108 protein-coding genes, 2 tRNA genes and 5 pseudogenes (2 of these 115 only partly in view) are annotated in these 109,897 nt (G+C 70.1%); 82 read left to right on the top strand and 33 right to left on the bottom strand.

The window, feature by feature from the left end; genetic code table 11:
- From tam to M2165_RS03610, 4 genes and pseudogenes are all read left to right on the top strand, one after another.
- Positions 1-372, top strand: partial view of a trans-aconitate 2-methyltransferase gene (tam, locus tag M2165_RS03625; protein WP_280813319.1) — the end only. The gene continues 405 nt to the left of window position 1, outside the view; the window shows 372 of its 777 coding nt (coding positions 406-777); the start codon falls outside the window, past its left edge; it ends in the stop codon at positions 370-372.
- Positions 369-1,367, top strand: a complete 999-nt coding sequence (locus M2165_RS03620) for an aldolase/citrate lyase family protein (protein ID WP_280813318.1) — start codon at positions 369-371, stop codon at positions 1,365-1,367. The genes tam and M2165_RS03620 overlap by 4 nt, the downstream gene beginning before the upstream one ends.
- A gap of 31 nt (positions 1,368-1,398) precedes the next feature.
- On the top strand, positions 1,399-1,953 hold the full coding sequence (locus tag M2165_RS03615; protein WP_280813317.1) for a hypothetical protein: 555 nt from the start codon (positions 1,399-1,401) through the stop codon (positions 1,951-1,953).
- A gap of 79 nt (positions 1,954-2,032) precedes the next feature.
- Positions 2,033-4,634, top strand: a pseudogene (locus M2165_RS03610) (bifunctional aconitate hydratase 2/2-methylisocitrate dehydratase).
- A gap of 67 nt (positions 4,635-4,701) precedes the next feature.
- Here the strand turns inward: M2165_RS03610 and M2165_RS03605 are convergent.
- The gene (locus M2165_RS03605; protein ID WP_280813316.1) at positions 4,702-5,568 is read right to left on the bottom strand and encodes a hypothetical protein; all 867 of its coding nucleotides are present in this window, start codon (positions 5,566-5,568) and stop codon (positions 4,702-4,704) included.
- Between the two features lie 163 nt (positions 5,569-5,731).
- On the opposite strand from M2165_RS03605, the gene M2165_RS03600 reads away from it, so the two are divergent.
- Positions 5,732-7,990, top strand: a complete 2,259-nt coding sequence (locus M2165_RS03600; protein ID WP_280813315.1) for an acyl-CoA dehydrogenase — start codon at positions 5,732-5,734, stop codon at positions 7,988-7,990.
- On the opposite strand, the gene M2165_RS03595 is transcribed toward M2165_RS03600, so the two are convergent.
- Complete coding sequence (locus M2165_RS03595; protein WP_280813314.1) at positions 7,896-8,744, bottom strand: helix-turn-helix transcriptional regulator; 849 nt, start codon at positions 8,742-8,744, stop codon at positions 7,896-7,898. The genes M2165_RS03600 and M2165_RS03595 overlap by 95 nt on opposite strands.
- A gap of 130 nt (positions 8,745-8,874) precedes the next feature.
- On the opposite strand from M2165_RS03595, the gene M2165_RS03590 reads away from it, so the two are divergent.
- The 7 genes from M2165_RS03590 to M2165_RS03560 all read left to right on the top strand — a co-directional run bounded on the left by M2165_RS03590 (position 8,875) and on the right by M2165_RS03560 (position 16,440).
- Positions 8,875-9,288: a hypothetical protein gene (locus M2165_RS03590; protein ID WP_280813313.1), complete on the top strand. Its 414-nt coding sequence runs from the start codon at positions 8,875-8,877 to the stop codon at positions 9,286-9,288.
- Between the two features lie 92 nt (positions 9,289-9,380).
- Entirely contained in the window at positions 9,381-12,131 is a 2,751-nt protein-coding gene (gene acnA / locus M2165_RS03585) for an aconitate hydratase AcnA (protein WP_280813312.1), read from the top strand.
- 12 nt (positions 12,132-12,143) lie between these two features.
- The gene (locus tag M2165_RS03580; RefSeq protein ID WP_280813311.1) at positions 12,144-12,590 is read left to right on the top strand and encodes a metallophosphoesterase family protein; all 447 of its coding nucleotides are present in this window, start codon (positions 12,144-12,146) and stop codon (positions 12,588-12,590) included.
- A 134-nt stretch (positions 12,591-12,724) separates the two neighbouring features.
- Positions 12,725-13,033 carry a FeoA family protein gene (locus M2165_RS03575; protein ID WP_280813310.1) on the top strand — a complete coding sequence of 103 codons (309 nt, stop codon included), beginning with the start codon at positions 12,725-12,727 and terminating at the stop codon, positions 13,031-13,033.
- On the top strand, positions 13,026-14,921 hold the full coding sequence (locus tag M2165_RS03570; protein WP_280813309.1) for a ferrous iron transporter B: 1,896 nt from the start codon (positions 13,026-13,028) through the stop codon (positions 14,919-14,921). Before M2165_RS03575 ends, M2165_RS03570 begins: the two co-directional genes overlap by 8 nt.
- Positions 14,922-14,950: 29 nt before the next feature.
- Positions 14,951-15,250, top strand: coding sequence for a DUF6587 family protein (locus M2165_RS03565; RefSeq protein WP_280813308.1), 300 nt, complete (start codon positions 14,951-14,953; stop codon positions 15,248-15,250).
- Positions 15,251-15,255: 5 nt separating this feature from the next.
- Positions 15,256-16,440 carry an FAD-dependent monooxygenase gene (locus tag M2165_RS03560; protein ID WP_280813307.1) on the top strand — a complete coding sequence of 395 codons (1,185 nt, stop codon included), beginning with the start codon at positions 15,256-15,258 and terminating at the stop codon, positions 16,438-16,440.
- Positions 16,441-16,474: 34 nt separating this feature from the next.
- On the opposite strand, the gene M2165_RS03555 is transcribed toward M2165_RS03560, so the two are convergent.
- The 8 genes from M2165_RS03555 to M2165_RS03520 all read right to left on the bottom strand — a co-directional run bounded on the left by M2165_RS03555 (position 16,475) and on the right by M2165_RS03520 (position 23,647).
- A complete protein-coding gene (locus M2165_RS03555; protein WP_280813306.1) occupies positions 16,475-17,734 on the bottom strand; it encodes an SMI1/KNR4 family protein in 1,260 nt (419 codons plus the stop codon).
- Positions 17,735-17,878: 144 nt separating this feature from the next.
- On the bottom strand, positions 17,879-18,715 hold the full coding sequence (gene kynA / locus M2165_RS03550) for a tryptophan 2,3-dioxygenase (RefSeq protein WP_280813305.1): 837 nt from the start codon (positions 18,713-18,715) through the stop codon (positions 17,879-17,881).
- Between the two features lie 16 nt (positions 18,716-18,731).
- Entirely contained in the window at positions 18,732-19,238 is a 507-nt protein-coding gene (locus M2165_RS03545) for a hypothetical protein (protein ID WP_280813304.1), read from the bottom strand.
- Positions 19,239-19,251: 13 nt separating this feature from the next.
- Entirely contained in the window at positions 19,252-20,529 is a 1,278-nt protein-coding gene (kynU, locus tag M2165_RS03540; protein ID WP_280813303.1) for a kynureninase, read from the bottom strand.
- 11 nt (positions 20,530-20,540) lie between these two features.
- Positions 20,541-21,194 (bottom strand): arylformamidase, encoded by a 654-nt coding sequence (gene kynB, locus M2165_RS03535; RefSeq protein ID WP_280813302.1) that lies wholly within the window; start codon positions 21,192-21,194, stop codon positions 20,541-20,543.
- Positions 21,195-21,270: 76 nt separating this feature from the next.
- Positions 21,271-21,582, bottom strand: coding sequence for a YkgJ family cysteine cluster protein (locus tag M2165_RS03530; protein WP_280817460.1), 312 nt, complete (start codon positions 21,580-21,582; stop codon positions 21,271-21,273).
- 5 nt (positions 21,583-21,587) lie between these two features.
- Positions 21,588-22,994 (bottom strand): ATP-binding protein, encoded by a 1,407-nt coding sequence (locus tag M2165_RS03525; protein ID WP_280813301.1) that lies wholly within the window; start codon positions 22,992-22,994, stop codon positions 21,588-21,590.
- Entirely contained in the window at positions 22,991-23,647 is a 657-nt protein-coding gene (locus M2165_RS03520; protein WP_280813300.1) for a response regulator transcription factor, read from the bottom strand. The genes M2165_RS03525 and M2165_RS03520 overlap by 4 nt, the downstream gene beginning before the upstream one ends.
- A gap of 82 nt (positions 23,648-23,729) precedes the next feature.
- On the opposite strand from M2165_RS03520, the gene M2165_RS03515 reads away from it, so the two are divergent.
- A complete protein-coding gene (locus tag M2165_RS03515) occupies positions 23,730-25,682 on the top strand; it encodes a S9 family peptidase (RefSeq protein WP_280813299.1) in 1,953 nt (650 codons plus the stop codon).
- Here M2165_RS03515 and M2165_RS03510 read toward each other — a convergent pair whose 3' ends face one another.
- Genes M2165_RS03510 through M2165_RS03500 form a run of 3 tightly spaced genes read right to left on the bottom strand, consistent with a single transcriptional unit; the run spans position 25,683 to position 28,409 of the window.
- On the bottom strand, positions 25,683-26,246 hold the full coding sequence (locus M2165_RS03510; protein WP_280813298.1) for a hypothetical protein: 564 nt from the start codon (positions 26,244-26,246) through the stop codon (positions 25,683-25,685). It lies immediately after the preceding gene.
- Positions 26,247-26,274: 28 nt separating this feature from the next.
- Positions 26,275-27,204, bottom strand: a complete 930-nt coding sequence (gene argF, locus M2165_RS03505) for an ornithine carbamoyltransferase (RefSeq protein WP_280813297.1) — start codon at positions 27,202-27,204, stop codon at positions 26,275-26,277.
- Positions 27,201-28,409: an aspartate aminotransferase family protein gene (locus tag M2165_RS03500; RefSeq protein ID WP_280813296.1), complete on the bottom strand. Its 1,209-nt coding sequence runs from the start codon at positions 28,407-28,409 to the stop codon at positions 27,201-27,203. The genes argF and M2165_RS03500 overlap by 4 nt, the downstream gene beginning before the upstream one ends.
- 159 nt (positions 28,410-28,568) lie before the next feature.
- Between M2165_RS03500 and M2165_RS03495 the strand changes: the two genes are divergently transcribed.
- Positions 28,569-28,901 (top strand): DUF3579 domain-containing protein, encoded by a 333-nt coding sequence (locus M2165_RS03495; protein ID WP_280813295.1) that lies wholly within the window; start codon positions 28,569-28,571, stop codon positions 28,899-28,901.
- Positions 28,902-29,027: 126 nt separating this feature from the next.
- Here the strand turns inward: M2165_RS03495 and rpsT are convergent, their stop codons facing one another.
- The gene (gene rpsT / locus M2165_RS03490; protein WP_280813294.1) at positions 29,028-29,342 is read right to left on the bottom strand and encodes a 30S ribosomal protein S20; all 315 of its coding nucleotides are present in this window, start codon (positions 29,340-29,342) and stop codon (positions 29,028-29,030) included.
- 106 nt (positions 29,343-29,448) lie between these two features.
- On the opposite strand from rpsT, the gene murJ reads away from it, so the two are divergent.
- The 5 genes and pseudogenes from murJ (at position 29,449) to M2165_RS03465 (ending at position 33,403) form a co-directional block, all read left to right on the top strand.
- Positions 29,449-31,002 (top strand): murein biosynthesis integral membrane protein MurJ, encoded by a 1,554-nt coding sequence (gene murJ, locus M2165_RS03485; RefSeq protein WP_280813293.1) that lies wholly within the window; start codon positions 29,449-29,451, stop codon positions 31,000-31,002.
- A gap of 110 nt (positions 31,003-31,112) precedes the next feature.
- Positions 31,113-31,968: pseudogene (locus tag M2165_RS03480) on the top strand (tetratricopeptide repeat protein).
- Positions 31,965-32,393, top strand: coding sequence for a VOC family protein (locus M2165_RS03475; protein WP_280813292.1), 429 nt, complete (start codon positions 31,965-31,967; stop codon positions 32,391-32,393). Before M2165_RS03480 ends, M2165_RS03475 begins: the two are co-directional and overlap by 4 nt.
- A 136-nt stretch (positions 32,394-32,529) precedes the next feature.
- On the top strand, positions 32,530-32,961 hold the full coding sequence (locus M2165_RS03470) for a YciI family protein (RefSeq protein WP_280813291.1): 432 nt from the start codon (positions 32,530-32,532) through the stop codon (positions 32,959-32,961).
- A gap of 25 nt (positions 32,962-32,986) precedes the next feature.
- A complete protein-coding gene (locus M2165_RS03465) occupies positions 32,987-33,403 on the top strand; it encodes a YciI family protein (RefSeq protein ID WP_280813290.1) in 417 nt (138 codons plus the stop codon).
- 15 nt (positions 33,404-33,418) lie between these two features.
- On the opposite strand, the gene M2165_RS03460 is transcribed toward M2165_RS03465, so the two are convergent.
- Positions 33,419-34,414: a formylglycine-generating enzyme family protein gene (locus M2165_RS03460; RefSeq protein WP_280813289.1), complete on the bottom strand. Its 996-nt coding sequence runs from the start codon at positions 34,412-34,414 to the stop codon at positions 33,419-33,421.
- A 65-nt stretch (positions 34,415-34,479) separates the two neighbouring features.
- Here M2165_RS03460 and M2165_RS03455 point away from each other — a divergent pair, with 65 nt between their 5' ends.
- Positions 34,480-35,769, top strand: a complete 1,290-nt coding sequence (locus M2165_RS03455; RefSeq protein ID WP_280813288.1) for an RNA polymerase sigma factor — start codon at positions 34,480-34,482, stop codon at positions 35,767-35,769.
- Here M2165_RS03455 and M2165_RS03450 read toward each other — a convergent pair.
- From M2165_RS03450 to purM, 5 genes are all read right to left on the bottom strand, one after another.
- A complete protein-coding gene (locus M2165_RS03450) occupies positions 35,763-36,752 on the bottom strand; it encodes a helix-turn-helix domain-containing protein (protein ID WP_280813287.1) in 990 nt (329 codons plus the stop codon). The genes M2165_RS03455 and M2165_RS03450 overlap by 7 nt on opposite strands.
- A complete protein-coding gene (locus M2165_RS03445) occupies positions 36,719-37,345 on the bottom strand; it encodes a DJ-1/PfpI family protein (protein WP_280813286.1) in 627 nt (208 codons plus the stop codon). The genes M2165_RS03450 and M2165_RS03445 overlap by 34 nt, the downstream gene beginning before the upstream one ends.
- Positions 37,342-37,914: an isochorismatase family protein gene (locus tag M2165_RS03440; protein ID WP_280813285.1), complete on the bottom strand. Its 573-nt coding sequence runs from the start codon at positions 37,912-37,914 to the stop codon at positions 37,342-37,344. Before M2165_RS03440 ends, M2165_RS03445 begins: the two co-directional genes overlap by 4 nt.
- A 126-nt stretch (positions 37,915-38,040) precedes the next feature.
- Complete coding sequence (locus M2165_RS03435) at positions 38,041-39,111, bottom strand: AI-2E family transporter (protein WP_280813284.1); 1,071 nt, start codon at positions 39,109-39,111, stop codon at positions 38,041-38,043.
- A 33-nt stretch (positions 39,112-39,144) separates the two neighbouring features.
- Entirely contained in the window at positions 39,145-40,185 is a 1,041-nt protein-coding gene (purM, locus tag M2165_RS03430) for a phosphoribosylformylglycinamidine cyclo-ligase (RefSeq protein ID WP_280813283.1), read from the bottom strand.
- Between the two features lie 129 nt (positions 40,186-40,314).
- Here purM and hda point away from each other — a divergent pair, with 129 nt between their 5' ends.
- The 5 genes from hda to M2165_RS03405 all read left to right on the top strand — a co-directional run bounded on the left by hda (position 40,315) and on the right by M2165_RS03405 (position 45,076).
- A complete protein-coding gene (gene hda / locus M2165_RS03425) occupies positions 40,315-41,001 on the top strand; it encodes a DnaA regulatory inactivator Hda (protein WP_280817459.1) in 687 nt (228 codons plus the stop codon).
- A gap of 21 nt (positions 41,002-41,022) precedes the next feature.
- A complete protein-coding gene (pcnB, locus tag M2165_RS03420) occupies positions 41,023-42,657 on the top strand; it encodes a polynucleotide adenylyltransferase PcnB (protein ID WP_280813282.1) in 1,635 nt (544 codons plus the stop codon).
- Entirely contained in the window at positions 42,654-43,289 is a 636-nt protein-coding gene (folK, locus tag M2165_RS03415; RefSeq protein ID WP_348541041.1) for a 2-amino-4-hydroxy-6-hydroxymethyldihydropteridine diphosphokinase, read from the top strand. The genes pcnB and folK overlap by 4 nt, the downstream gene beginning before the upstream one ends.
- 118 nt (positions 43,290-43,407) lie before the next feature.
- Complete coding sequence (locus M2165_RS03410; protein ID WP_280813281.1) at positions 43,408-44,052, top strand: DUF47 domain-containing protein; 645 nt, start codon at positions 43,408-43,410, stop codon at positions 44,050-44,052.
- Between the two features lie 13 nt (positions 44,053-44,065).
- Positions 44,066-45,076 (top strand): inorganic phosphate transporter, encoded by a 1,011-nt coding sequence (locus M2165_RS03405; RefSeq protein ID WP_280813280.1) that lies wholly within the window; start codon positions 44,066-44,068, stop codon positions 45,074-45,076.
- A gap of 34 nt (positions 45,077-45,110) precedes the next feature.
- Here the strand turns inward: M2165_RS03405 and M2165_RS03400 are convergent, their stop codons facing one another.
- On the bottom strand, positions 45,111-45,557 hold the full coding sequence (locus M2165_RS03400) for an NINE protein (RefSeq protein ID WP_280813279.1): 447 nt from the start codon (positions 45,555-45,557) through the stop codon (positions 45,111-45,113).
- Positions 45,554-46,078, bottom strand: coding sequence for an N-acetyltransferase family protein (locus tag M2165_RS03395; protein ID WP_280813278.1), 525 nt, complete (start codon positions 46,076-46,078; stop codon positions 45,554-45,556). Before M2165_RS03395 ends, M2165_RS03400 begins: the two co-directional genes overlap by 4 nt.
- A gap of 180 nt (positions 46,079-46,258) precedes the next feature.
- Between M2165_RS03395 and rpsP the strand changes: the two genes are divergently transcribed.
- The 8 genes and pseudogenes from rpsP (at position 46,259) to M2165_RS03355 (ending at position 52,435) form a co-directional block, all read left to right on the top strand.
- On the top strand, positions 46,259-46,522 hold the full coding sequence (gene rpsP / locus M2165_RS03390) for a 30S ribosomal protein S16 (RefSeq protein ID WP_028259818.1): 264 nt from the start codon (positions 46,259-46,261) through the stop codon (positions 46,520-46,522).
- Between the two features lie 22 nt (positions 46,523-46,544).
- Positions 46,545-47,099: a ribosome maturation factor RimM gene (gene rimM, locus M2165_RS03385; RefSeq protein WP_280813277.1), complete on the top strand. Its 555-nt coding sequence runs from the start codon at positions 46,545-46,547 to the stop codon at positions 47,097-47,099.
- 17 nt (positions 47,100-47,116) lie between these two features.
- A pseudogene (gene trmD, locus M2165_RS03380) lies at positions 47,117-47,864 on the top strand (tRNA (guanosine(37)-N1)-methyltransferase TrmD).
- 111 nt (positions 47,865-47,975) lie between these two features.
- Entirely contained in the window at positions 47,976-48,362 is a 387-nt protein-coding gene (gene rplS / locus M2165_RS03375) for a 50S ribosomal protein L19 (protein ID WP_280813276.1), read from the top strand.
- Between the two features lie 156 nt (positions 48,363-48,518).
- A complete protein-coding gene (locus tag M2165_RS03370; RefSeq protein ID WP_280817457.1) occupies positions 48,519-49,238 on the top strand; it encodes a CoA pyrophosphatase in 720 nt (239 codons plus the stop codon).
- A 50-nt stretch (positions 49,239-49,288) separates the two neighbouring features.
- Positions 49,289-50,290 carry a CobD/CbiB family protein gene (locus M2165_RS03365; protein WP_280813275.1) on the top strand — a complete coding sequence of 334 codons (1,002 nt, stop codon included), beginning with the start codon at positions 49,289-49,291 and terminating at the stop codon, positions 50,288-50,290.
- A 17-nt stretch (positions 50,291-50,307) separates the two neighbouring features.
- Positions 50,308-51,396: a histidinol-phosphate transaminase gene (hisC, locus tag M2165_RS03360; protein ID WP_280813274.1), complete on the top strand. Its 1,089-nt coding sequence runs from the start codon at positions 50,308-50,310 to the stop codon at positions 51,394-51,396.
- A 13-nt stretch (positions 51,397-51,409) separates the two neighbouring features.
- Positions 51,410-52,435, top strand: a complete 1,026-nt coding sequence (locus M2165_RS03355; protein ID WP_280813273.1) for a hypothetical protein — start codon at positions 51,410-51,412, stop codon at positions 52,433-52,435.
- 13 nt (positions 52,436-52,448) lie between these two features.
- On the opposite strand, the gene rsgA is transcribed toward M2165_RS03355, so the two are convergent.
- From rsgA to M2165_RS03340, 3 genes are read right to left on the bottom strand one after another with little or no spacing between them, the layout of a single operon-like run.
- Positions 52,449-53,405 (bottom strand): ribosome small subunit-dependent GTPase A, encoded by a 957-nt coding sequence (gene rsgA / locus M2165_RS03350; RefSeq protein WP_280813272.1) that lies wholly within the window; start codon positions 53,403-53,405, stop codon positions 52,449-52,451.
- Positions 53,406-53,420: 15 nt separating this feature from the next.
- Complete coding sequence (locus M2165_RS03345) at positions 53,421-53,768, bottom strand: 4a-hydroxytetrahydrobiopterin dehydratase (protein WP_280813271.1); 348 nt, start codon at positions 53,766-53,768, stop codon at positions 53,421-53,423.
- A gap of 11 nt (positions 53,769-53,779) precedes the next feature.
- Positions 53,780-55,045 carry a M48 family metallopeptidase gene (locus M2165_RS03340; protein WP_280813270.1) on the bottom strand — a complete coding sequence of 422 codons (1,266 nt, stop codon included), beginning with the start codon at positions 55,043-55,045 and terminating at the stop codon, positions 53,780-53,782.
- Between the two features lie 70 nt (positions 55,046-55,115).
- Between M2165_RS03340 and orn the strand changes: the two genes are divergently transcribed.
- From orn to M2165_RS03310, 6 genes are all read left to right on the top strand, one after another.
- On the top strand, positions 55,116-55,712 hold the full coding sequence (gene orn / locus M2165_RS03335; protein WP_280813269.1) for an oligoribonuclease: 597 nt from the start codon (positions 55,116-55,118) through the stop codon (positions 55,710-55,712).
- A 251-nt stretch (positions 55,713-55,963) separates the two neighbouring features.
- Positions 55,964-57,820, top strand: a complete 1,857-nt coding sequence (locus M2165_RS03330; RefSeq protein WP_280813268.1) for a DEAD/DEAH box helicase — start codon at positions 55,964-55,966, stop codon at positions 57,818-57,820.
- A gap of 214 nt (positions 57,821-58,034) precedes the next feature.
- Positions 58,035-59,108, top strand: a complete 1,074-nt coding sequence (locus M2165_RS03325; protein WP_280813267.1) for an NAD/NADP octopine/nopaline dehydrogenase family protein — start codon at positions 58,035-58,037, stop codon at positions 59,106-59,108.
- Positions 59,098-60,102, top strand: a complete 1,005-nt coding sequence (locus M2165_RS03320; protein WP_280813266.1) for a 3-hydroxybutyryl-CoA dehydrogenase — start codon at positions 59,098-59,100, stop codon at positions 60,100-60,102. Before M2165_RS03325 ends, M2165_RS03320 begins: the two co-directional genes overlap by 11 nt.
- On the top strand, positions 60,099-60,902 hold the full coding sequence (locus M2165_RS03315; RefSeq protein WP_280813265.1) for an alpha/beta hydrolase: 804 nt from the start codon (positions 60,099-60,101) through the stop codon (positions 60,900-60,902). Before M2165_RS03320 ends, M2165_RS03315 begins: the two co-directional genes overlap by 4 nt.
- Positions 60,899-61,783 carry a zinc-binding alcohol dehydrogenase family protein gene (locus M2165_RS03310; RefSeq protein ID WP_280813264.1) on the top strand — a complete coding sequence of 295 codons (885 nt, stop codon included), beginning with the start codon at positions 60,899-60,901 and terminating at the stop codon, positions 61,781-61,783. Before M2165_RS03315 ends, M2165_RS03310 begins: the two co-directional genes overlap by 4 nt.
- A 45-nt stretch (positions 61,784-61,828) precedes the next feature.
- On the opposite strand, the gene M2165_RS03305 is transcribed toward M2165_RS03310, so the two are convergent.
- Positions 61,829-62,305: a MarR family transcriptional regulator gene (locus tag M2165_RS03305; RefSeq protein WP_280813263.1), complete on the bottom strand. Its 477-nt coding sequence runs from the start codon at positions 62,303-62,305 to the stop codon at positions 61,829-61,831.
- Positions 62,306-62,449: 144 nt separating this feature from the next.
- Between M2165_RS03305 and M2165_RS03300 the strand changes: the two genes are divergently transcribed.
- From M2165_RS03300 to M2165_RS03190, 23 genes and pseudogenes are all read left to right on the top strand, one after another.
- A complete protein-coding gene (locus M2165_RS03300) occupies positions 62,450-64,642 on the top strand; it encodes an indolepyruvate ferredoxin oxidoreductase subunit alpha (protein WP_280813262.1) in 2,193 nt (730 codons plus the stop codon).
- Between the two features lie 4 nt (positions 64,643-64,646).
- A complete protein-coding gene (locus M2165_RS03295) occupies positions 64,647-66,155 on the top strand; it encodes an indolepyruvate oxidoreductase subunit beta family protein (RefSeq protein ID WP_280817456.1) in 1,509 nt (502 codons plus the stop codon).
- Between the two features lie 16 nt (positions 66,156-66,171).
- Positions 66,172-67,164 (top strand): PDR/VanB family oxidoreductase, encoded by a 993-nt coding sequence (locus M2165_RS03290; protein ID WP_280813261.1) that lies wholly within the window; start codon positions 66,172-66,174, stop codon positions 67,162-67,164.
- A 22-nt stretch (positions 67,165-67,186) separates the two neighbouring features.
- Positions 67,187-68,500 (top strand): aromatic ring-hydroxylating dioxygenase subunit alpha, encoded by a 1,314-nt coding sequence (locus M2165_RS03285; protein ID WP_280813260.1) that lies wholly within the window; start codon positions 67,187-67,189, stop codon positions 68,498-68,500.
- Positions 68,500-68,991, top strand: coding sequence for an aromatic-ring-hydroxylating dioxygenase subunit beta (locus M2165_RS03280; protein ID WP_280813259.1), 492 nt, complete (start codon positions 68,500-68,502; stop codon positions 68,989-68,991). Before M2165_RS03285 ends, M2165_RS03280 begins: the two co-directional genes overlap by 1 nt.
- Before the next feature lie 7 nt (positions 68,992-68,998).
- Positions 68,999-70,628, top strand: a pseudogene (locus M2165_RS03275) (AMP-binding protein).
- Complete coding sequence (locus M2165_RS03270; protein WP_280813258.1) at positions 70,625-71,800, top strand: thiolase family protein; 1,176 nt, start codon at positions 70,625-70,627, stop codon at positions 71,798-71,800. Before M2165_RS03275 ends, M2165_RS03270 begins: the two are co-directional and overlap by 4 nt.
- 157 nt (positions 71,801-71,957) lie before the next feature.
- Positions 71,958-73,211, top strand: a complete 1,254-nt coding sequence (locus tag M2165_RS03265; RefSeq protein ID WP_280813257.1) for an SDR family NAD(P)-dependent oxidoreductase — start codon at positions 71,958-71,960, stop codon at positions 73,209-73,211.
- Between the two features lie 223 nt (positions 73,212-73,434).
- Positions 73,435-74,247 carry a cyclase family protein gene (locus tag M2165_RS03260; protein WP_280813256.1) on the top strand — a complete coding sequence of 271 codons (813 nt, stop codon included), beginning with the start codon at positions 73,435-73,437 and terminating at the stop codon, positions 74,245-74,247.
- Between the two features lie 124 nt (positions 74,248-74,371).
- Entirely contained in the window at positions 74,372-75,103 is a 732-nt protein-coding gene (locus M2165_RS03255; protein WP_280813255.1) for an SDR family oxidoreductase, read from the top strand.
- A 38-nt stretch (positions 75,104-75,141) separates the two neighbouring features.
- Positions 75,142-76,308: an ABC transporter substrate-binding protein gene (locus M2165_RS03250; RefSeq protein WP_280813254.1), complete on the top strand. Its 1,167-nt coding sequence runs from the start codon at positions 75,142-75,144 to the stop codon at positions 76,306-76,308.
- Between the two features lie 8 nt (positions 76,309-76,316).
- Positions 76,317-77,462, top strand: a complete 1,146-nt coding sequence (locus M2165_RS03245) for an ABC transporter substrate-binding protein (RefSeq protein ID WP_280813253.1) — start codon at positions 76,317-76,319, stop codon at positions 77,460-77,462.
- A gap of 18 nt (positions 77,463-77,480) precedes the next feature.
- Positions 77,481-78,806 (top strand): aromatic ring-hydroxylating dioxygenase subunit alpha, encoded by a 1,326-nt coding sequence (locus tag M2165_RS03240; RefSeq protein WP_280813252.1) that lies wholly within the window; start codon positions 77,481-77,483, stop codon positions 78,804-78,806.
- A complete protein-coding gene (locus M2165_RS03235) occupies positions 78,803-79,330 on the top strand; it encodes an aromatic-ring-hydroxylating dioxygenase subunit beta (protein WP_280813251.1) in 528 nt (175 codons plus the stop codon). The genes M2165_RS03240 and M2165_RS03235 overlap by 4 nt, the downstream gene beginning before the upstream one ends.
- Positions 79,327-80,490 (top strand): ABC transporter substrate-binding protein, encoded by a 1,164-nt coding sequence (locus tag M2165_RS03230; protein ID WP_280813250.1) that lies wholly within the window; start codon positions 79,327-79,329, stop codon positions 80,488-80,490. Before M2165_RS03235 ends, M2165_RS03230 begins: the two co-directional genes overlap by 4 nt.
- A gap of 49 nt (positions 80,491-80,539) precedes the next feature.
- Positions 80,540-81,595: a branched-chain amino acid ABC transporter permease gene (locus M2165_RS03225; protein ID WP_280813249.1), complete on the top strand. Its 1,056-nt coding sequence runs from the start codon at positions 80,540-80,542 to the stop codon at positions 81,593-81,595.
- On the top strand, positions 81,592-83,451 hold the full coding sequence (locus tag M2165_RS03220; protein WP_280813248.1) for a branched-chain amino acid ABC transporter ATP-binding protein/permease: 1,860 nt from the start codon (positions 81,592-81,594) through the stop codon (positions 83,449-83,451). Before M2165_RS03225 ends, M2165_RS03220 begins: the two co-directional genes overlap by 4 nt.
- Entirely contained in the window at positions 83,448-84,179 is a 732-nt protein-coding gene (locus M2165_RS03215; protein WP_280813247.1) for an ABC transporter ATP-binding protein, read from the top strand. Before M2165_RS03220 ends, M2165_RS03215 begins: the two co-directional genes overlap by 4 nt.
- On the top strand, positions 84,169-85,794 hold the full coding sequence (locus M2165_RS03210; protein WP_280813246.1) for an ATP-dependent acyl-CoA ligase: 1,626 nt from the start codon (positions 84,169-84,171) through the stop codon (positions 85,792-85,794). The genes M2165_RS03215 and M2165_RS03210 overlap by 11 nt, the downstream gene beginning before the upstream one ends.
- Positions 85,791-86,540, top strand: a complete 750-nt coding sequence (locus M2165_RS03205; protein ID WP_280813245.1) for an SDR family NAD(P)-dependent oxidoreductase — start codon at positions 85,791-85,793, stop codon at positions 86,538-86,540. Before M2165_RS03210 ends, M2165_RS03205 begins: the two co-directional genes overlap by 4 nt.
- A gap of 53 nt (positions 86,541-86,593) precedes the next feature.
- Positions 86,594-87,370: an SDR family NAD(P)-dependent oxidoreductase gene (locus tag M2165_RS03200; protein WP_280813244.1), complete on the top strand. Its 777-nt coding sequence runs from the start codon at positions 86,594-86,596 to the stop codon at positions 87,368-87,370.
- Positions 87,370-87,906, top strand: coding sequence for a MarR family transcriptional regulator (locus M2165_RS03195; protein WP_280813243.1), 537 nt, complete (start codon positions 87,370-87,372; stop codon positions 87,904-87,906). Before M2165_RS03200 ends, M2165_RS03195 begins: the two co-directional genes overlap by 1 nt.
- Complete coding sequence (locus tag M2165_RS03190) at positions 87,903-88,334, top strand: thioesterase family protein (protein ID WP_280813242.1); 432 nt, start codon at positions 87,903-87,905, stop codon at positions 88,332-88,334. The genes M2165_RS03195 and M2165_RS03190 overlap by 4 nt, the downstream gene beginning before the upstream one ends.
- Positions 88,335-88,340: 6 nt before the next feature.
- On the opposite strand, the gene M2165_RS03185 is transcribed toward M2165_RS03190, so the two are convergent.
- Entirely contained in the window at positions 88,341-88,730 is a 390-nt protein-coding gene (locus M2165_RS03185; RefSeq protein ID WP_280813241.1) for a hypothetical protein, read from the bottom strand.
- 524 nt (positions 88,731-89,254) lie between these two features.
- Here M2165_RS03185 and M2165_RS03180 point away from each other — a divergent pair.
- On the top strand, positions 89,255-89,470 hold the full coding sequence (locus M2165_RS03180) for a short-chain dehydrogenase (protein ID WP_280813240.1): 216 nt from the start codon (positions 89,255-89,257) through the stop codon (positions 89,468-89,470).
- A gap of 361 nt (positions 89,471-89,831) precedes the next feature.
- Here M2165_RS03180 and M2165_RS03175 read toward each other — a convergent pair.
- Positions 89,832-89,907, bottom strand: a tRNA-Lys gene (locus M2165_RS03175).
- Positions 89,908-90,043: 136 nt separating this feature from the next.
- Here M2165_RS03175 and M2165_RS03170 point away from each other — a divergent pair.
- The 15 genes from M2165_RS03170 (at position 90,044) to M2165_RS03100 (ending at position 101,810) form a co-directional block, all read left to right on the top strand.
- A complete protein-coding gene (locus tag M2165_RS03170) occupies positions 90,044-90,748 on the top strand; it encodes an SDR family oxidoreductase (protein ID WP_280813239.1) in 705 nt (234 codons plus the stop codon).
- Positions 90,749-90,974: 226 nt separating this feature from the next.
- A complete protein-coding gene (locus tag M2165_RS03165) occupies positions 90,975-91,121 on the top strand; it encodes a hypothetical protein (protein WP_280813238.1) in 147 nt (48 codons plus the stop codon).
- Positions 91,122-91,161: 40 nt separating this feature from the next.
- Entirely contained in the window at positions 91,162-91,746 is a 585-nt protein-coding gene (locus tag M2165_RS03160; protein WP_280813237.1) for a prepilin peptidase, read from the top strand.
- Positions 91,747-91,788: 42 nt separating this feature from the next.
- The gene (gene cpaB / locus M2165_RS03155) at positions 91,789-92,625 is read left to right on the top strand and encodes a Flp pilus assembly protein CpaB (RefSeq protein ID WP_280813236.1); all 837 of its coding nucleotides are present in this window, start codon (positions 91,789-91,791) and stop codon (positions 92,623-92,625) included.
- Between the two features lie 24 nt (positions 92,626-92,649).
- A complete protein-coding gene (locus M2165_RS03150; protein ID WP_280813235.1) occupies positions 92,650-94,182 on the top strand; it encodes a type II and III secretion system protein family protein in 1,533 nt (510 codons plus the stop codon).
- A gap of 11 nt (positions 94,183-94,193) precedes the next feature.
- Positions 94,194-94,469, top strand: coding sequence for a hypothetical protein (locus tag M2165_RS03145; RefSeq protein ID WP_280813234.1), 276 nt, complete (start codon positions 94,194-94,196; stop codon positions 94,467-94,469).
- A gap of 151 nt (positions 94,470-94,620) precedes the next feature.
- Entirely contained in the window at positions 94,621-94,830 is a 210-nt protein-coding gene (locus tag M2165_RS03140) for a Flp family type IVb pilin (RefSeq protein ID WP_280813233.1), read from the top strand.
- Positions 94,831-94,915: 85 nt separating this feature from the next.
- The gene (locus M2165_RS03135; protein WP_280813232.1) at positions 94,916-95,092 is read left to right on the top strand and encodes a Flp family type IVb pilin; all 177 of its coding nucleotides are present in this window, start codon (positions 94,916-94,918) and stop codon (positions 95,090-95,092) included.
- A gap of 29 nt (positions 95,093-95,121) precedes the next feature.
- Positions 95,122-96,393 carry a pilus assembly protein TadG-related protein gene (locus M2165_RS03130; protein ID WP_280813231.1) on the top strand — a complete coding sequence of 424 codons (1,272 nt, stop codon included), beginning with the start codon at positions 95,122-95,124 and terminating at the stop codon, positions 96,391-96,393.
- A 4-nt stretch (positions 96,394-96,397) separates the two neighbouring features.
- Positions 96,398-96,859: a TadE/TadG family type IV pilus assembly protein gene (locus M2165_RS03125; protein ID WP_280813230.1), complete on the top strand. Its 462-nt coding sequence runs from the start codon at positions 96,398-96,400 to the stop codon at positions 96,857-96,859.
- The gene (locus M2165_RS03120) at positions 96,856-97,287 is read left to right on the top strand and encodes a pilus assembly protein (protein ID WP_280813229.1); all 432 of its coding nucleotides are present in this window, start codon (positions 96,856-96,858) and stop codon (positions 97,285-97,287) included. Before M2165_RS03125 ends, M2165_RS03120 begins: the two co-directional genes overlap by 4 nt.
- 23 nt (positions 97,288-97,310) lie before the next feature.
- Positions 97,311-98,462 carry an AAA family ATPase gene (locus M2165_RS03115; RefSeq protein WP_280813228.1) on the top strand — a complete coding sequence of 384 codons (1,152 nt, stop codon included), beginning with the start codon at positions 97,311-97,313 and terminating at the stop codon, positions 98,460-98,462.
- 54 nt (positions 98,463-98,516) lie between these two features.
- Entirely contained in the window at positions 98,517-99,890 is a 1,374-nt protein-coding gene (locus tag M2165_RS03110; protein WP_280813227.1) for a CpaF family protein, read from the top strand.
- A gap of 9 nt (positions 99,891-99,899) precedes the next feature.
- Positions 99,900-100,892 (top strand): type II secretion system F family protein, encoded by a 993-nt coding sequence (locus M2165_RS03105; protein WP_280813226.1) that lies wholly within the window; start codon positions 99,900-99,902, stop codon positions 100,890-100,892.
- Between the two features lie 12 nt (positions 100,893-100,904).
- Positions 100,905-101,810, top strand: coding sequence for a type II secretion system F family protein (locus M2165_RS03100; protein ID WP_280813225.1), 906 nt, complete (start codon positions 100,905-100,907; stop codon positions 101,808-101,810).
- Positions 101,811-101,894: 84 nt separating this feature from the next.
- On the opposite strand, the gene M2165_RS03095 is transcribed toward M2165_RS03100, so the two are convergent.
- The 3 genes from M2165_RS03095 to M2165_RS03085 all read right to left on the bottom strand — a co-directional run bounded on the left by M2165_RS03095 (position 101,895) and on the right by M2165_RS03085 (position 104,719).
- A complete protein-coding gene (locus M2165_RS03095) occupies positions 101,895-102,590 on the bottom strand; it encodes a response regulator transcription factor (protein WP_280813224.1) in 696 nt (231 codons plus the stop codon).
- A gap of 18 nt (positions 102,591-102,608) precedes the next feature.
- The gene (locus M2165_RS03090) at positions 102,609-104,294 is read right to left on the bottom strand and encodes a histidine kinase (protein WP_280813223.1); all 1,686 of its coding nucleotides are present in this window, start codon (positions 104,292-104,294) and stop codon (positions 102,609-102,611) included.
- A 349-nt stretch (positions 104,295-104,643) separates the two neighbouring features.
- Positions 104,644-104,719 (bottom strand) — tRNA-Ala (locus M2165_RS03085).
- A 115-nt stretch (positions 104,720-104,834) separates the two neighbouring features.
- On the opposite strand from M2165_RS03085, the gene M2165_RS03080 reads away from it, so the two are divergent.
- Positions 104,835-105,707: an alpha/beta hydrolase gene (locus M2165_RS03080; protein ID WP_280813221.1), complete on the top strand. Its 873-nt coding sequence runs from the start codon at positions 104,835-104,837 to the stop codon at positions 105,705-105,707.
- Between the two features lie 6 nt (positions 105,708-105,713).
- Here the strand turns inward: M2165_RS03080 and M2165_RS03075 are convergent, their stop codons facing one another.
- Positions 105,714-106,691, bottom strand: a complete 978-nt coding sequence (locus tag M2165_RS03075) for a GMP reductase (RefSeq protein WP_280813220.1) — start codon at positions 106,689-106,691, stop codon at positions 105,714-105,716.
- Here M2165_RS03075 and M2165_RS03070 point away from each other — a divergent pair.
- The 3 genes and pseudogenes from M2165_RS03070 to M2165_RS03060 all read left to right on the top strand — a co-directional run bounded on the left by M2165_RS03070 (position 106,690) and on the right by M2165_RS03060 (position 109,732).
- Positions 106,690-106,908: a hypothetical protein gene (locus tag M2165_RS03070; RefSeq protein ID WP_280813219.1), complete on the top strand. Its 219-nt coding sequence runs from the start codon at positions 106,690-106,692 to the stop codon at positions 106,906-106,908. The two genes, M2165_RS03075 and M2165_RS03070, sit on opposite strands and share 2 nt — an antisense overlap.
- A pseudogene (locus M2165_RS03065) lies at positions 106,898-109,295 on the top strand (UvrD-helicase domain-containing protein). The gene M2165_RS03070 and the pseudogene M2165_RS03065 overlap by 11 nt, the downstream one beginning before the upstream one ends.
- A gap of 146 nt (positions 109,296-109,441) precedes the next feature.
- A complete protein-coding gene (locus tag M2165_RS03060; RefSeq protein ID WP_280813218.1) occupies positions 109,442-109,732 on the top strand; it encodes a hypothetical protein in 291 nt (96 codons plus the stop codon).
- Between the two features lie 28 nt (positions 109,733-109,760).
- On the opposite strand, the gene M2165_RS03055 is transcribed toward M2165_RS03060, so the two are convergent.
- On the bottom strand, positions 109,761-109,897 hold the 3' portion of the coding sequence (locus tag M2165_RS03055) for a BPSS1780 family membrane protein (protein WP_280813217.1). 688 nt of this gene lie beyond the right edge of the window; only the last 137 of its 825 coding nucleotides appear in the window; its start codon lies beyond the right edge, outside the window; the stop codon is at positions 109,761-109,763.

The following is a 109,897-nucleotide window of genomic DNA, read 5'->3' as shown; positions in this document are numbered from 1 at the left end:
GAGCCGACGCACCGGCTGATGCGCGCCGTGGCGGCCGAAGCCCCCTGGGCCGAACCGATCGGCGATGCCGACCGGCTGCGCACGCTGCTGCTGCCCCTCGCGGGCTACTACGACCTGCTCGCGGCCGATGCCGCCCGGGTCGACGTCTGGCACACCATCTACCAGCACCCGATGGCCGACGCCGCGGCGATCGTCGAGTGGGTGCGTTCCACGGGCCTCAAGCCCTTCGTCGATCCGCTCTCGGCCGAACTGCGCGCGAGCTATCTCGCCGAGTACGAGCGTCGCGTCGACCAGGCCTACCCGGTGCGCGCCGACGGCAAGCGGCTGCTGGCTTTCCCGCGCATGTTCATCGTGGCGCAGAGGAAGGCATGACGAAGAGCGCGCATCCCGCGGAAGTCCTGCTCGGCGCGCAGGCCGGCGCCGTCACGCTGCCCGTGTGCGACCACTACAGCGGCGTCGAGGCGCGCATGCGCAAGAGCCTCGCGCTGCAGGCCGAGATGGCCGAGGAATTCGGCGCCTGCGTGTTCGACGTCACGCTCGACTGCGAGGACGGCGCCCCCGTGGGCGGCGAGGCCGAGCATGCGGCGCTCGTGACCGAACTCGCGCTCGCGGCCGCGCCGGGCATGCGCGTCGGCGTGCGCGTGCATCCCGTGGACCATCCCGCCTTCGCCGGCGACGTGATCACCATCGCCGGCCGCGCGGGTGCGCGCCTGAGCCACCTGATGGTGCCCAAGGTCGAATCCGTGGCCGACGTGGCGCAGGCGGTGGCCGCGCTCGACGCGGCCGATGCCGCCGCGCTGCCGCTGCATGTGCTGATCGAATCCCCGCTGGCCGTGCACAACGCCTTCGAGATCGCCGCACATCCGCGCGTGCAGTCGCTGAGCTTCGGCCTGATGGACTTCGTTTCCGCCCACGCGGGCGCGATCCCGGCGGACGGCATGGGCGCGGCCGGCCAGTTCACGCATCCGCTGGTGGTGCGCGCCAAGCTGGCCATCGCCTCGGCCGCGCACGCCCATGGCAAGGTGCCTTCGCACTGCGTGGTCACCGAGTTCAACGACGCCGGCGCGATGCGCACCGCGGCGCGCAGGGCGGCCACCGAATTCGGCTACACGCGCATGTGGAGCATCCATCCGAACCAGATCCGCCCCATCCTCGAGGCCTTCGCGCCCGACGAGGCGCAGATTCAAATTGCCACAAAAATCATTACAAATGCGGCGCTCGCCGATTGGGCACCGACACAATTTGATGGCACATTGCACGACCGCGCGAGCTATCGCCATTTCTGGCAGGTGCTGACGCGTGCCCACGCAACAGGGCGCGCGCTGCCGCCGGAAGCCCAAGCCTGGTTTGCACTCGCGGCCTCCTGAAACTCCGAATCAGCCTCAAGGAAACAAACCCATGAAGAAAATCGCTCTGATCGCTGCCCTGGCCCTGGCACTGCCGTTCGCGGCCACGGCGCAGACCGCGCCAGCCAAGGCCGACGCCAAGCCGGCCGCCGCCAAGAAGGCGCCGCCCAAGAAGAAGGTCGCCCGCAGCGCCGCCAAGGCGGTCGAGGAGGTCACGCCCATCGCCGACGACACCAACGTCGTGCTGACCGAATCCGACCTCGCAGTCGCCAAGCGCGTGTCGACCGGCAAGGCCCAGTGCGAACTCGGCGCCGACGTGACCGTGACGGCCGACGAGGCCAAGCCCGGCTTCTTCACGGTCACGACCAAGGGCCTGAAGTACCGCATGCACCCGGTCGAGAGCCGCACCGGCGCGATCCGCCTCGAAGACCCGCGCGCCGGCGCCATGTGGCTGCAGCTCGGCAACAAGTCGATGCTGATGAACCAGAAGGCCGGCCTGCGCATCGCCGACGAATGCCAGACCGCGGAGCAGGTGGCCTTCGCCGAAGAAATGAAGAAGAACCCGCCGAAGAGCCTGTTCGAAGGCGCCGACGCGGCCAAGAAGTAGTCAGAGAGCCCCCTCGGGCGGCGGCGCGGCTTTTGCATGGCCGCACCGCATGCCCGCCCCAGTTTCCGGAGAAAAGAAGATGTTGCAAGCCTACGTTGACCATGTTGCCGAACGCGCCGCGCTCGGCATTCCGCCGCTTCCGCTGAGCGCGAAGCAGACCGCCGAAGCCATCGAGCTCCTCAAGGGCGCGAATGACAAGGACGGTGCCTTCCTGCTCGACCTGCTGACCTACCGCGTGCCCGCCGGCGTCGACGACGCCGCCAAGGTCAAGGCCAGCTACCTCGCGGCGGTGGCGCATGGCACCGAGGCGAGCCGCTTCATCACGCGCGCCCGCGCCACCGAACTGCTCGGCACCATGCTGGGCGGCTACAACATCGGGCCGCTGATCGACCTGCTCAAGGACGCCGAGGTCGGCACCGTGGCCGCCGAAGGCCTCAAGAAGACGCTGCTGATGTTCGACCAGTTCCACGACGTGAAGGAACTCGCCGATGCCGGCAATGCCAACGCCAAGGCCGTGCTCCAGAGCTGGGCCGACGCCGAGTGGTTCACGAGCCGCCCCGAAGTGCCGCAGAGCATCACCTTCACGGTGTTCAAGGTGCCCGGCGAGACCAACACCGACGACCTCTCGCCCGCGCCCGACGCGACCACGCGCCCGGACATCCCGATGCACGCGCTCGCGATGCTCAAGAACAAGCGCGAAGGCGCGCCCTTCGAGCCCGAGGAAGACGGCAAGCGCGGCCCGGTCAAGTTCATCCAGGACCTGGTGGCGCGCGGCCTGCCCGTGGCCTACGTCGGCGACGTGGTCGGCACCGGCTCCTCGCGCAAGTCGGCCACCAACAGCGTGCTCTGGTGGACCGGCGAGGACATCCCCTTCATCCCGAACAAGAAGTTCGGCGGCATCTGCCTCGGCAGCAAGATCGCGCCGATCTTCTACAACACCATGGAAGACGCGGGCTCGCTGCCGATCGAGCTCGACGTCAACCAGATGAACATGGGCGACACCATCGAGCTGCGCCCCTACGAAGGCAAGGCCCTGAAGGACGGCAAGGTCATCGCCGAATTCAAGGTCAAGAGCGACGTGCTGTTCGACGAAGTGCGCGCCGGCGGCCGCATTCCGCTGATCATCGGCCGCGGCCTCACGGCCAAGGCGCGCGAGGCGCTGGGCCTGCCGGCCTCGACGCTGTTCCGCCCTGCCCCAGGCGCCCGTGGACACCGGCAAGGGCTTCTCGCTCGCGCAGAAGATGGTCGGCCGCGCCTGCGGCCTGCCCGAAGGCCAGGGCATCCGCCCGGGCACCTACTGCGAACCCAAGATGACCTCGGTCGGCTCGCAGGACACCACCGGCCCGATGACGCGCGACGAGCTGAAAGACCTGGCCTGCCTCGGCTTCTCGGCCGACCTCGTGATGCAGTCGTTCTGCCACACCGCGGCGTACCCGAAGAAGGTCGACGTGAAGATGCACCACGAGCTGCCCGACTTCATCAGCACCCGCGGCGGCGTCTCGCTGCGCCCGGGCGACGGCGTGATCCACTCCTGGCTCAACCGCCTGCTCACGCCCGACACCGTGGGCACGGGCGGCGACAGCCACACCCGCTTCCCGATCGGCATTAGCTTCCCCGCCGGTTCGGGTCTCGTCGCCTTCGCCGCTGCGACCGGCGTGATGCCGCTCGACATGCCCGAGTCGGTGCTCGTGCGCTTCAAGGGCAAGATGCAGCCCGGCGTCACGCTGCGCGACCTGGTCAACGCGATTCCGCTGTACGCCATCAAGAGCGGTCTGCTCACGGTCGAGAAGAAGGGCAAGAAGAACATCTTCTCGGGCCGCATCCTCGAGATCGAGGGCCTGCCCGACCTGAAGGTGGAACAGGCCTTCGAACTCAGCGACGCCTCGGCCGAGCGCTCGGCCGCGGGCTGCACGGTGCACCTGAACAAGGAACCGATCATCGAGTACATCAACAGCAACATCACGCTGATGAAGTGGATGATCGCGGAGGGCTATGCCGACGCGCGCACGCTCGCGCGCCGCATCGCCGCGCAGGAAGCCTGGCTCAAGGATCCGCAGCTGCTCAAGGCCGACGCCGACGCCGAGTACGCTGCCGTGATCGAGATCGACCTGGCCGAGATCCACGAGCCCATCGTGGCCTGCCCGAACGATCCCGACGACGTGAAGACGCTCAGCGACGTGGCCGGTGCGCAGATCGACGAGGTGTTCATCGGTTCGTGCATGACCAACATCGGCCACTTCCGCGCCGCATCGAAGCTGCTCGAAGGCAAGCGCGACATCCCGGTCAAGCTCTGGATCGCGCCGCCGACCAAGATGGACGCGCAGCAGCTCACCGAGGAAGGCCACTACGGCGTGTTCGGCAATGCCGGTGCGCGCACCGAGATGCCGGGCTGCTCGCTGTGCATGGGCAACCAGGCGCAGGTGCGCGAAGGCGCGACGGTGATGTCGACCAGCACCCGCAACTTCCCGAACCGCCTGGGCAAGAACACCAACGTGTACCTGGGTTCGGCCGAACTGGCCGCCATCTGCTCGCGCCTCGGCCGCATCCCGACCAAGGACGAGTACATGGCCAGTGCCGGCGTGCTCGATGCGGCCAGCACGCAGATCTACCAGTACCTGAACTTCGACAAGATCGACGACTACAAGGTCGAGGACGCCAAGGTGGCCGCGGCGGTAGCCTGATCCTCGTCCGGCCCCGCACGACAGAGCCCCGCATCCGCGGGGCTTTTTTTCGCCTGCGCGTGTTCCGTCAGAAGAGCGGCGGCGGGTTCGGCTTCAGGTGCTCCCGCCCGACGAGGGACATGGCCGCGCCGGTCGGGCCGCCCACCGCATGCGGCAGCGAAGTCAGCAGCGAGGTCGCGAAGTCGCCGCCATAGGTCTTGGCGCCCTGGTGCGTGAGGTTGGAGTTGGCGTCGATGTAGATCGATTCGCCCAGGCCCGACCAGAGGCGGCAGAAGCCGTAGTCCTCCGACAGATAGCGACGCGTCTTCGGATCGACCATCACGTCGAAGAAGCGGTAGTGCAGGCCGCGATCGGGCTCATCGATGGCGTCGCTCACGTAGTTGAGCTCGGGATGGTGCGCCGCGAGCCGTTCGAACACGCCGCGCCTGATGCACATGAAGCCGGTCGGCGCCTCGGACATCTTCATGAATCCGTCGGGCTGCACCTGCAGCTCGACCTGCGAGCCGTCCGGCGCGGACGATTCGGCATTGACGGTGTAGCGCGTGAAGACCGCATCGAACTGCTGCCGGGTCATGCCCGCGGGCAGGCCCTCGCGCGGCCAATTCTCGCGCTTCAGCGGATAGACGCCGGCCGCGATGTCGTAGCCCGAGCGCAGCAGCCGGAACGCGGCCTCCGACGAGAAGCCGATGTCCGCGTCGATCCAGAACAGGTGCGTCCACTGCGGATTGGCGAGGAACTTGGCCACGCAGTCGTTGCGCGCGCGGGTCACGAGGCTTTCGCCCGAATGCATCAGCACCTGCATGCGCATGCCGGCGCGTTCGGCCTCGATGACGAAGTTCATGACCGAGATCACGTAGTTCTGGAAGAACTTGCCGTCGTGGCTCGGCGTGACGATCAGCGGAAAGAAATTGCGCAGCTCAGAAGGTTCGAGCATGTGGCGGGGCTCCCTGGCCGCGAGTGGCCGGGGGCCATTCTAGAGAGCCGGCAGGCGCCGCCGCGCCGGTCTCCGACACGCGCGGGCGCCCTCCGCCGGCCGGCGCGCCGCGGCGGGCGCCCAACAATCGAAGCGTCGCGGACCCGAAAAAAAGGAGATGAGCATGCCTCTGGCCTCCCTGGTCGGCCGTTGGGCCATGAAGCCCTTCGCCAAGGCCCTGCCGCCGCTCGGCGACACCGAGCGCGCCGCGCTCGAAGCCGGCACCGTGGGTTTCGAGGGCCAGCTCTTCGCGGGGCGGCCCGATTTCGATCAGCTCGCCGCGACGGGCCCGAACCGCCTCACCGCACGCGAGCAGGCCTTTCTCGACACCGAGGTGCGCGAGCTCTGCCGCATGCTCGACGACCATGCCATCGACCAGGCCAAGGACCTGCCGCCCGAGGTGTGGCGCTACCTGCGCCAGAAGCGGTTCTTCGGGATGATCATTCCCGAGGAATTCGGCGGCCTCGGCTTCGGCCACTTCGCGCATGCGACCGTGGTGGCGCGCATCGCCACCGTCAACGTCGCCACGGCCGTCACGGTGATGGTGCCCAACTCACTCGGCCCGGCCGAGCTGCTGCTGCGCTACGGCACGGACGCGCAGAAGGCGCACTACCTCCCGCGCCTCGCCGACGGCCGCGAGCTGCCGTGCTTCGGCCTGACCTCGCCCTATGCGGGCTCCGACGCGGCCGCGATCCCCGACCGCGGGGTGCTGGTCACGCGCGACTTCGGCGGCAAGCCCACGCGCGGCTTCCTGGTCGATTTCGACAAGCGCTACATCACGCTCGCGCCGGTGGCCACGGTCGTGGGCCTGGCCTTCCATGCGGTCGACGAAAGCCGGCCCGAGGGCGAGCGCGAACTCGGCGTCACCTGCGCGCTGATCCCGGTGCCGCACGAGGGCATGGAGATCGGCCGGCGCCACCATCCCATGGACAGCGCCTTCATGAACGGCCCGATCCACGGCCGGCAGGTGTTCGTGCCGATGGACTGGATCATCGGCGGCGAGCCGCAGGTGGGGCAGGGCTGGCGCATGCTGATGGAATGCCTGGCCGCGGGCCGCGCGATCTCGCTGCCCGCGCTCGGCTCGGCGATGCAGCAGACCGCGCTCTACGTGAGCAACGCCTACGGCCAGATCCGCGAGCAGTTCGGCTTGCCGGTCGGCAAGTTCCATGCGGTCGCGGGGCTGGTCGCACAGATGGCGGCCGAGCTCTATGCGAGCGATGCGGCGCGCCGCTTCACGGCGGCCGCGCTCGACAACGGCGAGCGGCCCAGCGTGGCGAGCGCGATCCTCAAGGTGCAGCTCACCGAGGCGGGCCGCCGCGCCGTCAACCACGGCATGGACATCCTCGGCGGCAAGGGCATCATCGCGGGCCCGTCGAACCTGCTCGGCGTGGCGTACCGGCAGGCGCCGATCGCGATCACGGTGGAGGGCGCCAACATCCTCACGCGCGCGCTGATCGTATTCGGCCAGGGGGCGGTGCGCTGCCACCCGCACGTGCTCGAAGAAATGGCCGCCGTCCAGGCGCGCGACGAAACCGCATTGGGCCGCGCGCTCATCGCGCATGGCAGGCATGTGGCGGCGAACCTCTGGCACAGCCTGTTCGGTGCGCCGGTGCGCGGCGAGCCGCCCGAGGCGCTCGCGCACGAGGCACGGCTGATCGCGCGCATGAGCGCCAAGTACGCGCTCACCGCCGACCTTGCGATGGGCCTGCTCGGCGGCAGGCTCAAGCGCATGGAGCTGCTCTCGGCGAGGCTCGGCGACGTGCTCGCGCATCTCTACCTCGCGAGCGCCTGCCTCTGGCGCTACCGCGTGGACGATGCGCCCGCGCTGCTGCCGTTCGCGCAGGCCGCGATCCGGCTGCAGATCGACCAGGCGGGCCGCATCCTGCGCGACCTGTATGCCAACCTGCCGACGGCTGGGCGCCGCCTGATCGGCGCGCTGGTGCTGCGCCGCACCGCGCACCTGGCGCCGCTGCGCGACGTGCAGCTGATGGCGCTGGCCGAACGGCTGCGCAGCGATCCGCGCATCGTCGAACGGCTGGCCCCCGACCTGAGCCTGCCGGGCCCCGGCGGCCTGCGCGACCTGATGCATGCGATGGAGCTCGCGGCCCAGCTCGGCGAAGCCACGGCCGTGCTCAACAGGAACCTGCGCCGCACGCGCTCCTTCGAGCAGGCGGCCTCCAGCGCGCCCGACCCGGCGCTCGCGCTCGCCTACCTCCGGGCCGCCGACAAGGTGATCCAGGTCGACGACTTCGAGGGGCCGGCGGACCTGCGCCGCGAACGGCCGGACTTCAGCCCGCCGCTGGCGCCGCCAGTGCAGACAGCGCCGCCGCCGTCTGCGCATCGGCCGGAAAGAACGACTCCACCGCCAGTTCCTGCAAAGTGACGTCGACCGGCGTGCCGAAGATGGTGGTGGTGCTGATGAAGCTCAGCACGCCGTTCGGCGTGACCAGCTGAAAGGGCACCACCACGCCCGACAGCTCCGTGTCCGCCGCGGGCGCGTCGTGGCTCACGCGGGGCATCGGGTAGGCCTCGAGCTCGTCGTGCAGCGCCTGCAGCACCGCATCGCCGGTCGCGGCGATCTGCTGCTGCAGCCGTTCGAGCAGATGGGTCCGCCACTGCGCGAGGTTGGCGATGCGCGAGGCGAGGCCGTCGGGATGCAGGCTGAGCCGCAGCACGTTGATCGGCGCCTGCACGAGCGCCGGCGCCGCGCCGGCCATGAGCATCGGCACCAGCGCGTTGTGCGCCACGAGGTTCCAGTGCCGGTCGACCGCGAGCGCCGGAAAGGGCTCGTGGCCCTTGAGCACCAGTTCCACCGCGCGGCGCGCCGAGGCGAGCGCGGGATCGTCGAGCGAACGCTGCCGGTACATCGGCGCGAAGCCCGCCGCCACCAGCAGCGCATTGCGCTCGCGCAGCGGCACCTCCAGCCGCTCGGCCAGGCGCAGCACCATCTCGCGGCTCGGCGCCGCGCGGCCGGTCTCGACGTAGCTCAGGTGCCGGGTCGAGACCTCGGCCTCCTGCGCGAGATCGAGCTGGCTGAGCCGGCGGCGGGTGCGCCAGTGCCGCAGATGCGCGCCGAAGGGGTCGCGCGCGCCCGGCTGGGCGCCGTGGGGGGAGGGATGGGAGCGGGGCGTGTTCATGGCGCGCATTCTGGCGCGGCGGCACCGGCGCGCCATGACCTGCGAGGTTATCGACCCCGCGCAGGCGGCGCGGAATGATCGGCTCCAACGCGGCGGGAAGGGCCTGCCGCATCCACCGAAGGAGAGTCACATGTCCGTCTTTGCATCCCCCCGTTTCCTGCCCCGCGTGATGTGGGCCGATGCCGCTTCCTGCGCCGCGACCGGCGCGCTGCAGGTGGGGCTGACCGATGCGCTCGCGCGGCTCACCGGCCTGCCCGCGCCGCTGCTCATGGGCACCGGCGCATTCCTGCTCGCCTATGCCGCCGCCGCGGCCTGGATGGCCACGCGCAGCAGCCCGCCGCGCACGCTGATCGGGCTCGTGGTGGTCGGCAACTTCGGCTGGGCCATGGCCTGCGTCGCGCTGCTCGCGAGCGGCATGTTCGCGGTCAGCGCGATCGGCGTCGCCTGGGTGCTGGCGCAGGCGCTGTGCGTGGTGGTGCTCGCGGAGCTGCAGTGGACCGGACTGCGCCGCACGCGCGGCCATGCGGGCATGGCGGTTGCCTGAGGGAAAAAGACCCTCGGCAGGGACCATGGTCATCGTTCCCTGCTATCTTTGAGGTGCTTCCACGAACACCTCGAATGAACAGGAGTCCCTCCATGGCCAACGCACCGGCGCATGCCTTCGCTTCCACCCTCAAGACCTTCAAGACCGCATCGGGCAAGTCCGGCAGGTACTGGTCGCTGAAGGAGCTGGCGAAGCAGTATCCCAGCGTCGAGCGTCTGCCGGTCTCGATCCGCATCGTGCTCGAGTCGGTGCTGCGCAACTGCGACGGCCAGAAGGTCCTGCCGAAGCATGTCGAGGAACTGGCGCGCTGGGCGCCCAACGCCGAGCGCATCGACGAGATCCCCTTCGTCGTCACGCGCGTGGTGCTGCAGGACTTCACCGGCGTGCCGCTGCTCGCCGACCTCGCCGCGATGCGCAGCGTCGCCGCCAAGCTCGGCAAGTCGCCCAAGACCATCGAGCCGCTGGTGCCGGTCGACCTGGTGGTCGACCACTCGGTGATGGTCGACCACTACGGCACGCCGAAGGCGCTCGACCTCAACATGAAGCTGGAGTTCCAGCGCAACAACGAGCGCTACCAGTTCATGAAGTGGGGCATGCAGGCCTTCGACACCTTCGGCGTGGTGCCGCCGGGCTTCGGCATCGTGCACCAGGTCAACCTCGAATACTTCGCGCGCGGCGTCTACAAGAGCGCGAGCGACGATGCCGAGGTGCCGGTGTACTACCCCGACTCGCTGGTCGGCACCGACAGCCACACGACGATGATCAACGGCGTCGGCGTGGTCGGCTGGGGCGTGGGCGGCATCGAGGCCGAGGCCGCGATGCTGGGCCAGCCGGTCTACATGCTGACGCCCGACGTGGTGGGCTTCGAACTCACCGGCAAGCTGCGCGAAGGCGTGACGGCGACCGACCTCGTGCTCTACGTCACCGCGATCCTGCGCGCCGAGAAGGTGGTGGGCAAGTTCGTCGAGTTCTTCGGCCCCGGCGCGGCCTCGATCGCCGTGCCCGACCGCGCCACCATCGGCAACATGGCGCCCGAGTACGGTGCCACCATGGGCTTCTTCCCGGTCGACGAAATGACCGTGGCCTATTTCGAAGGCACCGGCCGCACGCAGGAAGAGGTCGAGCGCTTCGAGGCCTACTACAAGGCGCAGGGCCTGTTCGGCATGCCGGCGCCCGGGCAGATCGACTACACCAAGATCGTCAAGCTCGACCTCGGCACCGTCTCGCCGAGCCTCGCGGGTCCGAAGCGGCCGCAGGACCGCATCGATCTGGGCCAGCTCTCGACCAAGTTCTCGGAGCTCTTCAGCAAGCCCAACGATGCCAACGGCTTCAACCAGCCGGCCGAGCGGCTCAAGATGCGCTATCCGCTCGCCACCGCCGAGGGCACGCCGGGCGGCGTGACGATCGGCAACGGCGACGTGCTGATCGCCGCGATCACCTCCTGCACCAACACCTCCAACCCGAGCGTGATGCTCGCGGCCGGCCTGCTGGCCAAGAAGGCGGTGGAGGCGGGGCTCACGGTCAAGCCGCACGTCAAGACCTCGCTCGCGCCGGGCTCGCGCATCGTGACCGAGTACCTCGAGAAGGCGGGGCTGCTGCCCTACCTCGAGAAGCTCGGCTTCTATCTCGCAGGCTATGGCTGCACCACCTGCATCGGCAACGCGGGCGACCTCACGCCCGAGATCAACGATGCGATCGTGAAGAACGACCTCGTCGGCGCGGCCGTGCTCTCGGGCAACCGCAACTTCGAGGCGCGCATCCATCCGAACCTCAAGGCCAACTTCCTCGCCTCGCCGCCGCTGGTGGTGGCCTTCGCGATCGCGGGCAACGTGATGGTCGACCTGATGTCCGAGCCGGTGGGCAAGGGCCGGAACGGCCAGGACGTGTACCTCGGCGACATCTGGCCCACGCCCAAGGAGATCGACGACAACCTGCGCTTCGCGATGAACGCCAAGTCGTTCCGCGCCAACTACGACAAGGTCAAGACCGATCCGGGCAAGTTCTGGAGCAGCATCAAGGGCACCACGGGCCAGGTCTACGACTGGCCCGCCTCGACCTACATCGCCGAGCCGCCGTTCTTCGAGGGCTTCAAGATGGAGCCGCATGCCGCCGATCCGGGCATCAGGGGCGCGCGGATCATGGCGCTGTTCGGCGACTCGATCACCACCGACCACATCTCGCCCGCCGGCTCGATCAAGGAAAGCTCGCCCGCGGGCATCTGGCTCAAGGCCAACGGCGTCGCCAAGGCCGACTTCAACAGCTACGGCTCGCGGCGCGGCAACCACGACGTGATGATGCGCGGCACCTTCGCCAACGTGCGCATCAAGAACCTCATGATCCCGCCGGACGTCAACGGCACCCAGGAAGAGGGCGGCCTCACGCTGTTCCAGCCCGGCGGCGAGAAGATGTTCATCTACGACGCGGCGATGAAGTACATCGCCCAGGGCGTCCCGACCGTGGTCTTCGGCGGCGAGGAATACGGCACCGGCTCGTCGCGCGACTGGGCCGCCAAGGGCACGCAGCTGCTTGGCATCAAGGCCGTGGTGGCGCGCAGCTTCGAGCGCATCCACCGCGCCAACCTCGTCGGCATGGGCGTGCTGCCGCTGCAGTTCCGCGGTGCCGATTCGTGGCAGACGCTGGGGCTCAAGGGCGACGAGAAGATCGACGTGGTGATCGGCGGCGAACTCCGGCCGCAGATGGACGTGAAGCTCGTGGTGCACCGCGCCGACGGCAGCCACCAGGAAGTGACGGTGCGCCTGCGCATCGACACGCCGATCGAGGTCGACTACTACAAGCACGGCGGCATCCTGCCCTTCGTGCTGCGGCAGCTGCTCGCGGCTTGATCCGCGTCGGCCTTGATCTCCGACACCCACGGCCTGCTGCGCCCGCAGGCCGTGGCGGCACTCGAAGGCTGTGCGCACATCGTGCACGGCGGCGACATCGGCCATGCGGGCATCCTCGATGCGCTGCGCGCGATCGCGCCGCTCACCGTGGTGCGCGGCAACAACGACCGCGATGCCTGGGCCGACGGCATTCCGGAGACCGCGTCGCTCGACCTCGGCGCGGTGCGCATCCACGTGATCCACGACCTGTCGCAGCTGGCGCCCGGCCTGGCCGCGGCCGGCGTGCGCGTGGTGGTCTCGGGCCATTCCCACCGGCCCAAGGTCGAGGAGCGCGGCGGCATCCTCTACGTGAACCCCGGCAGCGCCGGGCCGCGGCGCTTCAAGCTGCCGGTCACGGTGGCGGAACTGGCCGTGGACGGCGCCTCTGCGACGGCGCGCATCGTCGAACTGGCGGTCTGAGGCGGCCTGCGGCCCGGCTTGGCCGCGCTAATCCGCACGGCCGGCAAAGGACTTTTTCTGCGACTGCAATTGAGAATTGATAGCATCTGGGTTTTGCTCATGGCGCGACGGGCACTCCGGCGCAGTTTCTGACCGTGCAAACCAACGACATCGGCGCCGCGCCGGCGCCTTCGGGCCTGCGGCTCGACCAGCTTCCCGACAACCAATGGGCCACCGTGCTCGACGTGGCCCGGCCCGAAGGCGCGGACGACCGCGAGCTCGCGCTGCGCCTGACCGAGATCGGCTTCGTGCCCGGCGAGGCCGTGCGCATCGTCGCGACCGGCTTCGCGGGCCGCGAGCCGCTTGCGGTGCGCCTCGGCCACACCACCTTCGCGCTGCGCCGCCATGAGGCCGCGCTGATCCGCGTCGAGCCCGATGCGCCCCAGGGAGCCGGCCATGCGTGAAGCGGTGATCCAGGGTACCGGCCGCCTCGCGGCCACCGCGCAGCCGGGGCGCATCGCGCTGCTGGGCAATCCCAACTGCGGCAAGACCGCGCTCTTCAACCTGCTGACCGGCAGCCGCCAGAAGGTGGCCAACTACGCCGGCGTGACCGTGGAACGCAAGGAGGGGACGCTGCGCACGCCTTCGGGCCGGCGCGTGTTCGTGCTCGACCTGCCGGGTGCCTACAGCCTCAATGCGCTCAGCGCCGACGAGGCCGTGACGCGCGACGTCGTCACCGGCAAGAGCGCGGAGGCGCTGCCCGACCTGCTGGTGTGCGTGACCGACGCCACCAACCTGCGGCTCAACCTGCGGCTGGTGCTCGAGGCCAGGCGCCTCGGCCTGCCGATGGTGGTGGCGCTCAACATGACCGACATGGCCCGCAAGCAGGGCATCGCGATCGACACCGCGGTGCTCGCGCGCGAGCTCGGCGTGCCGGTGGTCGAGACCGTCGGCGTGCATTCGGGCGGCGCGCAGGGGCTGCTCGATGCGCTCGATGCGCCGGTGCCCGCGGCCACGCCCAAGGCCTGGCAGGCGCCGGGGCTCGACGACGTGCTGAGCACCCAGCGCGAGGTGCGCCGCATCCTCGGCCTCGCGGTCAAGGAGCCGGCGAGCAGCCTGGTCACCAGCGACCGCATCGACCGCGTGGTGATGCATCCGGTCTGGGGCATGCTGGTGCTCGCCGTCACCATGTTCCTGATGTTCCAGGCGGTGTTCAGCTGGGCCAACGTGCCGATGGACGCCATCAAGGCCGCCACCGACGGCGCCGGCGAACTGCTGAAGACCCACATGCCCGAAGGCATGCTGCAGAGCCTGCTGGTCGACGGCGTGATCGCCGGCGTGGGCGGCGTGATCGTGTTCCTGCCGCAGATCCTGATCCTGTTCCTGTTCATCCTCGCGCTGGAAGACTCGGGTTACCTGCCGCGCGCGGCCTTCCTGCTCGACCGCGTGATGGGCAGCGTGGGCCTGTCGGGCCGCTCGTTCATCCCGCTGCTGTCGAGCTTCGCCTGCGCCATTCCCGGCGTGATGGCGACGCGCACCATCAGCAACTGGCGCGACCGCATCACCACGATCATGATCGCGCCGCTCATGACCTGCTCGGCGCGCCTGCCGGTGTATGCGCTGCTGATCGCGGCCTTCATTCCGCAGCGCAGCGTGGCGGGCGTGTTCAACCTGCAGGGCGTGGTGCTGTTCGCGCTCTATGTCTTCGGCATCGTCTCGGCGATGACGGTGGCGTGGGTGATGAAGCGCTTCCGCGACAACAAGCGGCACTCGCCGCTGCTGATGGAATTGCCGGCCTACCGCTGGCCCAACTTGCGCAACCTGCTGCTCGGCCTGTACGAGCGGGCCTGGATCTTCATCCAGCGCGTGGGCACGATCATCCTCACGCTCACCATCCTGCTGTGGTTCCTCTCGACCTTCCCGTCGCCGCCCGAAGGCGCCACCGGGCCGGCGATCCAGTACAGCCTCGCAGGCATGATCGGCCGCGGCCTGGAGCACATCTTCGCGCCCATCGGCTTCAACTGGCAGATCTCGATCGCGCTGGTGCCGGGCATGGCGGCGCGCGAAGTGGCGGTGGGCGCGCTGGGCACGGTGTATGCGCTCTCGGCCAGCGGCGACGACGTCGCGGGCCAGCTCGAGCCGCTGATCGCGGGCAGCTGGTCGCTCGCGACCGCGCTGTCGCTGCTGGTCTGGTACGTGTTCGCGCCGCAGTGCATCTCGACCCTGGCCGCGGTCAAGCGCGAGACCGGCTCGTGGAAGTACGTCTGGATCATGGCGGGCTACCTGTTCGCGCTGGCCTACCTCGCGTGCTTCATCACCTACCGGGTGGCACTGGCATTGGGCGCGGGGTAAAAACGACGCCTTGCAAACAAGGGACGGACATGACACAGCAGCTGATCGTCGGATTGATCGTCGCGGCCGCCGCGTTCTACGCGGTCTGGCGCTGGATGCCCGCAGGCTGGCGCCGCAGCGCCGCGCGCAAGCTCGCGGCCGGCACGCACCGCGCCGGATGGGTCGACCAGGAGCGCGCGGACGCGCTGGCGGCGTCGCTCGCCAAGACCTCGGGCTGCGGCTCCTGCGACAGCTGCGGCAGCTGCGGTCCCAAGGCACCGGCCGGCGCCGGCACTGAGAAAAGCGCGGGCGCCGACCCGCTGACCGCCACGCACCACCCCAGCCGCTGAGGCCGATGCCCGCGCACATCCTGGTCGCCGGTGGCGGCATCGGGGGGCTCGCCGCGGCGCTCGCGCTCGCGCGCGGCCGGCACCGGGTCGATGTCTTCGAGCAGGCCGCCGCCTTCGCCGAGATCGGGGCTGGCATCCAGCTCGGCCCCAACGTCACGCGCCGCCTGGCGCAACTGGACTTGGCCGAAGGCCTGGACGCGATCGCCGCGCGTCCGGGCGCGCTCGTGGTGCGCAGCGCCGGCAGCGGCGCCGAGCTCGCGCGCCTGCCGCTGGGCGATGCGATGCGCCGGCGCTACGGCGCGCCCTACCTCTGCGTGCACCGCGCCGACCTGCATGCGCTGCTGCTCGGCGCCGTGCGCGCCGGCGGCGCGGGCGCGCTGGTCACCGATGCGCGCATCGCGCAGGTCGAGGCCGACGACGACCTGGTGTGCATCTCGAGCAGCGGCTCGCGCGCCTGGGAGGGCGAGGCGCTGGTGGGCGCCGACGGCCTCTGGAGCGTCGCGCGCCAGCGGCTCGAAGGGCCGGCGGCCACCGAGGCGCCGCGCGTCACGGGCCACACGGCATGGCGCGGCATCGCCGCACAGGCCCGCCTGCCCCAGGCGCTGCGCCGCGACCGCATCGACGTCTGGCTCGGGCCGCGGCTGCATGCGGTGGCCTACCCGGTGCGCGGCGGCGACTGGCTCAACGTGGTGGTGATCGCCGAGTCCGCGCCGGCCGGCAATGCGCGCGACTGGGACCAGGCGAGCAGCCTTGCCGCGCTGCAGCAGGCCGCAGGCCCTGGCGGACGCGAACTGCAGGCGCTGCTCGAGGCCATGCCCGACTGGCGCGCCTGGTCGCTCAGCGACCGGCCGCCGCTCGCTTCGGCGGCGGGGATGGCGCACGAGCGCATTGCGCTGGTGGGCGATGCGGCGCATCCGATGGTGCCTTACCTCGCGCAGGGTGCCGGCATGGCGATCGAGGACGCGGTGGCGCTGGCCGAGGCACTGGGCGAGGGTTCGGCGGCCGAAGTGCCGGCCGCCTTCGCGCGCTACGCCGAGGCGCGCTGGCAGCGCAACGCGCGCGTGCAGGCGCGCGCGCGGCGCAACGGGCAGCTCTTTCATGCGACCGGCGCCGTGCGCATCGGACGCGACCTCGCGATGCGGCTGCTCGGCGCGCGCCTGCTCGACCAGCCCTGGCTGTACGGCGGCTGAAGAAGGCCACCAGGGTCGAAGGGCGCCCGGCGCTTCAGGCGAGCCTGAAGGTCTGCAGATGCTCGATGCGCTCGGCGATGCCCTCGGCGCCGAGGTAGTGCCCGAGCTTGCCCTCGCGAACCTCGCGCAGCGTGGCCTGCAGTTCGGCCAGCGTGGCATCGCGCTCGATCGCGAATGCGGCCGGCACGTCGATGCCGGCCGCGGCGCAGGCGTCGGCGATCAGGTGGGCGCTGGCCGGTGCGCCGCAGGCCGCGCACCGGACGATGGCGCTCACGCTCGGCTCGGCGCCGTTGGCGAGCAGCGCGCGCGTGAGTTCCGGCGAGATCTGTCCGTCGATGTTCGCCAGCGCTTCGCGCGCCACCGGCGCGCCGGCGCGCACCAGCGCCGTGGCCGCCGCGAAGGCGCCGTGGCCGATCGCCACGTCGGTGGCGAGCGCGCTGCCCTGCTGCGGGCCCTGGAAGCGCACGCCTGCGGCCGCGAGCTCGGCCACGAGCTGCGCGTCGTCGGTCGCGACGGCATGGCGCAGCGCGGCGCGCGCGGCGGCGGGCTGGTGGCGCAGCGTGCCTTCGGCGAGCGGCGTGCGCCAGTCGACCATCGCGCGGCGGTAGAAGGCCACGAGCTTGTCCATCAGATCGATGTCGAGGCCGTGCGCCTCGTGCCGATCGTCGAGGTACTCGAGCAGCGCCTGGCCCGAGTAGTAGTCGTCCGTGGGCGCGAGCGGGTCCTCGTCGAGGTGCAGCGCCGCGAAGGCGCCGCGCAGGTCGGGCGCGATGGTGCTCACGCTGTCCTCGTGCAGCGCATGCGTCCAGGCCGGCGGCAGGCCGTGCTTCCACGCGACGATGCTGCCGTGCGCCGGGCCGGGCTCGACCACCGCATAGATGCGGTCGAGGTACTCGAAGCCGCCGAAGGGCAGGTGCGTGAGCTTGCCGCTCCAGTCGCGGCCGTCGTCGTCGGCCGCTTCCTCGGCGAGCTCCTGCTCGTGCGCGATCCAGCCCTGCAGGTCGCGGTAGCCGTCGCTGCCGTCCCAGAACAGTTCGGACCAGCTCACGGCCTCGATGTTGCCGCCCATCGGCAGCGACAGGTCGTAGTCGAGCCGGCCGCCCGCCGTCTGCCGCCAGAGCGCGGCGAGCGCCTCGGGCAGCGGCCCCGCGCACAGTGCCTCGATGGCGGCGATCCGCGCCTCCGGCATCGGCGGCTGCGCCTCGAAGATCACGCGCTCGGCGAACAGCACCACACCGTGCGCGCGCAGGGTGGCGAGTTCTTCGGGCGAGAAGCGGATGGCGTCTGGGTGCATGGCAGGTCTCCGTAGGAAGTGCCAATGTATCGCGTGCTGCGAATCCCTCACAGGCCAGGCCAGTGCACCCGCGGAACTGGCTCTGCCAGTCCGCTGGGTGCCCCCCCCAGTGGGGGGAGGCGCCGAAGGCGCTTCGGGGGGCGTCTAAAGATCGGTGCGGAGTTTCCAGATCTCGGGGAACAGCACCACGTCGAGCATCTTGCGCAGGTAGCTCACGCCGCCCGTGCCGCCGGTGCCGCGCTTGAAGCCGATCACGCGCTCGACCGTGGTCACGTGGCGGAAGCGCCAGAGCCGGAAGGCGTCTTCCAGGTCGGTGAGCTTCTCGCCGAGCTGGTAGAGGTCCCAGTGCGCATGCGGATCGCGATAGACCGCGAGCCAGGCGGCCTCGACGCCGTCGCTCGGTTCGTAGGGCTGCGTCCAGTCGCGCTCGAGCTTGTCGGCCGGCACCGCCAGGCCGCGGCGCGCCAGCAGGCGCAGCGATTGGTCGTAGAGCGAGGGCGAGCGGTAGGCCGCCTCCACCTGCGCCAGCAGGTCGGCGCGGTGCGCATGCGGCTTGAGCATCGCGGCGTTCTTGTTGCCAAGCGCGAATTCGATGCAGCGGTACTGCGCACTCTGGAAGCCGCTCGAATTCGCGAGGTAGGGGCGCATCGCGGTGTATTCGGGCGGCGTCATGGTCGAGAGCACGGTCCAGGCGCTCACGAGCTGCTCCATGATGCGGCTCACGCGCGCGAGCATCTTGAAGGCGTCGGCGAGCTTCTCGTCGGCGATGCAGGCGGTGGCGGCGCGCAGCTCGTGCAGCATGAGCTTCATCCAGAGCTCGCTGGTCTGGTGCTGCACGATGAACAGCATCTCGTCGTGCGCGGGCGAGAGCGGATGCTGGGCGTTGAGGATCTCGTCGAGGTGCAGGTAGTCGCCGTAGCTCATGGACTGGCTGAAGTCCAGCTGCGCCTTCTCTTCGTGGACGATCTTTTCGGTGTTCATGGTGTCTGCGGGCCGGTCATCGCCAGACCACGGTGGTGTAGGAGGGCGGGCTGCTGCCGGTGCGCTTCGCGGGATGCACGAAGCGCACGACCTCGCTGCTGCGCTTGTAGTCCTGGTAGGTCTCGCCGCCGGGGATGCGGCCCTTCTCGGCCGGCACGAAGCCGGCGTCGCGCACTTCCTTCACGAGGCGGTCGAAGGCCGCCTTGTCGGTCAGCGAGAGCTCGACGCTGTTCTCGGCCGCGCGGTGCCCGGCGTAGGTGGATTTCATGAGCCGCGCGGTCTGCCCGTCGGCGAAGCGGTCGTACTCGATCATGCTGACCTCCTCGGTCGCGGTCCTGTCGACATAGGAGAAGCCCAGGCGCCTGACCTCCTGCCGGAAGGCGTCGGGCGAGAGCGCGGCCAGCGCCTTGAGCTGCGGCAGCGTGAAGGCCGACTGCGGCGTCGGCTGCCGGGCGAGTGCCGGCGCGGACGCGGCCAGCAGCAGCGCGAGCGTGGCGAAGCGCCGGCGTGTCGTCGTTGGCATCGGGATCTTCATTTCAGGTCACCGCGTTCTTGCGGTTGAACTCGGGGCGCTGCCATTCGCCGGTGTCGAGCACCTGCACCAGATGCTCGACCGCGTTCCACACGTCCTCGAAGCCCAGGTAGAGCGGCGTGAAGCCGAAGCGCAGGATGTCCGGCATCTGGGCATCGCCGGCGCGGTAGTCCCCGATCACGCCACGCGCGATCAGCGCCTGCACGATCGCGTACGCGCCTTCCTTGCGGCTCAGGCACACCTGCGAGCCGCGCCGCGCGTGCTCGCGTGGCGTGACGAGCGAGAGGCCCTGGTCCGGGCAGCGTTCCTCCACCAGGCGGATGAACAGGTCGGTCAGCGCGAGCGACTTGGCGCGCAGCGCCGCCATGCCGCCCTGGCCGGCGTCGAAGGCCTCTGCCGCGAGCACGGTGTCGATGCCGCATTCGAGCCCCGCGAGCGCGATGATCGGCTGCGTGCCGCAGAGGTAGCGGCCCACGCCCGGCGCGGGCCGGTAGTGCGGCGTGAACTCGAAGGGCGCCGCATGGCCCCACCAGCCCGCGAGCGGCTGCTCGAACTTGCCCGCGTGCCGCGTGTGCACCCAGGCGAAGGCGGGGGCGCCGGGGCCGCCGTTCAGGTACTTGTAGCCGCAGCCGATGGCGTAGTCGGCCTGGCTCTCGTTGAGCGCGACCGGCACCGCGCCCGCGCTGTGGGCCAGGTCCCAGACGGTCAGCGCGCCCACCGCATGCGCGGCGGCCGTGACGGCCTTCATGTCGTGCATCGCGCCGGTGCGGTAGTTGACGTGCGTCAGCATCAGCACCGCGACCTCCTCGGTCAGCACGCCGGGCAGCTCGCGCTCGTCGATCAGCCGCAGCTCGAAGCCGCGCTCGCGGCACAGCGACTCGGCGATGTAGAGGTCGGTGGGGAAGTTGCTGCGTTCGCTGAGCACCAGCCGGCGGCCGCTGTCCTTCTGCTGCGACAGCGCCGCGAACAGCACCTTGTAGAGGTTGACCGAGGTGCTGTCGGTGCACACCACCTCGCCGGGCGCCGCGCCGACGAGCCGTGCCACCTTGTCGCCGAGGCGCTGCGGCAGGTCGAACCAGCTGGCGGTGTTCCACGAGCGGATCAGGCCCTGGCCCCATTCCTGGGCCACCACTTCGGCGATGCGCGCGGGCGCCGCCTTCGGCAGCACGCCGAGCGAGTTGCCGTCGAGGTAGATCACGCCCTCGGGCAGCGTGAATTGATCGCGCAGCGCGCGCAGCGGGTCTTGCGCGTCGAGCGCGCGGCAGTCTTCGATGGTCGTCATGAGAGGCAGGTTCAGCGGGGAAGGTCGCGCAGCACGGCGCGCACGGGAGAAGCGTCGGCGCTGACCAGCTTGAGCGGCAGCGCGATGAGTTCGTAGTCGCCCTCGGGCACCTCGTCGAGCACGAGGTTCTCGAGCACGCGGATGTCGAGGCGGCGGATGCGCTGGTGGCTTTCGAGCGTCTTGCTGTCCGCAGGGTCGATGCTCGCGGTGTCGATGCCCACGAGCTTCACGCCCATGGCTGCGAGGCGCTCGATGGTGGCGGGCGCATAGGCCGCGAGCTGCGCGTCCCAGCGGTCCACGGGCATCGCCTGGTAGGTGCGCACCAGCACGCGCGGCGGCAGGGTGCTGTCGACCGCATGGACGATGTGGGCCCACTCGACGAGCGGCCCCTGCGCGATGGCATGGATCACGCGGCAGCGGCCGAGAAAGGGTGCGAGGTCGACGCGGCCGATCGGCTCGCCCTCGGGGTCGTAGTGCAGCGGCGCGTCGGCATGCGCGCCGACGTGCGGCGATAGCGTGATCTCGCTGACGTTGACCGGACAGCCCGGCGAGATGGTGGCCGCCCAGCGCTGCCGGTAGGGCGTGTCGCCCGGGAACACCGGCGCGCCTTCATGGACCGGCGGCGAGATGTCCCAGATGCGGGGTTGGGCTTGCAATGAACGCATGGCGCGAAGTTAGCGCCGCGCGCGGGGTCGTGGTGTCGGTTATTTCCAACAGATCGCGTGACCAAGCGCTCCGGGCTCAGGCCGGCTGGAGCGCGGGCAGGCCGTGCCGCGCGCGGGCGCGTTCGCAGGCGTCGCTGCCGGCCTCCAGTTCATGGCAGGGATTCGGCCGCCATTCGTAGATGCCGCAGCCCACGGACTGGCCGATCGTGCCGGTGAGCGCGGCGCAGCGCGGCCGCGCATGGTCGGTGCCGCGCAGGCGGCAGAGCGCGTCGTTGACCTCGACCGCCAGGCCCGCCGGCACCGTGCCGCCGTTCTCGTCGAGCTCGTGCACGCTGAAGTCGACGCGGTAGCTCGCGCAGCAGGCGCCGCATTGCCGGCAGGGGGAGATCGTGCTCATGGCGCGATGGTAGCGGCGGCTTCCATCCGCACGCGAAAGCCGACGCCGCGCCCCCGCAGGCCCTCGACGATCTCGACGCCGCCGCCGAGGCGCGATGCGGCCTGGCGCACGATCGCGAGGCCCAGGCCGGCACCGCTCGCGCGCGGCTCGCTGCCGCGATGGAAGCGCTCGAACACGCTGTCGTGCCGCGCGGCCTCGATGCCGGGGCCGTCGTCGCGCACTTCGAGCGTGAGCGCGTCGCCCTCCGCACGCAGCATCACGGCGATGCGGCTGCCGGGTGCACCGTGACGCAGCGCGTTGTCGACCAGGTTCTGCACCACCGACTCCAGCGCGCCGAGGTCGATCTCGCGCGGCAGCGTGTCGGGCGCTTCGAGCGACAGTTCGCGCCCGTCCTGCATCGCGGTGCGCGCGGCGGGGCCAAGCTGGGTGCGCAGCCAGTGCGCAAGGTCCACGCGGCTCCTGCAGGAGGGGCCGGCGCGGTCCAGCGTCGCGAGATCGAGCAGCTGCCGCGCGAGATGCGAGGTGCGCGCGACGGCCTGGTTCAGTTCGGCCTCGGCCTGGGTCCGCGCCGCCGGGTCCCGGGCCTGGGCCAGCACATGGGCCTGGGCGTTGATGACCGCGAGCGGCGTGCGGATCTCGTGCGCCGCGTCCTGCACGAAGGCGCGCTCGCGCGCGACGGTGCCGCGCAGGCGCGCCAGCAGCGTGTCGAGCGCCTGCACCAGCGGCTTGAGCTCGCGGTAGCGCGCCGGCACGCCGACGGCGTTCAGCTCGTCGGCCGGCCGCGCTTCGATGCGGCGCGCGAGCTGCTGCAGCGGACGCAGGCTGGCGCGCACCGTGAGCCAGACGGCCAGCAGCACGAAGGGAAAGGCCACCAGCAGGTAGGGCAGGATGAAGCCGGCGTTGTAGCGCAGGAAGGCGCTTTCGGTGCGGCGCGGGTTCAGGATCTGCAGCCGCCAGTGCGCGCTTGTGCGGTCGTAGCGCCAGTAGCGCTCGGTCCGGTCGGGCGAGCTGGCGGCCTGCGCCCAGCCCTCGGAGGCATAGACGCGCGCGCCGCGCAGGTCGCGCAGCTCGTAGAGCACGATGCCGCGCAGCCGCTCGTTCTGGGTGCGGCGGATCGCGGTCCAGCGTTCGGTGGCGGCCATCACCGCGCCTGCCTGCGACGGGTCGTCCAACTCGTCGAGCGCGAGCAGCAGCGCGTCGCCGTATTGCGTGAGGCTCGGCGCTTCGGCGAGGTTCCGGAGATTCCGGGCGTACTCGAAGCCCAGCAGCGCGGCCCAGATCAGGAAGAAGACCAGCAGCGTCCAGCCGGTGCCGCGCCGCACCAGCGAGGGCTCGGCCACGCGCCGCCACAGGCGCCGGAGCGCGCCCACCGCACCGCCTTCGGGCGTGGCACCGCGGCTCATGGCTCGAGCAGGTAGCCGACGCCGCGCACGGTGCGCACGCGCTCGGTGCCGATCTTCTTGCGCAGGTTCGACACATGGACCTCGATCGCGGCGAAGTCCACCGGATCGCCGAGCGGTTCGAGGCGCTGCGACAGCAGGTCCTTGGCGACCACCGCGCCGGCGTCGCGCGCGAGCTCCACCAGCAGCTGGAACTCCCGCGGCGACAGCGCCAGCGCCGCGCCGTTCAGCCGCGCCTCGCGCCGGCCCGGTTCGATCTCGAGCGCGCCCAGGCTCCAGCATTCGCTGGCCTGGCGCGCGCTGCGCCGCACCACGGCGCGCACGCGCGCCACGAGCTCGGCGGTGTCGAAGGGCTTGATGACGAAGTCGTCCGCGCCGCCGTCGAGCCCGGCCAGCCGGTCGTCGATGGCCGAGCGCGCGGTGATCACGATCACCGGCACGCGGACGTCGCCGCGCCGCCAGCGGCGCAGCAGGTCGAAGCCGCTGCCGTCGGGCAGGTTCAGGTCGAGCAGCACGCAATCGACCCGCGCGGCGTCGACGGCATGCGGCGCATCGGCGGCGCGGCGTATCCATTCGCTCGTGAAGTGCTCGACCTTGAGCGTGGCCTGGAGTGCGCGCCCGAGGTCGAGGTCGTCTTCGATGAGCAGGATGTGCATGGCCGCATTGTGGCGTCGGCACCTTTGGCAAGGCCAAAGCTTGGCCGGCCCACAATCCGGCGTCCAAGAACGAGGAGAACCCGTGACGTCCACGAGAACCCTGACCGCGCTCGCCCTGGCGGCCCTGCTCGCAGGCTGCGCCGTGGCGCCGACCCATCCCGCCCTGCAGGGCGAGGCGCTGCCGCCGTTGATCCCGGTGCGCGAGTTCGTCGCCAACACCGAGGGCACGAGCCTCTACCGCGTCTCGCCCGACGGTGCGTGGCTGGCGTGGAAAGGCGTCAGCGGCCTGAAGCCGGCCGTGTGGGTCAAGCGGCTCGCGAACGGCGAGGCGCGGCCGATCGCGGTGCGGGCGCAGTCCATCGTCTGGTCGGGCGACAGCCGCTTTCTGTTCCTCACGGTGGATCCCAGCGGCGACGAAGACACGAAGGTGCTGGCCGTCGACGTGGCGCGCGGCGGTTCCGAGGCGGTGGACCTCACGCCGTTCAAGGGTGCGCGCTCGCGCCTCGTGCGCCGCATCGACGGCAGCGCCGAGGTGCTCGTGGCCTCCAATGCACGCGACAAGAAGGTGTTCGACCTCTACCGGATCGATCCGGCCACTGGCACGAGGAGCCTGATCGCGCAGAACCCGGGCAACGTCGCCGGCTGGGTCGCCGACCGCGACGGACGGCTGCGCGCGCGCTCGGTGCAGGAGGGCGACGGCGGCTACCTGCAGCTGCCCGATGGCGACGGGTGGCGCACAACGCTGCGCTGGCAGCGGGAGAACTGGTGGATCGCCGACCTGGTGCCCGGGACGAACACGGCCTGGGCCGTGTCGAGCCGCGGGCGCGACAAGGAGGCGCTGGTGCGCATGGATCTGGAAACCGGCGCGGAGCAGGTGATCCACGCGGAACCCGAAGTCGACGTCGAGCAGGTGCTGGTCAGTCGCCGCAGCCATGCGCCGCTCGCGGCCTACTCGATGCCGGGCCATCCGCGCGCCAGGTACTTCGACGCCGCGCTCGCGGCGCGGCTCGAACCGCTGGCAGGCGGCGCGCCCGCGGCGGTGCACGTGAGCAGCATGTCCGACGACGAGCAGATCCTGACCGTGAGCGTCGGCACCGACCGGGGCTGGAAGTACTACCTGCTGACCGGCACGGGGAAGGCGCCCGAACTGCTCGGTGAGAGCAACACCAGCGGCCTTGCGGCATCGCTCGCTTCGACGCGGCCGATCGCCTACGAAGCCCGCGACGGCCTGCGCATCCATGGCTATCTCACGCTGCCGCCCGGCGTGCAGCCGCGCGCGCTGCCGATGGTGCTGCTGGTGCACGGCGGGCCCTGGGCGCGCGATCTCTGGACCTACCAGGGCACCAACCGCAGCGTGCAGCAGTTCCTCGCCAACCGCGGCTACGCGGTGCTGCAGGTCAACTACCGCGGCTCCAGCGGCTATGGCCGCGCCTTCATGGAAAAGGCGGTGGGCGAGTTCGCCGGCCGCATGCACGACGACCTGATCGACGGCGTGCGCTGGGCCGTGGCCGAGGGCGTGGCCGATCCGGCGCGGGTGGCGATCTACGGCGCGAGCTACGGCGGCTATTCGGCGCTCGTGGGCGCGACGATGACGCCCGAGACCTTCGCCTGCGCGGTCGACGTGGTGGGCATGTCCGACCTGGCGCGGCTGATCGAGAACGCGCCGGCCTACTGGGCGCTGGGCCTGCCGTGGTGGAAGCGCTACGTGGGCGATCCGGCCGACCCGGCGCAGCGCAAGGTCATGGACGCCAAGTCACCGATCAACCACGTGGCCAAGGTGCGCGCGCCGCTGCTCGTCATGCATGGCGTGAACGATCCGCGCGTGAAGTTCGACCAGTCGGAGCGCATGGTGGCGGCCCTGCGCGCCGCTGGCAAGCCGGTGGAGTTCGTCAGCTTCCGGGGCGACGGTCACGGCAACCAGAAGTGGAGCAACAACCTCGCGATGTACCGCCACGCCGAGGACTTCCTGGCCGGCTGCCTCGGCGGCCGCAGCAGCGGCTTCGACTACTACCAGCTCGGGGCGTGGGCGTTTTGATCAGGCCCGCGCTGCGCCAAGCACCGCATCGTGCACGCGCCGCAGCAGGCGGCGGCGAATCAATCCGCTCGCCGGGCGGATCAGCAGCCAGTAGAGATTGAAGCGGCGCCGCGACGTCTCGTCGCCGCACCAGATGCGCGTGCGCGTCGTGAGGCGCGTACCCGAGCCCTCGGTCAGCGCGGTGAAATTGAGCACCAGCTTGGCGATCCCCGTCGCGTCGAGTGCGGCAAATGCCGAGGCGTCAGGCAGCGGCACCAAACCGTAATCCGAACGCCAGAAGCGGCCAGCCAGGCCGAAGGCCAGTTCGCGATCACCGTCGCGGCCGAGCGGCGTGAATTCTTCCAGGCTGAAGGCCGGGCGTTGCTGCAGGGCCGATGCAAAGCCGAGGCGTCCGGCCAGGCGGTTGGGAAGTTCGCGCAGCGCGATCAAGTGGCGCGCGACCGGGTCATCGACAACCTCGGGCCGGCTTGCGGCGTCGAGCACGATGCCGGGCGCTGCGGGCACGAAGAGGCTGTGTTCTTCGGCGAACTGGTAGCGCGGCAGGTAGCGGTCCATCAACTCCATGCGACAGCCTTGATGGACGCGTGGGCGGTCAGAGCCGCCCCAGCAGCAGGAACTCCATCAGCGCCTTCTGCGCATGGAGCCGGTTCTCGGCCTCGTCCCACACCACCGACTGCGGGCCGTCGATGACCTCGGCCTGCACTTCCTCGCCGCGGTGCGCGGGCAGGCAGTGCATGAAGAGGGCGTCGGGCTGCGCCACGCGCATCATCTCCTCGTCCACGCACCAGTCGGCGAAGGCCTTGCGGCGCGCCTCGTTCTCGGACTCGTAGCCCATGCTGGTCCAGACGTCGGTGGTCACGAGGTCGGCGCCGCGGCAGGCTTCCATCGGATCCTTGAAGACCTTGTAGCTGTCGCCCGAGCGGATGCCGGCGACCGACTGGTCGACCTCGTAGCCGCTGGGCGTGCTCACGTGCACCGTGAAGCCGAGGATCTCGGCCGCCTGCAGCCAGGTGTTGGCCATGTTGTTGCCGTCGCCAACCCAGGCCACGGTCTTGCCCTGGATCGATCCGCGGTGCTCGATGTAGGTGAAGATGTCCGCGAGGATCTGGCAGGGGTGGAACTCGTTGGTCAGGCCGTTGATGACCGGCACGCGCGAATGCGCGGCGAAGGCGTCGATCTTGGTCTGCTCGAAGGTCCGGATCATCACCAGGTCGACCATGCGGCTGATGACCTTGGCGCTGTCCTCGATCGGCTCGGCGCGGCCGAGCTGGCTGTCGCCGGTGGTCAGGTGCACCACGCTGCCGCCGAGCTGGTACATGCCCGCCTCGAAGCTCACGCGGGTGCGCGTGGAGGCCTTCTCGAAGATCATCGCCAGCGTGCGGTCGGTCAGCGGCTGGTGCTTCTCGTAGGTCTTGAACTTCTGCTTGATGACCGCCATGCGGTCGAACAGGTAGGCGTATTCGTCGGCCGTGAGGTCCGAGAACTGCAGGTAGTGGCGGATGGCGTGGGCGGTCGTCGTCATTGCGCGGCGGGTTCCGAAAGGAAGTTCTTCACGATGGGCGCCAGGATCGCGACGATCTCGTCGGCCTCGGCGATGCTCAGGATCAGCGGCGGCACGAGGCGGATCACGCGGTCGGCGGTCACGCTCAGCAGCAGGCCGGCGTCGCAGGCGCGGTTCAGGATCACGCCGCAGGGGCGGTCGAGCTCGATGCCGAGCATCAGGCCCTGGCCGCGGATCTCCTTCACGCCCGCGAGGCCGCCGAGTTCGCGCTCGAGCGCGGCCTTGAGGTGCGCGCCCACGGTGGCGGCGTTGTCGAGCAGCTTGTGCTCTTCCATGATGCGGATGGTCTCGATGCCGGCGCGCATCGCGAGCGGATTGCCGCCGAAGGTGGTGCCGTGGTTGCCGGGGCCGAAGATCCTGGCGGCCTTGGGGCCGGCCACCACGGCGCCGACCGGCACGCCCGAGCCCAGGCCCTTGGCGAGCGGCATCACGTCGGGCTTGATCCCGGCCCACTGGTGCGCGAACCACTTGCCGGTGCGGCCCATGCCGCATTGCACCTCGTCGATCATCATGAGCCAGTCGCGCTCGTCGCAGAGCGCGCGCACCTGCTTCAGGTAGTCCCAGCGCATCGGGTTGATGCCGCCTTCGCCCTGGATGGTCTCGAAGAACACGGCCACCACGTTCGGATTGCCCTCGGTCGCCTTCTTCAGCGCCTCGATGTCGTTCAGCGGCACGCGGATGAAGCCCTCGACCAGCGGACCGAAGCCGGCCTGCACCTTCGGGTTGCCGGTGGCGGACAGCGTGGCGATGCTGCGGCCGTGGAAGGCGGCTTCGTAGACCACGATCTCCGGGCGCTCGATGCCCTTGTCATGGCCGAACTTGCGCGCCAGCTTGAGCGCCGCCTCGTTGGCTTCCAGGCCGGTGCAGCAGAAGAAGGCGTTGGTCAGGCCCGAGAGCTCGACCAGCTTGGCCGCGAGCTGTTCCTGGCCCGGCACGTGGTAGTAGTTGGAGCTGTGGATCAGCTTCGCGACCTGGTCCTGCAGCGCCGGCACCAGCTCGGGGTGGTTGTGGCCGAGCGTGTTGACGGCGATGCCGCCGAGGCCATCGAGGTACGCCTTGCCGTTCGTGTCCCAGACTCGGCAGCCTTGGCCGTGCGTCAACGCGATCGGCAGACGGCCGTAGGTGTTCATGACGTGAGGCGAGGTGGGCTCGGCGGTAGCGCTCATTCGGTTCTCCAGATAGGGAAGGCGGATTCTAGGCGCGCGGTCTGACGGCTTCGTTGAGGATTCCGCATCACAGCAATGCCCTCTGTCCGAGGGGCCGGAATGCCGCGGATACAATCCCTTGCTGCACTGCAGCACCTGCTCCGGTCGCCTCACTCCACGATGATTTCCCCCACTGCCAAAGAAATCTTCATCCAGGGCATCACGCGCGATGGCCGGACCTTCCGCCCCAGCGACTGGGCCGAGCGGCTGGCCGGCGTGATGTGCTCCTTCCGTCCTGGCGGCGCCTACCCGGGAAGTCATCTGAGCTACTCGCCGTGGTGCGTGCCGACCACCATCAACGGGGTGAAGTGCGTGGTCGTGAACAGGGCGCTGCGCGATGCCGAACCCATGGCCTGGGACTTCTGCGTCAATTTCGCGCGCGACAACGATCTGCAGGTGGCCGAGGCCTGCCTCGTGCCCGACGTCCCCGAAGCCGCGCCGAAGAAGGCCTGAGTCGTTCCGCGCAACGATCGCCCATGAAAAAACCGCCCGAAGGCGGTTTTTTACACTTTGCTGCAGCGCACCCCGATCAAACGGCGGACCGAAAGCTTTCAGTCCGGGCTTGCCTGACGACAGGTGTCAGGCGGCGGCCTTTTCAGGCGCGAGGGCGAGGGCCTTGACCTTCGCCGACAGGCGGCTCTTGTCGCGAGCAGCCTTGTTCTTGTGGAAGATGCCCTTGTCGGCGACGGCGTCGACGATGCTCTGGGCCTTGGCAAACAGTTCGCTCGCCTTGGTCTTGTCGCCGGCCAGAACGGCCTTTTCGACGTTCTTCACGGCGGTGCGGTACTTGGAGCGCAGCGAGGTGTTCGCTGCGTTGAGCTTGGTGTCCTGGCGGACGCGCTTACGGCCGGAGGCGAGGCGCGGGTTCTTTTTCTTGGGCTTGGCGGATGCCATGGTTGGTTTCCTTCAGTGTCTGAGGATGATGCAGCAAAGCCCTCCATTATAGGCCGGGTTGCGTTTTTCGCCGAATCCGGGGTGCGCAGGGCCCTACACTCGCCCCGTGTCCCTGCTCAAATCCGCCTCCACCGTCTCGCTGCTGACCCTCGCCTCGCGGATCACGGGCCTCGTGCGCGACGTGCTTTTCGCCTCGGTTTTCGGCGTCAGCGCACTGACCGACGCCTTCAACGTCGCCTTCCGTATTCCCAACCTGTTCCGACGGGTATTCGGCGAAGGCGCGTTCAGCCAGGCCTTCGTGCCGGTGCTGGCGGCGCAGAAGACCGAGGCCGGCGAGGAGGGCGCCAAGGCGCTGATCGACCACGTGGCCACGCTGCTCGCCTGGGCGCTGGTGCTGCTGTGCGTGGCCGGCGTGCTGGGCGCGCCGTGGCTGGTCTGGGCCATGGCCAGCGGCCTGTCGGGCTTCGACGCGGCGGTGGTCATGACGCGCTGGATGTTCCCCTACATCGGCTTCATGTCGCTGGTGGCGCTGGCCGGGGGCATCCTCAACACCTGGCGCAAGTTCGCGGTGCCGGCGGCCTCGCCGGTGCTGCTCAACCTGTCGCTGATCCTGGCGATCGTGGCCGGCGCGCCGCTTTTCCGGCGCTGGGGCATCGAGCCGATCTATGCGCAATGCGCGGGCGTGCTGGTGGGCGGCGTGCTGCAGCTCGCCCTGCAGCTGCCGGCGCTGCGCAAGCTGGGGCTGCTGCCGCGCATCGGCCTGAGCTTCCGCGCGCTGCGCACGGCCTGGGCCGACCCGACCACGCGCAAGGTGGTGAAGCTGATGGCGCCGGCCCTGCTGGGCGTGAGCGTGGCGCAGATCTCGCTGCTCATCAACACCCAGATCGCCTCCCACCTCGCGACCGGCAGCGTGACCTGGATCGTCAACGCCGACCGGCTGATGGAATTTCCCACCGCCATGCTCGGCGTGGCGCTCGGGGTGGTGCTGATGCCGCAGCTGGCCGGCGCGCGCGCCGCGAAGGACGACGCGCGCTACTCGGCGCTGCTCGACTGGGGCCTGCGCCTCGTGGTGCTGCTCTCGGCGCCCTGCGCGGTCGCGTTGCTGCTGTTCTCGCAGCCGCTGGTGGCGGTGCTGTTCCACAACGGCGCCTACAGCGGCGAGGACGTGCGCCGCACCACGCTGGCCCTGATGGGCTACGGCGTGGGCCTGGTCGGCATCGTGGCGATCAAGGTGCTCGCGCCGGGCTACTACGCCCGCCACGACATGCGCACCCCGGTGGTCATCGCGGTCGCGGTGCTGGTGCTGATCCAGCTGCTCAACCTCGTCCTCGTGCCGGTGCTGCAGCATGCGGCGCTCACGCTGACCATTGCGATCGGCGCGCTGGTCAATGCGGCGTGGCTGCTGGTCGGCCTGATCCGCCGCGGCAGCTACAGGCCCGCGCCGGGCTGGGGCCGGTTCGTGCTGCAGGTGGCGGCGGGCACGCTGGTGCTGGCCGGCGTGCTGGCCTGGGGCGCGCAACATGTCGACTGGATCGCGCTGCGCGGACAGCGGCTGCTGCGCATCGGCTGGCTGGCCGCGCTGATCGCGGGCGCGGGGCTGCTGTACTTCGGCGTGCTGGCGGCCGTGGGCGTGCGCCTGCGCAGCTTCATGCGGCGCTGAACGCACCCGGGCGGAAGGCGTTTCGCCCGGCCCTGCGAGGGGCGATTTCCGGATCGCGCAAGCTGCAAACACCGCCTTGACGCTCCCCGCATGCTCCTCTACAAAGACATATGACGTTCAGCTTCCAGGTTCCCACCGCCCTCGCGTACTTCGAGTCGCTGGTGCAGAGCGACGACCACTTTCCGCTGCTCGAGGCTGCCGCCAGCCTGGCACAGGACGAATACCCCGACCTCGACGTGCAGCAGGTGCTGGGCGACGTCGACCAGCTGCTCGCCCGCCTCAAGCGCCGGCTGCCGGGCGATGCCGCACCGCTCGCGCGGCTGCGCGCGCTCAACCAGTTCTTCTTCAACGACCTGAGCTTCGGCGGCAACGTCAACGACTACTACGACCCCGACAACAGCTACCTCAATGCGGTGCTGCGCACCCGCCGCGGCATTCCGATCTCGCTCGCGGTGCTCTGGATGGAACTCGCGCAGGGGCTGGGGCTGCAGGCGCGCGGCGTCGGATTTCCGGGCCACTTCATGCTCAAGGTCACGCTGCCGAAGGGGCAGGTGGTGATCGACCCCTTCACCGGCAAGTCGCTCTCGCGCGAGGAACTCAGCGAACGGCTCGAGCCCTACAAGCGCAGCAACGGCCTGGTGGGGCGACTTCGACGTGCCGCTGGGCCTCTACCTCCAGCCCGCGAGCCCGCGCGAGATCATTGCGCGCATGCTGCGCAACCTCAAGGAAGTGCACCGCGCGCAGGAAGACTGGCAGCGCGCCATCGCGGTGCAGGACCGTCTCGTCACGCTGCTGCCCAACGCCTGGGGCGAGTACCGCGACCGCGGCCTCGCGCATGCCGGGCAGGGCAACACGGCGGCCGCGGTGCGCGACCTCGAAACCTACCTCACGCATGCCGAGGACGCGCTCGACGTCGACGACATCGCGGAGCGCGTGGCCGCGCTGCGGCGGGCGTCGAACGGATGACGGCCGCCCGGCCCGGCGTGGCCGACGCGCCCGACCTCGGCACGCTGCACGAGTTCCACGGCGTGCAGCCCGTGCTGCCGGTGTCCGACGTCACGCGCGCCGCACGCTGGTTTTGCGACGTGCTCGGCTTCGAGCTCGACTTCATCGCGGGCGAACCGCCGAGCTATGCCCGCGTCAAGAAGGGCGACCGCAGCTACGGCGACCCGGTCTACCTGCGGCTGTGGCAGTGCAGCACGCGCGGCGCGCCGCCCTGGCGCGGCGAGATCGTGATCCACGTGGGCAAGGACGTCGACGGCCTGCATGCCGCCTACCTGAAGCGCGGCGTCACGGTGGTCGAGCCGCCGACCTCCCAGCCCTGGGGCCTGCGGGAGTTCGCGATCCGCGAACCCGACGGCCATGTGCTGCGCTTCTGCGGCTACCTGTGAGCCCGCCGCACTGAAACATTCATTTACAAAAATGCCGACGTCGGCCTGTCGATCCGCCGGGCCGCCGCGCGACGTGTGAACGGGAGCGCGCCTTTTTCGCGGTTCCCGACTTCATTCAACCCGCAGGAGAAACGACATGCGATTCATGGTTCTGGTCAAGGCCAACAAGGATTCCGAAGCCGGCGTGATGCCGAGCACCGAGGTGCTCACCGCCATGGGCAAGTTCAACGAGGAGCTGGTCAAGGCCGGCGTGCTGCTGGCCGGCGAGGGGCTGCATCCTTCGTCGAAGGGCGCGCGCGTGCGCTGCGAAGGCAGCAAGCGCACCGTCATCGACGGCCCCTTCGCCGAGACCAAGGAACTGCTCGCGGGCTTCTGGCTGCTGCAGGTCAGGTCGCTGGAAGAAGCCGTCGAGTGGATCAAGCGCAGCCCGTTCCAGGAAGGCGAGATCGAGATCCGCCAGGTGTTCGAGGCCACCGATTTCGGCGATTCGATGACGCCCGAGCTGCTGGCGCAGGAAGACCGCCTGCGCGCCGAGACCGAGGCCGCCCAGGCCAAGGGCGCCCGCTGACACCGCCGCCGCCAAGGAGACAGCCATGCGATTCATGCTGCTGATGATTCCCCACGGCTACGAGAACGCCGCGCCCGGCACCATGCCCGAAGACGTGGGCGCGGTGGCGGCCATGATGGCCTACAACGCGTCGCTGCAGAAGGCCGGCGTGCTGGTCAGTTGCGAGGGCCTGCATCCGCCCTCGATGGGCGCCAGGGTGAGCTTTCCGGGCCGCAAGCCCCAGGTGGTCGACGGCCCCTTCGCCGAAGCGAAGGAGGTGCTCGGCGGCTACTGGATCATCGACGTCGCCTCGCGCGCCGAGGCCATCGAATGGGCCACGCGCTGCCCCGGCGGCGAGAACGAGGTGATCGAGGTGCGCCAGATCCAGGAGCTCGGCGACTTCTCGCCCGAGGTGCAGGCGGTGGCCGAGAGCTTCCCGTCGATGCAGACGCCGAAGAAGTAGGCCGGGCAGTCCGGCTCAGTCCTCGCGCACCAGCCGGATGCCCACGAGCGTGTAGCGCGTGGCCGGCGCGTTCCAGTTGCGGTAGGAGCAGCGGGCGTAGAAGGGCCAGGTGTGCCACGAGCCGCCGCGGCGCACCCGCACGCTGCCTTCCGACGGCCCCTGCGGATCGTCGACCGGCGAGGCCGCGTAGTATTCGTCGCCATGCCAGTCGGCCACCCATTCCCAGACGTTGCCGTGCATGTCGTACAGGCCCCAGGCATTGGGCGCGAAGCTGCCCACGGGCGCGGTGAACGCGAAGCCGTCGTCGCCGTCCAGCGCCATCGGCTGCCAGCGCGGCCAGTGCTGCGCCGTGCGTGCGTCGAACACGTTGGCCGTGCGCAGCAGCGTGCGCGGATCGTCACCGCCGCTGTAGCGCGTGCGGCTGCCGGCGCGGCAGGCGTATTCCCACTCGGCCTCGGTGGGCAGCCGGTAGCGCCGGCCTTCGGTCTTGCCGAGCCAGGCGGCGAGCGCCTGCGCGTCGTTCCAGGTCACGTTGACCACGGGGTGGTCGTCGCCCTGGGCGAAGCCGGGGTTGCGCCAGGAGTAGCGCGGGTCGCGCCCCTCGAAGGCGTCGCCGCGCGGCGTGGTGGCGGGGTCGTAGCCGGCGCGCCAGCCGTAGCCCCCGGTGCCGTCGGCGATCGACTCGGGCACGTAGCCCGACGCTTCGACGAAGCGCCGGAACTGGCCGACCGTGACCTCGTGCCGGCCCATCCAGAACGCGCGCGTGATGCGCACCCGGTGCACCGGCTTCTCGTCGCGCAGGTTGGCGAAGCGTTCCTTCGGCAGCGCGGGATAGGCCGCGGCCAGGGCTTCGGGCGCTTCGTCGCTGCCCATGAGGAATTCGCCCGGCGACAGCTTCACGAAAGACATGCCGAGGCTGTTGTGCACCACGTCCGCATCGGCCGCCCGTGCGGCGCCCGGCGGCAGGACCGTCCAGGCGAGGAACGACAGCAGAGCGAGGGCGGGCTTCATGTGGGCAGCATGCTAGTCGGCAAGCCGGGCCTGCGCCAGTGCGCGGCGGATGTGGGAGCCGGCGCATGAGCGGGAACGCGGGCGAGGCGGCGATCCACCGCGCCATCGACGCCGTCTGGCGCATCGAGTCGGCGAAGATCGTCGCCACGGTCGCGCGCATGGTGCGCGACGTGGGCCTGGCCGAGGAGCTCGCGCAGGACGCGCTCGTCGCCGCGCTCGAGCAGTGGCCCGGCGCCGGCGTGCCCGACAAGCCCGCGGCCTGGCTCACGGCCGTGGCCAAGCACCGTGCGCTCGACCATCTGCGCCACAGCCAGCTCGCCGAGCGCAAGGCCGGCGAGATCGGCCGCGAACTCGATGCGCAGCACGAGATCGCGCAGGCCGATTTCGCCGAGGCCGTCGATGCCGCGCTCGACGACGACATCGGCGACGACCTGCTGCGGCTGGTGTTCACCGCCTGCCATCCGGTGCTGTCGACCGAGGCCCGCGTGGCGCTCACGCTGCGCCTCCTGGGCGGGCTCGCGACCGACGAGATCGCCCGCGCCTTCCTCGTGCCGGAGGCCACGGTGGCGCAGCGCATCGTGCGCGCCAAGCGCACGCTGCTCGAGGCGCGCGTGCCTTTCGAGGTGCCGCGCCGGCACGAACTGGCGGCGCGGCTCGCCTCGGTGCTCGAGGTGCTCTACCTGATCTTCAACGAGGGCTATTCGGCCACCGCGGGCGACGACTGGATGCGTCCCGCGCTCTGCGAGGAGGCGATGCGCCTCGGCCGCATCGTGGCCGGGCTGATGCCCGAGGCCTCGGAGGTGCACGGGCTGGTCGCGCTGATGGAGATCCAGGCCTCGCGCACCGCCGCGCGCGTCGGCCCGTCGGGCGAGCCGGTGCTGCTGCTCGAACAGAACCGCGCGCGCTGGGACCAGATGCTGATCCGCCGCGGCCTCGCGGGCCTGGCGCGCGCCGAAGCGCTGGGCGGCGCGCTCGGACCGTATGCGCTGCAGGCCGCGATCGCCGCCTGCCACGCGCGCGCCCGCACCGCCGACGAGACCGACTGGGCGCGCATCGCCGCGCTCTACGACGCGCTGGCGCAGCTGTCGCCTTCGCCGATCGTCGAGCTCAACCGCGCGGTGGCGCTGTCGATGGCCTTCGGACCGGCGGCGGGGCTCGAGCTGGTGGATGCGCTGATGGACGAGCCGGCCCTCGCGGGCTACCACCTGCTGCCGACCGTGCGCGGCGACCTGCTGTTCAAGCTCGGGCGGCGCGACGAGGCGCGCCGGGAGTTCGAGCGCGCCGCCGCGCTCACGCGCAACACGCGCGAGCGGGCGCTGCTGACGGCGCGCGCCCGGGCCTGCCTGTCTCAGTGACGCGGCGCCGCGGAGGGCGAGCCCGGCAGCCCGAACTGGTGCCAGGCGCGCCGCAGCTGCGTGTCGGAGCCGAAGCCCGAGATCTCCGCCGCCCGCGTCACGCTCGCGCCCGAGGCCAGCGCGCGCTGCGCGGCCGCGAGCCGCAGCCGGCGCAGGTAGGCCAGCGGCGCCACGCCCGCATGCTCGACGAACAGCCGCGTCAGGTGCCGCGCCGAGGTGTGGGCCACCTGCGCCATGCGCGGCACGCTCCAGTCGGCCTGCGGCTGCTCGCTCACCGCGTCCTGCACGCGGTGCAGCGCGGCATGCAGATGGTGGCGGTAGGCCAGGAAGGGCGACAGCTCCGGATCGTGCGGCCCGCGCCGCTGCGCCACCACCATGGTCTGCGCGACCTGCGCCGCGAGCGCCTCGCCGCAGGTGTCGGCAATGCGGTGCAGCATCAGGTCGATGCCGGTGGTCACGCCCGCGCTGCTGTAGACGGGCGCATCGAGCACGAAGACGCGGTTCGCCACCACCTCGCAGCGCGGTTCCGCGGCGCGCAGCTCGTCCAGGTGATGGTGGTGCGTGGTCACGCGCCGGCCCGCGAGCGCGCCCGCGTGCGCCGCCAGCAGCGCGCCGGCACAGACGGTGACCAGCTCGAGCCGGCCGCGCTCGAAGCGCTGGCCGCGCAGCCAGTGCAGCAGGTCCTGCGCCTCGTCGCCGTCGATCGGAATCGCGTCGCCCGGCAGTCCGACCAGCACGATCCACGCCGGCCCATGCCACTGCGCGGGCAGCGGCGCGAGGTTGGCGAGCGCCACCCCCACCGACCCGACGGACGTGGGCCGCGGGCTCGCGAACTCGATTTCGAAGCGCGCCGGCCGGCCTGCCGCGCGCAGACGCTGGTTGGCGATGCGCAGCGCCTCCGCCGGCCCGGCCCAGTCGAGCACCAGGCTGTCGGGAAGCAGCGCGAAGACTACGCGGATGGGTTCGGTGGGTTGCGGGTCCATGCATAGTCCATCTGCCGCGCGGTGCGCTCGGCCAGCGCCAGGCCCGCGAGGCGTTCGACCAGGTAGAGGCTCATGTCGATGCCGGCGGAGATGCCGGCCGAACTCACGACGCGGCCGCTGTCGACCCAGCGCGGGCCTTCGCGCACCTCGAGCGCAGGGAATTGCGCGCGCAGGTCGGCGATGTCCTCCCAGTGCGTGGTGACCGCCTCGCGCGTGACCACGCCGCTCTTCGCGAGCAGGAAGATGCCGGTGCAGACCGAGGCCACCAGTTGCGCGCCGGCCGCGCAGTCGGCGATCCAGCGCAGCGTGGCGGGGCTGGCCATCGGCGCGTCGACCACGCCGCCGGGCACGATCAGCAGGTCGGCCTGCGGATGCGTGGCGATGTCGTGGTCTGAGAGCAGGCGCAGGCCGGCGCGCGCCTGCACGGGCCGGCCGTCGCTCGCGAGCGCCACCGAGGCGACCTCGAACGGCGCCGGCGCGTCGGGCTGGATCCGGCGGCTCACCCGGCTTGCGGTGGTGAACACCTCGAAGGGGCCCGCGAAGTCGAGGGCTTCGACGCCGTCGAAGGCGAGGATGCGCACGCGCAAGGTCATGCCGCCACCGCTTGCTCGATGCGCCCGAGCGCCTGTGCCACGCTGCAGACCGTGGCAAAGCGTCCGTCCAGCACCGTGGCCGTGCGCGCGCGGATCTCGGCCGCCGCGAGCGGGCGTCCGTCGGGCTGGCGCATGTCGAAGGTCAGCGTGGCCTCGGCGACGAAGTCGACCTCCCAGCCGAGGTCCGAGGCATGGCGCGTGGTGGTCTCGCAGCATTGTTCGGTGCGGATGCCGCTGACGATCAGCCGGCCGATGCCGTGCTGCGTCAGCCAGACGTCGAGCCCGCTGTTGACCAGCGCGCTGTGGCGGTGCTTGGTGAAGGTGGCGGCCGCCTCGAAGGCCGCCAAGCCCTCGAAGGGGCGCACGAAGCCCGATTCGACGGCGAACGGGTTGTCCGCGACCGCCGGCTCGTCGACGTGGAAGACCCGGACGATCGGCACGCCCGCGGCGGCGCAGCCCTCGATCAGCGCGTTCTGCGCCGCGAGATAGGCCGGCACGTCGGCGGCCGACCAGTACGGCCGGTGGCGGAACGATTCCTGGGCGTCGATCACAATCAGACAGGATTTCATGGGCGTGGGCCGGGCGGCGGGCAGAGTGGATGATGCCGCCGATTCTTGGGCGCCGCCAGCGTGCCGTCCGCGCCGAAGCGGACCGGAATCGATCAGATCAGGACATCGGGGGCCGTACGGGCCGCGCTAGACCAGGCCGCCGGCCTGCAGCTCTTTCTTGAGGTACGCGTAGAAGAGCGGCGCCGCCACCAGGCCGGCCGGCCCGAACACCGCCTCGGCCACGAACATCACCGCCAGCAGCTCCCACACGCTCATCTGGGTGCGGGCGCCGACCACCTTGGCGTTGATCACGTATTCGGCCTTGTGGATGACGATCAGGAAGATCAGGCAGGCGAGCGCGGTGATCGGCGACACGGACAGCGCCACCAGCGTGATCACCGTGTTGCACACCAGGTTGCCCACGATCGGCACCAGCCCCGCGACGAAGGTGAGCGTGATCAGCGCCGGCGTGTAGGGCAGGTGCGGGCCCCAGAGCGGCATCAGGAACAGCAGGAAGATCGCGGTCAGCAGCGTGTTGAAGGCGGCGATCCAGAACTGCGCCGCGACGATCTGCCCGAAGGCTTCGCCGAACAGCTGGATGCGCTGGTGCAGCTCGGCCGCGAGCGGCCGGCGCTGCGCGTGGCTCACCGCCACCGCCGCGAGCGCGCCGATGATCAGGCCGACGTAGGCGAAGAGCAGGGCGCCGAGCCAGGCCCGGCCCGTGAGCGCCAGCGCCCCGGCCTGCGTGCGCATGTAGTTGGCGGCCATGCGCTGGATCTCGGCCGCGCCCTCCGGCAGGTAGACGGCGATCTCCGGCGGCAGCTTCTGGCGCAGTTCGAGCACCGTGCGCGCCGTGTAGTCGACGAGTTCGCGGTACTGGTCGGGCGCATCCACGATGTACTCGCGCGCCTGCGACAGGCCGAGCGAGATCAGTCCGATCGGCGCCAGCAGCACCAGCGTGACGGAGAGCACGCGCGCGATGCCTTCGCCGCGTGCGCGCAGCGGCGCAAGCCGCGCGAGGCCGCGTCCGATCAGCCGCGTGAACCAGCGCGTGGCGAGAAAGCCGATGCAGGCGCACAGCAGGCCCGGCAGCAGGTGCTGCCACATCACGAGCAGCAGGCCCGCGAGCATCAGCAGGTAGCTCGCGACCACCACGTTGCGCGAGGCGGTGCGCGGCAGCGGGGTGACGACGGGCGTGGCGGGCAGCGGCTTGGTCATTCGGGCGGACGGGGGCTGCGCGTCGTTAGCCGCTCAGGCGACGACCACCGCGGCGCCCTGGCCGCGCTCGGCGATCGCGCCGATCTCGTACACGGTCTCGCCGGCTGCGCGCAGCGTGTCGGCACAGGCCGCGGCCTCGGCCGCGTCGATCACCACCACCATGCCGATGCCGTTGTTGAAGGTGCGGTTCATCTCGATGTCGTCGATGCCCGCGACCTTCTGCAGCCAGGCGAAGAGCTCGGTCTGCGGCCAGCTGCCCTTCTGCAGGTGCGCGGCCGTGCCTTCGGGCAGCACGCGCGGAATGTTCTCGAGCAGGCCGCCGCCCGTGATGTGGGCCAGCGCCTTGATCGGGTGCCTGGCGAGCGCTTCGAGCACGGGCTTCACGTAGAGCCGCGTGGGCGCCATGACCGCTTCGCGGAACGGCCGGCCGTCGAGCGTGGCGGGCAGGTCGGCACCGGCGCGCTCGATCACCTTGCGCACCAGGCTGAAGCCGTTGGAATGCACGCCCGCCGAGGCCAGGCCGAGCACCACGTCGCCGGGCCGGACGTTCTGGCCCGTGAGGATCTTCGCCTTCTCGACCGCGCCGACCGCGAAGCCCGCGAGGTCGTATTCGCCGGCCGGGTACATGCCGGGCATCTCGGCCGTTTCGCCGCCGATCAGCGCGCAGCCCGAGAGCTCGCAGCCGCGAGCGATGCCGCCGACCACCGCGGCGGCCGTGTCCACGTCGAGCTTGCCGCAGGCGAAGTAGTCGAGGAAGAAGAGCGGCTCGGCGCCCTGCACCAGCACGTCGTTCACGCTCATGGCGACGAGGTCGATGCCGACGGTGTCGTGCATGTTCCATTCGAAGGCCAGCTTGAGCTTGGTGCCCACGCCGTCGGTGCCGCTCACGAGCACCGGCTCCTTGTAGCGCTTGGGCACCTCGAACAGCGCGCCGAAGCCGCCGATGCCCGCCAGCACGCCTTCGCGCAGGGTCTTCTTCGCGAGCGGCTTGATGCGGTCGACCAGGGCGTCGCCGGCGTCGATGTCGACACCGGCGTCCTTGTAGCTGAGCGGGGTGGGCGTGGGGGAAGTCATGGTCGGACGGTGTCGGGAAGGGCGGGAAAGGAGGCGAGGGTGGAGGCGCCGGCAACCGAAGCGGCCGGGCCGATAGAATTCCTGTTGATTTTAAGGGCCTCAGCGGCCCCCTCCATGAACCTTCCCGGGATGAAACAGCTCGCGCTCGATATCGGCATTGCGACGGGCCCCAGCTTCGACGCTTTCTTTGCCGGCCCGAACGAGGCGGCGCTGCGCCACCTGCAAGTCTGGGCGGGCAGCGCCGGCAGCCCCGTGCTGCACTCGCCGGTGCCCACCTATCTTTGGGGCGAAAGCGCCAGCGGCAAGACCCATCTGCTCGAATCGGTGCGCGTCGCACTGCGCGAGCAGGGCGCGAGCGTGGGCTGGCTGCATGCCGGCCTGCTCGAGCCGCCCGAGTTCGACGAGCGCTGGGGCGCCGTGCTGCTCGACGACGTGCACCTCTACACCGCCGTGCAGCAGCACGCGGCCTTCAACTGGTTCGTCAATGCGCAGACCCTGCAGCGCGGCGTGGTGGCGGCCGGCGCGCTGCCGCCGGCCGACCTGCCGCTGCGCGAGGACCTCCGCACCCGGCTCGGCTGGGGCCATGTGTTCCACCTGCAGGTGCTGAGCGAAAGCGAACGCCGCGCGGTGCTGCGCCAGGCCGCCGACGCGCGCGGCGTGATGCTGTCGGACGAGGTGCTCGACTACATGCTGCACCGCTTCAGCCGCGACCTCGGCAGCCTCATGGAGCTGCTGAGCCAGCTCGACGGCTATGCCCTGCAGACCCAGCGCGCGATCACCATCCCGCTGATCCGATCCATGCTCGAAAACGAATAAGAAGAGCCTCTTCAACCACCAATGATCAAGACTTTCATCGACAAGCTGCTCGGCAAATCGGCCGGCGGCACGCGGGCCAAGAGCCGTTTCGGCAAGCGCCAGGAGGTGCCGGCCGAGGTTCACAAGATCGATCCGGCCCTGGTCGACGAGCGTGCGAAGAACGTCGTCACCACGCTGCAGCAGGCGGGCTACGAGGCCTACGTGGTGGGCGGCGCGGTGCGCGACCTGCTGCTGGGCCTGCGGCCGAAGGATTTCGACGTGGCCACCAATGCCACGCCCGAGCAGGTCAAGTCGCTGTTCCGCCGCGCCTTCATCATCGGGCGGCGCTTCCGCATCGTGCACGTGGTGTACGGGCGCGGCCGCGAGCACGAGGTGATCGAGGTCTCGACCTTCCGCGCCTACATGGACAGCGCCGCGGCGGAGCAGGTGGCCGGCAACGAGCGCACCAGCAAGGGCGAGCTCGCGAGCATGACGCACGCGGTCGACGCCAGCGGCCGCGTGCTGCGCGACAACGTCTGGGGCCCGCAGGAGGAAGACGCGGCGCGCCGCGACTTCACCGTCAACGCCATGTACTACGACCCGGCCAACCAGGTGGTGGTCGACTACCACAACGGCATCCGCGACGCGCAGAAGCTCACGCTGCGCATGATCGGCGACCCGGCCACGCGCTACCGCGAGGACCCGGTGCGCATCATCCGCGCGATCCGCTTCTCGGCCAAGCTCGCGGCGCTCGGCTTCAAGATGGAAGCCAAGACCGCCGCGCCGCTGGTCGAATCGAGCAGGCTCCTGGCCGACGTGCCGCAGAGCCGCCTGTTCGACGAGATGCTCAAGCTGCTGCAGACCGGCCATGCCATTGCCACCGTCGAGCAGTTGCGCAAGCTCGGGCTCGCCAAGGGCATCTATCCGCTGCTCGACGTGGTGGTGGAGCGCGCCGACCTGCCGTTCGTCAAGGCGGCCCTGCAGGACACCGACCGCCGCGTCGGCGAGGGCAAGCCCGTGGCGCCGAGCTTCCTGCTCGCCTGCGTGCTCTGGGCCGACGTGCGCGACGGCTGGGCCCAGCGCGTCGAAGGCCAGCGCGGCCATCGGCCGCAGCCGCCGTTCCCGGCGCTGCAGGACGCGATCGACGACGTGTTCAACGCGCGCATTGGCGATGTCTCCGGCCGCGGCAAGCTCGCCGCCGACATGCGCGAGATCTGGATGATGCAGCCGCGCTTCGACAAGCGCACCGGCTCCACGCCCTACAGCCTGGTCGAGCAGGCGCGCTTCCGCGCCGCCTTCGACTTCATGCGGCTGCGCGCCGACGTGGGCGAGGTCAGCGAGGCGATTGCCGAGTGGTGGCAGGAATTCAGCACCGCCGACGAGCTGCGCCGCCAGGATCTGCTCGAGCAGGTGCGCGAAGAGCAGAAGACCCGCCAGCGCGTGCGCACGCGCGATCCGGTGCCCGCCAAGCCGCGCACCGAGCCCGCCGGCCGCCCGCGCCAGGAAAGCCGCGAGCCGCAGGCGGACACCGACGAAGCCGACGCCGAGGCCGAGACCGTCGTGCCGATGGGCGACGGCGAGTCTTCCGCGCCGCGCAAGCGCCGGCGCCGCCGCAAGCCCCGCACCGGCGGCGCGGGCGGCGGCAGTGAAGGCGGCGCAGGCGCCGCGGCCGAATGAGCCGGACCCCGCCACCCCGGCGCGCCAGCGGCGCCCCCAAGCCTGCGCCAGGCGGCAAGCCCGGCGGCGCCCCGCGCGGCAGGAGCGGGCCGGCGCGCGCGCCGGCGCCCGGCCGGCCGCCGGCCGCCAGGACCGCGCCCGCCGCACGCCAGAGCCGCGAGGACTATCCGACCGTGCAGGCCTTCGTCGCCATCGGCGCCAACCTCGGCGAGGCCGAGGCGGCCGTGAAGGCGGCCATGGATGCGATCGGCGGCATCGAACGGACCGTGGTCACCGCGCGTTCGTCGCTCTACCGCAGTGCGCCGGTCGATGCGACCGGGCCCGATTTCATCAATGCCGTGGTGGCGGTGCGCACCGGGCTCACGGCAGAGGCCTTCCTGTCCGAACTGCAGCTGCTCGAGGCGCAGGCCGGCCGCGAGAGGCCTTTTCCGAACGCGCCGCGCACGCTCGACCTCGACCTGCTGATGCACGGCAACTCGGTCAAGGACACGCCCGCGCTGACGCTGCCGCATCCGCGCATGCGCGACCGCGCCTTCGTGCTGAAGCCGCTGGCCGAGATCGCGCCCGACAAGGTGCCGCGCGCGGCCCTGGCACGCGTGGCGTCGCAGGTCATCGAACGCATCCGCGGCTGAGCGGGCGCGGGCCCCGGAGCCCCCTCCGGCCGGGGCGGCCCTGTCCGCCCATTACACTTCTACGGTTTTTCATCAAGCTGTCACGCACTTGTGGCAGCCGCGAACCCAGGAGAGCGCCATGTTCGGCAAGCTGCTGCCCCGCGAGGGGAATTTTTTCGAGATGTTCAACCAGCACGCCGAGCGCATCGTCGAAGCGGCGCGGGCGTTCGAGCAACTCGTGGCCAACTACAGCGACGTGCACCTGCGCGAGCAGTACAACCGCGACGTCGACAACGCCGAGCGTGCGGCCGACCGCGTGACGCACGACGTCAACCGGCTGATCCACAAGACCTTCATCACGCCCATCGACCGCGAGCAGATCCACAAGCTCATCAACACGATGGACGACGTGGCCGACCTGATCCAGGACTCGGCCGAGACCATGGCGCTGTACGACGTGCGCCACATGACCGAAGAGATCGTGCGCCTCACCGCGCTGTGCGTGAAGTGCTGCGACCGCCTCAAGGACGCGGTGAAGTTCCTCGGCAAGATCGCCGACCCCGCGGTGGCGGAGGCCACGCTCAAGACCTGCGAGGAGATCGACCGGCTCGAATCCGACGCCGACCGCGTGATGCGCAGCGCCATGAGCAAGCTGTTCCGCGAGGAGCCCGACGTGCGCGAGGTCATCAAGCTCAAGGCGATCTACGAACTGCTCGAGACGATCACCGACAAGTGCGAGGACGTGGCCAACGTGATCGAGGGCATCGTCCTCGAGAACTCCTGAGCGGCAGCATCCGATGGCAACGGTTCAGGTCGCCCTCTGGGTGGTGATGGTGCTGGTCGCTCTGGCGATCCTGTTCGACTTCATGAATGGCTTCCACGACGCGGCGAACTCGATCGCGACGGTGGTGTCCACCGGCGTGCTCCGGCCGGGGCAGGCCGTGGTGTTCGCGGCGTTCTTCAACCTGATCGCCATCTTCGTCTTCCACCTCAGCGTGGCGGCCACCGTGGGCAAGGGCATCGCCCAGCCGGGCGTGGTGGACGTGCACGTGGTCTTCGGCGCGCTGGTCGGCGCGATCAGCTGGAACCTCGTGACCTGGTACTACGGCATCCCGAGCAGCTCGTCGCACGCGCTCATCGGCGGCATCGTCGGTGCGGTGATCGCGAAGACCGGCACCGGCGGCCTCGTGGCCTCAGGCATCTGGAAGACCGTGGCCTTCATCTTCGTGTCGCCGGTGCTCGGCTTCCTGCTGGGCTCGCTGATGATGGTGGTGGTGGCCTGGGGATTCCGGCGCGCCACGCCCTCGCGCGTGGACCGGTGGTTCCGGCGGCTGCAGCTGGTCTCGGCCGGCGCCTACAGCCTGGGCCACGGCGGCAACGACGCGCAGAAGACCATCGGCATCATCTGGATGCTGCTGATCGCCACCGGCTACGCCACGGCGAGCGACGCCGCCCCGCCGACCTGGGTGGTGGTGAGCTGCTATGCAGCGATTGCGCTGGGCACCATGTTCGGCGGCTGGCGCATCGTGAAGACCATGGGCCAGAAGATCACCAAGCTCAAGCCCGTGGGCGGCTTCTGCGCCGAGACCGGCGGCGCGATCACGCTGTTCCTGGCGACCGCGCTCGGCATCCCGGTGTCGACCACCCACACCATCACCGGCGCGATCGTCGGCGTGGGCTCGGCGCAGCGCGCCAGCGCGGTGCGCTGGGGCGTGGCCGGCAACATCGTCTGGGCCTGGATCTTCACGATCCCCGCCTCGGCCTTCGTGGCGGCGATCGCCTACTGGGTGAGCTGGCAGATCTTCTGAAGACCGCGCGTTGGCGGCCCGGCGAAGGGGCGCGCTACTGCGAGATCTTCCGCCCCTCTTCGATCTGGTGCTCGAAGTAGCGCTGGAAGCTGAACACGATGCTCGACATCAGCACCGTGCTGCCGAAGAACAGCGCGAGCACCACGGCGCCGATGGTGGCCCAGTTGGTGCGGCCCGGCGCGGCGTCGGCGGGCGCGCCGGCGTTGAAGCGCGCATTCCATTTCTCGGGCGTCATGAGGCCGTAGATGATGGCCGTGAGCGCGCAGCCCGCGATGGTGAAGCCGAGCATCGGGATCAGCACCCAGCTCCAGCCGTCGTCGACGCCGTACATGCGCACACGCTCGATGCCGTAGAGGCCGAGCGCGCTCGGCACGGGCAGCAGCCAGCCGAGCCAGTCGCCCATGCCGCGCAGGTAGAAGCGGTGCAGGCCCAGCGGCCCCCCGAGGAAGGAGAGCCAGGCGGCGGTGGTCTTGTTTTTCATTCGGGTCGGGTGGTGCTGCCTTCGCCGAGCACCTTCTCCATCAGCACCACGTCGCGCCATGCGCCGAACTTCCAGCCGCAGTCCTTGAGCACGCCGACCTGCGTGAAGCCCTGGCCGCGGTGCACGCCGACCGAGCCGGCATTGGCCGAGTCGCCGATCACCGCGATGAGCTTGCGGATGCCGGCCGCCTCGGCGGCCTGCGAAAGCGCCGCCAGCAGCCGGCTGCCCAGGCCCCGGCCGCGCGCCGATTCGGCGATGTAGATCGAGTCCTCGGCCGAAAAACGGTAGGCCGGGCGCGCCTTGAACCAGTTGCAGTAGGCAAAACCCAACACTTCGCCATCATTTTCGGCGACCAGGTAGGGCAGCTTCCGGCCGAGCACGTCGGCGCGCCGCGCGGCCATTTCGGCTTCGGACGGCGCCTCGGTTTCGAAGGTGCCGGTGCCGTTCAGCACGTGGTGGGCGTAGATGGCCGTGATGGCCGGAACGTCCTCTTCGCGGCTGGGACGGATGGTGAAAGTCATGCGGATGGAAAGCGGAGGGCGCAGGGCCGGGATTCGGAAAAAGCGGATCGGGCTATAATCGCAGGCTTTTCAGCGTGTCGCTGGCCGGGTGGCCATGTCGCGTGTCTCGACGCTGAAAGAACTCTGTGAGCGGGCCACGTGCTGAAAAAACGGGCCTGCTGCACCACCCAAGGATAAATCATGGTCGTCATTCGACTCTCCCGCGGCGGCTCCAAAGGCCGTCCGTTCTTCAACATCGTCGTGTCGGACAAGCGCGTTCGCCGCGACGGCCGTTTCATCGAGCGCCTGGGTTTCTACAACCCGATCGCGAAGGAAAACGAGGAAAGCATCCGTATCGCCCAGGACCGCCTGGCCTACTGGAAGAGCGTCGGCGCTCAGGCTTCGCCCACGGTCCTGCGCCTGATCAAGCAAGCTGCCGCCGCAGCTCCCAAGGCCGCGGCCTGAGGCTCCGGCCTTCCGCACGGCAATGCTGCCCGCACTCGAAGCCGCCGAACTGCCGGCGGATGCGATCGAGGTAGGACGCATCGCCGATGCATGGGGCATCAAGGGCTGGTTCAAGGTCCTGCCCCACAGCGCCCAGCCCGAGGCGCTTTTTTCTTCCAAGCGCTGGTTCCTGCAGGCTCCCGGAGCCTCGGCACGCACCGCTTTCCGGCTCGCGATCCGCGAAGCCAAGGAACATTCCGACTGCATCGTCGCCTCCTCCGAGGACGTGCCCGACCGCAATGCGGCCGAGGCGCTGCGCGGCGCGCGCGTGTTCGTGCCGCGTTCGAGCTTTCCCACGGCCGGTGACGACGAGTACTACTGGGTCGACCTGATCGGCCTCTCGGTCGTCAACCGCGAAGGCGTGGTGCTCGGCACCGTGCGCGAACTGCTGGCCACCGGCCCGCAGACCACGCTGGTGCTGGCCGCCGAGCAGGACGGCAAGGCGATCGAGCGCATGGTGCCTTTCGTCTCGGCCTTCGTCGACACCGTCGACCTGCCCGGCCGGCTGATCACGGTCGACTGGCAACCCGACTACTGACGGGTCGCTTCGCGCGCATGCGCTTCGACGTCCTCACCCTTTTTTCCCGAGCTGTTCGCGCCCTTCATGGCCGCCGGCGTGACCCGCCGCGCCTACGAGTCGAAGCAGGTCGAGGTCGTGCTCTGGAATCCGCGCGACTTCGCGCAGGGCAACTACCGGCGCGTGGACGACCGCCCCTTCGGCGGCGGGCCCGGCATGGTCATGATGGCCGAGCCGCTCTCGGCCTGCCTCGATGCGGCACTGGCCGCGCGCGGTGCCGCCGCACCGGTGGTGCTGTTCTCGCCGATCGGCGAGGTGCTTCACCACGCGGCCGTCGAGCGCTGGTCCGCCAGCGAGGGCGCGGTGCTGGTCTGCGGCCGCTACGAGGGCATCGACCAGCGCTTCATCGACATGCGCGTGACCCATCAGCTCAGCCTCGGCGATTTCGTGCTCTCGGGCGGCGAGATCGCGGCCATGGCGCTGCTCGATGCGGTGGCCAGGCTGCAGCCCGGCGTGCTCGGCGACGAGGCCAGCCATGTGCAGGACAGCTTCAATCCCTCGCTCGACGGCCTGCTCGACTGCCCCCACTACACGCGGCCCGAGCAATGGAACGGGCAGGGCGTGCCGGCGCCGCTGCTGTCGGGCCACCACGTGCAGATCGAGCGCTGGCGGCGCGACCAGCGGCTCGCGATCACCGCGGCGCGGCGCCCGGAACTCATCGAGGCCGCGCGCGCCGCCGGCCGCCTGAGCAAGGCCGACGAGGCCGCGCTCAAAAAAAAGCTATAATCCCGGGTTCCCCGATCCTCTGCCCGGCCGCGCCCGGCCCTGCTGCTTGACGCAGCCTGGAGCCAACGGCGCCTTTTGTGTAGCGCGAGCACGATCGAACATCAGGAAATCATGAACCTCATCCAGACCCTCGAGCAGGAAGAAATCGCCCGTCTCGGCAAGAAGATCCCCGACTTCATGCCCGGTGACACGGTCATCGTCAGCGTGAACGTCGTCGAAGGCAGCCGCAAGCGCGTGCAGGCCTACGAAGGCGTCGTGATCGCCAAGCGCAACCGCGGCCTCAACAGCGGCTTCACCGTGCGCAAGATCTCGAGCGGCGAAGGCGTGGAGCGTACGTTCCAGACCTACAGCCCGCTGATCGCCGGCATCGAAGTCAAGCGCCGCGGCGACGTCCGTCGTGCCAAGCTGTACTACCTGCGCGAGCGCAGCGGCCGTTCGGCACGCATCAAGGAAAAGCTGCCGGGCAAGGCGCCCGCCGCGGCATCGGCTGCCAAGTAAGCCTTTTTCCTGCCGTGCAAAAAGCCGCCGCTCTGGCGGCTTTTTGCGTTGTGCGCCGTGCGTCTTTCCTGCCCGAAGACAGCACTTCGTTTTTAGGCTCTACTTCCTCACCGAGACACTTCCCGCTTGACCCCGCCCGCCGCCCCTTCGCCCGCCATGCAGCTCGAGCCCGCCGAACCCGTCAACGCCGTGGTACCGCCCACGCTGCTGGTGGTCGATCCGCGCGAGGCGCCGGTGGTCGGCGGTCCGGACGGCCTGCCTGCGGTCCCGCCCGCGCAGCTGACCCCCGGGGCCTTGCGCCGGCGCTTCGCAACGCCGCCCGAGTGGACGCCCGAACTGCGCCGCGAGCCGCGCCTGAGCGACCGCACGCCGGCGCAGGCGGCGGTGCTGGTGCCGATCGTGCAGCGCCCGGAAGGCGCGACGGTGCTGCTGACGGAGCGCACGGCCCACCTCTCGAACCACTCGGGCCAGGTCGCGTTCCCGGGCGGGCGTGTCGACCCGGACGACGCGAACGTTGCCGCCGCGGCCTTGCGCGAGGCCTGGGAGGAAGTCGGTCTCTCGGCGCAGTTCATCGAAGTGCTCGGCAGCCTCCCGACCTACACCACGATCACCTCCTTCGTGGTCACGCCGGTGGTCGCGCTCGTGGAGCCCGCGTTCGAGCTCACGCTCAACCCCTACGAAGTGGCGGCGGCCTTCGAAGTGCCGCTGGCCTGGCTCATGGACCCCGCCAACCACCGCCGGCACACCGTGCCCGCGCCCGACGGTACGCGCCGCGAGTGGTACTCGATGCCCTACCAGGACGGCGCGGAGGAGCGCTTCGTCTGGGGCGCGACCGCGGGCATGCTGCGCAACCTCTATCGCTTCCTGAGCGCCTGAGCGGGCGCCGCGCGGCGCGGGCCGCCGGGCGCGCTCGCTATCATCGACGCATGAGCTTCTTTGCCATCCTGTGTGCGTTGCTGATCGAGCAGGTGCGGCCGCTCGCTCCCCACAACCCGGTGTACGGCGGCGTGCTTGCCTGGACCCGCTGGACCAGCCGCAACTTCGATGCCGGCAAGCCGCACCACGGATGGATTGCCTGGGGCCTGGCGGTGCTCGTGCCGACGCTGGCCACGCTCGGCATCCACTGGCTGCTGGTGCTGGCGCTCGGGCTGCCGTTCGCGGTGCTCTGGAGCGTCGCGGTGCTCTACGTCACGCTCGGCTTCCGGCAGTTCAGCCACCACTTCACCGACATCCGAGACGCACTCGACGAAGGCGACGAGCCGCTCGCGCGCTCGCTGCTCGCGCACTGGCAGGGCGTGGATGCGGCCGACCTGCCGCGCAGCGAAGTGGTGCGCCACGTGATCGAGCACTCGGTGATCGCGGCGCATCGCCATGTGTTCGGCGTGCTGGCGTGGTTCTCGGTGCTGGCGGCCCTGGGCCTCGGGCCGGCCGGCGCGGTGTTCTACCGCATGAGCGAATTCGTCTCGCGCTACTGGGCGCACAAGAACGGCGCCGCGGTGCAGCCGTCGAGCGTCTCGGTGCAGATGGCGGCCGAGCACGCATGGCACGCGGTCGACTGGCTGCCCGCGCGCATCACGGCGCTCGGCTTCGCGGTGGTCGGCAGCTTCGAGGAGGCGATCGACTGCTGGCGCAACGATGCGCAACGCTTCGCCAGCGAGAACGACGGCGTGATCCTCGCGGCCACCTCGGGCGCGGTGAACGTGCGGCTCGGCGGCGGTGCGCTGCGGCCGATCCCGGTCACCGATCCGCTGTCGCGCGCGCAGGCCGGCGATTCGGTGGCCGACGGCCGCCCGGCCGACAGCGGCAGCACGCCGGGGCGCGAACCCGAACCCGGCCATCTGCGCAGCGTGGTCGGCCTGGTCTGGCGCTCGGTCGTCATGTGGATGGTGCTGCTCGCGCTGCTCACGCTGGCCCGGCTGCTCGGCTGAGCGGGCGGGGCCACGCCATGTCCGATCCCGTGCCGGTCTTCTGGAGCCCGCGCATCGCGGCGCTCGAACCCTACGTGCCCGGCGAGCAGCCGCGCATCGCGAACCTCGTCAAGCTCAACACCAACGAGAACCCCTATCCCGCCTCGCCGCGTGCGATCCAGGCGATCCGCGAAGCGGCCGAGCACGGCCTCGAGCGCTATCCCGACCCCGCCTCGCTCGCGCTGCGCGAAGCCGTCGCCAGGCGGCACGGCCTGCAGGCCGCGCAGGTCTTCGCGGGCAACGGCTCCGACGAGGTGCTCGCGCACGCCTTCTTCGCCTTCTTCCAGCAGGCCGAGCCGCTGCTCATGCCTGATGTGAGCTACAGCTTCTACCGCGTCTATGCGCAGCTCTACGGCATCGCCTGCGAGCAGCTGCCGCTCGACGAGCGCCTGCGCATCGACGTGGATGCGATGGCGGCGCGCGCCCGCGGCGGCTGCGCCGGCCTGGTGATCGCGAATCCCAATGCGCCCACCGGCATCGGCCTGCCGCTCGCGCGCATCGAGCAGCTGCTCGCCGCCTGCCCCGAACGCGTGGTGCTGGTGGACGAGGCCTACGTCGACTTCGGCGGCGAGAGCGCCATGCCGCTGATCGAACGCCATCCGAACCTGCTGGTCGTGCACACCCTGTCGAAGTCGCGCTCGCTGGCCGGGCTGCGCGTGGGCTTCGCCTGCGGCCAGGCGCACCTGATCGATGCGCTGGCGCGCGTGAAGGACAGCTTCAATTCGTACCCGCTCGACCGCCTCGCCATCGCAGGTGCGGTGGCGGCGCTCGACGACGAGGCCTGGTTCGAGCACACGCGCCGGCAGGTCATGGACACGCGCGAAGGGCTGACGCTGCAGCTCGAGGACCTGGGCTTTGAGGTGCTTCCTTCGCAGGCCAACTTCGTCTTCGCACGCCATCCTGGGCGCGACGCGGCCGAGCTCGCGGCGCTGCTGCGCGAACGCGCGGTGCTGGTGCGGCATTTCAGGCAGCCCTCGCGCATCGCGCAGTACCTGCGCATCAGCATCGGCACCCGCGCGCAGTGCGATGCGCTCGTGCAGTGCCTCCAGGCCATCCTCCACCCCTGACCGTTCCCACTCCATGCCGACCCACGAGACCGATCCCCGCACCGCCGCCTGCGCAGCCTTCTGGAATGCCGTGAGCGAGCGTCTGCCGGCGCTGCAGGCCCTGCCCGCGCGCGAACTGATGGAGGCGCTGAACGAACTGCTGCAGCCGCTGTTCCCCGAACTGGCGGTCGAGGTCGCGGGCGAGCCGCCGGCCTTCAAGCTGGTGCTCACGGCGCACGGCGCGACGGCGCACTTCGAGGACGTGATGGCGCTCGCGCGGAGCAGCCCCAAGCTCGCGGGCGTCGAGGTCGAGGCCTTCCGGCAGCGCGCGACCGAAGGCTTCGGCATGCGCATGAACGACTTCGAACTCGCGAGCGCCGACCTGCGGGTGCGCCAGGAGCCCTGCGACGGCCTCGTGGCACTCGAGATCGCCTTCGCCAAGCCGATTCCGATGGACATGCAGGACCATGCGCGCCACATGAGCTTCATCATGCTGGACCACGTGCTCGGCGAATACGACTTCGCGGTGAAGGTCGGGCCCGTCGACTTCGTCGATGCCGCCGACGAAGCCGCGTTCGACGGCGTGCCGCTCGACGACTTCGCGCCGGCCTTCGACGCCTGCTGGCGCGACGAACTCGGCCACACCGGCATCTTCCCCACCGGCGAGCACGCCTGGAGCGGCCTGGAAGCCACGCGCGAGGCCGAGGACGGCCGCGAGATCGAGGCCATGGTGATGCGCAACGACTCGGCCAATGCGCTCCTGGGCCGCGCCGATCTCGGCCACCGCCTTTCGGCGGCCGTGCCCGTGGCCTCGGGCGAGGAACTCGCGCAGGCCCGCAGCTACGAAGACCGGCTCAGCGCACTGCTGCAGACGCACGAGGCCGGCTGCTGCACGCACGTGGTGCTCGAGGAGGGCGTCCGCACCGTGAGCTACCAGGTGGCCGATGCGGCCGCGGCGATCACGCATGCGCAGGCGCTGCAGGAGGAGATGGACCTGCCGGTCACGCTGGCGCTCGCTTTCGACCCCGGCTGGGCGTCGTACCGCGCGTGGCTCGACTGAGGCCCGAAGCGCTTCAGTACCGCTTCTGGCCCAGCTCGGCGAACAGCTCGCCGTAGATGCGGTAGCGCGTGGCGCTGATCGGGCCGGGCCGGCCGGGCGCATCGACGTGCGCGATCACGCCGCAGCCGGGCTCGTGCAGGTGCGTGCAGTTGTAGAACTTGCACGCGCTCGCATGCTCGGCAATGTCGGGCATCAGGCTCGCGAGCTGCATCGGCGCGATGTGGTTGAGCCCGAATTCCTGGAAGCCCGGCGAATCGATCAGCCCCGTGGTGCGCGCTTCGTCGACCCAGTACCAGGTCGTGCTCGTGGTGGTGTGCTTGCCCGAGTTGAGCGCCTGCGAGATCTCGCCGGTCAGCGCCGCGGCGCCCGGCACCAGCAGGTTGACCAGCGTGCTCTTGCCCGCGCCCGACGGGCCGAGCACCAGCGTGCTGCGGCCTTCGAGCCGCTGCATCAGCGCGGCACGGTCGGCCTCGCCCGAGGTCGTGAGCGAGAGCGGCAGCACGCCCTCGTGCATGCGGCGGTAGGGCGCGAGCCGGTTCCATGCGCGCTCGAAGGCCGCGCCGAGATCGCGCTTGTTGAGCGCGATGATCGGCACGATGCGCTCGGCCTCGGCCGCGATCAGCGCGCGCGCCAGCTGGTGTTCCGAGAACTCGGGTTCCGCCGCGATCAGGATCAGCACATGGTCCAGGTTGGCCGCGAACGACTTGGTGCGGATCTCGTCCTGGCGGTAGAACAGGTTGCGCCGCGGCACCACCTCCTCGATCGTGCCTTCGTCCTCGCTGGCCTGCCAGCGCACGCGGTCGCCGACCACGGCCTGGCTCTTCTTGCCGCGCGGATGGCAGATCAGCCGCTCGCCCGAAGGCGTTTCCACCAGGCAGTGGCGCCCATGGCTCGCGACGACCAGACCGTCGTGGAGCACGCGGGCGGCGCCGCCGGCGCCCTTGGCCGGGGTGCGGGGCGGCTTAGCCAAGGGCGCGCGTCCTCGTCACGCGGCAGGGCCCGCCACCAGCGCGTCGGCCTGGCGCGCGCAGTCGAAGTCGGTGACCGAGAGGCCGCCCACGTCGTGCGTGTTGAAGCGCACCACGCAGCGGTTGTAGTGCACCGACAGGTCGGGATGGTGGTCCTGCGTGTGGGCGACGAAGGCCAGCGCATTCACGAAGGCGATGGTCTCGAAGTAGTTGGCGAAGCCGAAGGTCTTCTCGATCGCCACGTCGGCGCCGTCGCCCGTGAGCTTCCAGCCGTCGAGCTTCGCGAGGCCCGAGACGATCTCGGTGGCGCTCAACGCCTGGCGGGGAACGTTCTTCCAGTCCTTGGGTTTCAGCATGCTGCTCATGGTCTCGGCTTTCAGGCCGCCTGCATGCGCGCGAGGCGCTCGGAGGCCGGGGGGTGGGAATAGTAGAACTTGACGAACACCGGATCGGGCGTGAGCGTCGAGGCGTTGTCCTGGTAGAGCTTGAGCAGCGCGGCCGACAGGTCGGCGCTGCTGGTCTGCGCCACCGCATAGGCGTCGGCCTCGAACTCGTGCTTGCGCGACAGCCGCGCAGGCAGCGGCGCGACGAAGAAGCCGAACACCGGGACCGCGAGCATGAAGAGCAGCAGCGCCAGCGCATCGTTGGGCGCCGCGGCCGACATGTTCGGCTGCACGCCCAGACCGGTGTAGAACCAGGCCTGCGTCGACACCCAGCCCAGCAGCGCGAAGCCCGCGAGGCTCAGCGCGAACATCGCCGCGATCCGCTTCACGATGTGGCGGTGCTTGAAGTGGCCGAGCTCGTGCGCGAGCACGGCTTCCATCTCGGCCGCGTTGAGCTGGCGCAGCAGCGTGTCGTAGAACACCACGCGCTTGCTCGCGCCGAAGCCGGTGAAGTAGGCGTTGGCATGCGCGCTGCGCCGGCTGCCGTCCATCACGAACAGGCCCTTGGCGCGGAAGCCGCAGCGCTTCATGAGCGCGGTCACGCGCTCCTTGACCGTGGGGTCCTCGAGCGGCTTGAACTTGTTGTAGAGCGGCGCGATGAACATCGGATAGACCAGCATCATCAGCAGGTTGAACCCCATCCATGCGGCCCAGGCCCAGAGCCACCAGGTGCTGCCGGCGGCGCCCATGATCCACAGGATCAGCGCCGCCAGCGGCAGCCCGATCGCCGCGCCGATCAGCGTCGAGACGACCGTGTCGCGCAGCCACAGCCCGAAGCTCATCTTGTTGAAGCCGAAGCGCTCCTCGAGCCTGAAGATCTGCCACAGCGTGAAGGGCAGTTCGAGCAGTGCGCCGATCACCGCGAACGCCGCCAGCAGCGCGAGCTGCTGCACCATGCCGCCGCCGAGCGAGGCGAGCAGCAGCCGGTTGAGCAGGTCGAGCCCGCCCAGCAGCGTCCAGCCCAGCAGCACCGCGGTGCCCCATGCCATCTCGACCATGCCGAAGCGCGCCTTGGCGATCGTGTAGTCGGCCGCCTTCTGGTGCGCCGCGAGCGTGATGGTGTGCGCGAAGGCGGGCGGCACCGCGGCGCGGTGGCGCGCCACGTGGCGCACCTGCCGCGAGGCGAGCCAGAACTTCACGAGCAGGCCTGCGACCAGTGCGGCCGCGAAGGCGGTGGTGAAGATGAGCGAATAGGACATGGCGCGGAGTTTAGAGCGTGTTCCCGACCCCCGGCGTGGCGGCTGCCAAGCCATCGACGACAATCCGGCCATGACCGAATCCCTCGACCCCACGGCTGTCGCCACGCTGCCGGTCCTGAAGAAAAGCGACCAGAACCTGGTCTGGCTCGACTGCGAAATGAGCGGCCTCGACCCCGAAAAAGAGCGCCTGCTCGAGATCGCGGTGGTCGTCACCGGCCCCGACCTGAGCCCGCGCATCGACGGCCCCGTGCTCGTCATCCATCAGAGCGATGCGGTGCTCGACGGCATGGACGCCTGGAACAAGGGCACCCATGGCCGCAGCGGCCTGATCGACAAGGTCAAGGCCTCCACCATCGACGAGGCCGCGGCCGAGCAGCAGCTGCTCGAATTCATCGCCCGCTACGTGCCCAAGGGCGGCTCGCCGATGTGCGGCAACACCATCGGGCAGGACCGGCGCTTCCTGGTCAAGTTCATGCCGCGGCTGGAGGCCTACTTCCACTACCGCAACCTCGACGTGAGCACGCTCAAGGAGCTCGCCAAGCGCTGGAAGCCCGCCGCCTACAGCGCCTTCAAGAAGCAGCAGGCGCACACCGCGCTGGCCGACGTGCACGAATCCATCGAGGAGCTCGCGCACTACCGCGACACCTTCCTGCGCCTCACGGATTGAGTGGGATTAGGTAAAAACCCCGATCCATGCCATAATTGCGGGCTTCGCTGATCTGGGTTCCAACATTGTTGCCAGGTCCGCGTCTCTTGCATCTCCCTATCTTGCACACCGCGCCCGATCGCATCCGCTGATCAAAAAGGGCCGCAGCCTCCGGCGCAAGCCGAGCTGAATGTCGTTGGATGGTTGATGTTTTTAACCACCCAACGGGGCGCCGCCTTCGGCAGCGCTCGCGTTTGAGATTGATAAATCACATGACCGACGCTTTCGAAGCGCAGGGCGAGTTCGCGCCTGTGCAATCCACCCACAACAACGAATTCACCGCCGCCACGGACACCGTCTCCGAGGCGCCGATCCTCGAGGCACTCGACGCCGCCGCGCCCGAGGCGCCTGTCGTTCCCAACGGCTTCATCAAGCTCGGCCTCGCGCCCGAGCTGGTCGCTGCGGTGGCCGACATGGGCTTCACCCAGCCCACCACCGTGCAGGACAAGGTCATCCCGATGGCCATGGGCGGCAACGCCGGCCAGGACGGCAAGGCCCGCTTCGTCGACCTGATGGTCTCGAGCCAGACCGGTTCGGGCAAGACCGCCGCCTTCCTGCTGCCCGTGCTGCACACGCTGATCCAGCGCCAGGCCGAGGCCGAGGAAGCCGCCAAGGCCGAGTTCCAGCGCCTGGCCGCCGAAGCCGCCGCGCGCGGCGAAGCGCCGCCCAAGAAGCCGAAGCGCAAGGACCCGACCAACGCGCGCCATTTCAAGGCCGCGACGCCCGGCGCGCTGGTGCTGTGCCCCACGCGCGAACTCGCGCAGCAGGTCGCGCACGACGCCATCGAGCTGGTGCGCCACTGCCGCGGCCTGCGCATCGCCAACGTGGTGGGCGGCATGCCCTACCAGCTGCAGATCGCCCGCCTGCAGAACGCCGACCTCGTGGTCGCCACGCCCGGCCGCCTGCTCGACCTGCAGCGCTCGATGCAGATCAAGCTCGACCAGGTCAAGTTCCTGGTGGTCGACGAAGCCGACCGCATGCTCGATCTCGGCTTTGCCGACGACCTAGCCGAAGTGAACCAGCTCACGATCGAGCGCCAGCAGACCATGATGTTCAGCGCCACCTTCGCGCCGCGCATCCAGCAGCTCGCCACGCGCGTGATGCGCGAGCCGCAGCGCGTGACCATCGACAGCCCGCAGGAAAAGCACGCCAACATCAAGCAGGTGCTGTTCTGGGCCGACAACACGACCCACAAGCGCAAGCTGCTCGACCACTGGCTGCGCGACACCAGCATCAACCAGGCGATCGTGTTCGCGAGCACGCAGGTCGAGTGCGACGGTCTCGCCAACGACCTGCAGCAGGACGGCTTCAGCGCCGTCGCGCTGCACGGTGCGCTGAGCCAGGGCCTGCGCAACCGCCGCCTCATGGCGCTGCGCAGCGGCCAGGTGCAGATCCTCGTGGCGACCGACGTGGCCGCGCGCGGCATCGACGTGCCGACGATCACGCACGTCTTCAACTTCGGCCTGCCGATGAAGGCCGAGGACTACACCCACCGCATCGGCCGCACGGGCCGTGCCGGACGCGACGGCATCGCCGTCACCTTCGCCGAGTTCCGTGACCGCCGCCGCATCATGGACATCGAGCACTACAGCCGCCAGCAGTTCAAGGCCGAGGTCATCCCGGGCCTGGAGCCGCAGCAGCGCATGCCGCAGTCGCGCCCGCACGGCGACTTCGGCGGCCGCGGCCGCGACAACGGCCCGCGCGGTGGCGGCGATCGCAAGTTCGGCGGCGGCGGCAACGCCGGCGGCCCGCGCGGCGGCTATGCCGGCGCCAGCGGCTTCAACGACCGCGGCCGCGGCGCCCCGGGCCCGCGCGGCTTCCAGGGCCAGAACGCCGGCTTCGGCGGCGGCCGTGAAGACGGCGGCGGCTATGGCCGCAAGCCGGGCTGGGGCGACAGCAGCGGCGCGCCGCGCGGCGGCCGCGGCGACGGCGGCGGCTTCGCACCGCGCGAAGGCTTCGCACCCCGTGAGGGCTTCGCACCCCGCGGCAACGGCGCGGGCCATGGCGGCCCGGGCAAGGTCTTCGTGCCGCGCGACGCCCAGAAGCGTGCGTTCAAGCCCTCGCGCTGAGCCAGATCGGGGCGGCCGCCGGCCGCTCCGCACCACCAGAAAGCCCGGTCTTCCGACGAAGCCCGGGCTTTTTCATTTGCGGGTTTCCGTGGAGGCCGCAGGCACGGAATTTGATTGACACATGAAACGATGAAAAGTAATGTAATGACGCATTGCTTCCCCGGTCCGCGCCGCGGCTGCCGGTTCATCGACATCTGCTTTTCAAATTCCGAACATGAAAATTGCGATTCTTGGCGGTGGTCACGGTGCCTATGCGGCGGCCGCGGACCTGTCCGAAGCGGGCCATGAGGTGCGGCTGTGGCGCCGCGATGCGGCGGCGCTCGAACCCGTGGTGCAGGCCGGCGCCATCACCCTGAAGGATGCCGACGGCGCGCGCGAGGTGCCGCTCGCACTCGCCACCGCCGACATCGCCGCGGCGCTGAAGGGCGCGGAACTGATCGTGCTGCCCACGCCCGCGATCGCGCAGCACGACATCGCACTGGCCATGGCGCCGCACCTCGTCGACGGGCAGGTCGTGTTCCTGCCGCCGGGCACCTTCGGCAGCTACGTGATGGCACGCACCGTCAGGCAGGCGGGCAGCCGCGCCGACGTGGCCTGGGCCGAGACCGGCACGCTGCCCTACCTCGCGCGCAAGCACGGCGAGCGCGAGGTCAACGTCACGATCCGCGCGGTGCGGCTGCCCACCGGCGTCTACCCGGCGCGCAAGGAGGCGCAGGCGATCGAGGTGATCCGCAAGGCCTATCCCTCGGTGCACGGCTGCGGCGATGCGCTCTCGGGCGCGCTGATGAATGCCGGCCCGGTGATCCATCCGCCGCTGATGGTGATGAATGCCGCGCCGCTGCAGCACTTCGAGCGCTGGGACATCCACAACGAAGGCACGCAGCGCGCGGTGCGCGACGTGACCGACCGGCTCGACCGCGAGCGCATGGCCGTGCGCGAGGCCTTCGGCCACGGCGCGCCGCACTATCCGCTGGCCGACCACTACGACAACGACCGCTGGATGTACGGCGATGCGCACAAGAAGCTCGTCAACTCGGGCGACTGGCGCGAGCACATCGACCTGCACACGCACCGCTACATCACCGAGGACACCGAGCTCGGGCTCGCCTTCCTCGCCTCGGCCGCGCGCCATGCGGGCGTGGATGCGCCGATCGCGCACGGCCTGCTCGCGATCGTCGGCGGCTTCCTCGGGCGCGACCTGCGCCGCGGCCCGCGCACCTTCGAAAGCCTGGGCCTCGCGGAACTGACCGCGGCGCAGATCCGGCAGAGGCTGCACGATGGCGAATGAGCACGCCATGCCCCGCTTCGCCGCCGTGGGCGCCGGCCGCATGGGCCGCGGCATCGCGATCGCGTTCGCCTACGCGGGCCACCGCATCTCGCTCGTGGACCTGCGCCCGCGCAGCGACGAGGCCTGGCAGAAGCTCCAGGCCGAGGCCCGGGCCGAGATCGAGGCGAGCCTCGCAGGCCTGGCCCAGCTCGGCGTGATCGACGCGGCCCAGGTCCAGGCGATCGCCGCGCGCGTGCAGTTCGCGAGCGCGGAGCAGGCGCCGCAGGCGCTGGCCGCGGCCGAGCTGGTGTTCGAAGGCGTGCCCGAGACCATCGAGGCCAAGCGCGAGGCCTTCGAACAGCTCAACCGCCATTGCCGTGACGACGCGATCCTCACCTCCACCACCAGCAGCATCCTGGTCACGCAGCTTGCCGCGCTGGTGCGGCGGCCCGAGCGCTTCCTCAACATGCACTGGCTCAACCCTGCCTACGTCATCCCGGTGGTGGAGCTGAGCTGCCATCCCGGCACCGATGCCGCGGTGCTCGCGCGCACCAAGGCGCTGATGGAGGAGATCGGCAAGCTGCCCGTGGTCTGCGGCGCATCGCCGGGCTACATCGTGCCGCGGCTGCAGGCGCTGGTGATGAACGAGGCCGCGCGCATGATCGAGGAGGGCGCCGCCACCGCCGAGGAGATCGACAAGGCCACGCGCTACGGCCTCGGCCTGCGCTTCGCCGCGCTCGGCGTGGTGGAGTTCATCGACTTCGGCGGCTGCGACATCCTGCACCATGCGAGCCGCGAGATGTCGGCATCGCTCGATGCGGGCCGCTACACCGCGCCCGCGATCGTCGGCCGGATGGTCGAGGAAGGGCGGCTCGGCCTCAAGAGCGGCAGCGGCTTCTACGACTACGAGGGCCGCGACGTCGCCGCCTACCGGCGCGACGTGCTCTCGCGCACGCTCGGCGAACTGCGGCATGCGGGGCTGTGGCGCGCGCCGGCCGACGAGACGCGCACGTGACCCCCATCCGCCGCGCCTTCGCCGACCTGTCCGTGGGCCAGGTGCACTACGCGGCCTGCGGCGATCCCGCCGCGCCCGCGGTGCTGCTGCTGCACCAGTCGCCGCGCAGCTGGACCGAGTACCGCGCGGTGCTGCCGCTGCTCGGCGCGCGGCACCGGGCGATCGCGATGGACACCGCGGGCTTCGGCGACTCCGCCGACGGCGGCGTGCCCGCCAGCATTGAACAGTGGGCGCGCGTGGCCTGCGAACTGCTCGATGCGCTGGAGATCGCGCAGGCGACGCTGGTGGGGCATCACACCGGCGGCGTGGTGGCGCTCGAACTCGCGGCCGCGTTTCCCGACCGCGTGCGCGGCTTGGTGCTGTCCTCGACGCCCTACACCGACGAGGCCTTCCGCCGCGCGCGTGCGGCGCGCCCGCCGATCGACGAGGTCGCGCCGAGCGAGGACGGCACGCACCTGGCCGCGCTCTGGCAGAAGCGCCAGGCCTTCTATCCGCCGGGCCGGCCCGAACTGCTCGAAGCCTTCGTGCGCGATGCGCTCAAGGTCGGGCTTCGCGTGGAGGAGGGCCACCGCGCGGTCGCGTCCTACCGCATGGAAGCGCGCATCGGCCGCGTTGTGCAGCCCGCGCTGATCGTGCGCGCCACCGACGATCCGTTCGCCGCGCCGCATGCGGTGGAGCTGCAGCATCAGCTGCCGCAGGCGCGCATCGTCGACATCGAAGGCGGCATGGTGCCGCTGCCCGACCAGATGCCGGAGGCCTTCGCGCGCGTGGTGCTCGACTTTCTGGAGACGCTGCCATGAAGGCCGTCCGCATCCACGGCCTCGGTGCGATGCCCGTGATCGAAGCGCTGCCCGACCCCGTCGCGAGGCCCGGTCGCAGCCTCGTGCGCATGGCGGCCGCGACCGTGGGCCACATCGACCGCACCGTGTGGCAGGGCCGCTTCCTGCGGCAGCCGCCGTGGCCCTACACGCCGGGCGTGGAAGCGGCGGGCACCGTCGTGGCGAGTGGAAGCTACGAAACGGGCCAGCGCGTCTGGCTGCGCGGCAGCGGGCTCGGCACGCTGTTCGACGGCACCTGGTGCGAACTGATCGACGCGCCCGACGAGGCGCTCGGGCCCTTGCCCGACGCGGTGCCGATGGCACTCGGCGCCGCCTTCTTCTCGCCGACGACCTCGGCATGGGTGGCCTTGCATGCGGTCGCGAAGCTGCAGGCCGGAGAGCAGGTCCTGGTCACGGGCGCGCGCGGCGCGGTGGGCTCGCTCGCGATGCAGCTCGCGCGCGATGCGGGCTGCACGGCCACGGGCGTCGATCCGGATGCGGCGCCGCCACCCACGGCAAGCGCCGACCTGCTGATCGACACCGTCGGCGGCGACGTGCTCGCCCGGGTGCTGCCCAGCGTGCGGCCGGGCGGACGCGCGGTGCTGGTGGGCTACACCGCGGGGCCGACGCTGCAGCTCGACATCGCGCATTTCCTGCAGCGCGACGTGGCGCTGCTGCCGCTCAACATGTTCCGGCGCGAAGCCGCGGGCCGCGCCGCCGCGCCCGAGCTGCTGGCGAGGCTCGCCGACGGCCGCCTGCAGCTCGAGGTGAAGCCGTTCGCGCTCGCCGACGCGGCGCAGGCGCTCGACTGGATCGCGCAGCGCGGGCATCGCGGCCGCGCGGTGCTCGTGCCGCAGCTCTGAGCACCGCACGAAGAAGCGCGCGACGAGTGCGCGCCTCCTCCCGGTTCAGTCTTCTTCCGGGCCCTCGACCGGCACGTGCACGTGCAGGTCGATCATCTGCCGCAGCGTCTGCTTGAGCTCTTCCGCGCGCCGCAGGCCGAAGGGCTCGAGCACGCGGCGCTCGTGGTCGCGCGCGAGTTCCATCAGATGCTCCACCGCCTTCAGGCCCTTGCGCGTGATGCGCACCAGCGTGATGCGGCGGTCACTCTCGTGGGGCAGCCGCTCGACCTGGCCGCGCGCCTCCATGCGGTCGAGCAGCCGCGTCACCGTCGGCTGCTTGGTCACCGTGACCTGCGCGAGCTGGCCGATGCTGATCGGCTCGCTGCCCGCGAGCGAAGCCATCACGCGCCACTCCGACACCGAGAAGCCGTGCTGGCGCGCCACCTCGTGGAACTCCGAGGAGATCAGCTGGCTCGCCTGCGCCAGCAGCGCCGGCAGGTAGTCGTCGACGAAGCGGTGGCTCTCCACGGGTTCTTCAGCCATGAAGGCACCTCACGCTCGCCGCGGGCACGCTGTTTGCATGTCTAGGGTAATTCATGATTGTGGATACGTTTAATTGTCAACATTATAGAAATCATGGTGTGGCCTCCGGGTTGCATCGTCCCACGAGAGAGAAGAAGGAGCCCCATGGCTGAGCGTTCGTTCGTCGAAGAGGTCAAGAAACTGCGGCTTTCCGGTGGCGAAGTCTTCCGCGGTGAAGGCATTCTGGCCGTGACCAAGGCCCTGCTCGAATCCGGAGTTTCCTACGTGGCCGGCTACCAGGGCGCGCCGATCTCGCACCTGATGGACGTGCTGGCCGATGCGCAGGACATCCTGGCCGAGCAGGGCATCCGCTTCGAGAACAGCGCGAGCGAGGCCACGGCGGCCGCCACGCTCGCGGCCTCGGTCAACTACCCGCTGCGCGGCGCCGTCACCTTCAAGGCGACCGTGGGCACCAACGTGGCCTCCGATGCGCTCGCCAACCTCGCCTCGGGCGGCGTGACCGGCGGCGCGCTGATCATCGTGGGCGAGGACTACGGCGAGGGCTCCTCGATCATGCAGGAGCGCAGCCATGCGTTCGCGATGAAGTCGCAGATCTGGCTGCTCGACCCGCGGCCCAACCTGCCGAGCATCGTCGATGCGGTGAAGCAGGGCTTCGAGCTTTCGGAGGCGAGCAACACCCCCGTGATGCTGCAGCTGCGCATCCGCGCCTGCCACGTGCACGGCCACTTCGTCGCGGGCGACAACAAGCGCGCGAAGTTCACGCTCAAGGACGCGCTCGAGAACCCGCAGCGCGACGTCAGCCGCATCGTGCTGCCGCCCGCGAGCTTCGTGCACGAGCAGGAGAAGGTGAAGGACCGCTGGCCTGCGGCGGTGCGCTTCATCGAGGAGCGCGCCCTGAACGAGTTCTTCTCCGAGGACGCCGACGACATCGGCATCATCGTGCAGGGCGGCTGCTACAACACGCTGCTGCGCGCGCTCGAGCGCCTGGGCCTGGCCGACGTCTACGGCAACACCGAGGTGCCGCTCTACGTGATGAACGTGGCCTATCCGGTCATCGAACGCGAGGTGATCCGCTTCTGCGCCGGCAAGCGCGCGGTGCTCGTGGTGGAGGAGGGCCAGCCCAATTTCGTCGAGCAGAACCTCGCGACCATCCTGCGCCAGGCCGGCGCCGCCACCGTGCTGCACGGCAAGGACATGCTGCCGGTGGCGGGCGAATACACCGCCGCCGAACTGCTCAAGGGCGCGCGCACCTTCTGCGAGCGCTACGAGCGGCTCGCGCCGCTGCCGGTGCCCGCGCCGGTGCGCAAGGTGATTCCGCTCAAGGCGGTGGCGGCGATCGGCGTCGATGCCGCACCCGAGCCCGCCGAGCCCTCCACCGCGCTCGGCGAGGTGGTGCATGCGCGGCCGCCGGGCTTCTGCACCGGCTGCCCCGAGCGGCCGATCTTCAGCGCGATGAAGCTGGTCGAGCGCGAGCTCGGCCAGCACCACGTGAGCGCCGACATCGGCTGCCACCTGTTCTCGATCCTGCCGCCCTTCAACATCGGCAACACCACCATGGGCTACGGCCTCGGCGGCGCGGGCGCCGCGGCGCTCAACGCGCCCGCGGGCAAGCGCGCGATCTCGATGATGGGCGACGGCGGCTTCTGGCACAACGGCCTCACGAGCGGCATCGCCAACGCGGTCTTCAACAGGAGCGACAACCTCACCATCGTCGTCGACAACAACTACACCTCGGCCACCGGTGGGCAGGACATCCTCTCGTCGAACGCGGTCAACCGCACGCGCAGCACGGGCCACGAGATCGAGCGCGCGGTGCGCGGCGTGGGCGTGGAATGGGTCAGGACGCTGCGCCGCACCTACGACGTCGCCGGCATGCGCGATGCGCTCAAAGAGGCGCTGACTACCGCGCAGAAGGGCCCGAAGGTGCTGATCGCGCAGTCGGAATGCATGCTCAACAAGCAGCGCCGCGAGAAGCCGCTGGTGCGCAAGGCCATCGCCGACGGCAAGCGCATGGTGCGCGAGAAGTTCGGCGTCGACGAGGACACCTGCACGGGCGACCATTCCTGCATCCGCCTCTCGGGCTGCCCCTCGCTGTCGATCAAGCCCAATCCCGATCCGCTGCGCAGCGACCCGGTCGCCACCGTGCTCGACAGCTGCGTGGGCTGCGGCAACTGCGGCGACGTCTCGCACGCGGCCGTGCTCTGCCCCTCGTTCTACAAGGCGCAGATCGTGAGCAATCCCACGCGCTGGGACCGCCTGCGCGACCGCGTGCGCACGGCCGTGATCGGCTGGCTGCAGCGCGGCGAGGCGCGCCGGCGCGAAGCCTATGCCTTCTGACGTGATGACGAACCACGCGCAACCGATCAAGATCGCGATCCTCGCCATGGGCGGCGAGGGCGGCGGCGTGCTGGCCGACTGGATCGTCGACATGGGCGAGGCCAACGGCTACGTCGCGCAGACCACCTCGGTGCCCGGCGTGGCGCAGCGCACCGGCGCGACCATCTACTACGTCGAGCTCTACCCGCTGGCGCGCGCCGAGGCCGACGGCGGCCGTCCGGTGCTCGCGCTGATGCCGCTGCCGGGCGACGTCGACGTGGTGCTGGCCTCTGAACTCATGGAAGCCGGCCGCGCGGTGCAGCGCGGTCTGGTCACGCCCGACCGCACCACGCTCGTCGCCTCCACGCATCGCGTGTTCTCGATCGCCGAGAAGAGCGCGCTCGGCGACGGCCGCGTCGACAGCACGCAGCTGCTCGCGCATGCCGCGCGGGCCGCGAAGCGCTTCATCCGCTTCGACATGGCCGAGGCCGCCGAGGCGTCGGGCAGCGTGATCAGCGCGGTGCTGTTCGGCGCGCTCGCCGGCTCGGGCGTGCTGCCGTTCAGCCGCGCGCAGTTCGAGGCCACCATCGCACGCGGCGGCGTGGGCGTGAAGCCCAGCCTCCAGGCCTTCGGCGCCGCCTTCGAGCGCACGCAGCGCGGCGACGACGGCGAAACGCCGCCCGCGCCCGTGGCCGCGCGCCCGGCGCCGCAGCCGCGGCACCCGGCGGTGCGCGCACTGGTCGAGCGCGTGCAGCGCGACTTTCCCGCGGCCGCGCAGGACCTGCTGCTCGAAGGCGTGCGGCGCCTCATCGACTACCAGGACACCGACTACGCCGGGCTCTACCTCGACCGCATGGCCGCGGTCGCCGCGCTGCCCGACGGCGCCGAGCGCCGCCTGCTGCGCGAGACCGCGCGGCACCTCGCGCTCTGGATGTCGTACGAGGACACCGCCCGCGTCGCCGCGCTCAAGACCCGCGCCACGCGCTTCGAGCGCGTGCGCGGCGAGGCGCGCGTGCAGCCGGGCCAGGTGCTCGCGATCAACGAGTACATGCACCCGCGGCTGCAGGAGATCTGCGAGACGCTGCCGGGCGGCCTCGGCCGCTGGCTGATGAATTCGACGCTGCCGCGGCGCATCGTCGAGCGCCTCACGCAGCACGGCCGCGTGGTCCGGACCAGCTCGCTGCGCGGCTACCTGATGCTGCGCACCGTGGCAGCCATGAAGCGCTGGCGCCGCGCCACCACGCGCTATGCCGACGAGAACCGCCGCATCGAGCAATGGCTGGCCCGCATCGCGGCCACCGCGCACGGCAACCCCGAGCTCGCGGTCGAACTCGCGCAGTGCCAGCGGCTCGTCAAGGGCTACAGCGACACCCATGCACGCGGCCTGCGCAACTACGACACCGTGATGCACGCGGTCGAGCGCGCGGGCATGGCGCTTGCACCCGCCACGCTGCGCGAGCTGCGCGATGCCGCGCTGGCCGACGAACACGGCCACAAGCTGCAGGCCGCGCTGGCGCGGCACGCACTCGCATGACGAAGACGAACGCCCCATGACCGCTCCCACCGCCACGCTCCAGCTCCGCGTTGCCGAAGCGCGCGAACTCAATCCGCTGATCCGCATGCTGCGCCTGCGCGCCGAGGACGGTCGTGCGCTGCCCGGCTTCGCGGCCGGCGCCCACATCCGCGTGCAGGTGCGGCTGGCCGACGGCAGCACCGACTGGCGCCACTACTCGCTCGTCAACTTCGCGACCGAGCGCAACGCCACCAACGCGCCGTCGGAGTACGTGATCGCCGTGCGCAAGGAGGCCGAAGGCCGCGGCGGCTCGCGCTTCATGCACGAAGGCCTCGCCGAAGGCGACCTGCTCACGGTCGAGCCGCCGAAGAACGATTTCCCGCTGCACACCGGCCCCGGCGGTTCGGTGCTCGTGGCCGGCGGCATCGGCGTGACGCCGCTCGCCACCATGGCCGCGCGCCGCCGCGCCGAGGGCGCGCCCGTGCGCATGCACTACGCGGGCCGCAGCCGCGCGCTGATGGCCTTCCTGCCCGAACTGCAGGCGCTGCTCGGCGACGACCTGCGCGTGCATGCCGATGCCGAGGCCGGCGCGCCGCTCGACATCGATGCGCTGCTCGACGCGGTGCCCGCGGGCGACCGCCTCTACGTCTGCGGCCCCAAGGTCATGCTCGACGCGGTGCTCGCGCGCACCCAGGCACGCGGCTGGGAACACGACCGCGTGCATTTCGAACTCTTCACCGAGCCGGTCGCCGAAGCGGGCGACCAGCCCTTCGACGTCGAGCTCGCGCAGTCCGGCCGGCGCTTCACCGTGGCGGCCGACCAGAGCATCCTCGACTGCCTGATCGAGAACGGCTGCGACCCGATGTTCGACTGCAAGCGCGGCGAGTGCGGCGTGTGCGCCGTGACGGTGCTCGAAGGCGAGATCGACCACCGCGACTACGTGCTCTCGGCGCGCGAGAAGGCCGAGGGCCAAGTGATGCAGATCTGCATCTCGCGCGCCAAGGGTGCGCGCCTGGTGCTGGACATTTGAAGACGACGAGGAGCCGCCCCCGATGACCTCCTACAGGAACAACCCCGAAGCCGTTCGCGCCCTGGTGCAGAACGACCGCGTGCACCGCGACCTCTACATCAGCCAGGAGCTGTTCGAGCTCGAGCAGGAACACTTCTTCGCCAACACCTGGAACTACGTCGGCCACGAGAGCCAGCTGCCGAAGCCCGGCGACTGGATCAGCAACGAGATCGCGGGCCGCCCGCTGATCGTGGTGCGCCACACCGACGGCAGCGTGCGCGTGGTGATGAACCGCTGCGCGCACAAGGGCTCGCGGCTCGTGAGCGGCCCCTGCGGCAACACCGGCAAGTTCTTCCGCTGCCCCTACCACGCGTGGACCTTCAAGACCGACGGCTCGCCGCTCGCGATCCCGCTGAAGAACGGCTACGAGAACACGCAGCTGCACGAATGCGAATCCGGCAAAGGCCTCACGCCCGTGAAGCACGTGCGCAGCCACCGCGGCTTCATCTTCGTGAAGATCAACGACGCCGGGCCGGACTTCGACGACTACTTCGGCGATTCGCTGAGCTCGATCGACAACATGGCCGACCGCTCGCCCGAGGGCGAGCTCGAGATCGCGGGCGGCTGCCTGCGCTTCATGCACCAGTGCAACTGGAAGATGTTCGTCGAGAACCTCAACGACACCATGCATCCGATGGTCGCGCACGAATCCTCGGCCGGAACTGCCAAGCGCATGTGGGCCGACAAGCCCGAGGACGCGCCCAAGCCCATGGCCGTGGAGCAGTTCGTGCCCTTCATGTCGGACTACAAGTTCTTCGAGGACATGGGCATCCGCACCTACGACCACGGCCACAGCTTCACGGGCGTGCACTTCAGCATCCACAGCAAGTACAAGGCGATCCCCGCCTACGACGACGCCATGAAGGCACGCTACGGCGAGCAGAAGACCGCGCAGATCCTCGGCATGGCGCGGCACAACACCGTCTACTACCCGAACCTCACGATCAAGGGCGCGATCCAGGCCATCCGCGTGGTGAAGCCGATCGCCGCCGACAAGACGCTGGTCGAGAGCTGGACCTTCCGCCTCAAGGGCGCGCCGCCCGAGCTGCTGCAGCGCACCACCATGTACAACCGGCTCATCAACTCGCCGTTCTCGGTGGTCGGCCATGACGACCTGCAGGCCTACCGCGGCATGCAGGCCGGGCTGCATGCGAGCGGCAACGAGTGGGTGAGCCTGCACCGCAACTACGACCCCGCCGAGCTCCAGGGCGGCGAGATCACCACCGGCGGCACCAACGAACTGCCGATGCGCAACCAGTACCGCAGCTGGGTTCAACGCATGACGGAGACCATGTGATGGCCGACACCCCGGAAGTCACGCGCCAGGACCTGATCGATTTCGTCGTGAACGAGGCGCACCTGCTCGACACCCGCCAGTACGAGGCGTGGAATGCGCTCTTCACCGACGATGCCTTCTACTGGGTGCCGCTCGTCCCCGACCAGGAAGACGGCCTCAACCACACCTCGCACCTCTACGAGGACAAGCTGCTGCGCGAACTGCGCATCGAGCGCCTGAAGAGCCCGCGCGCCTTCTCGCAGCAGCCGCCGAGCCGCTGCCACCATCTGCTGCAGCTGCCGGTGGTGGAGACCTTCGACCCCGCGGTCAACCGTTTCGTGGTGCGCACCGCCTTCCACTACACCGAATCGCAGGGCGACGAGCTGCAGTTCTACGTCGGCACCTTCTTCCACCACCTCACGCTGCACGAGGGCGCGCTGCGCATGACGCTGAAGCGCGTGAACCTGCTCAACCCCGACGCCGCGCTGCCCGCGGTGCAGCTGTTCATCTAGGCACGCGATGCAGCACGCCACCGTCCACGACGTCTTCACGGCCACCGCGCGGCGCACGCCCGGGGCCGAGTTCCTGTTCACCGAATCGGTGACCGCCACCGCCTACGGCATCCCCGCCGGCCCGATCCGCTGGGGCGAGGCCGCCGCCGAGGGTCGAGCGCCTGCGCGCGGCCTATGCCGAAGCCGGCTACGGCCACGGCCACCGCGTCGGCCTGCTGCTCGAGAACCGGCCGGCCTTCCTGTTCCACTGGTTCGCGCTCAATGCGCTCGGCGCCAGCGTGGTGCCGATCAATGCCGAGATGCGCTCGGCCGAGCTGGTCTACCTGATCGGCCACAGCGAGATCGGCCTGGCCGTGACGCTGCCCGGGCGCGCCGCCGACCTGCGCGCGGCCGCGGCCGAGGCCGGCATCGCGTTCCAGGCCATGGGACCCGACGATGCGGTGCCGCGCGCGGCCACGCCCGCCCCGCGCGCCGACATGCCGATCGGCCCGGACACTGAATGCGGCCTGCTCTACACCTCGGGCACCACGGGCCGGCCCAAGGGCTGCATCCTGAGCAACGCCTACTTCCTGCGCGCCGGCGCGTGGTACGCCGCGCTCGACGGCGTCTGCAGCATCCGCCCCGACACCGAGCGCGTCATCACGCCGCTGCCGCTCAACCACATGAACGCGATGGCCTTCTCCACCATGGTGGTGCTGGTCGCGGGCGGCTGCCTGGTGCAGCTCGACCGCTTCCATCCGAAGACCTGGCTCGCGAGCGCGAAGGAGAGCGGCGCGACCATCGCGCACTACCTCGGCGTGATGCCCGCCATGCTGCTGTCGGCGCCCGAGGCGCCGGCCGACCGAGACCATGCGATCCGCTGGGGCTTCGGCGCCGGCGTGGACCGCAAGAACCATGCGCCCTTCGAGGAACGCTTCGGCTTTCCGCTGGTCGAGGCCTGGGCCATGACCGAGACCGGCGCGGCCGCCTGCATCATGGCCAACCGCGCGCCGCGGCTCGTGGGCACGAGCTGCTTCGGCCGCCGGCAGGACTATGTCGAGGTCCGCCTCGTCGCCGAGGACGGCAGCGAGGCCGGTGCCGACATGCCCGGCGAGCTGCTGGTGCGCTCGGCCGGCGACGATCCACGGCGCTGGTTCTTCTCGGGCTACCTCAAGGACGAGGCAGCCACGGCGGAAGCCTGGGCCGGCGGCTGGTTCCACACCGGCGACCTCGTGCGACGCGATGCCGAAGGCAACTTCTTCTTCGTGGACCGCAAGAAGAACGTGATCCGCCGCAGCGGCGAGAACATCTCGGCCGTCGAGGTCGAGAGCGTGCTCAACCAGCACCCGGCCGTGAAGGCCTCGGCCGTGGCCGCCACGCCCGATCCGGTGCGCGGCGACGAAGTGCTGGCCTGCATCGTGCTGCACGAAGGCGCCGAGGCCTGGCAGCGCGAGGCCCTGGCCGCCGGCATCGTGCGCCATGCGCTCGACCAGCTCGCCTACTACAAGGCGCCGGGCTACGTCGCCTTCGTCGATGCGCTGCCGCTCACGCCCTCGCAGAAGATCCAGCGCGGGCAGTTGCGCGAGATGGCGCAGGCGCTGCCGGGCGCGGCGCACTGCATCGACACGCGTTCGCTCAAGAAGAGGCAGCCGGCATGAGCGCCAGCAAGCGGCTTTCGTACGAAGGCGTCGCGGTCGCGGTGCCCGTGACCGTGCCCTACGTGCGCTATTCCACCCGCACCGCGCACTGGTTCATCGGCCAGGCGATCGAAGCGCTCGTGAAGGCCAGCGGCGTGCCCAAGGACCAGATCGACGGCCTGAGCCTCAGCAGCTTCTCGCTCGCGCCCGACACGGCCGTGGGCGTCACGCAGCACCTGGGGCTGTCGCCGCGCTGGCTCGACCATGTGCCCACGGGCGGCGCCTCGGGCGTGATGTGCCTGCGCCGCGCCGCGCGCGCGGTGCAGGCCGGCGACGCCGACATCGTGGCCTGCGTGGGCGCCGACACCAACCACGTCGATTCGTTCCGCCAGACGCTCGGCAGCTTCAGCAACTTCGCGCGCGATGCGAGCTACCCCTACGGCTCGGGCGGACCGAACTCGATCTTCGCCTTCATCACCGCCAACTACATGCGCAGCTTCGGCGCCAGGCGCGAGGACTTCGGCCGCATCTGCGTGGACCAGCGCACCAATGCGCTCGGCAATCCGAACGCGATGTTCAAGAAGGCGCTGACGCTCGACGAGTACATGGCCGCGCGCCCGATCTCCGACCCGATCCATCTGTTCGACTGCGTGATGCCCTGCGCGGGCGCCGACGCCTTCCTCGTGATGAGCGAGCAGCGCGCGCGCGACCTCGGCCTGGCGCACGTGGTGATCCGCGGCGCGATCGAGCGCCACAACGCCTATGCCGAAGACCCGGTGATGGTGCAGGGCGGATGGCGCCGCGACCGCGACGACCTCTACGCGCAGGCCGGCGTGCGGCCCGCCGAACTCGACTTCGTGCAGACCTACGACGACTACCCGGTGATCGTGATGATGCAGTTCGAGGACCTGGGCTTCTGCGAGAAGGGCGAGGGCCCGGCCTTCGTGCAGTCGCACACCATGACCTTCGACGGCAGCTTTCCCAACAACACCAGCGGCGGGCAGCTCTCCGGCGGACAGGCCGGCGCCGCGGGCGGCTTCCTCGGCATGGTCGAGGCGATCCGGCAGCTCACCGACGCGGCCGGTCCGCGCGCGGTGCCGGACGCGAAGCTGGGCCTCGTCGCGGGCTTCGGCATGGTGACCTACGACCGCTGCCTGTGCACGGGCGCGGTGATTCTGGGGAGGCCGTCATGAACACGGGTACCGAACGCAGAAATCGCAAAGGTTCCGCAGAAGTCGCAGAAGAAAACCATGAAGGATCTTCTTCGGATTCCTTTCGCGACTTCTGCGAGACCTCTGCGACTTCTGCGGTCGGCTGTCCGAACTCCGCTTTCATGAGGCACAGCACACCATGACCATGCCCCTGATGCGCCCCCCGCGCAAGAACCCGGTGCTGCGCACGCGGCAGATGAACCTGCCGCCCGGCGCGCGCGGCCGCGTGGCGCTGGGCCTCACGGCGGCTGCGGCCGAAGGGCGCTTCGAGCTGCAGACCTGCGAGCAGTGCGGCGCCGTGCAGTACCCGCCGCGCGAGGTCTGCCACAAGTGCCTCTCGGCCGCGCTGCGCTGGCGCGCGCAGAGCGGCGAGGGCGAACTGCTCGGCAGCACCACGCTGCACCACAGCAACGACCTGTTCTTCCGCGAGCGGCTGCCCTGGCGGCTCGGTCTGGTGCATCTCGATGCCGGGCCCACGCTCATGGTCCATCTGCACGGCGAGGTCGGCGAGCCGCCCTCCCGCGTGCGCGTCGGCGCCCGGCTCGACCGCGCCGGCCAGGCCGTCCTCATTGCTTTTCCGACCGAAGGGAGTCCCCACATGGCCGACGACAAGATGCTGCGCGAAATGACCAGCGACCCCAAGTACCGCAAGGCGCTGGTGACCGACGGCAAGACCGAGGTGGGCCAGGCGCTGGTGCGCGCGCTCGTGAAGGCCGGCGCCGACATCGTCTGGGTCGGCCATGCCGAGCCGTGGAAGAAGCTTGGCGACGGGCTCGACGACATCTCCGCGCTGCCGCAGGTCACGCTGGTGCCGCTCGACCTGACCAACGGCCGCCAGGTGACCGAGGTCGCCGCTTCGATCGGCGGCAAGGTCGACATCGTGATCAACAACGCCGAGGTGCACCGCAGCTTCGGCATCGGTTCGCGCCGCGGCACCGACGTGGCCAAGGCCGAGATGGACATCAACTACTTCGGCCTGCTGCGGCTCGCGCAGGAGTTCGGCCCGGCGCTCAAGGGCCGCTCGGCCGACGGCGCGACCGGCGCGACCGCCTGGGTCAACCTGCTGTCGATCTACGCGCTCAGCAACTTCCCGCCGCACGGCACCTTCAGCGCCTCGAAGGCGGCCGCGTACTCGCTCGCGCAATGCCTGCGCGCCGAGATGCGCCCCGCGGGCATCCGCGTGATCAACGTGTTCCCCGGCCCCATCGACGACGAATGGAACCAGCACACCCCGCCGCCCAAGCTCGCGCCCACGGCGCTCGCGAACGCGATCGTGAAGGCGCTGCGCGACGGCGTGGAGGACGTGTATCCCGGCGACGTGGCCCAGGAGTGGCTCGAGCGCTGGCGCGACAACCCCAAGGTGCTGGAGCGCGAGCTTGCGGCGGGTGGATAGGCCGTCGAAATCGGGCTGCCCGACGCAGAGGACGCGAAGGATTCGCGAAGGGCGCGAAAGGAATACCGAAAGGATTTTCATGAAGACAGCCGACGAACTACCGACGCGCGCCATCGAGCGCTGCCTGCGTGCATCCCATCCAGATTCGGTTTTCACTTTCGCGTCCTTCGCGAATCCTTCGCGTCCTCTGCGTCCGGAAGTCCGCATTCAAGAGCACTGAACCATGACCACAGCAACAGACCTCATGTCCGCCGCCGACATCCTCGGCGGCCTCGTGACCGCGATGGCGAGCGGCCGCATCCGCGTGATCGACCTCACGCAGACGCTCACGCCCGAGTTTCCGCAGATTGCGCTGCCGCCCGAGATGGGCCAGTGCTGGCCCTTCCGCATCGAGGAAGTCTCGAAGTACGACGAGCGCGGCCCGGCCTGGTACTGGAACAACTTCTCCTGCGGCGAGCACACGGGCACGCACTTCGATGCGCCGATCCACTGGATCTCGGGGCGCGACCTGCCGAACAACGCGGTCGACACCATTCCGGTGCAGAACTTCGTCGCGCCGGCCTGCGTGATCGACTGCTCGGCCGACGTCCAGGCCAACGACGACTACCTGCTGAGCGTGGCCGATATCGAGCGCTACGAGGCCGCGCACGGCCGCATCCCGAAGGGCGCGTGGGTGCTGATGCGCACCGACTGGTCCAAGCGCAGCGACCCGGCGGCCTACCAGAACTTCGACGAGACCGGCCAGCACACGCCCGGCCCGAGCACCGAGGCCGTGCGCTTCCTGGTCGAGCAGCGCGACGTGCTGGGCTTCGGCTCCGAGGCCATCGGCACCGACGCCGGCCAGGGCTACCACCTGCGCCCGCCATACCCCTGCCACTACTACATGCACGGCGCGGGCCGCTACGGGCTGCAGTGCCTCTGCAACCTCGACCTGCTGCCGCCCGCGGGCGCGGTGCTGATCTGCCCGCCGCTCAAGATCGAGAAGGGCAGCGGCAGCCCGCTGCGCGTGCTCGCGCTGGTGGGAGGTACCGTATGAACGCGATGTCTTGCTCCCTCGCCCGCTGGGGGAGGGCAGGGTTGGGGGCGAGCGGCGCCTCCACGGCCACGGCTGCGGATGCCCCCATCCCGGCCTTCCCCCAGCGGGGGAAGGAGCAACAGCCATGAGCACCCGACCCAAAGTGGCCGCCGTCACCGGCGGCAGCGCCGGCATCGGCCGCGCGATCTGCGAGGACCTGCTCGCGCAGGGCTACGAGGTGGTCTCGCTCGCGCGCCGCAAGGCCGACATCGAGCATCCGAAACTGCACAGCATCGAGGTCGACCTGAGCGACCGCGCGGCCACGGGCGAGGCGGTGCGCGAACTGGTCGAGCGCTTCGCGCCGACCACCATCGTCCACAACGCCGGCGTGATCCGCGCCGCGCTGCTGCCCGAGGTGAAGCTCGACGACCTCGATGCGCTGGTCGACCTGCACCTGGGCTGCGCGATCCAGCTGGTGCAGGGCGCGCTGCCCGCGATGCGCGCGCAGCGCTTCGGCCGCGTGGTGCTGCTGTCCTCGCGCGCGGCGCTGGGCCTGGCCACGCGCACCAGCTATTCGGCCACCAAGGCCGGCATGCTGGGCATGGCGCGCACCTGGGCGCTCGAGCTCGCGCCCGAGGGCATCACGGTGAACGTGGTCGCACCCGGGCCGATCCGCACCGACATGTTCTACGACGTGGTCGAGGCCGGCAGCGAGCGCGAGCGCGCACTCGCGGCATCCGTGCCGGTCAGGCGCCTCGGCGAATCGGCCGACGTGGCGCGCGCGGTGCGCTTCTTCGCCAGCCCCGAGAACAGCTTCGTCACCGGACAGGTGCTGTACGTCTGCGGCGGCACCAGCGTCGGCAGCCTGGCGCTCTGAGCGCGAACCTTTTTCCCACCCCTGGAGGAGCAACCCCCATGAAGAATCTCCCGATCACCCCCCTGCGCGCGCTGGCCGGCCTCGTGCTCGGCCTCGGCCTGGCCACCGGCGCGCTCGCGGCCGACCTCAAGGTCGGCTTCATCACCTCGCTCTCGGGCCCGGTGTCCTCGCTCGGCATTCCCTACGAGAAGGGCATGAAGGCCGCGGTCGCCTACAAGTCGGAACTCGGCGGCCGCAAGATCCAGCTCGTGCAGCTCGACGACGCCTCCGATCCGTCGACCGCTGCGCGCAATGCCCGCAAGATGATCGAGGAGGACAAGGTCGACGTCATCATCGGCACCGCGGGCTCGCCCGGCGCGCTCGCCATCGCGGGCGTGGCGCGCGAGACGAAGACGCCGCTGATCTCCATCGCCAACGCCAACCTGCCGGGCGAGGAGGGCGCCTGGATGGTGACGCTGCCGCAGCCCGCGCCGCTGATGGTGAGCGCGGTGGTCGAGCGCATGAAGAAGTCGGGCGTGAAGACGGTGGGCTACATCGGCTTCTCCGACGCCTGGGGCGACCTGGTCTACGACGCGCTGCAGAAGAGCGCCGGCCCCGAGGGCATCAAGATCGTCTCCAACGAGCGCTATGCGCGCGCCGACGCGTCGGTCACCGGGCAGGTGCTCAAGATCGTGGCCCTGCGGCCCGACGCGGTGATCACCGGCACCTCGGGCACGCCGGGCGCGCTGCCCTACCTCGCGCTCGCGGAGCGCGGCTACAAGGGCCAGATCTACGGCATGCACGCGCTCATCAACCCCGACTTCGTGCGCGTGGGCGGCAACGCGGTCGAAGGCCTGCTGGCACCCACCGGCCCGGTGATCGTGGCCGAGCAGCTGCCCGAGAGCAACCCGATCCGCAAGGTCTCGCTCGATTTCCGCGCGGCCTACCAGAAGGCCAACGGCGCGGCGCCGACCGACGCCTTCTCGGCCTACAGCTTCGACGCATGGCTGCTCTACCTCGACGCCGCGCAGCGCGCACTCGCCACCAAGGCCGAGCCCGGCACGCCGCAGTTCCGCGTGGCGCTGCGCGATGCGATCACCAGCACGAAGGAGCTGGTGGGCACGCACAGCGTCTACAACTTCAAGCCGACGGACCGCTATGGCTCGGACGAGCGGTCGCGCGTGGTGGTGAAGCTCGAGAAGGGCCAGTGGAAGCTGGTTCCCTGAGGATCGACATGACGCACCGACTCTCCCGCATCGTCGCCGCCACCGCCATCGCGCTGGCCGCCTCGCAGGCCCTCGCGGCCGACCTCAAGATCGGCTTCATCAGCTCGCTCTCGGGCCCGGTGGCCGCGCTCGGGGTGCCCTACGAGAAGGGCATCCGCGCGGCGCTCGCCGAGCATCCGCAGATCGCGGGCCGCAAGGTCGAGTTGATCGTGCTCGACGACGCCTCCGACCCGACCACGGCCGGGCGCAATGCGCGCAAGCTGGTGGTCGAGGACAAGGTCGACGTGCTGATCGGCACCTCGGGCGTGCCCGGCGCGATGGCGATCGCCGCGGTCGCGCGCGAGCTCAACACGCCGCTGATCTCGCCCACGCCCGTCACCATCGCCGGCCCCGAGGGCGCCTGGACCGTGACCGTCTCGCAGCCCTTCCCGCTGATGGTCGCGGGCGTGGTCGAGCGCATGAAGCAGTCGGGCGTGAAGACCGTGGCCTTCATCGGCTTTTCCGACGCGCTCGGCGACCTGGCCTACGACTCGCTCGTGAAGAGCGCCGAGAAGGCCGGCATCAAGGTGGTGGCGAACGAGCGCTATGCGCGCAGCGATTCGTCGGTCGCGGGCCAGGTGCTCAAGATCGTGGCGCAGCGGCCCGACGCGGTGTTCGCGGGCAACTCGGGCACGCCGGGCGCGCTGCCCTACATCGCGCTCGCCGAGCGCGGCTACAAGGGCAAGATCTACGGCACGCACGGCCTGATCAACGCCGACTTCGTGCGCGTGGGCGGCGCATCGATCGAGGGCCTGCAGGTGCCGAGCGGCCCGGTGCTCGTGGCCGACCAGCTGCCCGAGAGCAACCCGATCAAGAAGGTGGCGATGGGCTTCCGCGCGGCCTACCAGAAGGTGCACGGCGCGGTGCCGACCGACGCCTTCTCGTCCTACACCTACGACGCCTACCTGCTGCTCGCCGATGCCGCCTCGCGCGCCAAGGGCGAGCCGGGCACGCCGCAGTACCGCACGGCGCTGCGCGACGCGATCGCGTCGACCAGGGAGCTGGTGGGCACGCACGGCATCTACACCTTCAAGCCCGACGACCGCTACGGCTCCGACCAGCGCGGCGTGGTGGTGGTGCAGATGAACAAGGGCCAGTGGAAGCTCGTTCCCTGAAAAAACGAGCGCCCGCCGATGAACAGCTACCGCCACCATCCCGACCGCATCGCCGCGCTGGTGCAGGACGACCGCGTGCACCGCGACCTGTACCTGAGCGATGAGCTCTTCGCGCTCGAGCAGGAGCGCCTGTTCGCCAACAGCTGGGTCTTCCTCGGCCATGCGAGCCAGGTGCCGGCGGCGGGCGACTTCATCACGCAGGAGATCGCGGGCCGGCCGCTGCTGATGGTGCGGCAGCCCGACGGCGCGGTGCACGTCATGTACAACCGCTGCGCCCACAAGGGCACGCAGCTCGTGACGGACGAGAGCGGCAACACCGGCCGCTTCTTCCGCTGCCCCTACCACGCCTGGACCTACAAGCTCGACGGCGCGCCGCTGGGCCTGCCGCTGAAGAACGGCTACGAGGGCACGCAGCTGAAGGCCTGCGAGTCGGGGCAGGGGCTCTCGGCGGTCCGGCATGTGAAGGTCTACCGCGACTTCGTGTTCGTGCGGCTGTCGGATGCGGGCCCCTCGTTCGAGGATTACTTCGGCGAGGTGCTCGGCGCCATCGACAACATGGTCGACCGCTCGCCCGAGGGCCGGCTCACGGCCGAAGGCGGCGTGCTGCGCAACATCGTGCATTGCAACTGGAAGGTCTACCTCGAGAACATCAACGACACGGTGCATCCGATGTCCACCCACGAGTCGGCCACCCAGGCGGCCGAGGCGCTGTGGGAGGGCCATGCGCCCGATGACCCCAAGCCGATGGCGATGGAGCAGATCCTGCCCTTCGGCTCGGGCTACGAGTTCTTCGACAGGATGGGCGGGCGCGTGTTCGCCAACGGGCACAGCGTGCTGGGCATCCACTTCAGCATCCACTCCAACTATGCGCAGCTGCCCGCGTACGAGGCCGCGATGCGTGCCGCGCACGGCGAGGCGCGCGCCGCCGAGATCCTGCAGCGTTCGCCGCAGAACTCGGTGCTCTACCCGAGCCTCTCGGTCAAGGGTTCGCCGCAGGCCATCCGCGTGATCCGTCCGCTCGCGGCCGATCGCACGCTGATCGAGGCCTGGAGCTTCCGCGCGGCCGGCGCGCCGGCGCTGCTGTTCGAGCGCGCGCTGAGCTACAACCGGCTCGTGTTCTCGCCGATGTCGGTGGTCGCGCACGACGACGTGCATCTGTTCGAGAGCATCCAGAAGGGCCTGCGCGCCGGGGGCAACGAATGGGTCAGCCTGCACCGCGGCTACGACGCGGCCGAACGTGCGCAGTCGACCGTCACCACCAACGGCACCAACGAACTGCTGATGCGCAACCAGTTCCGCGCCTGGGCGAAGGCCATGGCGGCGGACATGGAGGTGGGCGCATGAACGGCGACCCGCGCGATTTCGCGGCGCACGAGGCCGCGCTGCTCGACGGCCGCCGCTTCGACGAATGGCTCGCGCTCTTCGCCGAGGACGGCCGCTACTGGGTGCCGCTGCTCGGCGCGGCGCAGGCCGATCCGTTCTCGCACAACTCGCTGGCCTTCGAGGACCGGCTGCTGCTGCAGCTGCGCGTCGAGCGGCTGAAGAATCCGCGCGCCCACTCGCAGCATCCGATGAGCCATTGCCAGCATGTGCTGCAGGCCTCGCGCATCGAGCAGGAGGAAGGCGAGGGCGGCGAGGTCCGCCTGCGCACGCCCTTCGTCTACGTCGAATCGCGCGGCGGGGGCGCAACTGCTGCTGAGCGGCACGGCGCGCCACCGCCTCGTGCGCACCGACGCGGGCTGGGCCATCCGCGAGAAGCGCATCGACCTGCTCGACCCCGGGCGGGCCTTGCCGGCGATCCAGCTGTTCATCTGAGTATTCCCCCGTTTCTTCCACCCTTGTTTCTCATCACCGGAGCTACGACATGAAGAGCCTGATGCAGACCCTGGCGCGCGGCACCCTCGCCGCGGCGCTGACCGCTTGCGGCATCGCGAGCGCCCTGGCGGCCGATCTCAAAGTGGGGCTGAGCGTCTCGCTCTCCGGCCCCAACTCCTCGCTCGGCGTGCCCTATGCCAAGGGCATGCAGGCGGCGCTGGCCTACAAGGGCGAGGTCGAGGGCCGCAAGATCCAGCTCATCGTGCTCGACGACGGCTCCGACCCGACCACGGCCGGCCGCAACGCGCGCAAGCTGATCGAGGAGGACAAGGTCGACCTGCTCATGGGCACCTCGGGCGTGCCGGCCGCGATCGCGATGGCGCAGGTCGGCAAGGAGGCGAAGACGCCGATGATCGGCCTCACGCCGATCCTGCTCGACGCGGCCGAGAACCCGTGGGTCGTGACCGTGGCGCAGCCCACGCAGCTGATGATCGACGCGGTGGTCGAGCGCATGAAGCGCAACAACGTCAAGACCGTCGGCTACATCGGCTTCACCGACGCCTGGGGCGACCTGGTCTACAACGCGCTGATGAAGGCCGCGCCCGCGGCCGGCATCAAGGTGGTGAGCAACGAGCGCTATGCGCGCGGCGATGCCTCGGTCACGGGGCAGGTGCTGAAGATCGTCGCGCTGCGGCCCGACGCGGTGATGACCGGCGGCGCGGGCACGCCCGGGGCCTTGCCCTTCCTGGCACTGCAGGAGCGCGGCTACAGGGGCGGCGTGTACGGCCAGCACGGCCTGATCAACCCCGACTTCGTGCGCGTGGTCGGCGCCGCGGGCCAGAACGCGCTCATGCCCACCGGCCCGGTGATCGTGGCCGAGCAGCTGCCCGACGGCTATCCGACCAAGAAGATCGCGACCGATTTCCGCGCCGTGTTCCAGAAGGTCAACAACGCGTCGACCAGCGATGCCTTCTCGGCCTATTCCTTCGACGGCTGGCTGGTGTTCGCCGACGCGGCATCGCGCGCGATGAAGAAGGCCGAGCCGGGCACGGCGGAGTTCCGCGTGGCGCTGCGCGACGCGATCTTCAGCACCAGGGAGGTGGTGGGCACGCACGGCGTCTACAGCTTCAAGCCCGGCAACCTCTACGGCGTGGACGAACGCGCGCGCGTGATCGTCAAGCTCGACAACGGCCAATGGAAGCTCGCACCTTGAACCCACGCATCCCGACCACAACCACAACAATCCTGCAGGGGGTGCCTTCATGACCTGGGACGTGGCATTGATCCTCGTCACCGACGGCCTGGCCAACGGTGCGGTCTATCTGCTGGCCGGGCTCGGGCTGGTGCTGATCTTCTCGGTCACCCGCGTGGTGTTCGTGCCCTTCGGCGACCTCGCGGCCTTCGCGGCGCTGTCGCTCGCGGCCTTCGAGACCGGCCGCGTGCCGCCGACCATCGGCCTGGTCGCGGTGCTGGCCGCGCTGGCGCTGGCCACTGAGATAGGCAGCCTGCTGCGCCGCGGCGAGGCCGCACGCATTCCGAAGGCGCTCCTGACCTGGGGCGTGCTGCCCGCGGTGCCCTGCGTGCTCGCATGGCTGGCGGCGCGGCCCGGCGTGCCGGTGGCGGTGCACATCGCGGTGGCGGTGCTGCTGGTGGTGCCGATGGCGCCGCTGCTCGCGCGCGTGGTGTTCCAGCCGATCGCCGATGCGTCGGTGCTGGTGCTTTTGATCGTCTCGCTCGCGCTGCACTTCCTGCTCTCGGGCCTGGGCCTGCTGTTCTTCGGGCCCGAGGGCTCGCGCACCACGCCGCTCACGAGCGCGATGTTCACGCTCGGCGACGGCTTCACGGTCAGCGGCCAGGTGGTGCTGATGGTGGGCGCGGCGATCGTGCTCAGCGGGCTGTTCTTCCTGGTGTTCGAGCGAACGGTGGCCGGCAAGGCGCTGCGCGCCACGGCGGTCAACCGCGTCGGTGCGCGGCTGGTCGGCATCCGGCCGGTGCGCACGGCGCTGCTGGCCTACGGCTGCGCCTCGCTGCTGGCGGGCCTGATCGGCGTGCTGATCGCGCCCGTGACCACCATGTACTACGACTCGGGCTTCATCATCGGCCTCAAGGCCTTCGTGGCCGCGATCATCGGCGGGCTGGTGAGCTACCCGATGACCGCGCTCGGTGCGCTGGCGGTCGGCGTGGTCGAGAGCTTCGCTTCGTTCTGGAGCGGCGCGCTCAAGGACGTGATCGTGTTCAGCCTGCTGATCCCGGTGCTGATGCTGCGCTCCTTCCTGGCAGCCCACAGCGAAGAGGAAGAAGACGAGGTGGACCAATGAACGACAAGCTCCGCATGCGCCAGTGCATGGTCTGGGTGGGCGCGGTCGTCGCCGTGCTGGCGCTGGTGCCGGCGGTGGCGGGCAGCTTCACCGTCTCGCTGCTCAACGACATCGGCATCGGCGCGCTGGTGGCGCTGGGCCTGGTGCTGCTCACCGGCGTGGGCGGCGCCACCTCCTTCGGGCAGGCGGCCTTCGTCGGCATCGCGGCCTATGCCACCGCGTGGCTCACCACCACGCAGGGCCTGTCGCCGTGGGTCGGGCTCGTGTTCGCGCTGCTGCTCACGGGCCTGTCGGCGCTCGCGATCGGCATGCTCACGCTGCGCCTCGGCGGACACTTCCTGCCGCTCAGCACCATCGCCTGGGGGCTGTCGATCGCGATGCTGTTCGGCAACGTCGATGCGCTCGGGCGGCACACGGGCCTGTCGAACATCCCGGCGCTGCGCATCGCGGGCTTCTCGCTCGCCGATCCGCGCGCGATGTACTACCTGATCTGGGCCGTGGTCGGGCTGGCCTGCCTGTTCAGCCACAACCTGCTGCAATCGCGGCCCGGCCGTGCGATCCGCGGCCTGCGCGGCGGCGCCACGCTGCTCGCGAGCGTGGGCGCCGATGCCTACCGCGTGCGGCTGTCGCTGTTCGTCACGGCCGCGCTGTTCGCCGGGCTCGCGGGCTGGCTCTATGCGCACATGAACCGCTTCGTCAGCCCCTCGCCCTTCGACGTGCGCGCGAGCATCGAGTATTTGCTGATGGCGGTGGCCGGCGGTCTCGGCCAGCTCTCGGGCGCGCTCGTGGGCGCGGCGCTGGTGCTGGTGCTCAAGAACGGCCTGCAGGACGTGCTGCCGATGCTGACGCAGCGCGCCGGCCAGCTCGAGGCCGTGGCCTTCGCCACGCTCTTCATCCTGCTGCTGCACTTCGCGCGCAGCGGGCTCATGGGCCTCTTGCGGCGCTGGCGCCTGCGGCGCGCCGGCCCGCCGGTCGCCTCGCGCCACGACGCGCCCGCGGTGGCGCCGCTGCCGCATCGCGCACTGCCGGCGCGCGGCACGCCGGTGCTGTCGGTGCAGGGCGCGGTCAAGCGCTTCGGCGGGCTGGTGGCGGTGAACGACGTGAGCTTCGACGTGAACGCCGGCGAGATCGTCGGCCTGATCGGACCCAACGGCGCGGGCAAGTCGACCATGTTCAACCTGCTGACCTGCACGCTGCCGATGACGTCGGGCCAGGTGCGCTTTCTCGGCCGCGACATCGCCGGCATGCCGCAGCGCGCGGTGGCGCGGCTGGGCCTGGCGCGCACCTTCCAGCACGTGAAGCTGCGCCCGCACATGAGCCTGCTCGACAACGTGGCGCTGGGCGCGCATGCGCGCACGGGCGCCGGCATCCTGAAGGCCGGCCTCCGGCTCGACCGCGGCGAGGAGATGCAGATCCTGCAGGAGGCGCAGCGGCAGCTCGACCGCATCGGCCTGGGCGACCGCGCGCACGAGCTCGCGGGCAGCCTGCCGCTGGGCACGCAGCGCATCCTCGAGATCGCACGCGCGCTCGCGGCCGACCCGGTGCTGCTGGTGCTGGACGAGCCCGCGGCCGGCCTGCGGCGCAAGGAAAAGATGGCGCTCGGCGAGCTGCTGCGCAAGCTGCGCGAGGAGGGCGTGACCATCCTCATCGTCGAACATGACATGGACTTCGTGATGAAACTCGTCGATCGCCTCGTGGTGATGAACTTCGGCGCCAAGCTGGTGGAAGGCGTGCCCGCCGCGGTGCGCGCCGATCCGCGCGTGCAGGCCGCCTACCTGGGCAGCGTGGTGGACGAGGCGCCGGCGGCAGCCGCCGCCCCGACGGGCGCGGTGCGCAGCATGGAGGTCCTGTCATGACCGCGATGCTGGAGATCGGCGACCTGCACGTGTCCTACGGCCAGGTCGAGGCGGTGCGCGGCGTCTCGCTGGCTTTGCAGCCGGGCCAGATCATCTCGGTGATCGGCCCGAACGGCGCGGGCAAGACCACGCTGCTCGCAGCCGCGATGGGCCTGCTGCCGTGCCGCGGCACGCTGCGTTTCGAGGGCGAGGACCTGCAGGGGCTCGACGTCGAGGCGCGTGTGGAGCGCGGCCTGTGCCTGGTGCCCGAGAAGCGCGAGCTGTTCGGCGAGCTCACGGTGCTCGACAACCTGCAGCTCGGCGCCTACGCCAAGCGGCTGCGCGGCGATGCGATGAAGCGCAGGCTGCAGTCGGTGTACGACCGCTTCCCGCGGCTCGCCGAGCGCCGCGCGCAGCGCGCCGACACGCTCTCGGGCGGCGAGCGCCAGATGCTCGCGGTGGGCCGCGCGCTGATGTCGGCGCCGCGCCTGTTGATGCTCGACGAGCCCAGCCTCGGCCTCGCACCGCTGATCGTGCGCGACATCCTGTCGATCGTGCGCAAGCTGCGCGAGGACGGCGTCTCGATCCTGCTGGTCGAGCAGAACGCGCGCGCCGCGCTCGAGACCTCGGACCACGGCTATGTGCTCGAGACCGGCGAGATCGCGCTCTCGGGCGCCTCGGGCGAACTCGCGGGCGATCCGCGCGTGCAGGCCACCTACCTCGGCGGGGGCACGCACGATGACGCATAACGCCGCGCCGCGCAGCGTGCCACCCGCCGCGCGCACGCTGCCGGACATGCTGCGCCGGCAGGCGGCGCTGTTCGGCGCACGGCCGCTGCTGCGCATCGGCGACCGGCGCTGGTCCCATGCCGGTGCCGCCGGGGCCGCCGCCGCCCGCGCGGGCGTGCTCGCACAGGCCGGCATCGCGCGCGGCGACCGCATCGCGCTCATGTGCGGCAACCGCATCGAGTTCCTCGAAACCTTCCTCGGCGCCGGCTGGCTCGGCGCGGTGACGGTGCCGGTCAACACCGCGTCGATGGGGCCGCAGATCGGCTACTTCCTCGCGCACAGCGAAGCCCGGCTGCTGGTCATCGAGGCCGGTTTTCTCGAGCGGCTGAACACCGCGGACCTCGCGCGCACGAAGCTCGAGGAGATCTGGATCGTCGGCGAGCCGTCGGCCGGCAGCGATGGGACGTGGCAGGCGCCCGCAAGCATGCGCGTGCGGACCTGCCCCGCAGGTGCCACAACGCCCGTTGATGCGGCGCCGGTGCAGCCCGGCGATCCGCTCGCGATCCTCTACACCTCGGGCACCACGGGGCCGGCCAAGGGCGTGGTCTGCCCGCATGCGCAGTATTTCTGGTGGGGCGTGCACAGCGCCGAGGTGCTCGGCGTGGGCGCCGACGACGTGCTGTGCACCACCTTGCCGCTGTTCCACATCAACGCGCTCAACACCTTCGCACAGGCCGCGCTCACGGGCGCCGAGGCGGTGTTCGAGACGCGCTTCTCGGCCTCGGGCTTCTGGCCCGCGATGCGCGCGAACGGCGCCACCGTGGTCTATCTGCTCGGCGCGATGGTGCCGATCCTGCTCGCGCAGCCGGCGGGCGAGGCGGAGCGCGGCCACCGCGTGCGCATCGGCCTCGGGCCCGGCGTGCCGGCGGCGGCGGGGCAGAGCTTCTTCGAGCGCACCGGCGTGCGGCTGCTCGAAGGCTACGGCTCGACCGAGACCAATTTCGCGATCGCGACCGCGCCCGACTCGCCGCGCGGCGGCGTGATGGGCTGGCTGCGGCCGGGCTTCGAGGCGCGCGTGGCCGACGAGGACGATGCGGCGCTGCCGCCCGGCGAGGCCGGCGAACTGCTGCTGCGCGCCGACGAACCCTATGTCTTCGCGAGCGGCTACTTCCACATGCCCGAGAAGACCGTCGAGGCCTGGCGCAACCTCTGGTTCCACACCGGCGACCGCGTGGTGCGCGATGCCGACGGCGCCTTCCGCTTCGTCGACCGCATCAAGGACGCGATCCGCCGCCGCGGCGAGAACATCTCGTCCTTCGAGGTCGAGCAGGTGCTGCTGAGCCATCCGGCCGTGGCGGCCTGCGCCGTCTATCCCGTGCGCTCGGAGCTGGCCGAGGACGAAGTGATGGCCGCGCTCGTCGCGCGCGAGGGCGAGCGCATCGATCCGGCCGACGTCGTGCGCTTCTGCGAAAGCCGCCTGCCTTACTTCGCGCTGCCGCGCTACGTCGACCTGCTGCCCGACCTGCCGCGCACCGAGAACGGCAAGGTGCAGAAGTTCAGGCTGCGCGAGCGCGGCGTGGGCCCGGGCACCTGGGACCGCGGGCCGGCGGCACGCCCGGCCGCGAAGCTGGCATGAGCCTGCTCGCCGGCCGCACCGCCTTCGTGACCGGCGCCGCGCAGGGCCTGGGCGAGGCGATCGCGCGCGGCCTGGCGGAAGCGGGCGCGCGCGTGGTGCTCGCGGACCTCGATGGGGCGGCCGCCGAGCGCGCCGCCGCCCGCCTGCGCGCCGCGGGCGCAGAGTGCCTCGCGATGGCACTCGACGTGCGCGACGAGGCGGCGTTCGCGCGCTGCTTCGACATGGCCGTGGCGCAGTTCGGCGCGGTCGACCTGCTCGTCAACAATGCCGCGCGCACCGCCTTCACCTCGGTCTGGGACATCGGCGCGGACGAGTGGGACGACGTGCTCGCGGTCAACCTGCGCGGCAGCTTCTTCGGCTGCCGCATCGCGGGGCGCCACATGCGTTCGCGCGGCGCCGGCCGCATCGTCAACCTCGCCTCGCTGGCCGGGCAGCAGCCCAGCGCCGCGACGGGCGCGCACTACGCGGCCAGCAAGGCGGCGCTGCTCGCGCTGACGCGCAGCTTCGCGCAGGAACTCGCACCGCATGGCGTCACGGTCAACGCCGTGGCACCGGCCGCGGTGCGCAGCCCCGCGCTCGATGCGCTGGAGCCGGCGCGGCAGCAGGCGCTGCGGCAATCGATCCCGCTGGGGCGCTTCGGCGAGCCGGAGGAGGTGGCAGCTGCGGTGGTCTACCTCGCGTCGCCCGCGGCGGCCTTCGTGACCGGCGCCACCCTCGACCTCAACGGGGGGCGCTTCATGCGCTGAGCGGGGCCATCGCGGCGGTCCGCTAAAATAGTTCAGTACTAAACATTTCAGGTATGAACGCAAATCCACTCGCCGGGCGCCATGCCCTCGTCACCGGCGCCGCGCGCGGCATCGGCGCCGAAATCGCCCGCACCCTCGCCGCCGAAGGCGCCACCCTCACATTGCTCGGCCGCGACCTCGACGCGCTGCAGCGCCTGGCCGCGACGCTCGCAGGCCAGGGCCACGGCGCGGCGGTGGCCGACGTGGCCGACGAGGCCGCCGTGCGCACGGCCTTCGCGCAGGCAGCCAAAGAGCGCGGGCCGGTCGCGATCCTCGTCAACAACGCCGGCGCCGCCGAGAGCGCGCCCTTCCTCAAGACCTCGGCCGCGCTCTGGCAGCGCATGCTGAGCGTGAACCTGACCGGCACCTTCCTCTGCACCCAGGCCGCGCTGCCCGGCATGCTCGACGCGGGCTGGGGCCGCATCGTCAACATCGCGAGCACCGCGGGCCAGAAGGGCTATGCCTACGTGGCGGCCTACACCGCGGCCAAGCACGGCGTGATCGGGCTCACGCGCGCGCTCGCGCTCGAAGTGGCGCGCAAGGGCGTCACCGTGAACGCGGTCTGCCCCGGCTACACCGACACCGACATCCTGCGCACGAGCGTGGCCAACGTGGTCGGCAAGACCGGCCGCAGCGAAGCCGATGCGCTGGCCGAGTTCTCGAGCGTCAATCCGCAGAAGCGCATCGTGCAGCCGGCCGAAGTCGCCGATGCCGTGCGCTGGCTCTGCGGCGAGGGCGCCGGCGCCGTCACGGGGCAGTCGATCTCGGTCTCGGGCGGGGAGGTGATGTGATGGCGATGCGCCACGATGCCTCGCATGCCGCGCTCAGCGACGCCGAGGAGCTCGGCCACGAGGCGCGCGCCGGCCGCGAGGACCACGCGATGCTCAAGCTCTGGCTGCGCATGCTGGCGAGCACCACGCAGATCGAGGCCGAGATCCGGCGCCGGCTGCGCGAACGCTTCGGCATCTCGCTCGCGCGCTTCGACTACATGGCGCAGCTCTACCGCTACGAAGAGGGCCTCAAGATGCGCGTGCTCTCGCGCTACCTGATGGTGACGGGCGGCAACGTCACCGGCCTGACCGACGAGCTCGAGCGCGAAGGCGTGGTGGTGCGCACGCACAGCCCCGACGACCGGCGCTCCTGGATCGTGAGCCTCACGCCGCGCGGCCGCACGAGCTTCGAGGCCATGGCCAAGGAACACGAGCAGTGGATCCTGGAGATGTTCTCGGGCCTCGACATGAAGACCGTGAAGCAGATGCATGCGCAGCTCGGGCTGCTGCGCGTGCACGTGATGCGCAGCGATGCCGCGGCGGAGGACGCCGCATGAGCGCGGCCGAGTTCCGCCGCGCGCGCATGGTCCGCTTCTCGGACTGCGACCCCGCCGGCATCGTCTTCTATCCGCAGTACTTCGTGATGCTCAACGGGCTCGTCGAGGACTGGGTGAGCGAGGGCCTCGGCATCGACTACCACGCGCTGATCGCCGAGCGTCGCATCGGCCTGCCGACGGTGCGGCTCGAAGCCGACTTCCGCGCCGTGAGCCGCATGGGCGACCACGTGATGCTGGGGCTCTCGGTCGAGCGGCTGGGTTCGCGCTCGCTGGCGCTCGCGCTGCGCTGCTTCGATCCGGCGAGCGACGAACTGCGCATGCAGCTCAAGCAGGTGCTCGTGACCACCTCGCTCGAAAGCCACCGCGCGGTGGAGATTCCCGACGACCTGCGTGCGGCCGTGCTGCGCGGCTTCGCGCCGGCTGCCTGAGCCGCCTCAGGGCGCGCCCGGTTCACCGGCTTCGCGCAGGCGCTGCCGCAGCCAGCCGCTCAGTTCCTTCTTTCCCTTCGCATTGGACTGCCGCCAGGCCTCGCGCGCGGCCGCGACGAAGCGTTCCTCGGCCGCGTCGGGCAGCTCGCTCGCGAGGTCTTCGCGATCGAGCCATCCGGGCTCGACCTCGCAATGCCGCTCGATCTGGCGCGCGAGCTTGTCGCCGATCGGCCGGGCGCTCTTGATCTGGCTCCACATGCTCGGCGAGATTTCGATCTTCCTCGCGAAGGCCTGGTCCAGGCCCTTGGCGGGCAGGCCGGCCGCGATGGCCCCTTCGAGAAAACGGCGGTGCAGCGCAAGAACATTGCGGCGGCGCGCGACGGTGGGATTGGGCACTCTGTTTGAAAACAACAACAAGACGAGAAAAGATTGTCCCGGTTGTTGACGCTGCCGTAAACACTATTTACAGTCCGGCTCATTCGCGGTTCATACCGCCCATGTCTTCTCCCGGCAACCCTCCGCCAGGACGCATCGTGACCAACGCACGCCATCTCACCAGCATTCGACCCGCTTCGGGCCGATCGCTCGTGCGCGTTGCCGCGTTCGAAGTTCAGATGCCACCGGGCGGAGGTTGCGCGTAGCGCAGACCTTCCAAGCGCTCTTCACCAGAGGCCCGGACACCGCAAGGTTCCGGGCCTCTTCGCTTTTTGTTTGTTTGTTTTTGTCGGCCATGCCATTTCGGGTGTGCCTTCGCCACACCGCCAGTTCCAGCCGCGTCGACGGCCTGGCGGGATGTGCAGGAAAGTGGCCCGTTCCTGTGCAGCGACGTCGGACGGGGCGGCAGCATGCAGGTGCTGCCGTCCGTCGCGCGAGGACACAACCGAAATGGCGCCGCCGGCCCCACCCTGAAAGGAGCCGCCATGCGCAAGCGCAGCAACACCCCGTTCCGGAGGATCACCGCCGTTCGCGCCTCGCTCGCGCGCGAGCGGGTGGCGCAAGCGCTGGCACGGCGCCTTGCCGCCGCTGCCTCGACCCGTGCGCCCGATGCGCGCACCGACGCTTCACGCGCGCCGCCGTTGCCGGGCATCGACCACCTCGATCTCGATCAGCGCGTGCGCCTGGTCGGCGAGTGGTAGCGACGGCCCGCGCTGCGGCGGGAAAGCGCAGGCCAAAAAAAACCCGCCGGAGCGGGTAAAAAATCAGCTTGCGCTTCGGGCGCGAAGTTTCCGATCGGCCTTGTGGTTGTTCTTCTTCCGGGCGATGCGTGACAGCAACCCGCAAGATGCCACGCCGAACCCCGTCCTCGCGTAGGCGACCGCCCGGCGCCGGTGCACACCGTCGAGCAAATCGTGAAATAGTGCCGTTCTGCTGAAAAAATCGCAGTCGCGCATGCGGCGCAGCGGCGGCCCAAGTGCCTGCGGGCGGGCAGGGCGCGCTGCACCGCGCGGCCATGAAAAAAGCCTGCTACCGGTGAGGTAGCAGGCTTTTCATGTTGGTTGGTGGGCCCTGAGTGACTCGAACACTCGACCTACGGATTAAGAGTCCGCTGCTCTACCAACTGAGCTAAGAGCCCTTGCTTTTCAAACGTCTGGCGTTTTTTGGCAAGACCGCAAGTATAGCGTAAAAATTCGGGGGCTCAACGATTTTGTGCGCGGCGGGTTAGCATTCGTCATCACAGACGGGCCGCGCCCTTCATCAGGAGAACTTCCATGACAGACACCAGCACCATTCCGCACGTGGTGATCACCGGCGCCGCAGGCGCGCTGGGCCGCGCGGTGGTCCAGCATTTTCTGGCGCAGGGCGCGCGCCTCGCACTGATCGACCACCGTGCCGATCGGTTGAGCGAGACCTTCCCCGGCCTCGACAACTCGCAGCACCTGCTGCTGCAGGCCGACGTGACTTCGACGGCCGAGCTGTCGGCCGTTGCGGCGCAGACGCTCAAGGCCTTCGGCCGCATCGACGCGCTGGTGCACATCGCGGGCGGCTTCGAGATGGGCGAGGCCACGCATGCGCTCACGCGCGCGAGCTGGGACCGGATGATGGACCTGAACGCCTGGTCCTTCGTGGCGGTGACGCAGGCGGTGCTGCCTTCGATGATCGAGCGCGGCGCGGGCCGCATCGTCGCCGTGAGCGCCAAGGTGGCGGCACGCGGGCTGCCGGGCATGGCGGCCTACATCGCTTCGAAGAGCGCGCTGCAGCGGCTGGTGGAAGCCATGGCGGCCGAGGCCGCGCCGCATGGCGTGGCCATCAACAGCGTGGCGCCGGCCGTGCTCGACACGCCCGCGAACCGGCAGGCCATGCCCGACGCCAACCCCGCCGAATGGGTGTCGACCTCGGTCGCGGCAGAGACCATCGCCTTCCTCGCGTCACCCTCGGCGGCGGCGCTGCACGGGCAGCACCTCGCGCTCGACTGACGGGCACGAGAACCCGACGGCAGCCGAAGAAAAAGGGCCCTGGCGCAATGCCAGGGCCCTTTTTCCTTGCGCCCGCGCAGGCAGGCGCTTTGTCATGGTCGCGCCGGAGCCGGCCGGGGCGCTTGTCTCCCTGGACAAAGGGGCGCAGCGCTCATGTGCGCGCGCCGGGCGATTCCTACAGTGACCCCACGGCAAAACGCCCGATCCACATCACCGGGGAACACGCATGGAACCGATCAACCTGCTGCCAAGAACTTTCCTGAACCTGCTGCGCGAGGACGCGGGCATGTCGTTCATGGAGTTCGCCCTCATCGGCTCGCTCGTGCTGGTGGTGTGCCTCTTGTTGCTGCTGGCGCTCCGGCGCAGCGCCTGAGCTGCTTCGGCCGCAGCCAACCACGACGGACGCACGCACCATGCGCGAACTCGACGCCTTCCTCGACCTGCTCACCATGCTGGCCACGGACTTCCGCATGGGCGGGCTGCTCGTGCTGCTGCTGATGGCCGCGGTCAGCGACTGGCGCTTCTACCGCATTCCCAACTGGCTCACCTTCGGCGGCATGGTCTTCGCGGTGATCTACGGCACCTTCGCGGCGCGCACGCCCGCGGCCGGCGCCTCGCTGGCGCTGGGCGGGCTGGCGACCGGCTTCGCGATCATGCTGCCGTTCTACCTGCTCGGGATCATGGGCGCGGGCGACGTCAAGCTGATGGCGATGGTCGGCGCCTTCCTCGGGCCGTACCAGACGCTGGTCGCCATTCTGTTCACCTGCATCGCCGGCGGCGTGGCGGCGATCGCCTTCGCGCTCCACCGGCGCCGCCTGTGCCACATGCTGTCCAACGTGAAGCATGCGGCGCAGGGCCTCGTCGTCTCGGGCATGGCCGGCGTGCGCCCGAGCGCAACCGTCGACCCGCGGCAGTCGATCGGAAAGCTGCCCTACGGCATCTGCATCTGCGCGGGGACCGTTGCCGAGATCCTGGCGCACCAGCTGGGCTACGTGTAGCCCGCCCCTTCGTCCATCCCTCCAATCCTCGCGGAGACTCGCATGAAAAACATCAAGGCGCTCGGGCTGCTGCTGCTGGCCCTCCTGACCGGCCTCGCGGCCGCCATCTATGCGACGGGCTGGGTCTCTCGACAAGGCGGCATCGCTTCCAACAAGGTGATCGTGGCCGCGGTCGACATCGAGCTCGGCAGCCGGCTCAACCCGCAGATGCTCTCGGTGATCGACTGGCCCAGCGGCTCGGTGCCGACGGGCGCGTTCAAGGATGCCAAGTCGCTCGAGGAGCGCGTGGTCAGGGTCGGCGTGCTGCGCGGCGAGGCGATCCTCGAAGGCAAGCTGGCGCCCGTCGGCACCAAGGGCGGCCTCTCGGCGGTGATCGCGAGCGGCAAGCGCGCGATGACGGTGCGCGTCAACGACGTGGTCGGCGTGGCGGGCTTCGCATTGCCCGGCAACTACGTCGACGTGATGGTCAACGCGCAGCAGGACAAGGCGCGCGGCGAGGAGGCCAGCCAGATCAGCAAGACCGTGCTCGAGAAGGTGCTGGTGCTCGCGGTCGCGCAGGAGGCCAACCGCGACGAGACCAAGCCGAAGGTGGTGAGTGCGGTGACGCTCGAACTCTCGCTCGAGGATTCCGAGAAGCTCGATCTCGCGCGCAGCGTGGGCACGCTGTCGCTGGTGCTGCGCAACCAGATGGACCGGACCACGGTGGCGACCGCCGGCATCACCAAGGGCCAGCTCTTCGGCGACAAGCACATCGTGCCGGTCTCCACCGCCGCACCGGCGCCACCGGTGCGCGCGCCGCGGCCCGCGACCGTCGTCGCGCGGCAGCCCGAGTGCGTGGAAGTGATCCAGCACGCGGCGCGCTCGCTCACCTGCTTCTGATCCGAACACCCGGAGGAACCCCAAGTGCAACACCTCACTTCCTCACGCGCCGCGCTGCTCGCGGTGCTCGCCATGCTGGCCGCACCCGCGGGTGCGGCCGACGTGGCGGCGCCGTCGCCGGTGCCGGTCGCGGCCACGCAGCCCGTCGCCGCTGCGGCGCCCACTGCGCCTGCCGCGCCCGCTGCCCGGCGCTGCACCGCCATCATTCCGGACGACGAGCCGACGCGCGCGGTGCTCGGCAAGTCGGTCGTGATTCCGCTGCGCACGCGCGTGGCGCGCATCGTGGTCAGCGGCCAGCCGCCCGGCGGCGGCGCGATGGTGCAGCCGGCCGCGGCGGCGCAGCCCGCGAATGCCGCCCAGCCGGCCGCCGCCATGCGCAACACGGGGGAGGGGATCGCCGACGTCGACGTCATGCTGCTGAGTCCCACCGACCTGTTCTTCCGCGGCCGCCAGGCGGGCTCGATGAACGTGGTGCTGCAGAGCGCCGACGGCACCTGCTACATCAAGGACGTGATCGTCACCATCGACCCGGGCGCGCTGCAGGCCAAGCTCGCCGAGCTGATGCCGGAGGAAAGCCGCATCCGCGTGCGCAGCGCCGAGCGCTCGATCGTGCTCACCGGCGAGATCAGCGATGCGCTCAAGCTCGACGACGTGATGAGCCTGGCCTCGGCCTACGGTGCCGACGGCAAGAAGGTGGTGAACCTGCTGCGCGTGGCGACGCCCCAGCAGGTGATGCTCGAAGTGAAGATCGCCGAGGTCAGCAAGACGCTGCTCGACCGGCTGGGTGCGCGCGTCGGGCTGCGGCGCTTCGGCAACGGCGGGCTCGACAACTACACGCTGATCTCCGACTTCCTGAGCGGCGGCGCGGGCCTGCTCGAGGCCTTCCGCATCGGCCGCACCACGGTCGGCCTCGACGGCCAGAAGGACGACGGCCTGGTGCGCATCCTCGCCGAGCCCAACATCATGGCGATCAGCGGCCAGCCCGCGAGCTTTCTCTCGGGCGGCAAGATCTTCATTCCGGTGGCGCAGAACGCGACCGGGCGCAACAGCGCGACCATCACGCTCGAGGAGAAGGAGTTCGGCATCGGCGTGAAGTTCACGCCCACCGTGCTCGGCGGCGGGCGCGTGAACCTCAAGATGGTGTCGGAGGTGTCGGACCTCTCGCAGACCGGCTCGCCCTTCACCACCATCAACGGCCAGACCGCGGTGCTGCCCTCGCTCACGGTGCGGCGCGCCGACACCACGGTGCAGCTCAACGACGGCCAGAGCTTCGTGATCGCGGGCCTGATCAAGAGCAACGTCACCGAGACCGTGAAGCGCTACCCCGGCCTCGGCGAGGTGCCGGTGATGGGGGCGCTGTTCCGCAGCACCGAGTTCCAGAACGACCAGACCGAGCTGATGTTCGTGATCACGCCGAGGCTGGTGCGCCCGCTCGCCGAGGCGCCGCGGCTGCCTACCGACAACCACGTGGTGCCGAGCCGCATGGAGGTCTACATGAACGGTGCCCTCGAAAGCGCCACCCCCGCACCGGTCGCGCCGGCCGGCAACACCCAGTGAGGAGCACCGCCATGTTCAAGGCCACCACGCTCGCGCTCGTGCTCCTCGTGGGCACCGGCTGCACCCATGTCACGCCCCACTACGACGCGCGCTTTGGCGACGCGGTGCGCGGCGCCCGCCAGCAGATGACGCTCAACCCCGATGCGGGCAGGAGCGCCGACCCGGCCGTGGGCATGGATGGGCGCGCGGCGCGCGAGTCGATGCAGCGCTACCAGGACTCCTACAAGAAGCCGCCGCCGGTGGTCAACGTGATCAACATCGGCGGAGCGATCGGCGGCGAGAAGTAGCCAGCCACCGCTCCTTTCCACCCAACCGCTTTGCACGAAAGGAGAGGCCAACGCGCAGACACCACTCTCTTTCCAAGCCATTCATTCATCCATTCATTCGTTGACTCACCCACGAGATCCATTTCTCGACCGGTACTTGAAAGGAAAAATCATGAAAAACGTTCTTCAGGCCCTCGGCCAATCGACCCGCGGCTTCCTGCGCGACGAAGAGGGCGCACAGGTCGTCGAGTACGCGCTGATCATCGCCGTCGTTTCGATCGCGCTGGTCGTGGCGCTCAAGGGGCTCACCGCCAATGACGGCAGCTTCTCCGACTTCATCGAGCGCGTGAACGTCTGTCTCACGACGAGCGACTGCAAGTAGGTGAAAGCGCGGACGGGGCCTATCGCTGCCTCCGTCCGCCACCGTCGCCACGCCATGCAATCCAACAACTGAACGGGTGATCGCCATGCTCAAGTCATTCCTGCAGGACGAATCGGGCGCGCAAGTGGTGGAGTACGCGCTGATCATCGCGGTCATCTCGATCGCACTCGTGCTCGCGCTGCAGCCGGCGACGATCGCCGCCGACTTCGACAGTTTCATCGTGCGCGTCGCCGCCTGCCTCGGCAGCGGGCCCTGCGTCTGAGGCGCACGCATCCAGCCACGGAACCGGTCATGCAAGTCCGCCGCCCTCATCGCCGCCAGCGCGGCGCCATGATCATCACGGCCGCGCTGTTCCTGCTGTTCCTGCTCGGCTTCATGGGCATCGCGCTCGACTTCGGCCATCTCTTCGTCGTGCGGACCGAGCTGCAGACGGCCGTGGACAGCTGCGCCCTGGCCGCGGCGCGCGAGCTCGACAAGCAGCCCACCGCGATCGCCCGTGCGCAGAGCGCGGGCCAGACGGCCGGCAACGCGAACCGCGTGAACATGCAGTCGGCCACCTGGAGCGGGAAGGGCCAGATCGTCCCGGCGGAGATCACCTTCCGCGATGCCGCCTATGCACCCACCACCGACCCGCTGCAGGCGCGCTATGCGCAGTGCGCCCACACGCAGCCCGAGATCGCCGTCTGGCTCATGAAGGCCATGGGCGCGTTCTCGGGCGACACCGCGGGCAATCCCGCCACGCGCAGCGTGTCCGCGAGCGCCGTGGCCACGCGGGCGAGCGCGCAGACCACCTGCCCGGTGCCGGTCGCGCTCAAGCCCAAGGGCGGCGGCAGCGCGCCGAACTACGGCTTCGTGGTCGGCGAATGGGTGGAACTGATCCAGGCGCAGAACGCGGCGGCGGGCGGCCAGATCGGCTGGGCGAACCTCGACGGCAGCAACAGCGCCTCCGAAACCGAAGACGAGCTCAACGGCCACTGCGGCACGAAGGTGGGCGACACGCTCGGCACGCCCGGCGTGCAGACTTCGGTCGCCGACGTCTGGAACCAGCGCTTCGGCATCTACAAGAACAGCGGCAGCCCCGCCACCGGGCGGCCCGACTACACGGGTTACGCCTACACCGCGACCAACTGGCCCGCCAGGTTCAACGCCTACGACGGCAGCCCGGGCGCGGGCGCGCACGCGAGCGCGGCGAACTTCGTGACCAAGCGCGGCAGCTATGCGTCTTGCGCCGACACCGGCACCAACGTGAAGGGCGCGAACGGCTGCGAGGCGATCACGGGCCTGTCGCTCAACGGCTTCCAGAAGCTCGCGGCGCCCGGCAACGTGACGGGCGGCCACAGGCAGTACGGCCTCGACCGGCGCATCGTCACCGTGCCCGTGATCGACGGCGCCTCGCACGTGGTCGACTACGCCTGCATGCTGATGCTGCAGCCGCTGTCGATCCCGATGTCGAACGCCTGGCTCGAATTCCGCGGCAATGCCGGCGCCGTCGGCAGCCCCTGCACCACCAGCGGCCTGGCGGGCGGCACGGCCGGGCCGCTGGTGCCGGTGCTCGTGAGGTGATGCGATGCATGCCCGCACTTCTTCCAGGCAGATCGGCGCGGCGCTGGTCGAGCTCGCGCTCATCACGCCGCTGCTGCTGCTGCTGACCTTCATCACCACCGAGTTCGGCCGCGCCATGTACGAGTACAACAGCGTGGTCAAGGCCACGCGCGATGCGGTGCGCTACCTCTCGGTGCAGACGCCGGGCACGCACGTCGCCGAGGCGCGCAACCTCGTGGTGTACGGCAACACGGCGGGCACCGGCAGGGCGCTCGCGCGCGGCCTGAGCCTCTCGAACGTGCCGGCCGCGAGCTGCTGCGTGTGGGAGTCGGCCGGCGCGAGCCCGGTGATCACGACCGTGACGGTGCGCGTGAGCGGCTACACCTTCCATTCGCTGTTCCCCTCGGTGATGGGCCTGGTCTTCGCCGATGGGAACGGCGACCTCGTCTTCAGCGACATCACCGCGACCATGAGGGCGCCGTCATGAAGCCGCATCGCATGAAGGGCGCCACCACCGTGGAGTTCGCGCTCGGGCTGCTGGTGTTCCTGATGCTGGTGCTCGGCATCGTCGACTTCGCGCGCATGCTCTTCACCTGGAACGCCGCGAACGAGGCCACGCGCGCGGGCGCACGCTACGCCGTGGTCTGCGACGACACCGGGCAGCAGGCGGCGGTGCTCGCGCGCATGCAGGCCCTGCTGCCGCAGATCAGCACGGTGGACGTGGCCTGGATCCCCGCCGCCTGCACGGCCGCGACCTGCGAGGGCGTGACCGTGAGCATCACCGGGCTCGACTACCAATGGATCTCGCCGATCGTCGGTGCCGCGGCGCCGCTGATCCCGATGCCGGGCTTCTCGACCTTCCTGCCGCGCGAAGTGATGCGGGCCGATCCGCACAGCGCAGCCATCTGCTCCTGACCAGCCACGAAACGGACGCCGCCATGAAGATCTCGATCATCTCGCCCAACCCCGCGCACCTGGCCGACATGCGCCGCACGCTGGAGGCGCGCTCGCACCCGGTCTCGACCTTCGAGGGCGGCAAGAGCCGCATGCAGTGGGTGGTGGAACGCTCGGCGCCCGAGCTGCTGCTGGTCGACGGCATGTGCTGCGACCCGCAGGAACTGATGCTGGTCGAGCAGCTCACGCTGCGCCAGCCGGCGATCGCGGTGGTGCTGCTGTGCGCGATGCAGACGCCCGAGTTCCTGATCTCGGCCATGCGCGCCGGCGTGCGCGAGGTGCTCCCGTCGCCGCCCGAACCCGCGGCGCTCGAGGCCGCGGTGGAGCGCATCGCGCTCAAGCGCGCGGGCACGCAGGCGCGCGAGGCCGGGCAGGTGGTCGCCTTCCTGCCCTGCAAGGGCGGCAGCGGCGCGACCTTTCTCGCGACCAACATCGGGCACCAGCTCTCGCTGCGGCGCAGCGTGCTGCTGATCGACCTGAACCTGCAGTTCGGCGATGCGCTGTCGTACCTGAGCGACCAGCGGCCCACCGCCACGGTGGCGGACGTGGCGCGCGACATCGGCCGGCTCGACGCCTCGCTGCTCGCGGCGAGCACGGTGAAGGTGGCGCCGGGCTTCAGCATCCTGCCCGCGCCCGAGGACCTGTCGCGCGCGCTCGAGGTCAAGGCCGAGCACGTGGATGCGATCCTGCAGGTGGCCGCGGGGCAGTACGACTTCGTGCTGTTCGACCTGGGCCTGCGGATCGATCCGCTCGCGATCCGCGTGCTCGACCGCGCGGACCGGATCTTCCCGGTGCTGCAGCCCGGCCTGCCGCACATCCGCAACGTGACGCGGCTGATGCAGGTGTTCAAGTCGCTCGGCTACGCGGCCGGCAAGGTGGAGCTGCTGGTCAACCGGCACGACGCGCGCGGGGAGATCGGGCTGTCGCACATGCGGCGCTCGCTCGCGGGCGCCACGCTGGTCAGCGTGCCCGACGGCGGCAAGGACGTGGACGCCGCGATCACGCGCGGCGTGCCGCTGGCCGAGCTGTCGCGCGGCTGCCCGCTCGCGAAGCGCCTCGAGGACATCGCCCACACCCTGAGCCCGCGCCCGAAGGAGGCGACGGGCTTCATCGGCCGCCTGTTCCGGCGCGCCTGAGCGCGGCGCGGGCGGCGCATCGCGCTTTCGTTCTTCCAGCAAAGGCAGGTCCCCATGTCATTCCGAGAACAGTTCAATGCCATCGAAGCCGAACCGGCGATGCGTCCGCCGGGCCCCGCGCCGGCGGAGGCGCCGGTGTCGTCCTTCGCCTCCGACGCCTACAAGCTGCTGAAGGAGCGCATGCACCTGAAGCTGCTCGATCGCTTCGACCTCGCGGCGCTCGAGACGCTGAAGCCCGAAGTGCTGCGGCAGGAGATCTCGACCATGGTCGGCCGGCTGCTGCAGGAAGAGCCCGAGGCGCTCAACGACATCGAGCGGCGCACGCTGATCCGCGACATCCAGCACGAGATGCTCGGCTTCGGCCCGATCGAGCTGCTGATGGCGGACCCGACGGTCTCGGACATCCTGGTCAACTCGCACGAGCGGATCTACGTCGAGCGCAAGGGGCGGCTCGAGCTCACGGACGTGAGCTTCACCGACGAGAAGCACCTGCTGCGCATCATCGACAAGATCGTCTCGCTGGTCGGGCGGCGCATCGACGAGTCGAGCCCGATGGTGGATGCGCGGCTGCCCGACGGCTCGCGCGTCAACGCGGTCATCGCGCCGGTGGCGCTCGACGGGCCGATGATGTCGATCCGCCGCTTCGCGAAGGTGCCGCTGCGGATGGAGAACCTCGTGAACGACCTCAAGACGCTGACGCCGCAGATGGCGCAGATGCTCGAGGGCCTCGCGCGCGGCAAGACCAACATGCTGATCTCGGGCGGCACGGGCGCGGGCAAGACGACGCTGCTGAACATCCTCTCGGGCTTCATCCCCGCGAGCGAACGCATCATCACCATCGAGGACGCGGCCGAGCTGCAGTTGCAGCAGCCGCACGTGGCGCGCATGGAGACGCGGCCGATGAATATCGAGGGCAAGGGCGAGATCACCCAGCGCGCGCTGGTGCGCAACGCGCTGCGCATGCGGCCCGACCGCATCGTGATCGGCGAGGTGCGGGGCGCCGAGGCGGTCGACATGCTGCAGGCCATGAACACCGGCCACGAAGGCTCGCTCACCACCATCCACGCCAACACGCCGCGGGACGCGCTCGCGCGGCTCGAGAACATGATCGGCATGGCCAACCTCAACCTGCCGCACCGCACGGTGCGCCAGCAGATCGCCTCGGCGATCACGGTGGTGATCCAGGTGCTGCGGCTGGTCGACGGCCGGCGCAAGGTGACCAGCATCCAGGAGATCACCGGCATGGAAGGCGAGGTGGTCACGATGCAGGAGATCTTCGCGTTCCGCCAGACCGGCATGGCGCCGGACGGCCAGGTGCGCGGTTACTTCCATGCCACGGGGGTGCGCCCGAAGTTCGTCGAGCGGCTGCAGGCCCATGGGGTGGTGCTGCCCGACAGCATGTTCGACCCCGACAAGCACTACGAGTAGGAGGCCGCCATGCTCGACAGCTTCGTTGGAGACACGCTGCTCACGCTGGCGGTGCTGGTCTTCGTGACCGTGCTGATGATCGTCGAGGGCCTGTACCTGCTGTGGCGCTCGTACCGCGGCCCGGAGGCGCGCAGGATCGAGCGGCGGCTGCAGGCGCTGTCGGCCGGTGCCGGCCACACCGCGCAGGCCCGGCTCGTGCGGGACCGCATGCTGGGCGACGCGCCATGGATGCAGCGCATGCTGCTGGGGCTGCCGCGCGCCCGCAGCCTGGACCGCTTCATCCTGCAGGCGGGGCTCGAATGGATGGTGTCGCACGTGCTGCTCGGCTGCGCGCTGTGCGGCGTGCTCGCCTTCGCGGCCATGGCGGCGCTGGCGAACCAGCCGGTGCCGATCGCGCTGCTCGCGGGTGCGGGCGGCGCCTCGCTGCCGCTGCTGTACCTGCAGCATCAGCGCGGCCGCCGCCTCGCGCGCCTCGAGCGGCAACTGCCCGAGGCGCTCGACCTGGTGACCCGCGCGCTGCGCGCGGGCCATTCGTTCGCGAGCAGCGTGCAGATGATCGGCGAGGAGATGGCCGAGCCCATCGCCGGCGAGTTCCGCATGGTGGCCGACGAGGTCAACTTCGGCGTCTCGCTGCAGCAGGCGCTCACGAACCTGAGCGAGCGCGTGCCGATCACCGACCTGCGCTACTTCGTCGTCTCGGTGCTGATCCAGCGCGATTCCGGCGGCAACCTCACCGAAGTGCTCGGCAACCTGAGCCGGCTGATCCGCGAGCGGCTCAAGCTGCTCGCGCGCGTGCGCGTGCTGTCGTCCGAAGGGCGGCTCTCGGCCTGGCTGCTGGGGCTCATGCCCTTCGCGCTCGCGGGGCTGATGAGCCTGTTCAACCCCGAGTTCATCTCGCCGCTGTGGACCGATCCGATCGGGATCGGCGTCGTCAAGTACATGCTGGTGACGATGGCGGTGGGCGTGCTGATCCTGCGCTGGATCGTGAAGATCCGTGTCTGAAGGAGAAGAACCATGCTGTTCCCCATCCTGGTGTTCCTTGCGGTGAGCCTCGCCATCGGCGCGGCCGCGGTCTGGCTCGTGCCCACGCGCGCCGAACAGCGGCTGCAGGCCGCAGCGCCTTCGCAGGCCAAGTCGGCCTGGACCGAGACGGCGGTCAAGCTCGTCGGGCCGTTCGCGCAGCTGTCGTCGCCAACGGCTGAAGGGGAGGCGACGCCGCTGCGGCTGCGCTTTCTGAACGCCGGCATCCGCCATCCCGATGCGAGCCTGTTCTACTTCGGACTCAAGACGCTGCTGCCGCTGGCATTCGCGGGCATCGCCTTTCTGGTGGTGCGCGCGGCCGGCGGCGACAACGGACTGAAGACGCTGCTGTGGCTCGCGGTCGCGGCGCTGGCCGGCTGCTACCTGCCCAATGCGGTGCTGAACCTGCGGGCGCGGCGCCGCCAGCGCGAGATCTTCGAGAGCTTCCCCGATGCCGCCGACCTGATGCTGGTGTGCGTCGAGGCCGGCCTCGCCCTCGATGCCGCGCTGGTGAAGGTGACCGAGGAAATCCGCGTCAAGAGCCTGGCGCTGGCGCAGGAGCTGCACTGGACCACGCTCGAGATGCGCGCGGGCGGCACGCGCGAGAAGTCGCTGCACAACCTGGCGCTGCGCACGGGCGTCGAAGAGATCGGCACCTTCGCGACCATGCTCACGCAGGCCGACCGCTTCGGCACCAGCATCGGCGAATCGCTGCGCGTGTTCTCCGACGATCTGCGCCACAAGCGCCAGATGCGCGCGGAGGAACTGGCGGCCAAGGTGCCGACCAAGATGCTGCTGCCGCTGGTGCTGTGCATCTTCCCGTGCATCTCGCTGGTGATCCTGGCGCCGGCGGCGATCCGGGTCGTGCGCACGATCATGCCGATGCTGGCTGGGGGTTAGGGCGCTCCCCAGGCGCCTGCGGCGCTCCCCCCACCGGGGGCGCACCCGGTGGACCGGCGAAGCCGGATCCACGGGTGCCCCGGCTCAATGCGGCACCGTGTGCAACTGGTGCTTCATCGCGTAGATGTAGAGCTCGAGCCGGTTCGCGACCTCGAGCTTCTGGTAGATCGAGGTCAGGTGGTTGCGGAAGGTGTGCTCGGTCACGTAGAGCCGCGAGGCGAGCGTCTTGTTCGGGGCGCCGCTGCCTTCGACCACCGCGCGGATGATCTGCCGTTCCTTCTGCGTCAGGCTCGCGATGCGGGCCGCCTCGGGGTCGGCCTTGGCGGCCTTCCGGGGCATGGTGAGCTCGGAGAACACGCGGCCCATGGCCTGCGCGTCGATGCACAGCTCGCCGTTGTGGATGCGCTCGATCGCGTCGAGCACCTGCTCCGCGGAAGCATCCTTGCACAGCACGCCGCGGGCGCCGCTCAGCACCGCGAGGTCGAGGGTCTGCTGCTTGCGCTCGGCCGTCAGCACCAGGGCGCGCGAGACCTCGTTGGCGAGCAGCATCGGCAGGATGTCGAGCGCGTTCTGGCCCGCCAGGTCGAGATCGAGCACGATCACGTCGGGCACCACCGCGCCGCTTCGCTCCAGCGCCTGCGCGCAGCAGCTGGCCGTGGCGACCACCTTCATGCGCGGCTGCTCGCCGTCGATGAGCCTCGACAGGCCCCACAGCATCGTCTGGTGGTCGTCCACCAGCATGACGCCGATGGGGGGCTTGGCAGTGTTGTCTGGCTGCATGTTGGCACCTTTCCCTTCTTAGATGGGTATTTCGACCAGAACGGCGGTCGTACCGCCCGCCCCCTGGCTCACCAGCGTGCTGCCGCCCAGGGCGGTCGCGCGCTCGCTGATCGAGCGGGGACGGAAATTCGTCGCGCCTGTGCCGCAGGCCTCGTTCTCGATGCGGATCTGCAGCTTGCCGTCCGCGCAGCCGATGCGGATGCCGCCGCGGCGCGCATGGGTGTGCTTGCAGATGTTGTTCAGCCCCTCGCGCACCAGCTGGAGCACTTCGGCCGTCATGCGGTCGTCCAGCTGCACGTTGCTCTCGACCACGATGTCGACGTCGATGCCGTAGAGCACCTTGATGCGCGCCGCATGGCGGTGCAGGTGCGGCAGGATGAACGCACAGGGCGCGCGGCCGGTGCCGCCGTGGCGCACCGTGCCCGCATAGTGGCGCAGCTCGGCCACCACGCTGTCGGCCATGCTGGCGAGCCTGTCGAGGTCCTCGATCAGCGGATTGTCGGGCGCCGCCTTCTTGCGCAGCGCGCTGAGCCCCAGCTTGAGCCCGATGTAGGGCTGTATCGCGGTGTCGTGCAGGTCCAGCGAGATCTTCAGCCGCTCCTTCGAGGCGGCGTCCGTCGCCATCCGGTCGAGCACCCCGATGGTCTCGATGACCGGGAAGACCTGGTTCACGATGTGCGCAAGGAACAGCGCGTCCGCCTTGTGGAACAGCCCGCCGTGCGAGGCCACGTAGATACGCCCCTCGCCCTGGCGCATCGGCACCGGCGTGCTGATGAACGAGCGCACTTCCAGCATCGCGGCCACCGCCGCGCAGCGCCGCAGGCCGGCCGCGTCCAGGGGAAGCCAGCGCGGCGCGCGGATGCTGCAGGCATGCCCCTGCGCGCGCAGCAGCCGCAGCGGCCAGGGCTCGCGGTTGCTCAGCACGATGTGCTCGGCGTCCAGCGCCGTCAGCGCCGACTCGCCGAACTGTTCGACCGACTCGACGCCGCCCGCCGTCCGTCGCCCGAGCGTGCGCATCGTCCACGGCCCGTTGGCCGCGTCGCGCGTCAGCAGGATGCAGTGGCTGGCGCCGAAGAAGGCGAGCGTCTGCTCCATCGTGCGCGCCAGCGTGCGGTTCACGCCGAAGCGCGGGTTCGACAGCCGGCTCACGCGGTTGAGCAGCGCCAGCTGCCGCCGCAGCGTCACCTTCGAGCCGCCCCAGTGCCCGATCATGTGGCCGAGCGCCAGCAGGAAGGTGGTGCGCATGAGCAGCTGCGCCGTGTAGTCGCCGTTGCTGGCGCCCAGGCTGCAGGCCGCGAACGAGGCCACCGAAGCCATCGTGATGCGCGCGCCTTCTTCGTAGCCCCAGCGGAACGAGGAGGTGAGGATCGCGAAGAAGTAGAAGAGGAAGTAGAGGCTGCCGACGCCGCCGGTCACGAAGACGATCAGCGTGAACCAGAGCACGTCGAGCCAGTGAATCGCCCGGCCCTGGAAGTACGGCTGGCCCGTGCGGGTGCAGGCGTAGACGCCGAGGCTATAGAGCGCGTAGCAGGAGAACGCGAGCCAGACGCTGCCTTCCAGGTGCTCCTGCCCGGATTCGGTGTCCACCCCGACCGCGAGCAGCGCCGAGACCGAGAGCACCAGCCGCATCCGCGCCACCATGAGCGCATCGGCGGAGAGACCGGGGTCGCTCCCGCTTTCCGGGTCGATGGAATGGGCTCGCACGGCTTGTCTTCCAGTGCATGGATCGGCTCATGCCTGGAACTTCCAACGCGCCAAGACGCCCGCACCCCGGCAGAGGCAGCTGTGGGACGTAACACCTTGGTTCACTTTGGAATTAGTTTTAATAACTGTGAACCCGGACGGTACTACTTTGGTAGTCGAAAGCAATCCTTTTTTGAAAACCCTACCATAGAGGTGTGCTTTTGTTAACTATGTATGGGATTGCGCGCGCCACTCTGTTGCGTTCACGCGACGTGCAGGCGCGCCGTGCGGGGCGACGGCGGTGTAGGGGCATGCCAAACGCAAAAAAGGGCCAAGCAACTGCTTGGCCCTTTTTGCGAAATGAAGACGTTGGTGGAGAGGAGGAGGATCGAACTCCCGACCTCCGCATTGCGAACGCGGCGCTCTCCCAGCTGAGCTACCCCCCCAACGCAGGGCGGATTCTAACCAGAATCACATGCCCGTCCACCGCCCAGCGGCCTCCCGCGGCGCATGCCAAGATGCGGGCCCCGAGGCAGACAAGAAGAAAGAAACAGGAACCGCATGACCACCGCTCGCTACGACCCCGCCTGGCTCGAAGGCATGTACAACAACCTCGCGCGGGTGAAGGACCATCCCGCGTACTTCTCGCGCTGGGCGCGCGATTCCGCCGCGGCGCGCGAGGCGCTGCCGTGCCGGATCGACGTGCCCTACGGCGAAGGCGTCAACGAGACGCTCGACCTCTTTCCCGCGCCGGTGCCCGATGCGCCGGTGCTGGTGTTCATCCACGGCGGCTACTGGCGCGCGATGGACAAGCGCGACCATTCCTTCATCGCGCCCGCCTTCAACGACCGAGGTGTCTGCGTGGTGATGCCGAACTACGCGCTGTGCCCCGGCACGCCCGGGCAGCCGGTCACCGTGCCGGGCATCCTGATGCAGATGGTGCGGGCGCTCGAATGGGTCTGGCGCCATGCGCCGGCGCTGGGTGCGGACCCCGCGCGCATCACGGTGGCGGGACATTCGGCGGGCGGCCACATGGCGGCCGCGCTGCTGGCCTGCGACTGGCAGGCGGTGGCGCCCGACCTGCCGGCGCAGCTGGTGCGCAACGCGCTCTCGGTCTCGGGCCTCTACGACCTGCGTCCGCTGCAGCACACGCCCTTCCTCGCGAACACGCTGAAGCTCACCGATGCGGACGCGCGCCGCGCCAGCCCGGCGCTCTGGCCCGCGCCCGCGCGCGGGCAGCTCCATGCGCTCGTGGGCACGGAAGAAAGCGAGGAATTCCTGCGCCACAACCTGCTGATCCGCGACGCATGGGGCCGCCATGCCGTGCCGGTGTGCGAGGCGCTGCCGGGCCTCGACCACTTCAGCGTCGTCGATGCGCTGGCCGATCCGGCCCACAGGCTGCACCGTGGCGCGGTGAAGCTGCTGGAGGCCTGAGGGCGCCTACATCAGCAGGTGCTCGCCCGCGTTGTCGCCGCCGAGGGTGACGTAGTTGACCTTGCGGATGTCCATCAGCGTGCGGCCGCCCGCGTAGCTGATGGAGCTCTGTACGTCCTGTTCCATCTCGACGAGCGTGTCGGCGAGCTTGCCCTTGATCGGCTCGAGGATGCGCTTGCCCTCGACGTGCTTGTACTCGCCCTTGTTGAAGTCGCTCGCGGAGCCGTAGTACTCCTTGAACAGCGTGCCGTCGACCTCGACGGTGCGGCCCGGCGATTCCTCGTGGCCCGCGAAGAGCGAGCCGATCATCACCATCGAGGCGCCGAAGCGCACGCTCTTGGCGATGTCGCCGTGGTCGCGGATGCCGCCGTCGGCGATGATCGGCTTGGTCGCCACGCGCGAGCACCACTTGAGCGCGCTGAGCTGCCAGCCGCCGGTGCCGAAGCCGGTCTTGAGCTTGGTGATGCAGACCTTGCCGGGCCCGATGCCCACCTTGGTCGCATCGGCGCCCCAGTTCTCGAAGTCGATCACGGCTTCCGGCGTGCCCACGTTGCCGGCGATCACGAAGGCGCCCGGCAGCTTCTGCTTCAGACAGCCGATCATGTTCTTCACGCTGTCGGCATGGCCGTGCGCGATGTCGATCGTGATGTATTCGGGCGACAGGCCCTCGGCCACGAGCCGGTCGACGGTGTCGTAGTCGGGCTTCTTCACGCCGAGCGAGATCGAAGCGAACACGCCCCGGGCCTGCATCTCGCGGACGAACTTCACGTTGTCCAGGTCGAAACGGTGCATCACGTAGAAGTAGCCGTTCTGCGCGAGCCAGAGGCAGATCGACTCGTCGACCACCGTCTTCATGTTGGCCGGCACCACCGGCAGGCGGAAGCTGCGGCCGCCGAGCACGACGCTGGCGTCGCACTCCGAACGGCTCTCCACGCGGCACTTGCGCGGCAGCAGAAGGATGTTGTCGTAGTCGAAGATCTGCATGGACTGGCTCCTCAAAAATTTCGTCGAAGAAAAACGAATGAGCGCTTGGTCCGGCCGGTTTCGGCGCGCTTCCACCCAAGGAAGCGGGCACAAAAAACCGGGCGCAAGAAACTTGGGCCCGGTGATTGATTTTACGCAGTCGCGCGTTGGCGGGACTTCCGGTTCTTCGTATAACCCCCATACGCTGCGGTTTCTACAATCGGCGGATGTTGTTTGACGAACCTGCGGCTGACGCCCACCCCCCGGAACTGCCGCTGCTGCAGAACCTGAACCCGGAGCAGCGCGCTGCGGTCACGCTGCCCGCGGGCAACGCACTCATCCTCGCGGGCGCCGGCTCGGGCAAGACCCGGGTGCTCACCACCCGCATCGCTTGGCTGCTGCAGACCGGCCAGGTCTCGGCCGGCGGCATCCTCGCCGTGACCTTCACCAACAAGGCCGCGAAGGAAATGATGACCCGGCTCACGGCGATGCTGCCCGTGAACGTGCGCGGCATGTGGATCGGCACCTTCCACGGCCTGTGCAACCGCTTCCTGCGCGCGCACTGGAAGCTCGCGAACCTGCCGTCGACCTTCCAGATCCTCGACACGCAGGACCAGCTCTCGGCGATCAAGCGGCTCATGAAGCAGTTCAACGTCGACGACGAACGCTATCCGGCCAAGCAGACGCAGTGGTTCATCGCCGGCGCCAAGGAAGACGGCCTGCGCCCCGGCGACATCGAGATCCGCAGCGACGACGACCGCAAGAAAGTCGAGCTCTACCAGCTCTACGAGGAGCAGTGCCAGCGCGAAGGCGTGGTCGACTTCGGCGAACTGATGCTGCGCAGCTACGAGCTGCTGCGCGACAACGAGCCGGTGCGCGAGCACTACCAGCGCCGCTTCCGCCACATCCTGATCGACGAGTTCCAGGACACCAACCGCCTGCAGTACGCCTGGATCAAGATGCTCTCGGGCAACACCGTCTCGGGCCGCTTCGTGCCGGGTCCCAACAGCGTGATCGCCGTGGGCGACGACGACCAGAGCATCTACGCCTTCCGCGGCGCGCGCGTGGGCAACATGGCGGACTTCGTGCGCGAGTTCGACGTGCAGCACCAGATCAAGCTGGAGCAGAACTACCGCAGCTACAGCAACATCCTCGATTCGGCCAACGAGCTCATCAGCCACAACAAGAAGCGCCTGGGCAAGAACCTGCGCACCGACCAGGGGCCGGGCGAGCCGGTGCGGGTGTACGAGTCGCCCACCGACCTGGCCGAGGCGCAGTGGATGGTCGAGGAGATGCGCCAGCTCGTGCGCGACGGCTTCGACCGCAAGGAAATGGCCGTGCTCTACCGCAGCAACGCGCAGAGCCGGGTGATCGAGACCGCGCTCTTCAATGCGGGCGTGCCCTACCGCGTGTACGGCGGCCTGCGCTTCTTCGAGCGCGCCGAGATCAAGCATGCGCTGGCCTACCTGCGCCCTGCTCGAGAACAAGGACGACGACACGAGCTTTTTGCGCGTGGTCAACTTCCCGCCGCGCGGCATCGGCGCGCGCACGCTCGAGCAGTTGCAGGACGCTGCGCGCACGGCCGGCCGATCGCTGCACGACGCGGTGCATGCGGTGGGCGGCAAGGCGGGTTCGAACCTCACGGCCTTCGTTGCCAAGATCGACGTGCTGCGCGAGCAGACCCAGGGCATCAGCCTGCGCGAGATCATCGAGCTGGTGCTCGACCACAGCGGCCTGATCGAGCACTACAAGGCCGACCGCGAAGGCGCCGACCGCATCGAGAACCTGGAAGAACTCGTGAATGCGGCCGAGAGCTTCGTCACGCAGGAGGGCTTCGGCCGCGACGCGGTCGCGCTGCCGGTGGACGAACTGCGCCAGTCGCCCGCGAGCCAGGGGCTCGATCCCAACCGCCCGGTGCTCGACGAGGCGCTCGCGCCCGACGCCGAGACCGGCGAGACCCTGAGCCCGCTCGCGGCCTTTCTCACGCATGCCGCGCTCGAATCGGGCGACAACCAGGCGCAGGCCGGACAGGACGCCGTCCAGCTCATGACGGTGCATGCCGCCAAGGGCCTCGAATTCGACTGCGTCTTCATCACCGGCATGGAGGAGGGCCTGTTCCCGCACGAGAACTCGATGAGCGATTTCGAGAGCCTCGAGGAAGAACGCCGCCTGATGTACGTGGCGATCACGCGCGCGCGCAAGCGCCTGTACCTGAGCCATTCGCAGACCCGCATGCTGCACGGCCAGACGCGCTACAACGTCAAGAGCCGCTTCTTCGACGAACTGCCCGAAGGCGCGCTCAAGTGGCTCACGCCCAGGAACCAGGGCTTCACGCCCTCGGCCTTCGGCTACGGCGGGGGCTACGGCAGCACGCGCGGCGGCAGTGGCGGCTATGGCAGCAGCAGCAGCGGCCGGGAGACCTTCGCGAGCCCGCCGGTGCCGCCGCAGAAGACCGCGCCTTCGCACGGCCTGCGCTCCGGCATGCAGGTGTTCCACAACAAGTTCGGCGAGGGCACGGTGCTCTCGCTCGAAGGCACGGGCGACGACGCGCGTGCGCAGGTCAAGTTCACGCGCCATGGCGTGAAATGGCTCGCGCTGTCGGTCGCAAAGCTCACGCCGGTCTGAGCGTGGCGGCGGCGAAACGCCGCGGTTAGGCCAATAGTTCAACTGCGGCGGCTCCCGCCCTGGCGCGGGAAGGTTATTTCGCGTCCGCGCCACCCGGCGCGCGTGAAATCGGGAAAGATGCGGCATCTGCCTGAAGGAGGTGCCGCATGAAGCATGGTGCGAGGCCGTCGCGCCCCCTGTCTCTCCGCTGGACCGTGGCGCTTGCCGCGGCCGGCTTCTGTGCGGCCGCCGTGCAGGCGGCCACGCAGGTGCCGGCACCGGTGGCGGACGTCGTCGACGTGGCCGCTGCGGCGGCCGCACAGCTGCCGGTGCCGCTCGAGCCGCATCCGGCGCGCGACTGGTGGGTCTGGGGCGCGCTGTGCGTCGCGCTGCTGCTGCTGGCGGGGATGGTCTGGTCGCTGTTCGCGAGCCTGCGCAAGGACCGCGCGCGCGGCTGACCGGCGCGCCGCCGCGCCGCCGGCGGCGTCAGTTCGGATCGAAGCTGTCGCGGAAGGTGAACCAGGTGGAGCTCAGCGACATCGCCGCGAGCACCAGCGCCGAACCCACGATCAGCACGTTCGCGAGCAGGGCGCCGGCACCGGCCGCGGCGCCCACGCCGATCA

It is taken from the genome of Variovorax sp. TBS-050B (assembly GCF_029893635.1).
In the GTDB taxonomy this organism is placed as follows: Bacteria; Pseudomonadota; Gammaproteobacteria; order Burkholderiales; family Burkholderiaceae_C; genus Variovorax.
Note: the sequence above shows the minus strand (reverse complement) of the source record. Positions and strands in the feature narration are given on the sequence as shown.

What these genes read in the sequence shown, in the direction of transcription:
- M2165_RS03620 (WP_280813318.1), top strand. Translation starts at nt 369, where the DNA reads ATGACGAAGAGCGCGCATCCCGCGGAAGTCCTGCTCGGCGCGCAGGCC.
- M2165_RS03615 (WP_280813317.1), top strand. Translation starts at nt 1,399, where the DNA reads ATGAAGAAAATCGCTCTGATCGCTGCCCTGGCCCTGGCACTGCCGTTC.
- M2165_RS03605 (WP_280813316.1), bottom strand. Translation starts at nt 5,568, where the DNA reads ATGCTCGAACCTTCTGAGCTGCGCAATTTCTTTCCGCTGATCGTCACG.
- M2165_RS03600 (WP_280813315.1), top strand. Translation starts at nt 5,732, where the DNA reads ATGCCTCTGGCCTCCCTGGTCGGCCGTTGGGCCATGAAGCCCTTCGCC.
- M2165_RS03595 (WP_280813314.1), bottom strand. Translation starts at nt 8,744, where the DNA reads ATGAACACGCCCCGCTCCCATCCCTCCCCCCACGGCGCCCAGCCGGGC.
- M2165_RS03590 (WP_280813313.1), top strand. Translation starts at nt 8,875, where the DNA reads ATGTCCGTCTTTGCATCCCCCCGTTTCCTGCCCCGCGTGATGTGGGCC.
- acnA (WP_280813312.1), top strand. Translation starts at nt 9,381, where the DNA reads ATGGCCAACGCACCGGCGCATGCCTTCGCTTCCACCCTCAAGACCTTC.
- M2165_RS03570 (WP_280813309.1), top strand. Translation starts at nt 13,026, where the DNA reads ATGCGTGAAGCGGTGATCCAGGGTACCGGCCGCCTCGCGGCCACCGCG.
- M2165_RS03565 (WP_280813308.1), top strand. Translation starts at nt 14,951, where the DNA reads ATGACACAGCAGCTGATCGTCGGATTGATCGTCGCGGCCGCCGCGTTC.
- M2165_RS03560 (WP_280813307.1), top strand. Translation starts at nt 15,256, where the DNA reads ATGCCCGCGCACATCCTGGTCGCCGGTGGCGGCATCGGGGGGCTCGCC.
- M2165_RS03555 (WP_280813306.1), bottom strand. Translation starts at nt 17,734, where the DNA reads ATGCACCCAGACGCCATCCGCTTCTCGCCCGAAGAACTCGCCACCCTG.
- kynA (WP_280813305.1), bottom strand. Translation starts at nt 18,715, where the DNA reads ATGAACACCGAAAAGATCGTCCACGAAGAGAAGGCGCAGCTGGACTTC.
- M2165_RS03545 (WP_280813304.1), bottom strand. Translation starts at nt 19,238, where the DNA reads ATGCCAACGACGACACGCCGGCGCTTCGCCACGCTCGCGCTGCTGCTG.
- kynU (WP_280813303.1), bottom strand. Translation starts at nt 20,529, where the DNA reads ATGACGACCATCGAAGACTGCCGCGCGCTCGACGCGCAAGACCCGCTG.
- kynB (WP_280813302.1), bottom strand. Translation starts at nt 21,194, where the DNA reads ATGCGTTCATTGCAAGCCCAACCCCGCATCTGGGACATCTCGCCGCCG.
- M2165_RS03525 (WP_280813301.1), bottom strand. Translation starts at nt 22,994, where the DNA reads ATGAGCCGCGGTGCCACGCCCGAAGGCGGTGCGGTGGGCGCGCTCCGG.
- M2165_RS03520 (WP_280813300.1), bottom strand. Translation starts at nt 23,647, where the DNA reads ATGCACATCCTGCTCATCGAAGACGACCTCGACCTCGGGCGCGCACTC.
- M2165_RS03510 (WP_280813298.1), bottom strand. Translation starts at nt 26,246, where the DNA reads ATGGAGTTGATGGACCGCTACCTGCCGCGCTACCAGTTCGCCGAAGAA.
- argF (WP_280813297.1), bottom strand. Translation starts at nt 27,204, where the DNA reads ATGACGACGACCGCCCACGCCATCCGCCACTACCTGCAGTTCTCGGAC.
- M2165_RS03500 (WP_280813296.1), bottom strand. Translation starts at nt 28,409, where the DNA reads ATGAGCGCTACCGCCGAGCCCACCTCGCCTCACGTCATGAACACCTAC.
- M2165_RS03495 (WP_280813295.1), top strand. Translation starts at nt 28,569, where the DNA reads ATGATTTCCCCCACTGCCAAAGAAATCTTCATCCAGGGCATCACGCGC.
- rpsT (WP_280813294.1), bottom strand. Translation starts at nt 29,342, where the DNA reads ATGGCATCCGCCAAGCCCAAGAAAAAGAACCCGCGCCTCGCCTCCGGC.
- M2165_RS03475 (WP_280813292.1), top strand. Translation starts at nt 31,965, where the DNA reads ATGACGGCCGCCCGGCCCGGCGTGGCCGACGCGCCCGACCTCGGCACG.
- M2165_RS03470 (WP_280813291.1), top strand. Translation starts at nt 32,530, where the DNA reads ATGCGATTCATGGTTCTGGTCAAGGCCAACAAGGATTCCGAAGCCGGC.
- M2165_RS03465 (WP_280813290.1), top strand. Translation starts at nt 32,987, where the DNA reads ATGCGATTCATGCTGCTGATGATTCCCCACGGCTACGAGAACGCCGCG.
- M2165_RS03460 (WP_280813289.1), bottom strand. Translation starts at nt 34,414, where the DNA reads ATGAAGCCCGCCCTCGCTCTGCTGTCGTTCCTCGCCTGGACGGTCCTG.
- M2165_RS03455 (WP_280813288.1), top strand. Translation starts at nt 34,480, where the DNA reads ATGAGCGGGAACGCGGGCGAGGCGGCGATCCACCGCGCCATCGACGCC.
- M2165_RS03450 (WP_280813287.1), bottom strand. Translation starts at nt 36,752, where the DNA reads ATGGACCCGCAACCCACCGAACCCATCCGCGTAGTCTTCGCGCTGCTT.
- M2165_RS03445 (WP_280813286.1), bottom strand. Translation starts at nt 37,345, where the DNA reads ATGACCTTGCGCGTGCGCATCCTCGCCTTCGACGGCGTCGAAGCCCTC.
- M2165_RS03440 (WP_280813285.1), bottom strand. Translation starts at nt 37,914, where the DNA reads ATGAAATCCTGTCTGATTGTGATCGACGCCCAGGAATCGTTCCGCCAC.
- M2165_RS03435 (WP_280813284.1), bottom strand. Translation starts at nt 39,111, where the DNA reads ATGACCAAGCCGCTGCCCGCCACGCCCGTCGTCACCCCGCTGCCGCGC.
- purM (WP_280813283.1), bottom strand. Translation starts at nt 40,185, where the DNA reads ATGACTTCCCCCACGCCCACCCCGCTCAGCTACAAGGACGCCGGTGTC.
- hda (WP_280817459.1), top strand. Translation starts at nt 40,315, where the DNA reads ATGAAACAGCTCGCGCTCGATATCGGCATTGCGACGGGCCCCAGCTTC.
- pcnB (WP_280813282.1), top strand. Translation starts at nt 41,023, where the DNA reads ATGATCAAGACTTTCATCGACAAGCTGCTCGGCAAATCGGCCGGCGGC.
- folK (WP_348541041.1), top strand. Translation starts at nt 42,654, where the DNA reads ATGAGCCGGACCCCGCCACCCCGGCGCGCCAGCGGCGCCCCCAAGCCT.
- M2165_RS03410 (WP_280813281.1), top strand. Translation starts at nt 43,408, where the DNA reads ATGTTCGGCAAGCTGCTGCCCCGCGAGGGGAATTTTTTCGAGATGTTC.
- M2165_RS03405 (WP_280813280.1), top strand. Translation starts at nt 44,066, where the DNA reads ATGGCAACGGTTCAGGTCGCCCTCTGGGTGGTGATGGTGCTGGTCGCT.
- M2165_RS03400 (WP_280813279.1), bottom strand. Translation starts at nt 45,557, where the DNA reads ATGAAAAACAAGACCACCGCCGCCTGGCTCTCCTTCCTCGGGGGGCCG.
- M2165_RS03395 (WP_280813278.1), bottom strand. Translation starts at nt 46,078, where the DNA reads ATGACTTTCACCATCCGTCCCAGCCGCGAAGAGGACGTTCCGGCCATC.
- rpsP (WP_028259818.1), top strand. Translation starts at nt 46,259, where the DNA reads ATGGTCGTCATTCGACTCTCCCGCGGCGGCTCCAAAGGCCGTCCGTTC.
- rimM (WP_280813277.1), top strand. Translation starts at nt 46,545, where the DNA reads ATGCTGCCCGCACTCGAAGCCGCCGAACTGCCGGCGGATGCGATCGAG.
- rplS (WP_280813276.1), top strand. Translation starts at nt 47,976, where the DNA reads ATGAACCTCATCCAGACCCTCGAGCAGGAAGAAATCGCCCGTCTCGGC.
- M2165_RS03370 (WP_280817457.1), top strand. Translation starts at nt 48,519, where the DNA reads ATGCAGCTCGAGCCCGCCGAACCCGTCAACGCCGTGGTACCGCCCACG.
- M2165_RS03365 (WP_280813275.1), top strand. Translation starts at nt 49,289, where the DNA reads ATGAGCTTCTTTGCCATCCTGTGTGCGTTGCTGATCGAGCAGGTGCGG.
- hisC (WP_280813274.1), top strand. Translation starts at nt 50,308, where the DNA reads ATGTCCGATCCCGTGCCGGTCTTCTGGAGCCCGCGCATCGCGGCGCTC.
- M2165_RS03355 (WP_280813273.1), top strand. Translation starts at nt 51,410, where the DNA reads ATGCCGACCCACGAGACCGATCCCCGCACCGCCGCCTGCGCAGCCTTC.
- M2165_RS03345 (WP_280813271.1), bottom strand. Translation starts at nt 53,768, where the DNA reads ATGAGCAGCATGCTGAAACCCAAGGACTGGAAGAACGTTCCCCGCCAG.
- M2165_RS03340 (WP_280813270.1), bottom strand. Translation starts at nt 55,045, where the DNA reads ATGTCCTATTCGCTCATCTTCACCACCGCCTTCGCGGCCGCACTGGTC.
- orn (WP_280813269.1), top strand. Translation starts at nt 55,116, where the DNA reads ATGACCGAATCCCTCGACCCCACGGCTGTCGCCACGCTGCCGGTCCTG.
- M2165_RS03330 (WP_280813268.1), top strand. Translation starts at nt 55,964, where the DNA reads ATGACCGACGCTTTCGAAGCGCAGGGCGAGTTCGCGCCTGTGCAATCC.
- M2165_RS03325 (WP_280813267.1), top strand. Translation starts at nt 58,035, where the DNA reads ATGAAAATTGCGATTCTTGGCGGTGGTCACGGTGCCTATGCGGCGGCC.
- M2165_RS03320 (WP_280813266.1), top strand. Translation starts at nt 59,098, where the DNA reads ATGGCGAATGAGCACGCCATGCCCCGCTTCGCCGCCGTGGGCGCCGGC.
- M2165_RS03310 (WP_280813264.1), top strand. Translation starts at nt 60,899, where the DNA reads ATGAAGGCCGTCCGCATCCACGGCCTCGGTGCGATGCCCGTGATCGAA.
- M2165_RS03305 (WP_280813263.1), bottom strand. Translation starts at nt 62,305, where the DNA reads ATGGCTGAAGAACCCGTGGAGAGCCACCGCTTCGTCGACGACTACCTG.
- M2165_RS03300 (WP_280813262.1), top strand. Translation starts at nt 62,450, where the DNA reads ATGGCTGAGCGTTCGTTCGTCGAAGAGGTCAAGAAACTGCGGCTTTCC.
- M2165_RS03295 (WP_280817456.1), top strand. Translation starts at nt 64,647, where the DNA reads ATGACGAACCACGCGCAACCGATCAAGATCGCGATCCTCGCCATGGGC.
- M2165_RS03290 (WP_280813261.1), top strand. Translation starts at nt 66,172, where the DNA reads ATGACCGCTCCCACCGCCACGCTCCAGCTCCGCGTTGCCGAAGCGCGC.
- M2165_RS03285 (WP_280813260.1), top strand. Translation starts at nt 67,187, where the DNA reads ATGACCTCCTACAGGAACAACCCCGAAGCCGTTCGCGCCCTGGTGCAG.
- M2165_RS03280 (WP_280813259.1), top strand. Translation starts at nt 68,500, where the DNA reads ATGGCCGACACCCCGGAAGTCACGCGCCAGGACCTGATCGATTTCGTC.
- M2165_RS03270 (WP_280813258.1), top strand. Translation starts at nt 70,625, where the DNA reads ATGAGCGCCAGCAAGCGGCTTTCGTACGAAGGCGTCGCGGTCGCGGTG.
- M2165_RS03265 (WP_280813257.1), top strand. Translation starts at nt 71,958, where the DNA reads ATGACCATGCCCCTGATGCGCCCCCCGCGCAAGAACCCGGTGCTGCGC.
- M2165_RS03260 (WP_280813256.1), top strand. Translation starts at nt 73,435, where the DNA reads ATGACCACAGCAACAGACCTCATGTCCGCCGCCGACATCCTCGGCGGC.
- M2165_RS03255 (WP_280813255.1), top strand. Translation starts at nt 74,372, where the DNA reads ATGAGCACCCGACCCAAAGTGGCCGCCGTCACCGGCGGCAGCGCCGGC.
- M2165_RS03250 (WP_280813254.1), top strand. Translation starts at nt 75,142, where the DNA reads ATGAAGAATCTCCCGATCACCCCCCTGCGCGCGCTGGCCGGCCTCGTG.
- M2165_RS03245 (WP_280813253.1), top strand. Translation starts at nt 76,317, where the DNA reads ATGACGCACCGACTCTCCCGCATCGTCGCCGCCACCGCCATCGCGCTG.
- M2165_RS03240 (WP_280813252.1), top strand. Translation starts at nt 77,481, where the DNA reads ATGAACAGCTACCGCCACCATCCCGACCGCATCGCCGCGCTGGTGCAG.
- M2165_RS03235 (WP_280813251.1), top strand. Translation starts at nt 78,803, where the DNA reads ATGAACGGCGACCCGCGCGATTTCGCGGCGCACGAGGCCGCGCTGCTC.
- M2165_RS03230 (WP_280813250.1), top strand. Translation starts at nt 79,327, where the DNA reads ATGAAGAGCCTGATGCAGACCCTGGCGCGCGGCACCCTCGCCGCGGCG.
- M2165_RS03225 (WP_280813249.1), top strand. Translation starts at nt 80,540, where the DNA reads ATGACCTGGGACGTGGCATTGATCCTCGTCACCGACGGCCTGGCCAAC.
- M2165_RS03220 (WP_280813248.1), top strand. Translation starts at nt 81,592, where the DNA reads ATGAACGACAAGCTCCGCATGCGCCAGTGCATGGTCTGGGTGGGCGCG.
- M2165_RS03215 (WP_280813247.1), top strand. Translation starts at nt 83,448, where the DNA reads ATGACCGCGATGCTGGAGATCGGCGACCTGCACGTGTCCTACGGCCAG.
- M2165_RS03210 (WP_280813246.1), top strand. Translation starts at nt 84,169, where the DNA reads ATGACGCATAACGCCGCGCCGCGCAGCGTGCCACCCGCCGCGCGCACG.
- M2165_RS03205 (WP_280813245.1), top strand. Translation starts at nt 85,791, where the DNA reads ATGAGCCTGCTCGCCGGCCGCACCGCCTTCGTGACCGGCGCCGCGCAG.
- M2165_RS03200 (WP_280813244.1), top strand. Translation starts at nt 86,594, where the DNA reads ATGAACGCAAATCCACTCGCCGGGCGCCATGCCCTCGTCACCGGCGCC.
- M2165_RS03195 (WP_280813243.1), top strand. Translation starts at nt 87,370, where the DNA reads ATGGCGATGCGCCACGATGCCTCGCATGCCGCGCTCAGCGACGCCGAG.
- M2165_RS03190 (WP_280813242.1), top strand. Translation starts at nt 87,903, where the DNA reads ATGAGCGCGGCCGAGTTCCGCCGCGCGCGCATGGTCCGCTTCTCGGAC.
- M2165_RS03180 (WP_280813240.1), top strand. Translation starts at nt 89,255, where the DNA reads ATGCGCAAGCGCAGCAACACCCCGTTCCGGAGGATCACCGCCGTTCGC.
- M2165_RS03170 (WP_280813239.1), top strand. Translation starts at nt 90,044, where the DNA reads ATGACAGACACCAGCACCATTCCGCACGTGGTGATCACCGGCGCCGCA.
- M2165_RS03165 (WP_280813238.1), top strand. Translation starts at nt 90,975, where the DNA reads ATGGAACCGATCAACCTGCTGCCAAGAACTTTCCTGAACCTGCTGCGC.
- M2165_RS03160 (WP_280813237.1), top strand. Translation starts at nt 91,162, where the DNA reads ATGCGCGAACTCGACGCCTTCCTCGACCTGCTCACCATGCTGGCCACG.
- cpaB (WP_280813236.1), top strand. Translation starts at nt 91,789, where the DNA reads ATGAAAAACATCAAGGCGCTCGGGCTGCTGCTGCTGGCCCTCCTGACC.
- M2165_RS03145 (WP_280813234.1), top strand. Translation starts at nt 94,194, where the DNA reads ATGTTCAAGGCCACCACGCTCGCGCTCGTGCTCCTCGTGGGCACCGGC.
- M2165_RS03140 (WP_280813233.1), top strand. Translation starts at nt 94,621, where the DNA reads ATGAAAAACGTTCTTCAGGCCCTCGGCCAATCGACCCGCGGCTTCCTG.
- M2165_RS03135 (WP_280813232.1), top strand. Translation starts at nt 94,916, where the DNA reads ATGCTCAAGTCATTCCTGCAGGACGAATCGGGCGCGCAAGTGGTGGAG.
- M2165_RS03130 (WP_280813231.1), top strand. Translation starts at nt 95,122, where the DNA reads ATGCAAGTCCGCCGCCCTCATCGCCGCCAGCGCGGCGCCATGATCATC.
- M2165_RS03125 (WP_280813230.1), top strand. Translation starts at nt 96,398, where the DNA reads ATGCATGCCCGCACTTCTTCCAGGCAGATCGGCGCGGCGCTGGTCGAG.
- M2165_RS03120 (WP_280813229.1), top strand. Translation starts at nt 96,856, where the DNA reads ATGAAGCCGCATCGCATGAAGGGCGCCACCACCGTGGAGTTCGCGCTC.
- M2165_RS03115 (WP_280813228.1), top strand. Translation starts at nt 97,311, where the DNA reads ATGAAGATCTCGATCATCTCGCCCAACCCCGCGCACCTGGCCGACATG.
- M2165_RS03110 (WP_280813227.1), top strand. Translation starts at nt 98,517, where the DNA reads ATGTCATTCCGAGAACAGTTCAATGCCATCGAAGCCGAACCGGCGATG.
- M2165_RS03105 (WP_280813226.1), top strand. Translation starts at nt 99,900, where the DNA reads ATGCTCGACAGCTTCGTTGGAGACACGCTGCTCACGCTGGCGGTGCTG.
- M2165_RS03100 (WP_280813225.1), top strand. Translation starts at nt 100,905, where the DNA reads ATGCTGTTCCCCATCCTGGTGTTCCTTGCGGTGAGCCTCGCCATCGGC.
- M2165_RS03095 (WP_280813224.1), bottom strand. Translation starts at nt 102,590, where the DNA reads ATGCAGCCAGACAACACTGCCAAGCCCCCCATCGGCGTCATGCTGGTG.
- M2165_RS03080 (WP_280813221.1), top strand. Translation starts at nt 104,835, where the DNA reads ATGACCACCGCTCGCTACGACCCCGCCTGGCTCGAAGGCATGTACAAC.
- M2165_RS03070 (WP_280813219.1), top strand. Translation starts at nt 106,690, where the DNA reads ATGGACTGGCTCCTCAAAAATTTCGTCGAAGAAAAACGAATGAGCGCT.
- M2165_RS03075 (WP_280813220.1), bottom strand. Translation starts at nt 106,691, where the DNA reads ATGCAGATCTTCGACTACGACAACATCCTTCTGCTGCCGCGCAAGTGC.
- M2165_RS03060 (WP_280813218.1), top strand. Translation starts at nt 109,442, where the DNA reads ATGAAGCATGGTGCGAGGCCGTCGCGCCCCCTGTCTCTCCGCTGGACC.